89 protein-coding genes, 3 pseudogenes and 1 riboswitch (2 of these 93 running past the window's edge) are annotated in these 115,343 nt (G+C 43.8%); of the genes and pseudogenes, 56 read left to right on the top strand and 36 right to left on the bottom strand.

All coding sequences use genetic code 11. The features are described from left to right. A protein-coding gene (locus L4C44_RS07120) for a GMP reductase (protein WP_048659894.1) crosses the window boundary here: on the top strand, positions 1–135 show its 3' portion. The gene continues 909 nt to the left of window position 1, outside the view; only the last 135 of its 1,044 coding nucleotides appear in the window; its start codon lies off the left edge, out of view; the stop codon is at positions 133–135. Positions 136–657: 522 nt separating this feature from the next. Further along, a pseudogene (locus L4C44_RS07115) lies at positions 658–873 on the top strand (HNH endonuclease); the annotation flags it as partial. 4 nt (positions 874–877) lie between these two features. On the opposite strand, the gene L4C44_RS07110 reads toward L4C44_RS07115, so the two are convergent. The 5 genes and pseudogenes from L4C44_RS07110 to L4C44_RS07090 form a co-directional block, all read right to left on the bottom strand. Continuing rightward, positions 878–1,651, bottom strand: a complete 774-nt coding sequence (locus tag L4C44_RS07110; RefSeq protein WP_428804702.1) for a hypothetical protein — start codon at positions 1,649–1,651, stop codon at positions 878–880. A 45-nt stretch (positions 1,652–1,696) separates the two neighbouring features. After that, positions 1,697–2,290 carry a hypothetical protein gene (locus L4C44_RS07105; protein WP_428804701.1) on the bottom strand — a complete coding sequence of 198 codons (594 nt, stop codon included), beginning with the start codon at positions 2,288–2,290 and terminating at the stop codon, positions 1,697–1,699. Beyond that, on the bottom strand, positions 2,291–3,763 hold the full coding sequence (locus L4C44_RS07100) for an AAA family ATPase (RefSeq protein WP_428804700.1): 1,473 nt from the start codon (positions 3,761–3,763) through the stop codon (positions 2,291–2,293). It abuts the gene before it with no gap. Between the two features lie 61 nt (positions 3,764–3,824). Then, a pseudogene (locus L4C44_RS07095) lies at positions 3,825–4,094 on the bottom strand (S24/S26 family peptidase); the annotation flags it as partial. A gap of 286 nt (positions 4,095–4,380) precedes the next feature. Then, positions 4,381–5,055 carry a glutathione S-transferase family protein gene (locus L4C44_RS07090; RefSeq protein ID WP_146490827.1) on the bottom strand — a complete coding sequence of 225 codons (675 nt, stop codon included), beginning with the start codon at positions 5,053–5,055 and terminating at the stop codon, positions 4,381–4,383. Positions 5,056–5,551: 496 nt separating this feature from the next. Here L4C44_RS07090 and L4C44_RS07085 point away from each other — a divergent pair, with 496 nt between their 5' ends. From L4C44_RS07085 to thiM, 11 genes are all read left to right on the top strand, one after another. Beyond that, positions 5,552–6,649, top strand: a complete 1,098-nt coding sequence (locus tag L4C44_RS07085; protein ID WP_428804699.1) for an ElyC/SanA/YdcF family protein — start codon at positions 5,552–5,554, stop codon at positions 6,647–6,649. A gap of 128 nt (positions 6,650–6,777) precedes the next feature. Beyond that, positions 6,778–7,029, top strand: a complete 252-nt coding sequence (locus L4C44_RS07080) for a DUF2999 family protein (RefSeq protein WP_009844829.1) — start codon at positions 6,778–6,780, stop codon at positions 7,027–7,029. Positions 7,030–7,451: 422 nt separating this feature from the next. Continuing rightward, a complete protein-coding gene (locus L4C44_RS07075) occupies positions 7,452–8,477 on the top strand; it encodes a DUF4382 domain-containing protein (protein ID WP_428804698.1) in 1,026 nt (341 codons plus the stop codon). A gap of 173 nt (positions 8,478–8,650) precedes the next feature. Continuing rightward, the gene (locus L4C44_RS07070; RefSeq protein WP_428804697.1) at positions 8,651–9,391 is read left to right on the top strand and encodes a helix-turn-helix domain-containing protein; all 741 of its coding nucleotides are present in this window, start codon (positions 8,651–8,653) and stop codon (positions 9,389–9,391) included. A 77-nt stretch (positions 9,392–9,468) separates the two neighbouring features. Then, positions 9,469–10,386, top strand: a complete 918-nt coding sequence (locus tag L4C44_RS07065) for a DMT family transporter (RefSeq protein WP_428804696.1) — start codon at positions 9,469–9,471, stop codon at positions 10,384–10,386. A gap of 98 nt (positions 10,387–10,484) precedes the next feature. Continuing rightward, a riboswitch (TPP riboswitch) is annotated at positions 10,485–10,596 on the top strand. Positions 10,597–10,694: 98 nt separating this feature from the next. Next, positions 10,695–11,579, top strand: coding sequence for a bifunctional hydroxymethylpyrimidine kinase/phosphomethylpyrimidine kinase (gene thiD, locus L4C44_RS07060; RefSeq protein ID WP_428804695.1), 885 nt, complete (start codon positions 10,695–10,697; stop codon positions 11,577–11,579). Further along, entirely contained in the window at positions 11,569–12,348 is a 780-nt protein-coding gene (locus L4C44_RS07055; RefSeq protein ID WP_428804694.1) for an ABC transporter ATP-binding protein, read from the top strand. Before thiD ends, L4C44_RS07055 begins: the two co-directional genes overlap by 11 nt. Further along, positions 12,341–13,156, top strand: coding sequence for an ABC transporter permease (locus tag L4C44_RS07050; protein WP_428804693.1), 816 nt, complete (start codon positions 12,341–12,343; stop codon positions 13,154–13,156). The genes L4C44_RS07055 and L4C44_RS07050 overlap by 8 nt, the downstream gene beginning before the upstream one ends. Positions 13,157–13,276: 120 nt before the next feature. Further along, a complete protein-coding gene (locus tag L4C44_RS07045; RefSeq protein ID WP_146490819.1) occupies positions 13,277–14,233 on the top strand; it encodes an ABC transporter substrate-binding protein in 957 nt (318 codons plus the stop codon). 8 nt (positions 14,234–14,241) lie between these two features. Then, the gene (gene tenA, locus L4C44_RS07040; protein ID WP_428804692.1) at positions 14,242–14,922 is read left to right on the top strand and encodes a thiaminase II; all 681 of its coding nucleotides are present in this window, start codon (positions 14,242–14,244) and stop codon (positions 14,920–14,922) included. A gap of 29 nt (positions 14,923–14,951) precedes the next feature. Continuing rightward, positions 14,952–15,737 carry a hydroxyethylthiazole kinase gene (thiM, locus tag L4C44_RS07035; RefSeq protein WP_428804691.1) on the top strand — a complete coding sequence of 262 codons (786 nt, stop codon included), beginning with the start codon at positions 14,952–14,954 and terminating at the stop codon, positions 15,735–15,737. A 124-nt stretch (positions 15,738–15,861) separates the two neighbouring features. Here thiM and L4C44_RS07030 read toward each other — a convergent pair whose 3' ends face one another. Continuing rightward, positions 15,862–17,805, bottom strand: a complete 1,944-nt coding sequence (locus L4C44_RS07030; RefSeq protein ID WP_428804690.1) for a methyl-accepting chemotaxis protein — start codon at positions 17,803–17,805, stop codon at positions 15,862–15,864. Between the two features lie 262 nt (positions 17,806–18,067). Here L4C44_RS07030 and thiE point away from each other — a divergent pair, with 262 nt between their 5' ends. Further along, entirely contained in the window at positions 18,068–18,685 is a 618-nt protein-coding gene (thiE, locus tag L4C44_RS07025) for a thiamine phosphate synthase (RefSeq protein WP_285953691.1), read from the top strand. 122 nt (positions 18,686–18,807) lie between these two features. Here thiE and L4C44_RS07020 read toward each other — a convergent pair whose 3' ends face one another. Both L4C44_RS07020 and L4C44_RS07015 read right to left on the bottom strand, forming a co-directional pair. Then, positions 18,808–19,152: a thiamine-phosphate diphosphorylase gene (locus L4C44_RS07020; RefSeq protein WP_146490886.1), complete on the bottom strand. Its 345-nt coding sequence runs from the start codon at positions 19,150–19,152 to the stop codon at positions 18,808–18,810. 405 nt (positions 19,153–19,557) lie between these two features. After that, on the bottom strand, positions 19,558–20,460 hold the full coding sequence (locus L4C44_RS07015) for a LysR family transcriptional regulator (protein WP_428804689.1): 903 nt from the start codon (positions 20,458–20,460) through the stop codon (positions 19,558–19,560). 139 nt (positions 20,461–20,599) lie between these two features. Between L4C44_RS07015 and L4C44_RS07010 the strand changes: the two genes are divergently transcribed. The 7 genes from L4C44_RS07010 to L4C44_RS06980 all read left to right on the top strand — a co-directional run bounded on the left by L4C44_RS07010 (position 20,600) and on the right by L4C44_RS06980 (position 28,579). After that, positions 20,600–21,028: a PACE efflux transporter gene (locus L4C44_RS07010; protein WP_327784843.1), complete on the top strand. Its 429-nt coding sequence runs from the start codon at positions 20,600–20,602 to the stop codon at positions 21,026–21,028. Between the two features lie 179 nt (positions 21,029–21,207). Beyond that, entirely contained in the window at positions 21,208–22,188 is a 981-nt protein-coding gene (locus L4C44_RS07005) for a helix-turn-helix domain-containing protein (protein WP_428804750.1), read from the top strand. A gap of 256 nt (positions 22,189–22,444) precedes the next feature. Beyond that, positions 22,445–23,821 carry a metal-dependent hydrolase family protein gene (locus tag L4C44_RS07000; RefSeq protein WP_428804688.1) on the top strand — a complete coding sequence of 459 codons (1,377 nt, stop codon included), beginning with the start codon at positions 22,445–22,447 and terminating at the stop codon, positions 23,819–23,821. A gap of 203 nt (positions 23,822–24,024) precedes the next feature. Further along, the gene (locus tag L4C44_RS06995) at positions 24,025–24,573 is read left to right on the top strand and encodes a DUF3299 domain-containing protein (RefSeq protein ID WP_419184294.1); all 549 of its coding nucleotides are present in this window, start codon (positions 24,025–24,027) and stop codon (positions 24,571–24,573) included. 122 nt (positions 24,574–24,695) lie between these two features. Then, entirely contained in the window at positions 24,696–25,985 is a 1,290-nt protein-coding gene (locus L4C44_RS06990; RefSeq protein WP_428804687.1) for a carbohydrate porin, read from the top strand. A 439-nt stretch (positions 25,986–26,424) separates the two neighbouring features. Continuing rightward, the gene (locus tag L4C44_RS06985) at positions 26,425–27,429 is read left to right on the top strand and encodes a Solitary outer membrane autotransporter beta-barrel domain (protein ID WP_428804686.1); all 1,005 of its coding nucleotides are present in this window, start codon (positions 26,425–26,427) and stop codon (positions 27,427–27,429) included. Positions 27,430–27,547: 118 nt separating this feature from the next. Further along, positions 27,548–28,579, top strand: a complete 1,032-nt coding sequence (locus L4C44_RS06980) for a GGDEF domain-containing protein (protein ID WP_428804685.1) — start codon at positions 27,548–27,550, stop codon at positions 28,577–28,579. A 45-nt stretch (positions 28,580–28,624) separates the two neighbouring features. On the opposite strand, the gene L4C44_RS06975 is transcribed toward L4C44_RS06980, so the two are convergent. After that, positions 28,625–29,620 carry a helix-turn-helix domain-containing protein gene (locus L4C44_RS06975; protein ID WP_146490810.1) on the bottom strand — a complete coding sequence of 332 codons (996 nt, stop codon included), beginning with the start codon at positions 29,618–29,620 and terminating at the stop codon, positions 28,625–28,627. A gap of 159 nt (positions 29,621–29,779) precedes the next feature. On the opposite strand from L4C44_RS06975, the gene L4C44_RS06970 reads away from it, so the two are divergent. Genes L4C44_RS06970 through L4C44_RS06955 form a run of 4 tightly spaced genes read left to right on the top strand, consistent with a single transcriptional unit; the run spans position 29,780 to position 33,693 of the window. Beyond that, positions 29,780–30,901: an HlyD family secretion protein gene (locus L4C44_RS06970; protein ID WP_285953682.1), complete on the top strand. Its 1,122-nt coding sequence runs from the start codon at positions 29,780–29,782 to the stop codon at positions 30,899–30,901. After that, the gene (locus L4C44_RS06965; protein WP_285953681.1) at positions 30,891–31,910 is read left to right on the top strand and encodes a DUF2955 domain-containing protein; all 1,020 of its coding nucleotides are present in this window, start codon (positions 30,891–30,893) and stop codon (positions 31,908–31,910) included. The genes L4C44_RS06970 and L4C44_RS06965 overlap by 11 nt, the downstream gene beginning before the upstream one ends. A gap of 22 nt (positions 31,911–31,932) precedes the next feature. After that, positions 31,933–33,033, top strand: a complete 1,101-nt coding sequence (locus L4C44_RS06960) for an AI-2E family transporter (protein WP_285953680.1) — start codon at positions 31,933–31,935, stop codon at positions 33,031–33,033. Continuing rightward, the gene (locus tag L4C44_RS06955; protein ID WP_285953679.1) at positions 33,034–33,693 is read left to right on the top strand and encodes a potassium channel family protein; all 660 of its coding nucleotides are present in this window, start codon (positions 33,034–33,036) and stop codon (positions 33,691–33,693) included. Positions 33,694–33,771: 78 nt separating this feature from the next. On the opposite strand, the gene L4C44_RS06950 is transcribed toward L4C44_RS06955, so the two are convergent. Continuing rightward, entirely contained in the window at positions 33,772–34,311 is a 540-nt protein-coding gene (locus tag L4C44_RS06950; RefSeq protein ID WP_285953678.1) for a DUF3332 domain-containing protein, read from the bottom strand. A 642-nt stretch (positions 34,312–34,953) separates the two neighbouring features. On the opposite strand from L4C44_RS06950, the gene L4C44_RS06945 reads away from it, so the two are divergent. Continuing rightward, positions 34,954–35,547: a hypothetical protein gene (locus L4C44_RS06945; protein WP_428804684.1), complete on the top strand. Its 594-nt coding sequence runs from the start codon at positions 34,954–34,956 to the stop codon at positions 35,545–35,547. Positions 35,548–35,783: 236 nt separating this feature from the next. Here L4C44_RS06945 and L4C44_RS06940 read toward each other — a convergent pair whose 3' ends face one another. After that, positions 35,784–35,993, bottom strand: coding sequence for a hypothetical protein (locus L4C44_RS06940; RefSeq protein ID WP_004731601.1), 210 nt, complete (start codon positions 35,991–35,993; stop codon positions 35,784–35,786). Between the two features lie 966 nt (positions 35,994–36,959). Between L4C44_RS06940 and L4C44_RS06935 the strand changes: the two genes are divergently transcribed. The 4 genes from L4C44_RS06935 (at position 36,960) to L4C44_RS06920 (ending at position 40,665) form a co-directional block, all read left to right on the top strand. Next, positions 36,960–37,892: a siderophore ABC transporter substrate-binding protein gene (locus L4C44_RS06935; protein ID WP_146490803.1), complete on the top strand. Its 933-nt coding sequence runs from the start codon at positions 36,960–36,962 to the stop codon at positions 37,890–37,892. 99 nt (positions 37,893–37,991) lie between these two features. After that, positions 37,992–38,945 carry an ABC transporter permease gene (locus L4C44_RS06930; RefSeq protein WP_146490802.1) on the top strand — a complete coding sequence of 318 codons (954 nt, stop codon included), beginning with the start codon at positions 37,992–37,994 and terminating at the stop codon, positions 38,943–38,945. Next, positions 38,938–39,888, top strand: coding sequence for an iron chelate uptake ABC transporter family permease subunit (locus L4C44_RS06925; RefSeq protein ID WP_428804683.1), 951 nt, complete (start codon positions 38,938–38,940; stop codon positions 39,886–39,888). Before L4C44_RS06930 ends, L4C44_RS06925 begins: the two co-directional genes overlap by 8 nt. Positions 39,889–39,900: 12 nt before the next feature. Continuing rightward, positions 39,901–40,665: an iron ABC transporter ATP-binding protein gene (locus L4C44_RS06920; protein ID WP_428804682.1), complete on the top strand. Its 765-nt coding sequence runs from the start codon at positions 39,901–39,903 to the stop codon at positions 40,663–40,665. 199 nt (positions 40,666–40,864) lie between these two features. Here the strand turns inward: L4C44_RS06920 and L4C44_RS06915 are convergent, their stop codons facing one another. The 6 genes from L4C44_RS06915 to L4C44_RS06890 form a co-directional block, all read right to left on the bottom strand. Then, positions 40,865–41,683, bottom strand: a complete 819-nt coding sequence (locus L4C44_RS06915; protein WP_428804681.1) for an ETEC_3214 domain-containing protein — start codon at positions 41,681–41,683, stop codon at positions 40,865–40,867. Between the two features lie 9 nt (positions 41,684–41,692). Beyond that, positions 41,693–42,145 carry a hypothetical protein gene (locus L4C44_RS06910; protein ID WP_017102532.1) on the bottom strand — a complete coding sequence of 151 codons (453 nt, stop codon included), beginning with the start codon at positions 42,143–42,145 and terminating at the stop codon, positions 41,693–41,695. A gap of 9 nt (positions 42,146–42,154) precedes the next feature. After that, positions 42,155–43,378 (bottom strand): murein transglycosylase domain-containing protein, encoded by a 1,224-nt coding sequence (locus L4C44_RS06905; RefSeq protein ID WP_428804680.1) that lies wholly within the window; start codon positions 43,376–43,378, stop codon positions 42,155–42,157. Between the two features lie 21 nt (positions 43,379–43,399). Continuing rightward, positions 43,400–44,374, bottom strand: a complete 975-nt coding sequence (locus L4C44_RS06900; RefSeq protein ID WP_428804679.1) for an LPP20 family lipoprotein — start codon at positions 44,372–44,374, stop codon at positions 43,400–43,402. Beyond that, positions 44,374–45,042 (bottom strand): hypothetical protein, encoded by a 669-nt coding sequence (locus tag L4C44_RS06895; RefSeq protein ID WP_428804678.1) that lies wholly within the window; start codon positions 45,040–45,042, stop codon positions 44,374–44,376. Before L4C44_RS06895 ends, L4C44_RS06900 begins: the two co-directional genes overlap by 1 nt. A gap of 84 nt (positions 45,043–45,126) precedes the next feature. Beyond that, positions 45,127–46,935, bottom strand: coding sequence for a caspase family protein (locus tag L4C44_RS06890; protein WP_428804677.1), 1,809 nt, complete (start codon positions 46,933–46,935; stop codon positions 45,127–45,129). A gap of 248 nt (positions 46,936–47,183) precedes the next feature. Between L4C44_RS06890 and L4C44_RS06885 the strand changes: the two genes are divergently transcribed. The 4 genes from L4C44_RS06885 to L4C44_RS06870 all read left to right on the top strand — a co-directional run bounded on the left by L4C44_RS06885 (position 47,184) and on the right by L4C44_RS06870 (position 54,494). Next, a complete protein-coding gene (locus L4C44_RS06885) occupies positions 47,184–47,318 on the top strand; it encodes a hypothetical protein (RefSeq protein ID WP_428804676.1) in 135 nt (44 codons plus the stop codon). Between the two features lie 8 nt (positions 47,319–47,326). Continuing rightward, positions 47,327–48,301, top strand: coding sequence for a DHH family phosphoesterase (locus L4C44_RS06880; protein ID WP_428804675.1), 975 nt, complete (start codon positions 47,327–47,329; stop codon positions 48,299–48,301). 201 nt (positions 48,302–48,502) lie between these two features. Then, on the top strand, positions 48,503–49,528 hold the full coding sequence (locus tag L4C44_RS06875; protein ID WP_146490800.1) for an HD-GYP domain-containing protein: 1,026 nt from the start codon (positions 48,503–48,505) through the stop codon (positions 49,526–49,528). Then, on the top strand, positions 49,521–54,494 hold the full coding sequence (locus L4C44_RS06870) for an ATP-binding protein (RefSeq protein WP_428804674.1): 4,974 nt from the start codon (positions 49,521–49,523) through the stop codon (positions 54,492–54,494). Before L4C44_RS06875 ends, L4C44_RS06870 begins: the two co-directional genes overlap by 8 nt. A gap of 94 nt (positions 54,495–54,588) precedes the next feature. Here L4C44_RS06870 and L4C44_RS06865 read toward each other — a convergent pair whose 3' ends face one another. Continuing rightward, the gene (locus L4C44_RS06865) at positions 54,589–55,479 is read right to left on the bottom strand and encodes a LysR family transcriptional regulator (RefSeq protein ID WP_428804749.1); all 891 of its coding nucleotides are present in this window, start codon (positions 55,477–55,479) and stop codon (positions 54,589–54,591) included. Between the two features lie 282 nt (positions 55,480–55,761). Here L4C44_RS06865 and L4C44_RS06860 point away from each other — a divergent pair, with 282 nt between their 5' ends. After that, entirely contained in the window at positions 55,762–56,937 is a 1,176-nt protein-coding gene (locus L4C44_RS06860) for an MFS transporter (protein ID WP_428804673.1), read from the top strand. A 238-nt stretch (positions 56,938–57,175) separates the two neighbouring features. Here L4C44_RS06860 and L4C44_RS06855 read toward each other — a convergent pair whose 3' ends face one another. Both L4C44_RS06855 and L4C44_RS06850 read right to left on the bottom strand, forming a co-directional pair. Then, positions 57,176–59,932, bottom strand: coding sequence for an immune inhibitor A domain-containing protein (locus L4C44_RS06855; protein WP_428804672.1), 2,757 nt, complete (start codon positions 59,930–59,932; stop codon positions 57,176–57,178). A gap of 55 nt (positions 59,933–59,987) precedes the next feature. Then, positions 59,988–60,305 (bottom strand): hypothetical protein, encoded by a 318-nt coding sequence (locus L4C44_RS06850; protein WP_285953671.1) that lies wholly within the window; start codon positions 60,303–60,305, stop codon positions 59,988–59,990. A 409-nt stretch (positions 60,306–60,714) separates the two neighbouring features. On the opposite strand from L4C44_RS06850, the pseudogene L4C44_RS06845 reads away from it, so the two are divergent. The 3 genes and pseudogenes from L4C44_RS06845 to L4C44_RS06835 all read left to right on the top strand — a co-directional run. Beyond that, positions 60,715–61,119: pseudogene (locus L4C44_RS06845) on the top strand (Lrp/AsnC family transcriptional regulator); the annotation flags it as partial. A 166-nt stretch (positions 61,120–61,285) separates the two neighbouring features. Continuing rightward, positions 61,286–62,848: a methyl-accepting chemotaxis protein gene (locus L4C44_RS06840; protein WP_428804671.1), complete on the top strand. Its 1,563-nt coding sequence runs from the start codon at positions 61,286–61,288 to the stop codon at positions 62,846–62,848. 279 nt (positions 62,849–63,127) lie between these two features. Beyond that, positions 63,128–63,676: a hypothetical protein gene (locus L4C44_RS06835; protein ID WP_428804670.1), complete on the top strand. Its 549-nt coding sequence runs from the start codon at positions 63,128–63,130 to the stop codon at positions 63,674–63,676. Between the two features lie 95 nt (positions 63,677–63,771). Here L4C44_RS06835 and tkt read toward each other — a convergent pair whose 3' ends face one another. Together tkt and tal are read right to left on the bottom strand one after the other, a co-directional pair. After that, positions 63,772–65,763, bottom strand: coding sequence for a transketolase (gene tkt / locus L4C44_RS06830; protein WP_428804669.1), 1,992 nt, complete (start codon positions 65,761–65,763; stop codon positions 63,772–63,774). 86 nt (positions 65,764–65,849) lie between these two features. Beyond that, positions 65,850–66,800, bottom strand: coding sequence for a transaldolase (tal, locus tag L4C44_RS06825; RefSeq protein WP_046209277.1), 951 nt, complete (start codon positions 66,798–66,800; stop codon positions 65,850–65,852). Between the two features lie 459 nt (positions 66,801–67,259). On the opposite strand from tal, the gene L4C44_RS06820 reads away from it, so the two are divergent. Then, positions 67,260–68,264: a sugar-binding transcriptional regulator gene (locus L4C44_RS06820; protein WP_132969104.1), complete on the top strand. Its 1,005-nt coding sequence runs from the start codon at positions 67,260–67,262 to the stop codon at positions 68,262–68,264. 94 nt (positions 68,265–68,358) lie between these two features. On the opposite strand, the gene L4C44_RS06815 is transcribed toward L4C44_RS06820, so the two are convergent. The 7 genes from L4C44_RS06815 to moeA form a co-directional block, all read right to left on the bottom strand. Continuing rightward, positions 68,359–70,662, bottom strand: coding sequence for a putative bifunctional diguanylate cyclase/phosphodiesterase (locus L4C44_RS06815; RefSeq protein WP_428804668.1), 2,304 nt, complete (start codon positions 70,660–70,662; stop codon positions 68,359–68,361). Between the two features lie 386 nt (positions 70,663–71,048). After that, positions 71,049–71,897, bottom strand: coding sequence for a sulfurtransferase (locus L4C44_RS06810; protein WP_428804667.1), 849 nt, complete (start codon positions 71,895–71,897; stop codon positions 71,049–71,051). Positions 71,898–71,947: 50 nt separating this feature from the next. Beyond that, positions 71,948–72,262 (bottom strand): hypothetical protein, encoded by a 315-nt coding sequence (locus L4C44_RS06805; protein WP_428804666.1) that lies wholly within the window; start codon positions 72,260–72,262, stop codon positions 71,948–71,950. A gap of 161 nt (positions 72,263–72,423) precedes the next feature. Then, complete coding sequence (locus L4C44_RS06800; protein WP_372384971.1) at positions 72,424–73,026, bottom strand: hypothetical protein; 603 nt, start codon at positions 73,024–73,026, stop codon at positions 72,424–72,426. A gap of 11 nt (positions 73,027–73,037) precedes the next feature. Next, the gene (locus L4C44_RS06795) at positions 73,038–75,173 is read right to left on the bottom strand and encodes an LruC domain-containing protein (protein ID WP_372384972.1); all 2,136 of its coding nucleotides are present in this window, start codon (positions 75,171–75,173) and stop codon (positions 73,038–73,040) included. 260 nt (positions 75,174–75,433) lie between these two features. Next, positions 75,434–76,183, bottom strand: a complete 750-nt coding sequence (gene moeB / locus L4C44_RS06790; RefSeq protein WP_285953665.1) for a molybdopterin-synthase adenylyltransferase MoeB — start codon at positions 76,181–76,183, stop codon at positions 75,434–75,436. A 12-nt stretch (positions 76,184–76,195) separates the two neighbouring features. After that, complete coding sequence (gene moeA / locus L4C44_RS06785; protein WP_285953664.1) at positions 76,196–77,431, bottom strand: molybdopterin molybdotransferase MoeA; 1,236 nt, start codon at positions 77,429–77,431, stop codon at positions 76,196–76,198. A gap of 209 nt (positions 77,432–77,640) precedes the next feature. Here moeA and folE point away from each other — a divergent pair, with 209 nt between their 5' ends. Next, entirely contained in the window at positions 77,641–78,294 is a 654-nt protein-coding gene (gene folE, locus L4C44_RS06780; RefSeq protein WP_017061725.1) for a GTP cyclohydrolase I FolE, read from the top strand. Between the two features lie 258 nt (positions 78,295–78,552). Here folE and L4C44_RS06775 read toward each other — a convergent pair whose 3' ends face one another. The 6 genes from L4C44_RS06775 to L4C44_RS06750 all read right to left on the bottom strand — a co-directional run bounded on the left by L4C44_RS06775 (position 78,553) and on the right by L4C44_RS06750 (position 83,315). Continuing rightward, positions 78,553–79,152 (bottom strand): hypothetical protein, encoded by a 600-nt coding sequence (locus L4C44_RS06775; protein ID WP_285953663.1) that lies wholly within the window; start codon positions 79,150–79,152, stop codon positions 78,553–78,555. Next, the gene (locus L4C44_RS06770) at positions 79,145–79,684 is read right to left on the bottom strand and encodes a YaeQ family protein (RefSeq protein ID WP_017631131.1); all 540 of its coding nucleotides are present in this window, start codon (positions 79,682–79,684) and stop codon (positions 79,145–79,147) included. The genes L4C44_RS06775 and L4C44_RS06770 overlap by 8 nt, the downstream gene beginning before the upstream one ends. 117 nt (positions 79,685–79,801) lie before the next feature. After that, positions 79,802–80,011: a cold-shock protein gene (locus L4C44_RS06765; protein WP_004737278.1), complete on the bottom strand. Its 210-nt coding sequence runs from the start codon at positions 80,009–80,011 to the stop codon at positions 79,802–79,804. Between the two features lie 448 nt (positions 80,012–80,459). Then, the gene (locus tag L4C44_RS06760) at positions 80,460–81,545 is read right to left on the bottom strand and encodes a PQQ-dependent sugar dehydrogenase (protein WP_285953619.1); all 1,086 of its coding nucleotides are present in this window, start codon (positions 81,543–81,545) and stop codon (positions 80,460–80,462) included. A 145-nt stretch (positions 81,546–81,690) separates the two neighbouring features. Further along, entirely contained in the window at positions 81,691–82,476 is a 786-nt protein-coding gene (locus tag L4C44_RS06755; protein ID WP_428804665.1) for an ABC transporter ATP-binding protein, read from the bottom strand. An 80-nt stretch (positions 82,477–82,556) separates the two neighbouring features. Continuing rightward, positions 82,557–83,315: a siderophore ferric iron reductase gene (locus tag L4C44_RS06750; RefSeq protein ID WP_428804748.1), complete on the bottom strand. Its 759-nt coding sequence runs from the start codon at positions 83,313–83,315 to the stop codon at positions 82,557–82,559. Between the two features lie 218 nt (positions 83,316–83,533). Between L4C44_RS06750 and L4C44_RS06745 the strand changes: the two genes are divergently transcribed. From L4C44_RS06745 to L4C44_RS06690, 12 genes are all read left to right on the top strand, one after another. Beyond that, complete coding sequence (locus L4C44_RS06745) at positions 83,534–84,439, top strand: AraC family transcriptional regulator (RefSeq protein ID WP_428804664.1); 906 nt, start codon at positions 83,534–83,536, stop codon at positions 84,437–84,439. A 210-nt stretch (positions 84,440–84,649) separates the two neighbouring features. Beyond that, a complete protein-coding gene (locus tag L4C44_RS06740; RefSeq protein WP_428804663.1) occupies positions 84,650–86,773 on the top strand; it encodes a TonB-dependent siderophore receptor in 2,124 nt (707 codons plus the stop codon). A 90-nt stretch (positions 86,774–86,863) separates the two neighbouring features. Then, positions 86,864–87,817 carry an iron-siderophore ABC transporter substrate-binding protein gene (locus L4C44_RS06735; protein WP_428804662.1) on the top strand — a complete coding sequence of 318 codons (954 nt, stop codon included), beginning with the start codon at positions 86,864–86,866 and terminating at the stop codon, positions 87,815–87,817. Next, positions 87,817–89,811: a Fe(3+)-hydroxamate ABC transporter permease FhuB gene (gene fhuB, locus L4C44_RS06730; RefSeq protein ID WP_428804661.1), complete on the top strand. Its 1,995-nt coding sequence runs from the start codon at positions 87,817–87,819 to the stop codon at positions 89,809–89,811. Before L4C44_RS06735 ends, fhuB begins: the two co-directional genes overlap by 1 nt. Before the next feature lie 223 nt (positions 89,812–90,034). Then, on the top strand, positions 90,035–90,847 hold the full coding sequence (locus tag L4C44_RS06725) for a crotonase/enoyl-CoA hydratase family protein (protein WP_428804660.1): 813 nt from the start codon (positions 90,035–90,037) through the stop codon (positions 90,845–90,847). 93 nt (positions 90,848–90,940) lie between these two features. Further along, positions 90,941–92,122, top strand: coding sequence for an OmpP1/FadL family transporter (locus tag L4C44_RS06720; RefSeq protein WP_428804659.1), 1,182 nt, complete (start codon positions 90,941–90,943; stop codon positions 92,120–92,122). Further along, positions 92,122–92,811: a hypothetical protein gene (locus L4C44_RS06715; protein ID WP_428804658.1), complete on the top strand. Its 690-nt coding sequence runs from the start codon at positions 92,122–92,124 to the stop codon at positions 92,809–92,811. The genes L4C44_RS06720 and L4C44_RS06715 overlap by 1 nt, the downstream gene beginning before the upstream one ends. Before the next feature lie 237 nt (positions 92,812–93,048). Beyond that, complete coding sequence (locus L4C44_RS06710) at positions 93,049–94,161, top strand: NADH:flavin oxidoreductase (protein WP_428804657.1); 1,113 nt, start codon at positions 93,049–93,051, stop codon at positions 94,159–94,161. 421 nt (positions 94,162–94,582) lie between these two features. Then, positions 94,583–95,218 carry a CatB-related O-acetyltransferase gene (locus L4C44_RS06705; protein ID WP_428804656.1) on the top strand — a complete coding sequence of 212 codons (636 nt, stop codon included), beginning with the start codon at positions 94,583–94,585 and terminating at the stop codon, positions 95,216–95,218. Between the two features lie 152 nt (positions 95,219–95,370). Further along, positions 95,371–97,017, top strand: coding sequence for an ABC transporter transmembrane domain-containing protein (locus tag L4C44_RS06700; protein ID WP_428804655.1), 1,647 nt, complete (start codon positions 95,371–95,373; stop codon positions 97,015–97,017). Continuing rightward, positions 97,014–99,200, top strand: coding sequence for an ABC transporter transmembrane domain-containing protein (locus L4C44_RS06695; protein ID WP_428804654.1), 2,187 nt, complete (start codon positions 97,014–97,016; stop codon positions 99,198–99,200). The genes L4C44_RS06700 and L4C44_RS06695 overlap by 4 nt, the downstream gene beginning before the upstream one ends. Continuing rightward, entirely contained in the window at positions 99,193–100,506 is a 1,314-nt protein-coding gene (locus L4C44_RS06690) for an HlyD family type I secretion periplasmic adaptor subunit (protein ID WP_146490780.1), read from the top strand. Before L4C44_RS06695 ends, L4C44_RS06690 begins: the two co-directional genes overlap by 8 nt. A gap of 96 nt (positions 100,507–100,602) precedes the next feature. Here L4C44_RS06690 and L4C44_RS06685 read toward each other — a convergent pair whose 3' ends face one another. Then, a complete protein-coding gene (locus tag L4C44_RS06685) occupies positions 100,603–110,895 on the bottom strand; it encodes a VCBS domain-containing protein (protein ID WP_428804653.1) in 10,293 nt (3,430 codons plus the stop codon). 234 nt (positions 110,896–111,129) lie between these two features. Between L4C44_RS06685 and L4C44_RS06680 the strand changes: the two genes are divergently transcribed. The 4 genes from L4C44_RS06680 to L4C44_RS06665 all read left to right on the top strand — a co-directional run. Beyond that, entirely contained in the window at positions 111,130–111,681 is a 552-nt protein-coding gene (locus tag L4C44_RS06680; RefSeq protein ID WP_428804652.1) for a hypothetical protein, read from the top strand. A gap of 99 nt (positions 111,682–111,780) precedes the next feature. Continuing rightward, complete coding sequence (locus L4C44_RS06675; RefSeq protein WP_428804747.1) at positions 111,781–113,223, top strand: TolC family protein; 1,443 nt, start codon at positions 111,781–111,783, stop codon at positions 113,221–113,223. A gap of 11 nt (positions 113,224–113,234) precedes the next feature. Next, positions 113,235–114,974, top strand: a complete 1,740-nt coding sequence (locus L4C44_RS06670) for an efflux RND transporter periplasmic adaptor subunit (protein WP_428804651.1) — start codon at positions 113,235–113,237, stop codon at positions 114,972–114,974. Next, on the top strand, positions 114,971–115,343 hold the 5' end (the start) of the coding sequence (locus L4C44_RS06665) for an efflux RND transporter permease subunit (RefSeq protein WP_428804650.1). It continues 2,771 nt past the right edge of the window; 373 of the gene's 3,144 nt are visible here — the first part of the coding sequence; the start codon lies at positions 114,971–114,973; its stop codon lies beyond the right edge, outside the window. The genes L4C44_RS06670 and L4C44_RS06665 overlap by 4 nt, the downstream gene beginning before the upstream one ends.

Genomic DNA, 115,343 nt, shown 5'->3' with positions numbered 1-115,343 from the left:
ACAATTTCTGACATCCTTGGCGGTGTACGTTCAACTTGTACATACGTAGGCGCAGCAAAGCTTAAAGAGCTAACTAAGCGTACGACTTTCATCCGTGTACAAGAGCAAGAGAACAACGTATTCGGTAAAGAGTAATCTGAACGAATTCGAATAGTTTGAAAATCAAGAGCCGCTTTTTAGCGGCTCTTTTTTGTTTGGGGGATATTACAAAATCGTGTTTTGACTTAATCGAAGTCGAGTGCGTCATACAAAACAGACCACTATGTAGTGGGGACGTATCGAGGCCGCAAGTTATATATTTTATTGTTCGGTGGAGAACCAAGGCACCATCAGCTCAAAGGCCTTGAACAAGGTGGGAAAAACGATATGTTTGGGTTGTGTTGAGGCGGGTTATGTTTTCTAACCTTCCCTTAGGAAGAGAAAGGTTTCAGTGGCCATAAATATGACGTTTCGTATCTAGAAGACTAGAAAATATACAAAGCAACTTAAGTATGGTGAAAGGTCAGCTAAGGAAGATGATAAACAACGGAAGTATAGTTCTCACGTCGTTGTGTGATTTGTTCGAGCCAGAATTATCGCTCTTGAAGTGTATCAGTATCAATGCCAAGTATGTAGTGTAAAGCTCTACAAGTAAAGGAAGGGTATTATGCAAAGGGAGCACATATCAAGCCTGTAATGCGCCCATACAACGGTCCAGATTCACTGAACAATATAATATGTTTATGTCCCAATCATCATGTTCTTTTTGATAGAGGCAGCTTTAGCATTGCCTGCGATCCATCGATTTTTGGTATTGAGAGAGTGAGCTTAAACGTTAAGCATGAACAATCTATTGAGTTGCCAGAGTACCAACGTAGGATTAATGGTTATTAGGGACTTAACGGAAAGATGGCAGTATCAAATTTTCTAGTTTAGGTAACCAATAAAAGAACAAACCAAGGTTTAAAATTATTGGGAAAGAGAGATCAAACACTCTTAAATCGGAAAACAATATTTTAACGTAATGTATAAATGTGAAAAGTTTGAGACGAATCAAAGCAATTGGATTACGTATTACCTGAGTTTTATACGTATCATATCCATCCTCATCAACATAGTTAAATAACCCCCAGAAGCTAATTACTTTTTCACCAAAGGCGTCTATTTCGGTAGAGTTAAATTCCGGATTAATTGTACCTTCAATATATTGTAATTTATACGTGAGTGAATAAACGAACTCAAATCGACTTGCAAGACCACCATCACTGTCACGAATGTCTATTCTAATCTTAGGTTTGTTACCTTCGGGCGTAGGAGTTTCTATATCGCAGGAGTATATTTTTGCCCCAGGGAATATATACTCTTGAACGAAGTCGTTTCCAATGTTTCCTGGTTTTAAAGCTTCAGCTAAAGCTTCGAGTTTTAATTTTCGATAAGATGGTAAGTGGTGAAGTGAATATCGGAAAATGGCATAGCCAACTAAGCACCAGTACAAAAATATAATATTGTCTAGTGAGGTAAACTCTACTGTGGGCAACCAAGGAATGGATATCGTACTACTAGTAAATTCGATACCAATAACGAGCTTAATAACGCCAATAATGAATAGTGTCAATAAACCTTTGCTGGAAGTAGTAAAGTCGCTTTCAACAATTTTATCAATTGGACTCATTAGTTTTTCTCTCGTTGTGGATAAGCCTCGATTTGAGGCTTTAATCTATAGCTTTAACTGGCTAGTAGTGAAGATAGCCGCCGTATTACAAAACCCTTGAACTACGGATAAGAAATTATTCATCACTTGGACGTCTGTGCCATCCGTACACAAAATTAGGTACCGATAGTTTGGGCACTGCTCCCATTTATGGAAACGACCTAACCGTTCGGAAATCGCGATTGAACCGCACCACTTTTGCATTACTTCCGCTTTGAGTGGCTTGTATGCAATCTTTCTTAGTGGTTTAGTTCGCCCTTTAGTGGTTTCCGTCAGTCTTTGTATCCTATTTTCATTAGGGTTCTCTGCTTTATATATTTCGAGGTCTTCTTTTTTTAGTCGCTCTAATTCTTTCTCACAAACTAAAAATTGGTCCTTGAAGTCACTGGCTTCAATGATTGTAACTACCTTCTCACCAAAGTGAATGTAATCGGCTCTACTCATCATATTTGCCTTGAACCCAAGGCGAACTCCTAAGCCTTCATCGTTATCTAGTGCATAAGCCTTAGCTTCGGCTTGTTCGATAGCGGCCAAACCTCTTCTAGCATCCCCTTTTTTATGGGCAATAGGTTCTAAAAACTGGTCTAGTTCTATGTCCAATTACGCGCCCTCCATATATAGCTTTAGGAATGGTGAACTTAACTCTAGAAGCGCTTCTTTGGTTTGTTCAATAGGACACTCGCTATCAAACTCAAGTGAAGTACCATCAGTATCTAAGTAGTTAATTGATAGAAGTTCTTTAACTTTTTCTTCGCCATCGTCTTCTTTAATTTTAGAAAAGGCGACTTCGATATATTTCAGGATTTCGGTACTGTGGGTAGTGATGATTACATTCACGCCTGCTTTTGAAAGAGCGACTAAAGAACGAATCATTAGAACTTGCCAATCTGGATGTAAATTAGTTTCTGGCTCATCAATAAATACGTAACTGCCTTTTTTTATGACATTGTTTTTGATTAGAGCATTCACCATGCCCAAATTTGTCATACCGAAGGATACTAAATTCTTAGATATTTCGTTTTGATTTGAGTTTTCTACGAAGCTAATATTACTAGTTGATATCTTAAACTCTCCACCAAGTTCGTTTTTTAAATCATCGTATACGCTACTTAGAAATATTTCTTCGGTGCTCTTGCGCGTAATATCATATTCCAAATCAAAGAAATATTTCGGTGCACCAGTCAGTTGTCCTTTTTCTGAATTACGTTTGGCAGAAAGTAATGCTTCTCTGACTCTCCAATATGCAGGTGACTCGAAAAATACGGACTTGGGTTTATGTCTAAATAGAGTTAAATCGTCGTTATCAACAACTGTCGCATCTATTTCATTGTTTGCTATCTCGACTTCAAACAAACCTGAACATGAGATGGATGTTTTCTCTCGACTTTGAATTTCAGTTAAAGATTGGACTTGAAAGTTGTCAAGAAGCTCATTTTTCAAGTTATTCTCGAAGTTGGCTTGGAGGGCAAGGTGACTAGCAATCGACTCAATGAAAATGAGAACGATGTGGCTACAATACGTTAAGAAATATAGGCGTAAGAGCTCTAAACTCGAATCATACTGTCCTTCTTTAATAGTGACTTTATTATCTATTAATTCGAGAACTCTATGGCCTTCAAGTGCTTTCGAGGTAGTACTAGTATTCAAAGGATTTTTAGGGAAGTCTACTTTTTCTATTAGTTCTTTGGTAATTAGGTATATTTCTTCTAAAGCTTTTTTTTCATCACCTTTTCGATACCGGGAGGAAATGTCAAAAATTTCATCAATTTTTTCTTTATTACCAATCAGCATGTCAAAAAGCAACGTAGATAGTTCAACTTTACTTTCTGAGTCTTCGATGCATTCTAATAATTTATTTAATTGTTCAGCATTAACCCTGACAGCCTCGGTTGCATACCGTCCTATGGAATCCGTAGCTGAGCTATCTTCGATCATTCGGAAGATAGAATAAAGGGCTTTAGTAAAAAAACTCTTTCCCGTGGCGTTTTGGCCAGTAACTATCGTCAAAGGGCTTACATTAATATTAGCGTCTTTTATTTTCCCAAGATTTTTAACTGAAAATTGAAGTGTCATTTTTAATCTCGATTTTTATAAAATAATTTGTTGTTAGTAGTGCACCAACCAGGTAGTAGTTTCAATTAATATATTTATTATTGAAGGTTTGATTGATTTGTTTTCTCAACATCACCAACGCAACTCTACCCACAACCCTTACCTCATCTTCTTCAACTGTTAGAGTCGAGCCATTAAACCTGATTGCTAATTTCTTGCATGGCAAACGCTGAGTATCGTTTAGCGAGAGTAGACAGTCCATATCCACTAAGTACGTGCCACTCACCGCCTGATGAACTTCCTTATCGACAATGGATGTAGTGCCATCGTGCTCGATGTCCATGATATACAAACCACTCTTAGATTGACTTAAAGGCTCGTTTCAAAGCCTATGAAATATTTAATGATATATAGAATATCATTATGAACTCGTATCCAGTAGATCTAAATCCGTATTTCATGACTTGTAACAGTTACTTATGGCTTTGAGGTCTCTTATTCAATACGTAGGTTAGGGCATGAAATCAGGGTAGAGATTTTTGAACTAGAAGGGACGGGTTGGTTATTCATGAGTAATCAAGGTGAAGTAAACGGCCCAGCAGATTACTACTGAGCCTTATTATCAGACTTTACTTCTTTTACTTCGCATAATTCGAAGGAAACAGTGCTCGTTTCGCTTCTTCATCACGTTCGGTTTTAAATTCAACGTCTTTGCCGGTCTCGCGGGCACGTAGTGCGGCTGGTCGAGTGTTGATGGCGTTAAACCAACGCTTCAAGTTCGGGTAAGGTTCTAAGCCTTCTTCACCAAGCACGACAGGTGCTTTATCAATCCAACCCCATGCAGCGACATCGACAATGGTGTACTGATTTCCGACGATAAATTCACGACCTTCCATATGCTTTTCTAGCACTTCGTAATGACGTTGTGCTTCGCGTAGGTAACGGTTCACAGCGTAGTCTAGCCCTGCTGGCGCAGCATGGCGGAAGTGTACCGATTGGCCGGAGTATGGGCCAAGGCCACTCGCAATAAACATCATCCAAGATAGAAGTTCTGCTCTGTCTTCTGGTTGTCCGCCAAGCTTGCCTGTTTTCTCTGATAGGTACAGAAGGATGGCGTTTGAATCGAATACGCGTTGTCCTTCGTCTTCAATGGCTGGCGTTTTTCCGTTCGGGTTTATTAAGCGATATTCCGGCGTGTGTTGTTCGCCTTTTAAGGTATCAACGGGAACGAGTTCAAAATCTAGGCCTGTCTCTTCTAGAAACAGAGCGATCTTCATTGGGTTTGGTGTTTGGTGAAAATAGAACTTAAGCATGAGGTAACTCCTTGTATTGGTAATTCATTAAAGCACCACTTGAACGATCGTTCAATAATTGATTTTAAATTATTTGAAAATCGGTTGATGCGTGTTTTAAATCTATGTGCTCAAAACTTCGTTATTTGAGCGAGAATAGAATCGAGCTATTTGATGTGTTGGATTTTAAGTCGTTGAAAAAATGAGCTTAAAGCTGCTTCTTTGATACGTTGTTTTATGCGGAGTTCGGATTTGTCATGGGTGGTTTGTGGCGGGATAGGGTGTATGGAATCTGCAGTCAGATATTCCAACATAACTGTTGAGTACTGCTTTATACCAGAATTATCTGGATATACAGGCTTACTGGTAAGTTCAAAATCGTGATCTGCTGCCACACCTTATGCAACAAATGAATATAAACGTTAGAGATTAAGGTGTGCTTCACGGTTTTTTAATCTTAGGGACTTACATTGGTGAGCAAATCTGATGTGAACACTTAACGACACAGGATCTTTCCATGAAAAAGAACATAATCGCCCTCGCTCTTGGTGGCATGCTGGCTTTTGGCGCAACCCCATTTTCTTTTGCAGCTAACGATGGCGCAGTACAGGCTTCTGCAGATTACGCGCAGTTGGTGACTAAGCGACAAGTTGTCGACCAATTACTTCTTGATGCGTTGCAGGCGTTTAAGTCTCCGGCAAGAATTTCTCACGCGGGCTTCACGGCCAAAATGCCAAGTAACATGGAAATTGTGACTAACCGATTGTTAGAAGCTTACCAGCTAGAACCTTACCGTACTGATTTGCTTATCTCGGCAGCGAACGCTCAGATCTACAACAAGAATGCAGAGCGCGCTATTGAGCTGTTTGAGCAAGCGCTGACAGTTGCCCCAGACGATGTCGACTTGCATGCGTATTTAGCGGTTTGGCAGCGATTTGAAGGCAATGACAGTGAATCTAACAAGCACATGGAGAAACTGGAAAGCTTAAACAAGGGCAAGGCAGAAGACATCAAACGTATTTTTGCAACGGTTGATCGCGTGTTAGAAACACCACTGAAAGAGTCTGCGGATAAAGGCTTGCTCGATGATCATGGTGCGATCGTTACATTGGGCTACGCGCTTAACCCAGACGGCTCAATGCACCAGATCTTGATTGAGCGTCTTGAGACAACATTGGCGATGGCTAAAGCGAACCCAGAAGCGATGATCGTGTTAACGGGTGGCGTGCCGAAGAACCATAAGACTGAAGGTAAGTTAATGGCGGATTGGCTTATCGAGAAAGGGGTAAGCAAAGACCGCATCATTGAAGAGAACTACGCGACCAGCACAGTAGGCAATGCCTTGTTCAGTAGCTACGCGCTTGCTCGTCATGATATTAAACACGCGACCATTATCAGCTCGGCAAGCCATGTTCGTCGTGGTCAAACTCTGTTTGAAATTGCTAGCTGGCAAACTGGCCCTCAGGGCATTACCTTCGATACGGTTTCTTACCCAGATAAGCCGCTAGAAGATCTTAAGAAAGCGAGCAGTGGTGAGCTTCTAGGCATCTACCGTGACGCACTGAGAACGTATGGTATGTGGAGCTACCGTTCTTACCCGCTGGAATCTCGTTAAGCCTAAACATCGTTTTTGTTAGGGCTGAGTAAGTCTCGTAAGAGCAAAGCCTAAGTTGTTAGTACAATCGAGCACAGCTAGATGGTATGCTGTGCTCCTACTTAATTTAGTGTTTCAAAGGCAAAAAAATGAACCCGATTTTAGCAATGTTGAAAGAGAACAATATCAGCGACGAGCAGATCAGCGAGATATTCAAGACGTTGACCGAGAACCCTCTTGCAGCAATGGCGACAATCAGCCAACTTGGTTTACCACAAGATAAGCTTCAAATGCTGATGGGTCAGGTAATGCAAAACCCTGCGCTAATCAAAGAAGCAGTTGAAGAGCTTGGCCTAGATTTTTCTAAGGTTGAAGCCGCTAAAGAGCAACTTCAAAAATAAGTGAGTTTGAATGAGCTGATATCGTCTTAGCTCAATCAAAATTCAATGAAAAGGTCGTTTAAGTTCAGCAATAGGCTGTCTTAACGGCCTTTTTTGATCTTGGTGGCGATTATTCACTTTGATCAAGTTGCTTTCAATCCCAGCCTCCAATTATCTACTCAACGACTATTTCAACACAATTGACAGCAACCTTGCCAAATATGCGTTACTACTGACAATTTACTTACTAGAATTAATTAACCTATGTGCGACCTGATATGTGCACCTTGATGAACAGAGTTTTTGGATGAAGAAAGCCCTAAATAATAGGGCTAACCGATTTGGGCCATAAGCGCGGTTTGTCTATGAGTCACATTAAGGAAAAGAATAAGAGGGCAAAAAACTAAGCCCTTCATTGAGCAGTGATTTATAGGAAATGAGTTATGAAGTATTTAAAGGAAACCGCTTTAGCGAGCCTTGTGCTGGCTGGGCTTGTGGGTTGCGGCGGTGATTCAGGTTCATCAAGCAGCACGACACCCATTACCTTGAGCGTGAGTGATGCGCCCGTCGATGATGTTAAAGATGTGACGGTGACATTCAGCAAGGTGGCTTTACTTCCTCAAGGGGGAGGTTCGCCACTGATTTATGATGTGTATAAAACGGACGAAAACGGCGATTACGTTGATGAAAATGGCGATCCATTGCCAGATGGTGAGGACCCTATTCCATTAAGTGTGAATTTGTTGGATTACCAAGGCAGCGATGCGCTTCCTTTGATTGAAAATGAGGTCATTCCGGTAGGCAGTTATAAGTTGTGTGTGTTCGCAAATGACGGCGATCATCCAACAGATCCATCCTACGTGATAGAAAACGATGATACGACCCATGAGTTAACGGTGAAAGGCGAAGGTGCGTGCCCTCAAGGTGTGGGTAAAGAAGATAACGCTGGCGTGCTTTACTTCAATAACTCATTTAATGTGAACCAACAAAGTAACGATTTTGTTGTCGAGTTCGATCTTCGACGTGGCCTAAAGAACAGTTCGACCTTCCCTGATTACACCATTCAAAGAACGTCTGCAAGCCTTATCAATACGGTTGAGACAGGAAACATTGAAGGCACTGTAGCTCTTTCTACTTATGACACTTGTAACGGTGGTGATAATACATTTGTTCAGTCGGTCTACTTGTATGAAGGTAATGTTGAACAAGCTGACATGGCTCCGATTGGCGGCAGTGATGAAGTGAAACCGATTACTTCAGCGTCAGTGGCAATAAATGAAGCACAGACTAACTATGAGTTCTCTCTGGGCTTCATTGATCCTGGCAGTTACTCATTAGGCTATACCTGTACTGCGCAGCATGACAGTGATGAAGACAATGTTGATCCGGTTGCAGATGGCTTCGCAATATACGAAGCTCAAAATGGCGTGCAAGTCACCGTAGGTCAAGACAGCCAAGTGTCATTCTAACCTTAATGTAAATGACGATTTTTTATAAAAACGGCCTCTCATTTAGAGGCCGTTTTTGATCACGTCACTTAATTGACATGAATTTGATGAGCATTGAGTGTGACTCTAGGGAAGTGATAATGTAACGTTGTCTCTATTACTTTAACCTAGCGAAATGTACTCCGGCGTTGCTCATGAAATCTAGCTTAAGCATTCGATCTTACACCAAGCAATTCAATACTCATGCCCATGATGGCTACCATCAACTGGTGCTGCCGATTCAAGGGAGTATTAGCATTGAAATGGTTGGGTATGTTGGCAAGGTTTCTGTCGGTGAATGTGTGGTGATTCCGGTCACCACAGCGCATGCGTTTAAAGCGGATGAAGCAGCACGGTTTATTGTTGCGGATATGGTGGAGTTACCGCAGCACTTGTTAGAGCATGAGCTCTCGGTTTTCACCATAACGCCACCTTTAATGAGCTTCTTGCTGTTTGTTGAAAAGCAGTTGGAATATCAAGTCGACAGTGGCATTGAATCATCCATCTTAGATGTGTTTTCACTGCTGCTAGAGCAACAAGAAGTGAGTAAAAGTATCGACCCTCGTATTCGCGCGGTACAAAGGCTCATTGCGGATAATTACGCCCAACCTCTCTCTATTTCTCAGCTTGCAGAAACGGCATGTTTGAGCCCCACTCAATTTAAGAAACGCTTTAAAGAGTGTATTGGAATCAGTGCGCTTAAGTACATCACTCGCTACCGTATGGAGAAAGCACAAGCCTTGCTAAGCCATACCGATTTACCCGTTCAATTGGTCGCAGAAAATGTGGGTTATAGTGACCTCTCTGCATTCAGTCGACGCTTCTCTCAGCACTTTGGCATGTCTCCAAGGGCGTTTTTGGGCTCGATGAAAGAGAGTCTTTCAAAACAAGAATAGCGTCCTTTCTGCAAACTAAAACCAAAGTATGTTCACTATTATCTATTTCAGAAATGAAAATAGACTAGGTAATAGCAATGAATCTTGCCATCAATCGCGTTAACGAATTCCAAACAGGCACTTTAGCTATCGTGTTTGCATCTGTTTTATGGGGCACGACAGGTACAGCCGCAAGCTTTGCGCCTGATCTCAGCCCATTAGCGATTGGTGCTTTTTCAATGGGCGTCGGCGGCTTAATACAGGCGGCCTTGGCGTATCGAAAGATCTTATCTTCACTTGATAAGCTTTTGCTCAACAAAAAGCTGTTAGCGGCGAGTGCGCTGGCTCTGGCTATTTATCCTTTGGCTTTCTACTCTTCAATGAAATTATCGGGTGTCGCGATGGGGACGGTGGTGTCGATAGCTACTGCGCCGTTCTTTTCTGCACTTCTAGAGTGTCTTATTAGCAAAAAGAATAATATCAACAAGCGTTGGCTCATGAGCTTTGCTATTGGTGCGGTTGGTATTGGGTTACTGGTATTTTCAGAATCATCATCGACGAGTGATTCTGGCGATGACCTAAAGCTTTTGGGCATTGGGCTGGGGTTGGTTGCTGGGTTGTGTTACGCCATTTATTCGTGGGCGACAAAAGCTTTGATAGACGAAGGCATTAAGTCGCAAGCGGCGATGGGCAGCATATTTGGATTAGGAGCGGTGTTATTACTGCCAACGCTGTGGTTCACAGGGGATAACCTGTTCGCGTCGAATACCAACATTTTAGTGGTGAGTTACTTGGTGTTACTTCCTCAATGTTTGGGTTATATCGCGTTCAGTTTTGGGCTACGCCATGTCACAGCAAGTAGCGCAAACTTAATTACCTTGCTTGAGCCAGTTGTTGCCGCCGTATTGGCCGTGTGTATTGTGGGTGAGCTGATTCCATTGGTTGGATGGCTAGGTATGTTATTGATAGTGATGTGTTTATTCATCCAATCTCAACCGACTAAAAAGCCGTTATAAGTATTTGTTAAAGCGAGATTAATTGAATTAAATTCATGCGTGATTCTTATAATTGAATAAAATGAGTATCTCAGTTGCGAGAGTGCTGTTACTATCGTTATCAATAGTCGGGGGGCATCTACCTTAATTGGTATTTGCTGAGATCGTTATTCGAGACCCGTTGAACCTGATTCAGTTAACACTGGCGTAGGGAACTATGATTACTTTGCCTACGTGGTTCAACAATGATCTCTCATTGGTTTCACCTCCACACTCTCTTTGCGGCCAAAGTTCGGTTCTCTTACGTCTTTTAGACAGTAGGAGCGACCATGACACAGCATTCCAATTCTCAAGTATCACTTAGCAGCACTCAAACACCAGAAAACCAATCTTCTTCAATCAATACTCCGATTGTTTTGACCATTGCGGGTTCTGATAGTGGCGGCGGCGCAGGTATTCAAGCGGATATTAAAGCCATGTCTGCAACGGGTAGTTTCGCTTGTTCGGTAATTACCGCTATTACTTCCCAGAACACTCAAGGCGTTTCCGCCATTTTTCCAATCTCACTTGAGCATGTTGCCAGCCAGTTAGATGCGGTGTTCACCGATCTGAATATCGTGGCGGTAAAAGTCGGTATGTTGGCGGACTCGCAAATCATCAGAGTCGTTGCTGACAAGATCAAACAATACCAACCAAAACACTTAGTGATTGACCCTGTAATGGTCGCGACAAGTGGCGACCTTCTTCTAGAAAACTCGGCTATTACTACGTTAAAACAAGAGCTGATTCCGCTCGCAGACATCATTACGCCTAACTTGCCAGAAGGCGCAGCACTTACCGGTAAAGCTGTGCCTGAAAGCGAAGCGGAAATGCAGGATATGATTGAAGACCTGCGCGCCTTAGGTGCTAAAGCAGTGCTGCTAAAAGGCGGTCACTTGGAGAAAGATGAAAACAGTAACGACTTACTGATTCTACTAACCACATCTGCTCTGATTAGCGCGAAGCGTTTTCCTACCAAAAACACTCATGGCACGGGTTGTACGCTCTCTTCTGCTATCGCTTCTTTCTTGGCTCAAGGCAACACGCTCCCAGAGGCTGTCGACCTAGGTAAACAATACATTTCACGCGCGATTGCCCATGCTGACGAATTGAAAGTCGGTCAAGGTCATGGCCCGGTAAACCACTTCTTCGCTGGACACGGTAATGTCCGTTAATACGATTGGTGTTCAACTTAGCAATGCGACGCTGCGTTACCGAGATAGCGAGCGCGCGACCCTGTCGGGACTGTCACTTAATTTAAGCGCAGGTAAGTGGACAGTGCTGCTTGGTCGCAGTGGTTGCGGGAAAACCACGGTATTGCGATACCTAGCAGGTTTACTCGATGACAAAGTTGAATGGCAGGGCACATTGGCAACGTCTGATGAACGGCCTCTAACCGATCGCATCGCTTACATGGCGCAGCAAGATTTATTACTGCCATGGTTGTCGGTAATCGACAACGTGTGTCTGAGCCATCGCTTTCAAAATTCCGCAGACAAGCATCAAAGCCAAGCATCCGATAAACAAGCTCAAACTCACCAAGCATTGGAATTGCTAGCATCGGTTGGTTTGGTTGATTACGCAGATACCATGCCGGATCAGTTGTCTGGCGGTATGCGCCAACGTGTTGCTTTGGCTCGTACTTTAATGCAAGACAGGCCTGTCGTGCTGATGGACGAACCTTTCTCAGCGCTGGATGCGGTAACAAGACACAAGTTACAGAGCTTAGCGTGTGAACTGTTAAGAGATAAAACCGTTGTGTTGATTACCCATGATCCACAAGAAGCGGTGCGTTTGGCGGATAACTTGTATGTGTTACAAGGCACGCCTGCGAGTGCCCAGTCATTATCTGTGCCTAACACCCTCACACCAAGAGTGTTAGATGGTGAATGTGCTGAGTTACAACAAGCGATCTTAGAGCAGTTGGAGCGTGATTATGAATGATCTAACGCGAAGTGAAGCTGTGGCTCGTTCAGCTAACACGCAAGCTAGCACAACACATCCTCGTCAGATGAACCCCGTGATGCGTTTGCTTATCAGCAGTGCTGTGATTCTTGGTTTATGGCAAATGGTGGTGGTTATCTTCGAGATGCCAAGCTTCATTCTGCCAGCTCCCGCAGAAGTCTTCCTTAAGCTGATTGAACGCTACGATGTATTACTCAAACACACTTGGGTGACCGCGCAAGAGATCTTACTTGGGCTTTTACTGGGTTTGTCTATGGGGCTGTTTTTCGCCTTGCAGATGTTGATATTCGAACCGCTGAAACGCTGGTTGTTGCCTATCTTAATTGCTAGCCAAGCGATTCCTGTATTCGCGATTGCACCAGTACTGATGCTGTGGCTTGGCTATGGCATCGCTTCAAAAGTGGTGATGGCGGCGATCATAATCTTCTTCCCCGTGACCACTTGTTGTTATGACGGCCTACGTAATACACCGACGGGTTATCTTGACCTCGCTAAGACGATGGGCGCATCGAAATGGCAACTACTGCGTTATATCCAGCTACCTGCTGCGCTGCCAACACTGGCATCTGGCATTCGTGTGGCTGTGGTGATTGCTCCAATTGGCGCAGTCGTCGGCGAGTGGGTGGGTTCGAGTGAAGGGCTGGGTTACCTAATGCTGCAAGCCAACGCACGCATGATTATCGATGAGATGTTTGCGGCCTTATTCATCTTGGCGGTGCTGTCTATCTCGCTTTACTTCATCACAGATAAGTTACTCAAAAAAGCTATCCCTTGGGAAAACCAGTGATGGTTCGCTCAATAACTCTTTGTTTAATAAAGCTTCGCTCAAGGCTATTTATCTAAACAACACCTAGTTAGAAATTAGTTCGATAAACACAATAATAATATTCAAAAGGAAAGGTTAACTATGAAAAATACCAAATTGGTAGGTGCAGTGGCACTGCTTGCTTCGCTAGTTTCAGGTCATGCATTGGCGGATTCTGAACAAAAGAAACTGACACTGATGTTGGATTGGTTTGTGAATCCGAACCACGGCCCAATTGTGATTGCTCAAGAGCGTGGTTACTTTGCTGACCAAGGCCTAGAGGTTGAAATCCAAGAGCCTGCTGACCCAAGCACACCTGCAAAATTGGTTGCAGCCGGTAAGGTCGACCTCGCAGTCACTTACCAACCAAGTTTAACCATGGATGTGGCGGCGGGGTTGCCTCTAGTTCGTGCATCAACCCTTATCGCGACACCACTGAACACACTAATGGTACTGGATAATGGCAAGAACGATTCGTTAGCGGATCTGAAAGGCAAGAAGATTGGTATCGCGATCGCGGGTAACGAAGAAGCGACGATCGGCACCATGCTGGCTCAGGAAAATGTTGAGTTTACCGACGTGCAAACCATCAATGTCGGTTGGGCACTGTCGTCTTCACTGGCATCAGGCAAGGTAGACGCAATCTGGGGTGGCTTACGTAACTTCGAAACTAACCAGCTAGCCCTTGAAGGCTTTAAAGCAAAAGCGTTCTTCCCTGAAGAGCACGGTGTGCCAGCTTACGACGAGTTGATCTTTGTGGCGAACGCAAAGAAACATGATGACGAAGCCATCAAAGCATTCAACAAAGCACTTGAGCAAGCAACCACTTACATTGTGAACCACCCACAAGCTTCATGGAGTGAGTTTGTGGCGTATTCACCAGATACGTTGAATAACGAACTTAACCAACGCGCATGGAACGACACACTGACTCGTTTTGCACTTCGCCCTTCTGCAGTCGATATGAAGCGTTACGATGATTACGCGCAGTTCATGTTCGACAAAGGCATTATCAAATCACTACCAAAAGCCGTTGATTACGTACCGACTTTTGACTAAGGAATCTCATGAAATACCAAGACTTAATCCAAGCCTGTCAGCAAGATTGGCAAGACTACACCGAGCATGATTTTGTTAAAACGCTGGCAAATGGCACTCTCGCTCAGCCGTGTTTTCTGCATTATTTGAAGCAAGATTTTCTGTTCTTAAAACAGTATGCCCGTGCATACGCGTTAGCGATTTACAAAGCCAAAACCTTGGCTGACATGCGTCGTGCATTGCCAAGTGTTCATGCGCTGTTAGATTCTGAAATTTCACACCACGTGACTTACTGTGGTCAGTGGGGTTTAACGGAATCTGACTTGGAAAATGAACCTGAAGATTTCGGCACTGTGGCTTACACACGCTACGTTCTAGATGCGGGTATGACAGGTGATATTGTCGATCTTTATGCGGCATTGGCTCCGTGTTCAATTGGTTATGCTGTGATTGGTAAAGCGCTATTAGAAAGCAGCGATACTGTTTTGGAAGGCAACCCATACGCGAGCTGGCTGCAGCTTTACGGCGGAGAAGAGTTCCAATCTGGCGTGGCAACGGGCGCAGAGTATTTCAATCAGCTGCTGGCTGAAATTGATATTAACAGCGAGCGCGGTCAGAACATCGTTCATATCTTCAAAACCGCAACACGTATGGAAGTGGCTTTCTGGCAGCAAGGTCTGAATGCAGTTGATGACTCGACAGCGGCTTAAAAGCGACTTTCACGAATAAGGATTAACCTATGCTAACTGAACAAATCATCCAATCGCTGCACGCAGTACGAGAGCAAAAACCGTTGGTTGTGAACATCACCAACTACGTTGTGATGAACAACACGGCCAATGCGTTATTGGCGATTGGCGCCTCGCCTATCATGGCGCACTCACAGCAAGAACTGGCAGAGATGATGTCTTTCTCTGGCGCTTTGGTGATCAACATCGGCACGCTCGACAGCGTTTGGACACCACGAATGTGTTTTGCTGTTGAACAAGCGAATGCGAACAACAAGGTTGTGGTGCTTGATCCTGTGGGTTGTGGTGCAAGTACGCTGCGTACCGAGACTTCTCGTGAAATTGCACGCTTAGCTGACAAGTTGATCATTCGTGGTAATGCGTCTGAGATTATTGCTCTTGCGGGCGAGCAAGCACAAAGCAAAGGTGTTGATGCGTTAGATAGCAGTGATGCAGCATTAGGCGCAGCGCAATGTTTAGTGGCTGAATACGGTGCAAATGTGGTGATTTCCGGTGAGACAGATTACGTTGTCACTAAAGACAGCGTGGTGACCTTAAATAATGGACACCCAATGATGCCGTATGTGACAGGCATGGGTTGTACCTTAACCGCATTGACGGGAGCATTTGCAGCTGTTGGTGATGAAAGTGGTTTGGCTGCTGCGGCAGTATTAGGCGTGGTTGGTGAAATCGCAGCTGAAAACTCACGCGGTCCGGGTAGCTTGCAAATGAATTTGCTTGATGAGTTATACCAGTTAGACGAAGAGACTCTGATTCAACGTTTGAAGATTCAGTAAGCTTAATCTAGAGACAAGAGCTTAACTTATAGCTCTTAACTTAACGAAAAGCCCCCGACACTTATGTGTAGGGGGCTTTTTATTCTGATTCGGAACTACGCCAGTTGTGTTAAGTCTGGTTTAGCTAAGTTCTAAATCGATTCACTTGGCTCTCTAGGTGATGAGCAACTTCAGTTAAGTCGCTCGCTGCACCTGAAATGCTGCTCACAGACTCTTGGTTACTTTGCGAGATGGTATTGGCCCCTTGCGCGTTTTCACCTAGTGATTTTGTTAAGCAATCCTGCTCATCGACGGATATTGCGATTTGGCTGTTGGCTTGATTCAAATCTTGGATATGTTGGTTGATCACATGCAAGTTCTGAGAAGCTTGTTGTGCCTGAGTTGAAGCATCGGAAACCGTGCTGTGGCTCTCTTTGATAGACTCTAATGCATCTTTAGCACCACGTTGTAGCGAGGTGATGAGTTCATCAATCTGGCTTGCCGAATCTTGAGTACGCTTAGCTAAGGTTCTTACTTCATCGGCTACTACTGCAAATCCACGACCTTGTTCACCCGCACGAGCGGCTTCAATGGCGGCATTCAACGCTAGTAGGTTGGTTTGCTCAGAAACGCCTTTGATTACTTCAAGAATGGCACCAATGTTCATCGACTCTTTGTGTAGGTCGGTCACTTTCTGGCTGCTGACTTGCATGCTTTCATCGGCGCTGCCAATTTCATGCAGTGTCTTGTCTACTTCTTTAAGTCCCATAGCCACATTCTCGGTCGCTTGATTTGCGACTTGAGAGGCGTGGTTAGCACTTGAAGCAATTTCTGATGTGCTTGAAGCCAGTTGGTCAACCGCGGATGAGATGTTCATCATTTCACTGTTCAACTGTGTTGCGTTAGTCGAGCTGTTATTGGTCACTTGATTGAGTGATTTGGACATCTCGCCAATACGCACGCTAGAGCGGTTCACTTGACCAACAATATCGCGCAGAGATTCAATGGTGATCTCCATGTTCGTTAGTAGCTCGCCAATCTCGTTCTTGCTCTCAATGTTTACTTCAACATTCAGGTTACCTTGAGAAAGCTCATTGGTGATCTGCTTAACTTGTGCAATACCCTTGGTGATAGAGCGAGTGACCAACACGGCACTCGTCATACCGATAACCAAAGCGACACCCGTTAGCAAGATGATGATTTGAATCGATCGCTTCTCACTGGCTTGTAGCACTGGCGTGAGCGCTTGCTTCTGCTGCTCGAGAATACTTTGAGCATCCGCGACCGCAATCGCTAAGCTATCACCAATAGAGGCGAGGGTAGCGGTTCTTTGCGTGTTCTCAATCATCTGTTGATGAACTTGCTCAAAGCCTTTTGCATACGCTTTACGTTGGTTCGAGAAGTCTTCAATCAGCTCACTTTGATAAGGTGATGATTTGAGAGATTCAATATCGCCTTCGATACCTGGTAGAGCATATTCAAAAATGTCTTTACCAGCTTCATAGGTTTTAAGGTCGTTGTTGTTTGAGTAGCTCAGCACTGTGATCTTGGCGGCGAGGAAGTTCTCCATCAACATGCCCGCGTATAAGCTCGCGTTTGGATCGTTGTTATTGTAAGACTCATACAACAAGCTCTGAGCAGCTCTCAGTGCGTTGGTTTCGCGTTTGACCATCTCAACGTTTACCAGTTGGTCAATGAGGATCTCACTTTGTTTCATTGATCCATAAGCCACATCAAAGGCCGCCACGCTGTCTTGCACGAGCTGCAAGCTAGCTAGGCTATCGGTTTTGGTGGTGGATTGAATTAAGTTGTTGAGCAGATCATCAATCGCGAGTTTACTTGATTGATAATTCGTTTCGTACTGTTCATCCAATGACTTTAAGTAACGTCCAGAGGCTAAACGCATCTGAAGAAAGTGCACTTGAATGTTGCCTGAGAGTGTCGCTTTATGGCTGAGTTCACTGTATTGGCTGAAGCCGTTCGACAAGGTTTGGATACCTTTGTAACTCACAAAGCCTGAAATGACGAAAAAGAGCAAGCAGATGGCATAACCCAGCTTGATCTTGAGCGCTATAGAAAGGTGGCGCATAACTATCCCTATATTTACCTGATTCCTTCACAGCGGAGTATTTCATAAAACAGCATTCTGGGCATGCTTGAAGTGAACACTTTGTGTAATAAGTAACGCTTTCGTTAAAAAGTTCAGGTTTTTCGACATGCTTTCAACGAGTTGCGTATTTGATGACACATGTGTAAGTGAGCTAATTTAGTATTAACTTCCATGCACATGATGCGATTTGTCGGTAAAATGGTGCAACGCCAATTTTAGACATCGACTCCGAAGGTACGAAATGAACCCTTATAAGCTCTACTTAGTAACGGATGACCAACAAGATTTAGAAACGCTTAAGTTCGTGGTTGAACAAGCGGTCGCTGGTGGTGTCACTATGGTCCAAGTGAGAGAGAAACATGGGGATGTGAGAGCTTTCATTGAACGAGCACAAGCTGTTAAGTCGATTTTGGTTGGTTCAGGTGTTCCGCTGATCATCAATGACCGAGTGGACGTTGCATTGGCTGTCGACGCCGATGGTTTGCATCTGGGGCAATCGGATATGCCTGCAGTGCTAGCTCGTCAGTTGATCGGCCCGGATAAGATTCTCGGGTTATCAATTGAAACTGAACAGCAGCTACAACAAGCCGACAGTTTGCCGATCGATTATATTGGACTCAGTGCGCTTTTTGCCACGCCGACCAAGACGAATCTAAAGAAACATTGGGGTTATGAAGGCATTCAAATGGCTTTGGAAACAACGAAGTTGCCGATTGTGGGTATCGGTGGAATTAACGAGTCGAACATTCCGCAGTTGGTTAAGACAGGCATTCATGGATTGGCCTTGGTATCAGCGATATGTCACGCTGAAAGCCCGAAACAAGCGACACGGGATTTGCTATTTTTAATGGAAGAGTGAAGGGGTTGTAGACTAGAAAACAAATGAGGTTAGTCATCTGTTTTCTAGTGAAAACACAGAGCTGTGCTAGATGTGCTTATCGATTGAGCATTTAAGGTGCTCTATCTAACATAGGGTTTGGTTTACTGAATGCACAGAGCAACGGTGCCTATGATCATAAGAACGATCGCAGCGTACCAACCGTATTGTGCGGTTTTATCAGCAACAAACACCTTAATGTAGTTGATCTCTTCATGTGCCATTGCGATGAAGTCCGTGTAGTTAATCGACAACTCACGGCTAGCTTCTTTCAGGTCTTGCTGAAGCTTGTTGAAAGACTCATCGATGAAGCCCTTTGTTTCCGAAGCAGACGGAGTAACAGTTAACGCTAGGCTATTCCAAACCGCCATACGCGATTCATATTCGCTTTCACTGACACAATTAAGTACGCGTAAATCATACTCTCGTTTGTTACGCTCTTTACCCATTTTTTCAGGGCAAATATTTCTTAAAACGTTCACGACAAATTTTCCAAAAGGTTCATTTAGATATAGAAAAGCACTCGAAGAGCGCTCATAAACTGGGTGCGAATTAATATTCAAAAAGTGATCTATTTGAAACCGGCATAAGCGACTGCAAGGCAGGGCGTTTATCTGGGAGATTTGAAGTTGGGTCAGTGGTGTTAAAGAGCGATTTGGGTCTGTCTAAATTCATTTGAAAAGACAAACCCGTTGGGATCGCAGTGTAGTTAGGTCACTTTTGGACATCAACTAGGGTGTTCTATCCACACGACAAAGATATTTATCGGCAAGATAAGCAGAAATGAGGTAGCAGTGGTGAGTTCCACGCCGATATTGAATCTCTGAACTGACGATGTTTGAAGATTAGGGAGCTTAGTTTGCTTGCCATTGATTGTATTGCAGTGAGTGTCCCTTAAGCTTTTCAATAAGGCTGGTGAGAACAGGGCCATTGATGTGGCTACGAGACACCAAACAACCCACAGGAGTAATCCAACCACCATGCTCGTGCGAGACAGGTAACGCCACAAGATCGCCTTTTTGAATGCTTTCCATCACCATCATTTCAGGTACATTTGCCCACCCAATATTTTGTTCAACGAGATCAATAATGGTTTTGTGATTGTTGGCATACCAAAGCATGGAGCTAATTCCGTAGGTGAACCACAGTTCGCGTTGCTTTGAACTGCGATGCACGCATTGGCGGTAACGTTTTAAATCGGAATCTTGCACAACGGGCATTTGACTTAGTTCGTGCGTGGCAGAACTGACAGTGAGAAAGCGTGCTTGGCCAAGTAAGAAAAAGTCCATATCCACCTTAAGTTCACCATCCGCATAGATGATGCCAATCTGCGCTTTTCCACGCCTCACCATGTCCTCAACATCGAAGGTAGAAGCGGTAATTATATCTAAGTGAGTAATTGGAAATTGATCAGCTAGTGAGCTGATTATCTTTATGAAGTTCTTATCAATGATGCTCTCATCAACCGCAATGATCAGTTCGTGCTCATCTTCTTGGGTCAGCGATTCTACTTTTTGGTCGAAGTACTTTTGCTGGTCGAGAATCGACTTGGCGACAGGCAATAACGCTTTACCTGTGGAGGTTAAAACGGGGATGTTCTTCTCTCTGTTGAACAGCTCTTGGTCGATGGCAATTTCTAGGTTGGCGACCGACTGGCTTACTCCAGACTGTGCACGTTTCAGCTTGCGTGCCGCGGCAGAGAAAGAGCCACTTTCACACACAGTGACGAAGACTTTTAGTTGCTCAAAACTGTACATGCTATCTCTCGCTCAATACCAAATAAGGGTGATAACGTTTAGGCTATCACTATTCGTGATGGCTGTTAACTTTCTCTTATTATTTCGGATGACATAATCCTACCTAATCCAACACTTACTAGATTATTTAGAGGAATGTATGAGTACCTTAGAAAGAGTGTTCCACTCAGTGTTATTCGAAGTTTTAGCCGTAACGCTTTCAATAATCGGCTTAGCGATATTTACCGATCACGATGTGAATGCCTTATCAGGAACAATGATAGTTGTTGCGACCATCGCGATGATGTGGAACTACTGTTTCAACCGCATTTTTGATCGCTATTTCACGGGTGAAAAATCCAAGCGTTCTCTGAAATTACGCATTTTTCACGTGGTGCTGTTCGAAGCTGGACTGTTGATAGCGACTATCCCGGTAATGGCTTACTTACTTAACGTGGGTATATGGCAGGCGTTCTTGATGGATATCGGCGTGACCATTTTTATTACCATTTACGCGTTTGTGTTTAACCTGATTTACGATCATGTGCGTGCATTCTGGGTACGAAAAGCCGATTTGGCGGTTCAATAAATTGCTCATTGAATCAACGTGATTATAGATACTAACCGTTTGTTTATTCGTTATTTTAGTGGAGGTATTCGGTTAGTAAACCTAGGTCACTCGTCATTTATTCTGCTATCTTAAACAGGGTGATAATTTGAGTTCGTGAAAGAATAGATTAAGAGGAAAGGATGTCCAATACCCTTCAAATGACGGTTGTAGATAAGAAAGAAGTCGAGCTTTTTGCTGAGCTTTTCAAAAATATCGATGGTGAAATCTACACTTTGCTACGCTGCGCTAAAATCCCTAATGACATTCTTATCAACAATGAACATTACGATTATCTCCCTGAGACAACCGTTAAAAATGTGGTCAAGATTATGGGGGAGTCGGCGTCACGAGAAGAGTTTGCGCTGTTTATGTGGAGCTTTTGCAAGCAAACCTATGTGCCCAGGTTTGTGGCTAAATTAAGTCAGCAAGATTCGTTAAAAAGTGCGCTAGACCAGTTTGGCGAGCAGTTAAAGCTCATTTCCAATGGTGCGATTGTCTATACCAAGCATTCTGGTGGCAAGTGGTGGTTTGTACGCGAGAAGCCGTTTACTAATGCACCTTGGTTTAAATTTGCAGAGCTGTTCTCTGTGATTTTTATCAACGAGTTACTTTCAGTATTAACACAAGGGCGCTGGAAGCCTTCTGAAGTGGGTATTCAGAGCGATGACCTTGATTGCTTTCAATCTTTGCCACAAATGGGGAATGCTCAGTTTTACACGCACAGGCCTGTTACGGCTTTCGAAATTCCAGAAGATATCATGCTTGAGCCAATTGTCTTGCCAAAGGTTGCCGAGGCACTTGAGCCAACAGCCCCTTTACCTAGTACATTTCTCAATGCCTTCAAGTTGGTGATAAAGCCTTATCTCACCATGGGAAAGCTCCCGATTAGCTTGGCTTCTGAGATTCTAAATATTCATGTCAGAACGATCCAGCGTCGGCTGGAAAGTGAAGGAGTGGTCTACAAAACCTTGATTGAAGAGATGGTTCTAGATCAGGTTTTAGAATTGCTCAAGCAGCCCGATCTATCGATCACTCAAGTAGGCGCGAAGATGGGATATTCCGATTCATCTCACTTCACTCGAGCTTTTAAGAGGCAGATGAACATGACGCCAAGACAGTACAGAAAGGAGCACTGTTAAATTCCTTATGTAGAAACCGGAGCCCAGATACATCTTTATTTATTGTCACCAAATGGCAATTTATCAACCTTGAATACTGGCAGTATGTCTACTAAGTTATTGAATGTTGATGAGTTGTTTTTTCCTCGATTTTTGCTTAGATTTTGCGATTTTCGTGGTCAATAAAAGCACCTTTGAAACCTCATAACACTCATTAGTAGTTACGGAATCGTTATGGGAAGTGGACTCCACTCATAAACGGAATCAAGGTGTATAAATGAAAAATGCAGGTTTAAAACTCTCTGTTGTTGCTCTCTCGTGTTCATTTGCTCTTTCTGCAAATGCAGCGTCAACATTGTTTACTAATGTTGATATTTTTAATGGCACAGAAAATAAATTGTACGAAGATCATCACGTACTGGTTGAAGATAATCTAATCAAACAAATTTCGGCAAACCCAATTGAAGCTGGTGAAGCTACTGTCATTGAAGGTGAGGGTAAAACGTTAATGCCTGGCTTAATCGATGGCCATGCCCACGTTATGATTAACTATAATTTTGGTGACATCGAAACCAATAAAGATCTCACTGACATCTCTATTCATGCAACGCAAGTGGCTAAGCGCTACTTAGATGATGGTTTTACAACCGTTCGTGACATGGGCGGACCTGCCTTCGGTTTGGCTCGCGAAATTGAGAGTGGCAATGTTGTTGGCCCTCGAATTTATCCGTCTGGCGCATTTATCTCTCAAACATCAGGTCATGGTGATTTCCGAGATAGAAGTGATCCCGGTTTCACGCCTAATTCGGTAGGGGATATTTCTAACTTCGAAAGAATGGGCATTGGCGCTGTAGCCGATGGCGTGCCTGAAGTACTCAAAGCGACAAGACTGAACTTACGCAATGGTGCTACTCAGATAAAGATCATGGCCGGTGGTGGTGGTTCATCTCGATTTGACCCGATTGATACAACTCAATACTCGGTAGACGAAACCTGTGCCATCGTTGAAGCAGCAAAAGATTGGAACACTTATGTTGCTGCGCATACATTCAATGACCGCTCGGTAAATCGTCTGCTTGATTGTGGTGTTAAAACCTTCGAGCACGGATTCTTTATTAATGATGACACGATGAAGAGAATTGCAAAAGAGGGCGGATACGTTGTTCCACAGATGTGGGGTCTATCACCAGATCTAGCAAAGAATCCGCTTATGCCTGCAGAAAAACTGCCTATGGTTGCTCAGCTTCAAGAGCAATATGGCGACTACGGTCAACGCCTACTGGAAAACAACGTGAAGGTTGTTTTTGCATCAGACTATGTAGGTGCAGATTCGGATGCTGAGCGAGCTCGTCGTTACGAAATTTACTGGAGAACACAAGCGTTTGGTAGCAACTTCGAAGTGCTGAAACAAATGACATCTACAGCTGGTGAAATGTTAGCGATGTCAGGTCCTAGAGGTACAACCCAAGGTAAGTTAGGTGTCATCGAAAAGGATGCCGTTGCAGATATTCTACTGGTAGATGGTAATCCACTGGAAGACATGACGGTATTAGGTGCGACCACCGAGTGGTTTGACGCTGACCCTGAATACAAGACTATCGATACGATTAAATTGGTAATGAAAGATGGCGTTGTATACCGCAACGAAATGTAATCTTTGATTTGATGTTTAATAGTTAGGTAGGGGATTTCCTCCTCTACCTAATTTCGCTTAACGATGTTTTTGTGAGGTAAAGTTTCATGGTTATTTTGAAGCCAATCTGTTCGCTGTTTGTATTGTGTTGTTTGTCGTTTTCATCACTAGCTAACGAAGTGAAGGTTACATACTGGGACGAGTTAATCCCAAGCATGGAGCTGATAGAAGACCCATTTCAAAAGCTCGACCGAAATCAGATGTTCGACATGGCGACTATTGCTCGTTTTAAAGACGCGCAAACTGAAGATGGTTTTGTCGCAAGTGACGAAGCAAAACAGGAAATAGTGGAAGTAACAGAAAGGCTCAAAAAACAGGACGTCGATGTTGAAGCGCTGTTTGTTGCTCGTGAGCAGATTATGAAGCAACGAGAAGCGTTAGGTTCTAAACCAAATAATGAGGTTGTAGGCAGTAAGCATCGAATCCCTGGCTATATCACTCCGATTGAAATGGATGGCACCAAGGTGACTAAGTTCTTCTTAGTGCCTTCTGCAGGAGCTTGTATCCATACTCCCCCCCCTCCTGCGAATCAACTGGTGCTGATAGATTACCCGCAAGGCATTGAATTGGTGAGCTTAATGACGCCGGTTTGGGTTGAAGGGCAGTTAATAGGACACCAATCGAAAGAAAATGTGAATTACTCTGACGGTGCAGCCAACGTGCAGTCGGTATATGCGATGAAAGCGGACGGTATCGAACAATATCAGCCTTAACGAGTGTATTTAGTAGGCTCCAATATCTTGTAGGAAGTATTTAAATAGCTCCGTGTCATCAAATGACAATTTTCAATGTGAGTAATAACTAAAATAAAACTAACTTAAAAAGCATTGGTGACATGATGAATTCAAGATTATCTAAAGTAAGTATGGCAATTGTGATGGCGGTTAGCCCAATGAGCGGCGTTGTTTATGGCGCCAACTTCGAAGGCCCTGACTCTGTTGAAAATACAATTGCAGAACAGAAAGCACAAAAGAAATCTTGGAGGGAGTCGTTGGCCGATGATGGCATTACATTTGGAGCAGATTATAACGCTTTGGGTTTAGCCTCTAGCAATGGGTCTATGGGGAACGATGTTGATGCCTCTTCCGGTGTTGCGAGGTTTTATGGCTCTTGGAATTTGGTAGGCAAAGAGACGGGTAATACAGGCGGAATAGTATGGAAAGTCGAACATCGCCATGCCTATTCTGATTCAGCACCCAAAAATTTAGCCTTCATTGATGATACTGACCGATTGTTCAATAACGGTACCAAAGAAGGGTTAGGTTATGTAGGTATGATTGGCTCTGCCTTTAGCGACCAAGGCTTCCGCGTCACCAATTTGCATTGGAAACAAAAGTTCAATGGAGGCAAAACCTCAGTTATCGCTGGATGGCAGGATGTTACTGACTATGTGGACACATACGCACTCGCGAGCCCATGGTCTGGCTTTAGCAACCTTGCATTTTCAACGGGTGCTGGAGCGATGGGGTTACCTGATGATGGTGTATTGGCACTTTCTGCTGGGCATATGCTGACTGACAATTACTATGTGATTGCGGGTATCGCCGACGCCAACGGAAAATCAGACGATATCTTTGATGGCTTCAATACATTATTTGATGAGAGTGATTTTTTCACCACGCTAGAGCTCGGTTGGACAGCATCGCAAGACCAAATATTCACTGATAATTTCCACATTACAGCGTGGCACTTTGATGGTGGTACTCGTCATAGCTTGTCTGATGCGACAGGCGGAGGTGAATCTGGTAAAGGTATTAACTTCTCATGGAGTCAATTTGTCACACCTCAAGTAATGCCGTTTGTGAGAGGTGGTTTTTCTGATGGCGATGTTGCTTTGTATGAACGCTCATTGAGTGTCGGTGTTGGCTATTTTGGCCTAGGAAGCGAAAAGAACAACCTTGGTTTTGCGGTTAACTGGTCAGAAATTAATGAGTACGCTTTAAAAGGAATCTCGACGGGTGTGTATGGGAACGATGGCGAACAATTTACTGCAGAGCTTTATTACAATATGCAGCTTAATGATTTCATTCAAGTGACACCCGATATCCAGTACATCAAAGATCCTGCGTTTTCTAGTGAAAGCAGCGCTTGGGTATTCGGTGTTCGTGCAAGAATCTTTATCTAATTCTCCTTGTTTATAATCAGATTTGGATATAGAAAAGTGAGCCTAATCAGGCTCACTTTTTTGTCTTTGGTTTTTAGACATAAAGGCTATGCTTTCTTGGTTTTCAGGGTGTCACCGAACAAGATATTTATGGCTTCTAACATCACAAATCTTAACCCGACGAGAACCACGTAACTCGACAGGTCTTAAAGTCGGTTTGGCGCATTATGGTAAGTAAGGGTTTTAAGAATGATCCAAGATAAGACTCCAATTTAGACAGAGGCGCATATGATTATTCATTTTAGAATCCAAGATGTAGAAGAACTTTGGGGAGCCATAGATTTGGCAACGCTCTTACAGTTGGAACTGAGATCAGTATCAACCACACCGTTAACTCTCTGATTGAAATAGTGAAATTACCAATTACACTTGAAGCATAAGTTTGAATGGAGTCAACTTAATGCTTTCACCCCAATCGCCGTATTCCTCTTCCATTGCTCTGATCTTAACTGGTTTTTTTTCATTCTCGGCCCATGCGTCGAATGAGGCGATTCAACATCGGTTAGAAAAGATATTCGCTGTTTCTATAGCGCTTACTGACAGTGATGCAGTCTCAATTGGTTTTGTGGATTTCGACCCAAACTCGTTTATTAACTTGAACGACAGTGGTTTTGGCTCTGATAAAACTATCGACACTCGAAGCCAAGTCAGTGTCGGCTCTATCCCTTATTCTTCTGTAATGAAAACCGATGATCCCGACCTTGATCTGATTTGGTCTGTGCGAGGGTCGTATGCGCTCTCGGAACAAAATATTGAAATATCATCGGATGTGACTCCTGACCGTCGTGTTAATCCGAATAAAGACTCGGTATTGGGCTTGTATGGTTTCTTCGGCGTTCAAAATCATTTAAACCAACACTGGTCTATTGCTTATGGTTTGGGCGCTCACTTGCTCTATTACCGCAATAAATATGAATATAACAACAGCTACTCTCAGGCATTTCAATCTCAGTTAGATGGATATGCGCTGAACACGTCTGCATGGGCGCTGATTGGCGAGCCGTCGGTGAAACTCCAATACCTACAGAAACAAGAGTGGGGAAGTTGGAATATCTCATCAAGAGCACGTTATTTCTATGGAACAGGCTGGGGCGAAGCCAATGATGGCGACATTGGTAATCCAGAAGGATTACGCTTTATCAATGAAATTGAATTCCGACAGAATGTGGCACTGGATGCTTGGTCGTTAAAGAACCCTCAGATTCACTATAACCTGCGAAGAATCGACGTGGCAGGGGATCTTACTGACCCACTCGATACACACTATTACTATGAGTTTGGTGCAGGTTTAGTGTTCAATGTGCCTTACGATTCTTACTTCTTTGATAATTTTGGTGTTGGGATTAACTTCAACTACGGCAGTTCGCTGAGCGGTGGTAGCTTGCTGTTCTTACTCAACAATTAACATAAATATTTAATCTTAAAAGTACTCATCTAATTTTAATTTGTATGTGTCGTGAAATGGTAAATATTCGCTCGTAAACTTGGTCATCATAGTCGCTCACCCATAGCACGAGCACTCTATGAACAAGTTAAGCTTTGACCGAAAAATACCGTTATACGTGGTATCGGCACTTGTCCTAAACATGGTATTTAGTTTGTGGTTGCTGAGTATCGCTTCTACCACAGCCATGTCTTTTTCGGTATGTATGCTCTTTTTGCTCAGTACTTTCATTACTGCGCGTCTTTATCGATATGAAATGACTCAAAGCAAGAATAGCTTGTCTGAGGCGATTATTGATGGTGTTGCCGGCTTTATTATTCTTGATAGCCAACTGAGGGTCATTCAGGTCAATCAGCAGTTTTCTAGAGTCTCTGGTTATGCGTTTGACCAAGTCGAAGCTCGTCCTATTTCTGACCTCTGTTTTATGAACAACAGTGGTTTGATATCGACCATTGCGACCTCGCTTAAGCAAAATCACAGATGGAAAGGTGAGTTGAGTGGTGTCAGCCGACTTGGTGAACACTTTACGGTTAATGCAGTTGTCGAAAAGCTAACCGAAATATTGCCGAACAACGAAAAATACGTTGTAACTTTTACCGATATTAGTCGACGTAAGGTGCTCGAACGCCAATTAAGAATACTGGTTGAAACGGACTCACTCACAGGTTGCTGGAATCGCCGCCGCTTTGATAAAGAGTTAAGTCACTACTCAAACCTAGCTGATCGCTACGGTCATACACACTCCTGTTTAGCACTGATCGATTTGGATCACTTTAAAGCAATTAATGATAACCATGGTCATGATCAAGGTGACGTAGCTCTTAAAGAGGTGGCCGAACTGTTGAAGAATAACATCAGAGACACCGATATTGTGGCACGAGTTGGGGGGGAAGAATTTGCTATTTTGATGCCAGAAACCAACCTGTCAGAAGCGATTGAAGCTATGTATCGGTTAAAAGAAGTGATTGCTAAAGACACAACACTAAACCTAACGGTAAGTAGTGGTGTGTCTGAAATACAAGCGCATGCCGAAGCGACGTATCGCAGTGCGGATAGGGCGCTTTACCGTGCAAAAGGTAACGGCCGAAATAGAGTGTGTAGTTCCAGTTAGGGCTATATAAATCCAATTGCACCTGGTTAATCGGTTAGAACTGTTTTACGCGGAAATTGAGCGTTGATAAATCTTAGGCGTAAGGCCGGAAACTCGCTTAAATGCTCTAGAAAAGTGAGAGATATTGGTGTAACCCAATTGGCTCGAAATATAAGTCAGAGTATGGCCTTCTTCCATCAATTCACACGCAACGGAAAACATCAGGTTCTCTTTGATTTTTCGATAGGTGGTGTTTTCATTTTTGAGTTTTCGTTGAAACGTTCTCACGGAAAAATTAAGAAGCTCTGCAGCTTCTTCAAGCGAGAGGTCCTGCTCTTTCATATAGGGCTTGAGTAATTCGTAAACGCTGTCAGTAAAGCTGGTGTGCCACTCAATGATCGCGGGCTTATTGCTTAAGTCTTTGGCAGTAAGGCGAATGGGTAGTTGTAGGATCTCATCAGGGATCATCACAGCGGTTGAATTATGGTCAACAAAAAGCTGACAGTGACTTGGAAGCAGTGTTTTGACGATATCAGTGTCATGTCCTTGTAAACGTACTTTGCTTGGCTGCCAAGGTGACTGAGAGAGAATCGTTATTAGTTCAATAATGTAAGTGATAGCAAATACCTCTCCCCATTGGGACATGGGTGAATTATCTGCGGGGGCAGTTCGACAAAACCAACTCTGTCCGTGTTCTTGAATGAAGTCGACTCTACTGCCGGGAGAATCATAAGAGAAAATCGTGCTGATATGCTTTAGCGAATCTCCAATGGTTTCAAATTCGGTAAATTGATGCAAGACGTATGGGATGATTCTTCGCCTAAAGGCAAGGCCAAGTATGTCCGTAAATCGAGATACGCCTAGTTGTGATGAGGTCAAATAAATCAGTCGCTTGATTGATTCTGAGGGTACAAAGTCACTTTCTGATTCAATCAGATCGGGTGGTAAGCCCGAGTCTTCAAGTAGCTTGTGTAGGTCTAATCCATAGTCAGTGAAGATTTGGACTAAGATCTTAGCATAACTTGTTTGTATTACCGGTACTTGGTAGTGACTAGAGGTCATGAGAATACAATCCTGTATATATTGTCGCATTATTAGACGAGCATATCATTTGCAACGTTTTATTTACTAAATCTAACCTTATTTACTTGAGTTTTCCATTGCTAGGTTTATTTTTAAAGTATTAATTTTATTGATGTTAGTTATCTAGAAGGGAGTCCCATGTCAGAAGTTGAAGGGAGCAAGCAAGAAGCCAATGAAGAAGTTGTCGAACAAACAAATGGAAAAGACAAAGTAAGAAAGATAACAAATTACCTACTGTTATTTGTGGCGTTTATGTTGATCTTCAGTGTTATCTCAGATCGCATCATCCCTATTACTGACAATGCTCGTGTAAAGGGCTATATCGTTCCTATAAAGCCTGAGGTGTCGGGTAAAGTGCTAGATATCTTAGTTCAGCCGAACCAATTGGTTAATCAAGGCGATAAGTTAGCCATTTTGGATGAGTCTGATTACCGAATTGCCGTACAACAAGCAGAGCAAAATCTAGAGATTGCAGGCCAAAATGTGGGAGCTCAAACCGCTAGCATTGCTTCAGCTCAAGCGAAACTTACTTCAGCGATCGTTGAAAGACAAAATACTAAACTACAAGCAAAGCGTGTTTTAGAGATGGCCGACAAAGGTGTCGTTTCTAAATCAGACGCAGATAAAGCGCGAGCAGCATTAGCGACGTCTCGAGCAGCAGTTGTGAATGCGGAAGCTGACCTTGATCGTGCAAAGAAACAAATGGGTAAAGAAGGTGAAGAAAATAGCCAAGTGAAAGCGGCGTTGCTGGCTCTTGAACAAGCTCAATTGAACTTAGAGCGCACCGTAATTACCGCACCGACACAAGGTGGAGTTTCTAACTTTAGCTTATCTGAAGGTTTTTACGCTTCAGCAGGTCAACCGATCATGACTTTTGTCTCAACTGAAGATATTTGGATTGAAGCTTATTATCGTGAAAATAGCCTTGGCAACGTAACGGTCGGTGATGAAGTCGAAGTGGCATTGGATTTTGCTCCAGGACAAATTGTGAAAGGTCGAGTGAGCAGCATCGATTGGGGGGTTGATTGGGGGCAAAATGATCAAGCAGGTAAACTTGCTCAAGCTAGCCAACAAACGGGGTGGTTACGTCAAACACAGATGCTTCCTATCACCATAGAGTTTGAACGAGATGAGATGCAAGGTATGCTCCGAGTGGGTGGGCAGGCGGATGTGATTGTTTATAGTGGTGATAACTTTGTATTCAACGCAATAGGCAAAGTGTGGATTCGTTTGATTAGCGTGTTGTCTTATGTCAGATAAATCGATCCCTGACCAACAAACACAACAACGGATCCTGCGGTATACCGTTGGGGTTACGTTAGCTGTGTTTTTGGCTGCGTGGATTAACTGGCCGCTCGCATTTGTAGCGCCAGTGTTCACCGCTAAGTTTCTAATTGATAAACCAAGCCTTCATAAGGAGACGGTCTATGAACTGCTTTTGGCGGTAGTAGTGACCATGGGGTTAGGGTTATTGTTGTCGCGAGGAATTACCCATTATCCAGTTCCATTATTGATTTTGGTGGGGCTAGTGATGCTTTGGGGTTACTACTTATTTGTTGACCCTAAGTGGAATCTGTTCGCAACCATATTATTAATTGCTGTACTGATGTTGCCATTTATGGCGATTGATAACCCTGGAGTCTCGGTATTATTAGCATCTGGCTTGGCCACCTCTGGTGTGGTTTCGGTGACTATTTTTGCGCTGGTTCATATATTTTTCCCTGAACCGAAAACTGAATTCTCCGGCTTTGCGTCGGCGCCATTCAACAGAAGAGAGCGTTGGTATGCAGCTTTCCGCGCCATGATTATCTCTTATCCTGTTGTGTGTTTTTTCTTTATATTTCAGATATCTGAAGCATTGCTAACCATGATGTTTATTGCATTATTGTCACTAATGATTACTTCGGAAAAGTCGGTCAAGTTGAGTGCATTTCTGGTGATCAGTAATGGTATTGGGGGTTTACTCGCGATAGCGGCTTTTTCAATCCTTTCTATTGTTCCCAATATTATCTTCTACTCTTTATTCATAGGCTTGGTTGCTATTGTGATTGCCAAAAAGATCTACACGGTTCCCGAAAAAGCGCCGATTTTCGCCACTGCATTTAGTACGTTGCTCGTACTGGTTGGTAGCACATTGATGAGCTCAGGCGACATCGATAGCAACACTCTTATACGCATATTCCAATTAGTATTAATTGGCATATATATGATTTTAGCTTCTCTATTCCTAGAAACTCGGAATTGGAAGTTCCTACAAAATCAGCCTTAATTCTGTCTAACAAGGACGTCTCATGAAGTTAACCGATGATTTTTCAAAACAGGCGATAGACGCTGCCATAAAAATTGCAGCGATTGCCATGCTCGTGTATTGGTGTTTTTCGATTTTGCGCCCATTCATTCTTTTGGTGGTGTGGGGGGCGATCATTGCGACTGCGCTGTACCCTGTTGCTGTGGCGATTTCAAATAAAACGGGGATATCGAAAGGTAAAGCCAGTGCATTGCTGAGTTTTATTGGTGTTATTCTTCTGTTTATTCCTTTGGCCGCGCTTTCTTCCGGTATCTATACCAGTGCTTCTGACCTGATGACGGGGCTTCAAGATGGCACATTGTCCTTGCCTAAACCGAAAGAGTCTTTGCAAGAGATTCCGTTGATTGGTGAAAAAGTTTATGCGGTTTTAGTTCACGCTTCATCCAACATAGAAAGCGTGTTCATCAAGTATGCGGAAGAGCTGAAAATATTCGCGACCAAAGCAGCGTCGGTTCTGGGCTCATTGGGAGGTGGTTTCATTCAATTTATCATCTCGACCATCATTGCCGGTGCATTCATGAGTAATGCTGATAAATGCCAAACAGGTGTGACTCATTTAGTGGCGCGTTTAACGGGTGGTAAAGGTGAAGAATTGGTGCAGCTCTCTAAATCGACGGTGCGCAGTGTTGTGCAAGGTGTGATTGGTGTGGCTGTGATTCAATCAATTATGTCGGCAATCGGTTTGGTGATTGCAGGCGTGCCTGCCGCTGCCATATGGGCGCTAGCTGTGCTGCTAGTTGCAATTATCCAACTTCCACCGATTCTTGCTCTATTACCTGCGATTATCTACATGTTCAGCGTTGAATCGACGTTGGCGGCGAGCTTGTTCTTAGTGTGGTGTATTTTAGTCAGTGGTAGTGATGCTATCTTGAAGCCAGTACTGTTGAGCCGTGGCTCTCACATTCCAATGTTGGTTATCTTATTAGGTGCGTTGGGCGGAATGGCGATGTCAGGAATCGTCGGTTTGTTCGTGGGTGCTGTGATATTGAGTTTGACCTATGAGTTGATGATGGCGTGGCTAGGACTTGAAGATAAAAACCAAGCAGAAACTGAAAAAGACCAAGAAGAGACAGAGGAAAAATAGATGAAGCCAGTCTCGAAAGACGACAACTTCTACTTCTTGTTTTATGCATTGTTAGTGCTGTTTTTTGGTTGTGCGGTGATGCAGCAATTTTACCCACAAGGTCAGAAAACAATACTATTTCTCATCATAATTACTTTAGCGTGCTCAATTGCTGGTATCCATAGAGAGCGAGCCTTGTATCGATCTTGGTATGGTCTGTTGTTGATAACAGCGTCCGTATCAGGTGTATTTTCGTTTTTGGAAGGTTATAACCTGTCGATAGTGACGTTATTGGCGTTGGCTGTGTTCTTGTTCTCACACATTTACTCGGCGTTAAAACAGGTGATGAAAGCAAAAACGGTAACCCCCAATCACATTATCGGATCGATCTGTATTTACTTATTGTTGGGGTTTGCTTGGTCGATTATCTATTTGTTGATTTTGGAAATCTTTCCTAGTGCATTTTACGGTTTGGAAGAGCAAGTCTGGTTAACGAATTTGTTCAATGCGATGTACTTTAGTTTTATCACTCTGACCACCGTTGGCTATGGAGATATTTCACCGGCTTTGCCTATTGCTCAGTTCTTTGTGTTTATGGAATCCATTATCGGCAGCTTTTACTTGGCTATCATGGTGGCGAGTTTGGTGAGTGTTCGACTTACACAGTCTCAATCCCAATAGGTCACATACAAACAAGCCCGGCAATTGCCGGGCTTGTTATATTTTTACGATCTTAAAAATCTATATGGGCTACGAATCTTAAGCTTCAGAACCTTGAATCTTTTCTAATTCAGCGATAGTCGTTTGCGATACAAGCTGACCATCCATGTAATAGCTAACGTTTTGACCATCTTTGATGCCAGTCAGAGTTGCCGTTTCACCAGAGGTATATACGATGTCCATTTGAACTGTGTTCTCGTCGATCTTAATCATCTCACCTGTTTCAATTGTACGATTGTTTGAAATTGGCCCTACAGGCGCTTCTTTAAGGCTCGGATCAAGGTCATCGTTCACTTTGAAGTGAGTGTCAGTTTTCGTATCGAATACGTGTGGTGCACCGCTGATTGGGTTTTTACCTGTCCAGAACTCGAGGGAGTTGAATACTACGTAATCTGCTGCAGTTGTAATACCGTACACAGGTGCTAATAAGAAGTTTACACCTGCACGAGCATAGCGGTTATCGACAACTTCAACGTTAAATTTCATTACTTTCCCTGTTACGGCGTTACTGCCGATACAACCAGTTAGCGCAGAAGCCAAAACCGTTAGTCCTACAATTTTAAGTGCAATCTTTTTCATTTTAGTACCTGTATAAGTTAGAAGTCTGTTTCGTTGGAACAGGTGTAGTATGGTTTTTATTCGATTATGAGTTTTACCATTTAACGCCACTGATGATAGAAAGTTGGTCTCAAATTTTAGGTAAAGAAATAGACATAAAAAAAGCGCACCCTAATAGGGTGCGCTTTTTGGTGTTTAGATAAGTTGTAATGAAAACAACGACTCCAATAAAGGATCACTTCATCACATAGGTATAAGCCGATACGATAAGCCAGCGGAAAAATCGAAATAAAAGGGTAGTGGCTTTAAAGGCAAATTTGGTAATTGAGAGCATTGCTTCTGCACCAATGGTCACGCACTTATGCAAATCGGATTCTTTATATTCTGAATAGGTCATGTGTTTTCTCATTTCTCGCGGTTGTCTTTCATATGTAAGTAATGACTCCTGTCTGGCGATGTACCCTGTGCAACTAATGTACGAATATTCATCGATAGAAACTTACCATTTAGTGCCAAATAGTGTGAAAACCAGCCAAAAGATAAAGGGTAGAGAGAAATTAAGTACGTACCTAGGTGTAACTCATCAAGTTACCTAAAAACTGTGACTAATAATGGTATGATCGTGGGTTCAGCACCATAAGTGATAAAAGAATAGGAAACAGAATGACTCACCTTACCGATCAGCAAGAAGCTGCAATGGCGACGTTTAAGGAAAACTTACACCTTCCAAATGGTGGTTTTCATAAACTGATTATCGAGCTAAGTAAGGAATATCAGCTGCCTTTCCAAAAGGTGCGTGCGGTTTTGAAGAAAGCTCAAAAAGACGTCGAACGTCAAATACGCGTAGATTTTGCGAGTATCGATGATGGGGTTCTTAGCCAAGAGAATTGGGTGAACATTATTAAGTCGAAGCTTGTTGAGTTAGCGGAAGAAAACCAAACGGTCATGGATAAGCTGCAACAAAATCTGAAGTATCAAAAAGTGTTGTCGGCAACCAATGGTTCAATCGCAAGTGAAGACGAACGTGATGAGTTGATTGAAGAATTGATTCAAGCTTATGAAAAAGAGGTATTCAAACCTTTACTGGCGATGCTGCATACAACAAAGCTGTATTGGAAATTAATGCTGGTGGATGAGACATGTAAGATGAATGAGGAGAATCGTGAGAAATTCAGTGATTACCCTCAACACATGCAAGCTGCAGAACACTTATATACTCTTGATCAGAAGTTAAGGTCGATGCCGTTAACTTATTAGTCCATGAGTGCACTGATAATGACTCATTGGTGATTCAGAGTTTGATATAAGTTGGTTTCAATAGAAGTACGATAACCTAGCTAGCGTTAGCCGCGTGTGAAATGCAAAAAGGGCTAGGTTTCTGTTCTGTTCTGTTTTACTTCTACTCTATTTTGTTCTGCTAGAGCGAATTGAGGGTGACATCTTTTACATCTTTGGGACTAAACGGTGTTTCTTTTTGTAGCCTATGGGAAATGCTATAGGAGTGTGAAATGTCCTAGGGTGTTTCCGTTGCCTGAAACAATAGTTCCGATGCTTTCTCGTTCATTAAATTCAAAGTCGATGAGATAACTGTGATGTTGTAGCTTGGGCAATATGTGGCGGTGGAGTATATCGCTATTGAGCTGTCGAATCTCTGTGACCCATGAAATTTCTTCTTTGTGTAAGTCTATTTTAATCTTGAGCATTTATTACCTTTTAGTTTATTGACTGATTTGTCGCGTGATAGTTGGTACCAATGGGTTTGTCGTGTTGTTCTGCGTGACATAACTGTGCCTTGTGTTTATTACATTTATATTTAAGTGATCGATCTATTTTGACTTCGCTAACAAAAGAGCGAATGACGATAGATCGGTAGTGAGGATCGAATTTAAAAGCTATTGAATGACTATCTAGGTGAAAGCTGACGCAGAGATGGTGTAACGAGGAAATCGAGAACTGTCTTTGAGGAACTTGGACTTACTTTAGCATTAACAGCTCTATAGATTAGAGCCAAGTGAGGCACTATACGCCTAGTTTTTTGAATTGCAACCCTATTTTTAATTTAATTTAAAAATATTTTTGAATGATTTTCCGTCGCTTATTGAGAGTTAAATGAGCGAAGGACAGGTAATTCACCATGATACCTGACCGATGTTTGGCTTTGCACCGCTTCGTGTTCTTTGTCATTAGTGGTTTTATTTACTCAGCTAATTTAGTGGTTGTTAAGTCTCTGTTATATATAATTTTTACATTGTAAATTGCAATTCGTAACTCTGAGGTTTAGCGTTGTGATTAGGAGATTGAACGTCGTAATTCTGTGATTTAGCTTTGTAATTACAGGGGGGCGGGCACTTTTCCCCATCAGTTTATTCTTCAGGTTGATGATCATTTTCCTCTGCACGTCCTTTTGCTATTTCTGATTCCTAATATCTCTCCTACGCATAATATGAATACTCACTTTTACATTTCTGAATAATAAAGTTGTTGTGTCTCCAGTTTAACGCAAATATAATTGATAATAGTTCTCACTTGCGTTACGGGTTTGTTATCAAAGTAATGACAGACTTTAAATTATCGTTATTTAGCCGTTGTGTACGCCTCATGCTCACCTATGAGTAATGTGACTTTCATTGTCATGAGTGGTGGTTAGTATCAATGGCAAAGGAAGAAACATGAAGAAAACAATCAATTCAGTTCGCCAGTTGTTAAGCGGACTTGCCATCGTTCTTGCATCATCATTCCTGATGACCGCTCAAGCGAAAACCGTGACCATTGAACACGTAAAGGGCACGGCGCAGTTTACTGAAGTACCACAGCGCGTTGTAGTACTTGGCTTTGGTAGCTTGGATGTGCTTGATCAAATTGGTGTACAGCCAGTTGGTGCGCCTCATAGCTTGCTGCCTGATTACCTAGCTTCGTACAAAGAAACGACAGCAAATACAGGATCATTGAGTGAACCTGATTTTGAAGCTATCTACATGTTGAAGCCTGACATCATTATCGCGGAAAACCGCATGCTTAAGGTTTACGACAAGCTGGCACAAATCGCTCCAACGGTCATGTTCTCTATTGAAGGTGATAAATACTGGGCTGATGCTCAGCAAAACTGGCGCGCGCTAGGTGACATCTTTGGTAAGCAAGCTGAAGTAGAAGCGATCATTAAAGAGACTCAAGGTTCAATCACTGCTGTAAATGACAAAGTAGCGTCTGACGAAACTTCAGCAATGATGCTAATGAACAACGGTAACAACATCGCGATGTTTAACAAAGGCAGCCGTTTCTCAATCATCTTTGATGACTTTGGTTTCGTGGAATCAAAGAGTGCAACAGTGGCTCCAATTAAAGGGACTCACGGCAACCTAATCTCGTTCGAATACATTGCTGACGCAAAACCTGAAGTGCTTTACGTTCTTGACCGCGAAAAAGCGATTGGCAAATCAGAAGGTCGCGCACAACAGCTGTTTGATAACCCATTAGTTGCGGCGACACCTGCAGCGCAGCAAGGCAACATCGTTTACCTTGATTCAAGTGCTTGGTATTTGGCTGGTGGTGGCGTGACAGCGATTCACCGAATGTTAGGTGATATTGAGCGTACGATTCAATAGTTACTAATCATCAGATTTTCGGGCTTATAAGAGCGTTCTTATAAGCCCTTTTTCACTTTTCATACGGACTCGATGAGCCCTATCTTTAGTATTATTTCTATGTTGAAACCCATTGCCGCTGCTGTATTTCTTGTTGTGTTATGCGTTATGTCATTGATGATTGGAGTCGCTGAGATCAGTTTTAGCGACTTCTTCAATGGCAACCAACACGCTAACTCTATTTATGTTGTTAGTCGAATCCCTCGACTGTTCGCGATTGTGCTTGCCGGTGCGGGCTTGAGTGTCGCTGGCTTGATCATGCAACAGATCGTGCAGAATAAGTTTGCCGCGCCTTCGACTATGGGCACCATTGACTGCGCCATGCTTGGGTACATAGTCGGTATTCTAGTGCTAGGTAATGCAGCGCAATGGAGCTACTTAGGTTTCATTTTCGCGTTTGCGGTTTTCGGAACCATGCTATTGGTCCGTTTTCTACAACACCTGAAGTTCAAGAATGCGGTGTTGGTGCCTTTGATTGGCATCATGTATGGCAACGTTGTTTCGTCTCTAACAACCTTTATTGCTTATAAGTACGACTTAGTACAAACCATGTCGGCATGGACAATGGCGAACTTTGCGAGTGTGTTGCAAGGCAGCTATGAAATTCTTTACCTCGCAGTGCCTGCTTGTATATTGGCTTACTACTTCGCGAGTCAGTTCAGTGCGGCGAGCATTGGCGAGAGCTTTGCAAAAAACATCGGCCTGAATTACCAGAAGATCGTTTTCATTGGTGTTGCGTTGGTGGCTATCTGTGCTTCTTCTGTAGTGATGATTGTTGGTGTCATCCCTTTCCTTGGCCTTATCGTGCCAAACATTGTATCCCTGATGATGGGCGACAACATGAAGAAGATCCTACCTTGGACAGCCTATTGGGGCGTTATCTTGGTGTTGGCTTGTGACCTGTTAGCTCGAATCGTCATCTTCCCTTATGAGATTCCAATCTCGATGGTAATCAGCATCTTCGGTGGCTTGATTTTTATCTACCTAATCATGAGAGACAAGTCGAATGCGTGATTCAGTAAAAATTGCGATTCTGGCCATCGCGTCTTTGTGTATGGCGGCAGTATTTGTGGGCCAGGGACTAACGTGGGATAACTACGAGTTCTTTTTGTCTTTGCGACTACCAAAACTGTTGTCGATTGTGTTGGCTGCGGTGGCGATCTCTGCATCGTCATTGGTTTTCCAAACCATCACCAATAATCGAATTTTAACGCCTTCAATCCTGGGCTTTGACAGTTTGTACATGTTGGTTCAAACGTCACTTTTGTTTGTCTTGGGTGGTACCAGCTTTTGGGTGATTGATTCAATCGCGAACTTCTCATTGTCTGTCTCTGTAATGATCTTGTTTTCATTTTCTCTGTTCCATTTTTACTTTAAGAGCAAGCGAAACAACGTATTTACACTGCTGCTGATTGGTATTGTGTGTGGCAGCGTGTTCTCGAGCTTATCTAACTTCTTGGCGATGTTGATTGATCCGAACGAATTTGCGGTGCTGCAGAATGTGATGTTCGCAAGCTTTAATAACGTGAAAGGAGAACTGGTTTACCTAAGCCTAATTCCATTGGGTTTGAGCTTGCTTGGCCTGTGGCTGTTGGCTCCTAAGCTGGATGTACTTTGGCTTGGTGTTGATAACGCGACAAGCTTGGGCGTAAACACCAAGCGACTGACTCAGATTACCTTAGTGATTGTGTCAGTGATGGTCGCGGTATCTACGGCTCTGGTGGGCCCTGTGCTGTTCTTTGGTTTGATCACCGTTAGCTTAGCGCGTCAGATATTCAGATCTTATCAGCATCGTGTGCTTATCATCGCAAGTAGCTTGTTAGCGATCGTTCTATTGGTTTCTGGCCAATGGTTTATTGAAAAAGTGATGTCATTTGAAACCACTGTGAGTGTGATCATTAACTTGGTCGGCGGTTTGTATTTTATGTTCTTGTTGTTACGCACCAGAATTCAGTAAAGGTAGTAAGTAGTGATTAAATTAACAGGTTTGAGTAAGAAGTATGGCAAGACACTTGTAGTGGATGATGCCAGTGCCATGTTCCCGAAAGGGGAAGTGACTTCTATCATTGGCCCAAATGGTGCGGGTAAAAGTACGCTGCTTTCTATGGCGAGTCGCTTAACCGAAAGTGATGCGGGCGAGGTCGTTATTGGCGATAAGTTACTGGCTGAATGGGATACCAAAGAACTAGCGAAGCACCTTGCCGTCTTAAGACAATCAAACAACATCAATATGCGATTTACGATTCGTGAGCTGGTTTGTTTTGGTCGTTTTCCGCATTCCCAAGGTCGCTTGAAAGACGAAGATCATAAAGTCGTTGATACGGCGTTAGAGCACCTTGGTATTACCGATATTCAAAACAAATACTTAGATGAGCTCAGTGGCGGTCAGCGTCAAATGGCGTTTATCGCGATGGTTGTGGCACAAGATACCGACTATGTGTTCTTAGACGAGCCACTAAACAACCTAGATATTAAACACTCTGTGGAGATCATGCAGACGCTGCGTCGTTTAGCGCATGAGTTTAATAAAGCGGTAGTGATCGTGATTCACGACATCAACTTTGCTTCTTGTCACTCAGATAACATTGTCGCGATGAAAAAAGGCCAAGTGGTTAAATCGGGTAAGGTTTCGGAAGTGGTTGAAAAGTCCGTGATGGAATCGATCTACGAGATCCCGTTTGAGATTCGCGATTTCGATGGAGTTCGAATCTGTATGTACTACTCAGGTTGCTAAGTAGCTGCCTCGCTGTGCTATTTGAATCTGTAGTGATCGAAATGAAAAGAGCTCCTACGATATGAGGAGCTCTTTTTGTCTTTATTTATAGTCGCTTTTTAAGGTTTGCTCAGTTTTAGTAAATTCGATGAGTTCATCAATGTACATAGAGCCAGTGAAAACAGATATACACATTACCGATTATCAATGACCAACGCTGTTAATCAGTTATTAATTCATATTCAAGCTTAGTAAGGATTGCAGGTGCGAGTGATTCTAAATCGACCGTCGTATATCCATAGAAATTTGGTCTAATTTCACTACGTAGCTTAGTTAGAGAATCTTTTGTATTTTCTTCCATCATCAATTTGTCATTAAAATCAGCGAGTAACTTGAGTTGTTGCGCAGAGAGAGGGGATAGGTATTCGCTGTAACCACCGACAGAGCTGTATAAGAGTTCATAGCGACCACCTTCTGCTTCTTCAATGTAATAATTCCCTGAACGCGCAATATTGGATATGGCAGCATGTTCTGTTGTCGAGTTAACGAAGTTAGTTTCCAAATAAGTGGCGCTGCCTGCGTGGTAGTTCACATCAGCGACAAAACCCGGTTTAGGGAAAATGAGAAAAGCATCTATTGTGTCGTTGGATGTTATTGCAGAAAGAATAAACTTACTGTCTTTGTAGTACTTTATCTGTACCTCACCATTCGACATCTTGGTATAAACCGGAGAGCCAAATGTCTCTTCTAAAATGCCACTGGAAGCACGAATATAGACTTTAGAAAGACGCTCGTTAGATGGAGCATCTGAAAAGTTAGAAATTAAGAGGTCCCAACCTTTGCTTCCCATATCAATAGCATCGTTGAACTGACCACCTGCGATGATCAGCGCAATGATGGCAAGGATAGAGTTTGGTGTCTTCTCTCTCATTGTTTCAAGAAAATCTTTTTGATCTTCATTGGGAGCTTGTTGAGTTAAAGAAATGTCTTCTTCTGGTGCTGTTTTATCAACAGATGAAGGTAGAGCTTGTTCTGACATGATAAAACCTTATTCAGCAACAACTTGAGGTGCTCGTGCAACCACACGGGTACATAAATATTCTTCGACATCTTTTTCTACAGAAACGCTTTCTGTTACCCAGGTAAACTTCATTAGCTGGTTGGTTAGTTGTTTTGTGGTCGATTTAGCGGTTACGGTTGTAGTCACAACATTGTCTTTACGATCGGCTGTTACAATCTTCTTTTTCTCCGAGGTTCGATTTGTATCAAGCTCTTTTTGCACCATGGCTTCGAGAGACGCAGCTAGCGATGCTCTCGCCTCCATTGAAGCTATGTCCATATCAAGCGTCATGTCTCCCATACTTTCAACACAAGCAACACCCGCGATTAAGCCTTCAGGCAAATCAGATTGTGGGTTCATGCGCCAGCTAGGAAATTCGGAGTTAGCGGCTGCTTGAAATGACAATGTAGTAATTGCAGCGATAATTAGAGTCTTTTTCATGTTTTATCCTTAAATCATATTCTTTTCGTAATTCACTTCTGCTTTACTTACTTTTTTCAAGTAGTTGCGAGTTTCCGCTGCAGAATGCTTTTGTTGGATAGTTTGGAATACTTGTTGTGCTTCAAGCTGGTTAATATTCTTGATTGCAACTGAGCGTTTGCCACCGAAAATATGATAGATTGGCCCCATGCCTCCGTTGTAAGCCGCTGTTATGCAGTACTTTAAGCTCTCTTCATTGGTAACGCCTTTGAAGTAGCGAGAGCGTAGCAAGTGCAAATAAGCGGTACCGACCTCAATGTTTTTTTCGGGGTCGAATAGATATTCTTTATTCAGTAACTGCTGTTCACCAAATAGGAAGTTTGTCGCATCTAATCCTGCGGAACTTGGGACAATTTGCATCAGGCCAAAGGCAGGAACATGTGAGGTTGCTGTAGGGTCGAAGGCGCTTTCTGTTTTGATGATAGACAGTATAAATTCAGGCTCAAGTTTGTATTTTTCTGCGTAAACTTCAACGGTATCAAAAAAGCGTTGTTCTTTACGATTAAGCCAACTTGGCGGAAAAGAAATGACGGCTTTGAGAACGGTATTGCCTTTACTATCTTTGGCTTTGGTCACGGCCACATTTTCAAGAGCTTTGTCTAACTCTTGGGCCTGAACCTTTGGTGTTTCGGAAATGGGTAAGAATGTTTTGTCACTGAGTTTTTCAACGTTTGTTGCTTTAATCAGTTCAGAGGTATAAGCATCGGCTTGTTGGGCTTCGCCAATGGTCAGCTGAGATGTTCGCACGATCTCTTCTTTGAGTTCTTCTATTGAGGTTGTTTCACCTGCAATAGTGGTGACTTGAATCGTATTTTTCTCGAAGTTAACTTCACGCTTTATTTGTAGAGAGGGGCTGTAGCTGACCCACTTAAATTGGTCGCTAAAGGTAGGATTATCCCAAGAATCTGAAACTTTGGTTTTAAACTTATTAAACTCTTGTTGAGCTTGCGCCACATATTGATCGAATTCGCAGTTCTTTTGCACTTTGTAAAGATCAAATTGGGCTTCACTGCAGAGTTTGTATTTTTCAAACTCATCTTTAGCTTCAAAAGGTTGATTGACAAAATGTTCGATGCTAGGGCAACTTTGTTCGGTAATTGAAAGTTCACACGCTTGCTGCAGCGTGTCAGCAGATGCCCATCCACTAGAGAGCAGTATTGCTAAAGGGGATAGCTGGCAAATTATTTTCTTCATATCTGTTCCTTGACCGAGGGATTAACCTTTCTCTATCGAGAGTCGTTCCATGACAAAATCACAGTGCTCGAAATAGTTCAGGATCAATCCAAACCCTGGGGTGTCTGTTGATAAACGCGATTCATCCAATCGCTCAAATCGAGAGGTATCAATTTTTGTAGGGCAGAGCAATGCGATATTGGTATCGTATGTCTCTTGTTCATCGTTGAGCAGTGCTTCGATTCCGTCATACTGATTTCTATCTGGAAACTCGATAGAGTCGCCATCTGTGACTTGATGGTTTTCAACTAACACGCCTGTACTGCCATCTTCATAAACTTGAAACAAAGAGAGATAACCCGCTTGGTTTGAGTTGAGTTGAATAAAGTAATGGTCGCCAGCATTGAGTCGTCGCTTGGATGATTGAATATCTATACTTTCATCTGAATAGTTGAAAAATAGGTGGTTATACTTTGCTTCGGGTAGTATTAACTGGCCACTGCCGCTGGAGAGCATCCACCCCCCAGCAAACCGCTCGATATCTATATCCGGCAGACATTGGTGTTGTTCTACCCAGTTTTTTAGCATGGTCGTTGTTGACCAGTATGGGTGTAATTCACTGTGACATTGTGATTTCTTTAACCAAGCAGAGAGCTTTTGTGCAAATGACTCGGGGTCATATTGAACTTGAACATAAAACTGGTTTTGCGATTTTTCACTGTTGATAATGGTGACGTTGTTTCGGAAAACCACATTGGATATGGATTCTTTATGAGAAGCCGCAGATTTTTTTAACTCGCCATTCTCGAAGGTTTTAGTACTGGTAGTATTACTGACTATTCGGTTTTCAACACCTTTAGCCAGATCATAATAAGCCGCGTCTTTAGCTTGTTGATAAGTGTTGCCTTTGCCGAACCCATAGCTCAAAGTTGAGTCCAATGGTACTTCCCCGTACCAAGACGGGGAAGCGAAAGCACAGGCACTCGATAGTGAGATGATTAGCGCTAGGGTCTTCATTAGTCTTCTTTTTTTCCAAGATACGGAGACTGTCGGATAGTCCAATTGGCTTGGTTTTCTGCGGTGCCATATCTGTAGGTGGAAAAAGAAATAGATTTACCACTTTGCGTTGCTGTTACTGCATTCTCTCTACTATCAGTCCCGTAATTAAGGTTATTATTACTAGCTAGCTTTGATAGAGTCTTGTAAGGCTTAAGGTTCATGATTAACTCATTCCCAATAATGGGCCCACTTAGTACTTGTGCGGAATATGTATTATTATTATTACAACCTTTGGTATCATTTGTGTTGAGAATAGACCAAGCTAAACGTCCTTGGGCACCAACAGAAGGACCTTCAACAAACCAACTACAGTTATTGCTATCTAGGTAGTGACCTGCAATTAGTTGATTCGCACTTGCAAAAGCTACGGATTTTACAGAGCTGATGTTTTTGAACACAAGATTACCGTTTTTGTCGGCTGCAAATTGAGCGCTCATGTCAAAGAACTGGGTTTGTCCGGTATCTTTGTTGGTTACCGGAACGCGCAGCATGGTGACTTGATTACCCGCGCCTTGGAAGTGAGCTCCTTGGAACGCGATATCTAGATTAGAGTTCTCTACATCCGCAGCGAAAGCTGTTGATGAGATAAGAAGAGCGGATGTTGCTAAAAGTGTTTTCTTAAACATGGATATAAGCCTTAATCAATGTTTCAAATAGGTTGTAAATTGAAATAGTTTTAAAAGTGGTACGATCTTAAAAGAGACATGCTCTTAAAGTGATATAGTCTGGTTACCAGTAATTGTTGGATGTTGACGTTTTAAATCCCCCATCTCAAAAGAGGCAGATTTCACTTTGTCGTAAACATCTTGATAAAGCGTATTCACATCCTTGTTTCCCTCGATCATTGACTTCATGAGGTAGTAACTAAACAGGCGATGACCTTTTTCTTGGTACATATTGGAATACTCTTTATCGCGTCCCGCGGTGATCACGACCATACGCTCAGGATCGATACTGACTTTTTTCGGTGCCAGTCTGGAGGCGGCAACCCCTTTGATGACCGATACACCATCAGTCGCTCCACTGAAACAACTATCTACCATAACGACTATCTTGCCTGCTTTGCTGCTAGACAGTGTTTTGTAGAGGTTATCGAGTTTGAAGAACTCATCATCAGTTATGTAGTCAGGGATCTTATCTTGCGGGAGAATGTAAGGAGCATTATCGGGAATCGCGGGGATACCGTGTCCACTGTAGTAAAAGTAAACCGTATCGCCTTCATCGACGTTGTCTAACATTAAACGTAACTTATCTTTAATCGCACCACTGGTTGCGTCACGGTCAATGAGCTCGTAGACGTGCCTTTCTGGAACCCCCAGAACTTTTGTCGCGACGTCAGACATCACTTCACCACTGCTGCGCGCAAAGGCTACTTGATCTGAATTTGCGTAATCTTCTATAGATAGGTTGAAGAACCAGTTGGATGAATTACTTTCCACAGGCACAAAGCCATTAAGTAGTTGCTTCAATTCATCAGAGGCGGTGTTGTCCGTTGCCGAGAGGCGTGAATCGACTTCAAACGCATCGATTAAGTTAGGGTTTTGCATCTCTAGCCCTGGAGTCGCGGCACTGCTTGGGCCACTGTTAAGAACCACACTCAGAGCTTCGGGCTGATAATTACTTTTAGCCACATCCCCTGAGAACATTGCGTCATTGTAGTTGCCTTTTATATTTACGAGCTCTAGTTGATTCTCGTCATAAGAGTAGGTGAGTGCGAGGTCAAGGTCATCGATATTGCTGAAGACATCACGCGCCTGCTCAAGAGGTACATTTAGAATAATGTCTCGCTGATAGTTTTGATTTGACGCTTTAAACAACAGGTGCATTTGCTGGTTTTCAGCATCATAACTCTTTGTTGTGACGACCGGCTTACCCATTACATCTCTAAAAGCCTTAGCAACGAGTCTAGTTTTTTGCACGCCCAAGTTGCCCTTTCGAGAGTCTGCCCCTTCTTGTAGGACTCGAATTTTGGCATTTCGAGCTTCTACTTGTTGACGGTATTTAAGTTGTATAGCGGCTATTTGTTGTTGTCGTTCTATTCGCAATTTTTCGACGCGTTGATCAAATTGAGTTTTGGTTTCAAATTGATCTTTGACGATTTCTGGCGCTTTGGGCAGATCAGGCTCTCGAACTGGTGGTGGGATGTCTGAGTTGCTCAATGTGGTGTGTTGTACTTCGTATAAAGATGCGACAGCACCAACCAATGACATTGGGTCGTCAGATTGTATACATCCGATAGAACTCGTCATGTATTGTTGTTCGATAGAGGGCTCTTTTCCTGAAAATAGGTCAATATTATTGCTTGCTTTTTTTTGTCCGCCGCGAGTGATGACCTTGCCATTCAGCGAAATAGGAGCATCAACTTGCAGCTCTCCGCCAAGTTGCCAAATATCAGGATTAGATGAACATACAGTTCCCTGTTTAGAGTGCGAAAATTCAAATTGATTGTCAGCGTTAGCAAAACTAAAAGTTGGTGCTAACGCAAATAGCATACCTGTGACAATTCGATTCCGTGTCATTAGATAAGTCTTCCGTATGGCCGTAGTGTCAGATGAGCTCAAGACCATATAGTCTAGTTGAATATCACTCAATAGCACATCAATCGTAATGAGATGTAAGTCAATGTTTGTTTTGTTAAATGTGAGCAAGTTTTTCTTAATTTGGAATGGATGTTTCTTAATTTTCTTCTATTTGAGAAGCTTAGGAGTTGGGGGGCTTGCTTTTAGAGCTCAATTGATTCGCTATATTTATAAGTATTGGTGTTCTCATGTTAAAAATTGCTGCACTTCTCTTGGGCGCTATCGGCGTTTTTATTGGAATTCAGTATGGAGATGAGATGGTTAGTCAACTGGATAGTGGTACTGAAGCTGTTCTCAATACAATAGAAAAACTGAAAGGTTAAGGTGAAGTATGTCTATTTTCTCATTTGACGATTTTCTGGAACGCCTAAAGGATTGTGAACGAATCATCATTCAAGCTCATGACTTTCCTGATCATGATGCGGTAGGCTCCGCTTTTGCTCTCGCTTATTTACTTAGGAGGAAGGGTTTTAAACCACTCATTACCTATCAAGGCTTTATTGACCGTGTTTCTTTACATAATTTGATTGGGTGGCTTGATATTCCCATAGTCAAGTCACACCAGTTAGATCTAAAACCCAATGATAAAATCATTGTTGTGGATGGCTGTATTGGTGAAAAAAACGTTACCGATTTACCGGGTATAGAAGTTGGTGTGATCGATCATCATCAGGTTATAGCACCCAGTTTCGTTTGGTTTTCAGATATTCGACCTAACTATGGCGCAACAGCTTCCATTATGGTTGAGTACTTTAATCATTACGAGCTTCCAATTCCCGAGCGCGTAGCAACGGCTTTACTTGTTGGATTAACGTTCGATACGGCAAATTTTACCCGAGCAATGAACAAAGCTGATATCAAAGCCCTCTTTCAACTTCAAAGCTGTGCCGATATGAATATGGTAAATCGTATTTGTCGTAACCAAATCGAATATCAAGAATTGAAGTTATTTGATTTCATGTTTGAGTCTATTAGGAAAGACGGAAATTGTGCATTTGGGAGTTTACCAGAAGGGTGCCCCAAAAATATGCTGGGAGTACTTGGTGACTTTCTACTTACCGTTGATGAAATAGATATTGTTGTGTTGAGTGCCCGTAGCCATGAGAGAACATTCGTTTCATTACGCTCTGAATGTCCCAAGAATGACGTGGCTAAGGTGTTAAAGAGGTCGCTGAATGATACGGGTGTTGGTTTTGGTGGAGGACACTCGCATATGGCTGGTGGTGTTGTTAATCAAGTGTTTAATCATTCTAATGAACAGAGTTTTATTTATGATCTGATTCGTCCTCAATTGATTGTTTGTTGAATCTAAACGATTGTTTTTATCTGATTCACTTCAAACTGATGTATGCCGAGTTTTTGACATGCATATCAACTCACCGTTAGTTTGATGTCACTCGAAGATCTATCCTTCATTTTTAACAAACATTTGTCTTTTTCATGTTGAGAGGTACGAAAAGCCATCTACACTATGATTATAACTGTTTGATTTTTATATGAGGTATCAATGAGTCGTAAGCCTATAGTGTTAGTCGTGGATGACACCCCGAGCAACTTGGACGTGTTAACTGCAATACTCAAAGATACTTATCAAGTAAAGGTCGCGATTAATGGCACCATCGGTATCAAAATAGCTAAGATGGTTCCTCAGCCAGATCTTATTCTCCTTGATATCATGATGCCTGACATTGATGGTTACGAGGTATGTCGTCAGCTGAAAGCTCAGCCAAATACGGCACATATACCGATCATATTCGTTACCGCGAAGATTGGCCCTGAAGCTGAAGTGAAAGGCTTGTCCTTAGGTGCTGTTGATTATTTAACGAAGCCAATTACACCTGAAATTGCACTACAACGTGTAAAAACCCATATTGCTCTTTATGACCAGCAACGTGCGTTGTTTAGTCAGGTGAAAGAGAAAACTCAAGAGATCAATCTGGGTAAGCTAGAGACCCTTAACATATTGGGTAGGGCGGCTGAATTTAAAGATAATGAAACCGGCATGCATGTAATGCGTATGAGCCATTATTGCGAAATATTAGCTAAGGCGTTAGGCATGACAGACGAAGATGCTGAAACCCTGCGTGACGCGGCTCCAATGCACGATATTGGCAAGATTGGTATTCCAGATAGTGTGTTACTCAAGCCTGGTAAATTGGACGTCGACGAATGGACCATCATGCAGAAGCATGTCGAGTATGGTGTTGAGATCCTTGGAAGACAGAGCGACTCCAAGTTGATGCGAATGGCTATTCAAGTCGCGCAGTATCATCATGAAAAATGGGATGGCAGTGGTTATCCAAACCAGATCGCGGGTGAAGAAATTCCTTTAGTAGGAAGAATTGCTGCGGTGGCTGATGTATTTGATGCACTGACGGCAGAGCGTCCTTATAAAAAAGCGTGGAGTGTCGATGAAGCGCTCGCTTTGTTTGAAGAGCAAAAAGGTAAACACTTTGACCCTCGAATTGTCGATTTACTGTTTGAAAACCTACCTCAAATATTAAGTATCAAAGAGAAGTTTAAAGATGAGTGAGCGCTTAATGTCGTCGCTATATCGTTTTGTTGTTTCTCTTGTGCTCGTGCTATTGGCGTGGCCACTGCTTATTCGTAGTGCTCATGCTGATGAAGCGACGGACGCCCAACTAAACCAGTGGTTAGCAGATAAGCCAACCGTAACTTTTATTACCCTTACCGACCATTACCCATATTCCTTTATTGATGATGACGGAAAAGTGTCTGGGATCATAAAAGATTGGGCATTAGACCTTGAGAATAGGTTTGGTGTTCATGCTCGATTTATCAGCGTGGGATCTCGTGTTGAGGCGAAAGAAGCCTTGTTAGATGGACGAGGAGATATCTTCCCATTTCAGCAATTTGACCCTAGTGAAGGTGGACGGTTTCTTGCGAGTGAACCGTATATTCCTTATCAGGTTGCTGTGATTGTTCCTATTGACAATAAGATTGATACTAACTTAGATCAAAATCATAAGCGTCGTATTGCCATGGTTAATGAAAACATTGATTTGGAGCGCGCAGGAGTGAGGTTGAGCTCTGTTGAGAGAGTCGACTTTGAAAATGTTATTGATGCGGTACGAGCTTTAGGGGAAGGCGATGTTGAAGGCATTGTAGGTGAGCCAATCACCACCATGGATCTGGCAAAAAAAATTGGTGTTCATGATTTAGCGGTCAATTATGTTCTGGAGCACTGGAAAAGGTTAGAAGCATCAATGGTGGTCCGAACCGATGAAACAGAGCTGCTGACGCTAATAAACAAGCAGATTGAAACCTTCGATGTGGACAATAAGAACCAGATTCTATCAAAGTGGTTAGACAGTTCTCCTTATCGAGTGCCATTAAAGGGCGTATTCGGCTTTGGTAACCCTCCGTATATGTACCCAGACAGCACCGCAGTCGGGCTAGAACACGACATTCTTCAGCGTGCACTTAATGATATGGGATATAAGCTAGGTGACGTTGTCACTCTTCCTCCTAGCGCCGCTAGAAAGGCCATCGATAACAATAATTCTATAGCCTTTGTTTCTGGTGTTCAGTTTGATGATCCTAATGTGCACTTTTTAAGTGATAACGTTCTTAATGTTGAGTTTGTTCCTGTTTCACTCGCTCGACGCAAACTTAACCTTCAATCCCAAAAAGAGTTGTCATTGGGGGCGCTACTGTTTGACGAGACCTCCCCAATTAAAAACTCTGTTGAAGTATTGAAGGGCAAGTTAGACATTGATCGTGTCGAAGACTACGAAGATCTTGAATCGGCATTCTCACAGCTTAGGGCTCAAAATGTTGACCTGTTAATGGTTGAACGCAGAGTACTGGAATGGTTTATCACCAATACTCGTTTTATCGAAATGGCAGAGCTAACGTTACATGACGATTATAAGATTGAGTATCCGATCTATGTTGACTTTAAGAGTGAAGAAATCAGAGATAGTTTCAATGCCGCGATTAAAAGGCTTAAGCAGGCGGATGACGGCTTAAACCAAATTATCGAGATGCAGGTGCAGAGTGATTTAAGCCAAGTCCTTAAAAAAGCGAATATTATCGCGCAAATATCTGCGTATTTTATCGTCAATGACCGCTTTGAAGAGTTGATGGAAGTGTTTGAAATTTTCGACACGGACAGTTCTTTTCAGGTGATCACCGCACAAGCGGATAACAATAGTCGCCCGATCAAATCTTGGTACATAGGCAACCTAGTTGATGAATATGGAGAGAAGAAAAATACCTCTCACTTTTCATCAGTCACCAAGGTGGCGAATTATAGAACCAAGGGAGGGAGTACCAACTCTGGTTCGATGACTTTCTATTTTGATACTAAATCACTAGAACGAAACCACGTTTATTTTCCCGCGGTCGAGCAGTTTGATTCGTTTGGTGAATCGGCCAAACGCTATATCGCAGATGTGTATCAAGCAAACAATTTAATTGGCGAGATTTTAAATTTAAGCCCAAAAGAAAGACAATGGATCAAAGATAACCCAGATGTGAGGATAGGTATCGATCCAAACTCTCTCCCTTATGAGGCGGTATCAAATACCGGAGAGTATATCGGGATGATTGACGATTATTTAACGCTTATTGAGCAAAAAACAGGGTTAAGTATTAACCATGTAAACGTTGAAAGTTGGTCTGAGACTCGAAGCTTGGTTGATCATCATGAGGTGGATCTGGTCTCTGCTGCTCAAGAAAATCGCTCGTTAGGGGATAACGTCAAAGCAGCTAAAAGCTTGTTTTCAAGTCGTTTGGCCATTGCATCGAGAAGAGACGTTAGTAGCTTGGTACTTGAAGAAGCTGATGGTTGGAAAATCGGCATCTTGAAGAATGCGGCAAATACTAACGCGATTTTAGATAAGTACCCGAAAGTTGAATGGGTAAAGGTAGATTCTACGGAAGACGGGCTCAACAGATTAGATAATAAAACCTTAGATGGCATGATCGATACGGTCGATGTCCTCAACTATCTCATTGACTCATTTGGTCACCGAGAGATTGGAATTATCGGTCGACTCGATTTTTTCCTCTCACCAACTTTACATGTCACCAAGTCTCAACCTTTGCTTTTTACTATTGTAAATAAAGCGATTGAGGGTATTTCTGCTGAAGAGCATCAACAGATATCAGCGAAGTGGGCAGCGCCAAAAGCGATAGAGAGAGTCGATTACGAATTGGTTTACACTATCTCCGTTTTTTCTTTACTCATCGTTCTGCTTATTGTTTTCTGGAATCGAAAACTTGCTAAGCAAATTAGTATTGCCAATGATGCAACAGATGCACTTAAGAAGGCTCAAGAACAGCTCTATAACATGTTAAATAGCTCCCCAATTGCCGCTGCTGTCGTATTTGAAGAGAAGGTTCGTTATGCGAACGACACAGCGAAGCGCTTGTTTGGGGTTGAAGACCAAGTACTCTCCTCTATCGACGTCGTTTCTATTCACGACTCTTTAGATGTCCGTGACGCAATACATAATGAGCTTAGCCTCAATGGTAAGGTTGAAAACAGAGAGTTGGTACTTAGGAAGTCTGATGGTACTCGCTTTGTTGCGTTAGTCAGTTACTATTTGTTTGAGTTGGATGGTGAAGTAGCCACGCTATTCTGGGCATTCGATATCTCTGAGATGAAGCACCTTAACGAACAATTGGAAGAAGAGAAAAAGAGAGCCGATTTGGCGAGCCAAGCTAAATCTGAGTTCCTAGCCAATATGAGCCATGAGATAAGAACGCCAATGAATGCCATTATTGGCTTGTCTTATCTGGCGATTGGCGAAATATCTAATCCTGTTGCTCGAAATTATATCGAAAAAGTGCATCGTTCAGGTCATTCGTTACTCAGCATAATCAATGACATCCTTGATTTCTCTAAGATAGAAGCAGGGCAACTTGTTATTGATAACATCCCGTTTGACCCCGTGACGACCTTTAATGATGTGATTGAGCTGATGGAGTCGAAAGCGGCTGAGAAGCAACTCAATTTGTCGATGGTTATTGACCCGGAGTTAGACTCGCCGTTGCGAGGTGACCCATTGAGGTTGTTCCAAGTCATTCTTAACCTTGTTGGTAACGCGATTAAGTTTACGGAAAAAGGCAACGTGGCATTAACTGTGGACCTTGTCGAGTCTAGCGATAACAGCCTGACCATGAAGGTGAGTGTGATGGATACCGGGATAGGCATCTCGGATGAGAATCTTCACAAGCTGTTTGAAGCTTTTAGCCAAGCGGATAGCACAACGACCCGTCGGTTCGGTGGTACGGGACTTGGGCTTAACATTAGCCAGAAATTAGTGCACGCGATGGGCAGTCAAATTACTGTGGAGAGTGTTGACGGGCAGGGCAGCGAGTTCTCATTTGTGCTGACATTGCCACGAGCAAGCGCGGATGAGTTAGCCGACTTTAAAGCCCAAGAGCTGCAGTTGGATTATCAGATAGAGTTCAAAGGGCAAAGAGTACTATTGGTTGAAGACAATGAGCTGAACCAAGATCTAGCCTTAGCATTTTTCAGTCGTTCTAAATTGAATGCGGATCTTGCTGAAAACGGAAAGGAAGCGCTGGAATTAGCTCAAAGTAACGACTACGAGATAATCTTTATGGATCTTCAAATGCCAATTATGGATGGCTTTGAAGCAACCCGTTTGATTCGCGAGTTCGATACAGATGTACCGATTGTTGCAATGTCGGCCAATGTGTTTGCCGATGCGAAACAACGAGCGAGGGAAGCGGGTGTAAGCGACTTCTTGGATAAGCCAATTGTTATTGATAAAGCGATGGCTTTGATTACGAGGTACATTGTTCCTGAGGTGCTAGTCGAAGGTCGAGCGCCATCTGACTCGTCTTTACATACGAAACAGACTGATGATTCTAATGAGAGTGCGGGATTAAACTCTGATGCCTCAATTGAGCCACCTATTTTCTCTCAGTCGAGATTTGAGCAACTGACTTATCATGATGTGAGACTGCAAGCCAAGATGCTTAATAGGTTCTGCCAAGGCGCGCCAGATACGATGTCGGAAGCTTCTGATAACTTAGTACAAGGCGATTGGGAAACGTTAGAGCGTAATCTTCATACTTTAAAAAGTATGGCTGCTTCGATTGGTGGATTACGATTAGCTGAACGACTCAGTGATTTAGAACACAAGGCTCATAATAAGGCGTGTAATGAGCAGGATCTTAAACAAGGTGAACTTGAGCTAGTTGAGCTGATTAAAGAGCTCGGGAGCAGCTTTGATATGCCTTGCGCTGAAGACGCTGATGCGGCATGTACTCAGGAAACCGAGCTAAGTAGTGATGAAGCATTAGATTCACCTCTTATCACGCAAGAGCAGCGCACTAAATTGTTATCACTGCTCGAGGCTTATGATAACGATGCAACTCAATATGTGACTGAGTTACAGGCACAGTATCCGCATTCTGTTGTTCTTAAAGATGTTCGAAGTGCGTTAGATAACTACGACTTTGAAGGAGCTAAAGAGGGGCTTGGCGCTTCTGAGTAGCGGTCTTTTATAAATATCACTTCAACATTAAAGCCTTTAGCTCTTACAGCGAAATAACCGACTAGCTAAAGGCTTTAAGTCTATTTGTACCGAACTAATTACTGACGTTTTGTTTGATTAGCTCGATCACTGTGTTGTATCTGTGTGGTAGTTTTCGGTTCCGCTTCTGAACCAAATACAGTGTTTCTTCAACTTCCACTTTTGGCGGGACAACATACAACTTATCGCGTTCTGGAAAATGCTCTACAGCGCCCGCAGGTAAAACCGTAAACCCAAGCCCTTTCGATACTGGCAGCAAGATCTGGTGAAGCTGATTGATGTAGCCAGATCTTGGTATTTCATTAACGTTGATGTTCGCGAGATCCTTGTCTCCACACAGATCGAAATACAAAGACAGGTAGTGAGCAGAATCTGGATGCGCAATAAGGCCAATGTCGTGCAGTACTTGTGGTGTTATCTCTAAGTGAGCCAGACTGCTGTGAACGATGAGGCAGAGTGCTTCTTTACCAATGACTTGGCTCTGATAGTAACTGTCGTTTGGGGAGTGCCTAACAATGCCGATATCGGTGGTGCCTTGGATCAGGTCATTCAATATCTTTTTGTTTGGAGCCGCTTCTAAGTTAATGCTCAGATCTTGGTGTAGCTGCTGAAGTTCAAGAAGCTTGGGGTACAGACGTAAAGAGAGTGAACCAGAGCAAGACAGGTGACATTGTCCAGCATAAGGATTATCAAAACTCAGAGATTCGAATAAATCTTCTTGGTCTTTTTCTAGCTTGAGCGCATAGCGATACATAATCCGACCCTGTTCGGTCAGCTCGAAGCTTTTATTTTCCCGAGATAGCAGGTCACAATTGCAAGCTTGTTCAAGCTTCTTGATGTGCTGGCTCACTCCTGGTTGTGTCATGTACAACTTTTCTGCGGTTTGGGTGAAATGTCCAACTTCAACCAGAGTCTTAAATGTATTGAGCCAAAGTGGATTAATCATACTCACCTTTAAATTCCGTAGCTCATAAATCAAAGAGCTTCTAAGTAGCAAAGCTCATGAACAACAAAGCTTATGAATAACAAAAAATTATTATTATCTTAAGTCATGATAATTTCAACGTTCAGAACGTCAAGCCGAGAAGAACACGGTATCTTTGGTGGAATATTGTTCGAGTTATCAAGAGAATGGCCATTTACTTGAATTCATCACACGTAACAAAGTGTTGCGACTTTGTTGGATTTTTGGTCTAGTGACCCACTGTGCTCATATTTAGGAACGAAGATGAATAGAAATGTTTGGCTGCTCTCACTGTGTCAGGCCTTATTGATGACGGGGAACATATTACTGATCTCGGTGATTGGCTTGATAGGCAAACAGATTGCACCCAGTGTCAGCATGATTACTCTACCTGTTGCGTTACAGTTTTTGGGTTTAATGGCAGCCACCATTCCTGCGTCTTTAATTTCAGGTAAGTTAGGACGAAAACGAGGGTTTAGTATCGGTAATGTGGTTGGCATTACCGGAGCAAGCCTGGCTACTTACGCGTTATCTCAACAACATTTTTATCTGTTTTGCTTCGCCACATTTTTGCTCGGAATAGGTATTGGTTTTGGTACGCTTTATCGCTTTGCTGCTATCGAAGTGTGTGACGAAAATGCGAGACACCGTGCGATTTCAATATCAATGGCTGGTGGAGTATTGGCGGCGGTACTCGGACCTAACTTAGCGATCATGTCTCAACAATGGTCAGCAGATGGTTTGTACATCGGTGCTTTTGCATCGCTGATCGGCCTAAACATCTTAGCTTTGGCCTTGTTACAAACCATTCAGTTTCCTAAGGTCTCTTTTAATAGTCAGGCTCCTAAATCCGATCCTCTTAGTGTAATAGTGAAAGCGCCCAACTTTATCGGTGCTGTGTTTGCTGCAATGGTCGCTTATGCGGTGATGAATATCTTGATGACAGCAACACCATTGGCAATGATTGGCTGTGGTTTTGACTTTACCAAGGCGGCGGGCGTCATTGAGTGGCACGTGCTGGGCATGTTTGTACCTGCATTCTTTACTGGTTCTCTCATCGAGAAGTTTGGGTCAAGAATGATGATCCTAGCAGGAGGAGTGCTGTTTGTTGTCTGCATCGCGATCAACATTCATGGAGAATCGATTTGGCACTTCAGAGCGGCTTTGGTTCTGTTGGGTGTCGGTTGGAATTTCATGTTCATAGCAGCTACGGGGCTATTTAGTCAGTCTTACCAATCGCAGAATAAAGCTAAGGCACAAGCGTTTAATGAATTTATTGTCTTTGGCTGTGTGACTATTACAGCCATGCTTTCTGGTTGGCTAGAATCGACCGCAGGGTGGCAGAACCTAAATATCTACGTATTACCATTCGTGTTAGCGGTTATCTTACTGTTCGCGTTCAGCGCACGTAAATCACGTATTCAAAAGCAGCCTGTATAACGAGTATCGAGTGTGAATCAGTAAATCTATTGCTGCGAGCAAATTACGATTCCTTGGAATACAGACAAATAAAAAGCCCTACCATGTCGGTAGGGCTTTTGCTTACGGCTTAAATAATAACGTTTTCTTAAAACTGCTGTCTTGGCTTATATCCTATGACAACAGTACTTAAGCTTGGTTTATCAGTACGCACGTTATTGGCGACGTACTTGTTTCAATGACTTGAGGTTGGAGCAACTTACAGGTCGACCATAATGGTCTTCGTCGTAATCCCGCCTTGGTCATCGATTATCTTCAAGGTCACCTCGTGTTTTCCGTATGAAGGGAAGATAGAAGTGAATGTGCGACCTCGTTTTACTTTTCCATTTGGAAGCGTCCACTCGGTATCAACAATACGACCATCGCTATCTGAGCTTGTTGACCACATGGTTACCCAGCGTCCCAAGTGGATGTACTTCGCATTTGCTTCCGGTAGGGCGTTTGGAGATGCAACACTCACTACAGAACTGAATGAACCAGTGGCACCTTTGTCGTCAACAACGGTCAAGCTAACCGTGTATTCACCGGCTTGCTCGTAAGACCAAGTAGGTGCCACTTCGTTGCTTGTTGTGCCGTTACCAAAGTCCCATAGATAACTGATGATCTCACCATCTTGATCAGAACTGAAGTTACGTGAAGAAACGTTCAGGCCAGTAACATTGAGCTCGAAGTTCGCAGTAGGGGCGACGTTATGTTGGCTTACTTTAGATAAGCGCACCACACCGTATTCGTTGTCGTTACTCTGATTCAAAATATCAACGGCTAAGCCAAACTGCGTCAGGATACGTCCTGAATCAGGCGCTTGAGGAGACGTGTAGTCTTGGTCGTCAGAGAAGCTAGCGTTGCCAAGCAAACTGGTATCTTTAAGTACATCATTGTCGCTGTTCACAAGACGCATTGGGGTATGATCTTTGAGTGAGAACGCAGCATCTCGAACTTGGTAGCGTGTTTGAGCAATTTCGCCTGAGTTTTCCCATACCATGGCGTTTTGGTCTGCGTCTACAACACCTAACCAACCTTCACCTGGGTGCTTGCCAACCCAGTTATCGGTAAGAGATTCGTCTATATACCAAATGATCAGACCCGGATCGAATGACATCAATTGACCCATGCGTTTGATGTTAGCTAGGCCTTCATCAACGTCCATGTGGCTGCGCCATTGCAGTAGGTAGTAGTGCTGAGCTTGATGGAATCCATTACTCAGTTTGTAGCCATTAAGGGCGAAGGTGGAGTTGTTTTCACCATCGTCTATCTCAGTCACTTCACCATCGACAACCACAGTAAGGTTATCCAGATAGAAACCTTCCATCGCCAAGCCACCATCTGTGATGTACTCAAACGAAAGCTCTACTTCTTGGCCTGTCCATTGTGAAACGTCAAACTCAGCATCAATCCAACCGCCAGACTCACCACCAATCGCAGGGACTAGGCCCGTATTGTATGGATCATCCATTGAGGTGATGTTGCCTGCAATGGCTTGTCCATTCACGAGCACGCGTGCAAAGTCGTAATCTTTCTCGATTTCGTACCAAGTTTTAAACGAAAGCAGCGCTGAATCACCCGCTGGAATCACCAACTTACGAGTCATGCTGTTTTTCAGGTCATCGCCTTTTTGAGAGTGGAACGAATACTCACCAGCAAACGGTTTTAAACCTTCGATCTGTTTTTCTGGAAGGTCCACTTTAATCATGTTCGGACGGCTGTTATCCGTCGTTTGGAACAGCGTATAAACCTGTGGGTTGTCTTCTAGGTCATCAATCGAGATTTGATCATCGTTAATCCAACGACCGCCAATCGATTTTTGTAAGAAGTGTTTTGCCCAAGAGCTGAATGCTGTTGGTTGTGTGCCACCGATTTGACCAGCCCAGCTGCCTGAGGACATGATTGACCAGTAAGATACTGGTTCACCCTTGCCTGTGTATTGTGTGTCGTATTCGTCTGGCAGGCCTAAATCATGGCCATACTCGTGAGCACAGACACCCGCTGCCGCGTCAATCGGTTGAATGGTGTAATCAAATGCTGCGTATTGGCCACCAAAGCGGTCAGGAAGAGAGCTAGAGGTGCCTTCAAGTACATGTGTGCGACCAAGATTGAATCGGTGAGACCAGATAGCATCTGGGCCTAATATGCCACCACCGGCTTCTTCGCCAACAGATGCGTGGAACACCATTAGGTGATCAATCACACCATCGGGTTCACGGAAGTTTCCGTCACCGTCGTAATCGTAACGATCTTCGATATCGTAATCGGCTAGGTTGATACTAGGATCTTGAGCCAATTGATTCAGTGCTTCACGAACCAGTTCTTGTGCGTTGAGATCGTTGTCGGTGGTTGGTGAGTTGCCACCATAGAATGATGCAGGCTTAGAGGCGCGATACCAACCAGCAGCTTGACCTGCAACGCTGTAACTGTCACCCGATTCGCTTTGGTAATACTGACGCATCGAGATTAGGTTTTCGCCGTTTGGCCCTGTGTAGCCAGAGTTTGAAAACAACAACTCTTGATAATGTTCTGGGTTGTAGCTCTCGTAGAGCATTTGGGTGTGCTCTTCGGTCAGCTTGTTGTCATCCCAGTTCAAATCAGGGAAATCGACCAATAGAGCCAGTACTTTATCGGTACGCTTGGTGCCGAGCTCTAAAGCAAATACGCTTGCTTTTTTAACGCCAGACCCTTTTTCGATGGCTTTGAGTATTTTCGCTCGTTGTTCTAGCGCTTTTTTACCGAATTGAGCATCGCCTTTAAAACCGGAATTGATCTTATTTTTCAAGTAACGGTCAAGAGCATCGTGTTTTGCAACATCGGTTGCATCTTGATCGACTAAGCCTTGTCTAACTAGCATTTCGATAAGTTTGTCTTCATTAACAACGCCTAAATCAATCGGTGTTTTTGCATAACTACTGACGCTAAATAGAGTAAGCATTGCTGAAGCCAACAATGTTTTTCTCATCATTTTCATTATATTTCCTTTTTATATTTCCATGTCGATATCAGTATCAACTGCCTTATTCGAATCAGCTGTCCGAGTCTGGCCTAATACACTCTTGTGGTGTCTTATTTAACTGACGTGTGTTTGCTGTATGTTTCGTACTTTCTATTTCTTTTGTGTTGGTTGTCTCTTTTATATTTTTTGAATCAAACTGAGTGCTCTTTACTTTTTTAGCGTTGAGATAGATACGCAAAGCTTTTTGATTGTCTTCATAGGTTAAGCCAGGACAGATTACGCCTCTTTCAATCAATGACTTGAGTAACAATTCATCATTCTCAAAGGTGGAAGCCTGTGACAGTGAGGAAAAAGATAAAACCATTAAAGCCATTGTTTTATGTGACATTTTTATATCAAGCCATCAGTTTTGATTATGCAACAAAATATATTTATAAAATTAACTAATSAAACTAATAATCATTACAAATAATTATCCGTTCCGGTTTCAACATTAAGAGTTAATATCAAATAAGGATTGTTATTTATATTATTGTTAGTTATTTAGTGAGGTTGGGTGCATTAATAGCTGATAGTGTTAATATTTAATATCAGTATTGGGTAAATGGTTATTATGCTTCAGAGCGCTTTATGTAAGGCGTGGGGTTATAATTAATCAAATGAATGTTTTATTGTCGGTGTTAAAAAAATTCATGTAATAATTGAGTGTTTAGTAAATATCCAGTCTCAAATTATTTTCACTCGAAATATCAATAATTAGGGTGCTGAGAATGGTTTTCAGTGTTTCAAGGGCGTGAAATTTAACAATAGCAGAGTTGGTCGGGTTGTCACCGCCTGCTTGCTTAAAGCGAGTGAAACGGCTGAGAGAAGAGGGCGTGATAGTTGGTGATGTATCTATCATCAACCCAGAACTGACTGGCAGTAAGATGACTTTGGTTGTATTCGTGGAAATGGAGCGTGACCGAGGGGATATTTACCAAATCTTTCGCCATTCTATTTCAAAGGCAGAAGAGGTCACGCAGTGCTATCAGATATCAGGCAGCTTTGACTTCATGTTGATTGTGACGGTCAGAGACATTCAAGCCTACGAAGACTTTGTGGAGCGAGTACTGCGCAAAGATCTGAATATTCGTAAATTCCATACATCTGTCTCAATGAGAACCGTGAAGTTTACCACTGCAGTAAACTTAGATGAGTCGTGACTGTTAGCTTGAGAAGATATGTGAAGTTATTAGCTTTGTGAGGTACTTAGCTATTGTTTGTATAAATAGCAGGCATTTACACAAAATGTGACGTTCACATTTTGTCATAACTTTAATAATTGTATATATTCCTCGCCTAAAATAATAATTAACCTAAGTTAATATAATGACTGTCAGCTCATCTTCTCAATCTCGTGAAACGCTTCTAAGCGAAAACGAACAACTTGTCTCTACCACTGACTTACAAGGTGTGATTACGTACAGTAATGATGCTTTTTGTCGCATAGCGGAATACAGCCAACAAGAATTGCTAGGGCAACACCACAATATCGTAAGACATAACGATATGCCGAAAGCCGCTTTTGCAGATATGTGGGTCAACTTAAAACAAGGTAAAGCGTGGCGTGGCATCGTAAAAAACAAAACCAAATCCGGTGGGTTTTATTGGGTCGATGCTTACGTTACCCCAATCTACGAGGGCGGCAAGGTGAGTGGTTATCAGTCTGTTCGTGTTAAACCGAAGAATGAGTGGGTGCAGATTGCAGATAAGGCCTACCAAGGCTTATTGAAAGCTGAGAAATCTGGCCGCCAATGGTCATTACAGATCAGTGACAGTGTTCGTTACGCAGTTTTGTTAGGCTCTTTGGCTGCACCTCTGGTTTCAAACCTAGTCGAAGTAGGGCAAGTGTCGCAATGGCTTCTGAGCTTGCTTCCAGTTTCAACATTAGCACTGCTTTTCCGACAAGAGCTCATTGATACTCCACTGCAGTTAAAAAAGCTGCAATCGAAATTCGATAGTGTTAGTCGCCTTGTCTATTCAGGTAATAGTCAGTTCTCTGTTGCCGATTTTCACTTAAAACTGTTGTCTGCACGTATTCGCACTGTACTGGGTCGTATGACAGATTCAGCTAAGCCATTACAAGATTTGGCAGATAATTTAAATGCCACGTCATATGAAGTATCAGAAGCCTTAGATCAGCAAACAAAAGACATTCTTCAAGTACGAGAGGCGACTGAAGAGGTTGAAGTAACCGCAAATGAGGTCTCTTCTCGCACAGAAGAAGCACACCAGATTGTTGATGTGACTTTGCGAACCTGCGCTGGCGCTAAAGAAAGCATTAATCAAACTCATCAAAACTTAGAGAGCCTAGCTTCTCAGGCTGAAAAGGCGACTCAAACGACTTACCAACTGAGCGACCAAGCACAGAGCGTGAGTAAGATAATGGAAGAGATTGGTGGAATCGCCGAGCAAACCAACTTGTTGGCACTGAACGCTGCGATTGAAGCGGCTAGAGCGGGCGAGCAAGGACGAGGCTTTGCTGTCGTTGCAGACGAAGTGCGCGCGTTGTCGGGTCGAACCTCAAAGGCTACGGTTCAGATCAAAGAGAGTATTGATACCATGCTGGCAACAATTGAAGGCTGGCAAAAAGATATTCTGGCGAACCGTGAGCAAACGGACGCATGTGGTGATGTTGCGAAGGTGAGTGCAGAGCGCTTGTCTGAAGTCGAAAACCTAATGCAATCCATGAACGAATTGATGCAGTCTGTTGAAAACTCAGCTCACAAGCAACGTACTCTTTCGAGTGAAGTTAACCTTCACATGCAATCTATCGCATCGACCGCAGAACAAAACTTGGTTGCCACACATTCTGTTAAAGATCATTCAACAGAGCTAAAAGAGCAAGTGAATGAGTTCTACCAACTGGCGAAGCGCTTCGAAGAAAAATAGAATCGCTGCCACAGATAATCTGAATCAGACTTAACAGAAAGCCTTGTATAATATGCAGGGCTTTTTCATAGGTGAAAAGTGGCGGTTAGAAAAGCTTTGAAACAAAAATAAAACATCGTTCAATTGTGATTAAGTTACACTTCCCATATTCCAATTAAAAGACAGAGCATCAGCATGCGCCCCCTTATTGTTACCACCATTTGCTTAAGTTTTATTAGTGCTCCTTGTATAGCCTCAAAAGGATCGAATTACCTTTATACGGGGTATCAGAATACGAGGGTGAGTGACGATGGCTTTCAAGATTACTTTGATGGTGCCTACAATAACTCAGGAAGTAAGCAACTTTATGGTGGCTATTTCGGTGGAAACTATGCATTAAACGATGCTTTCTTCTTAGGTTTTGATTCGTCCGCGACGACACGCTCTTCAACGACATTGTCTGACCTATCTATTCACTTGGGTCTGTACCATTCTGTCAGCCAACAAGTTGAATTGTATGCCTCTGGTGGTGTGAATTGGGTAAGACCGGAAAGACGCTCTTCGTGCCGTAATGACACCATTTGGGATCCGTGTGATCGAGAGACCATTAAAAATTACGATGAGGGTTTTATTGGTGAGGCGGGGGCGGTCGTATCACTCAATGATCGTTGGTCACTGCAACCTTTTTATCGCTATTCAGATACCTATCAACATGGTCTAAATAACTTCGGGATTGTGAGTTCGGTTGATATTCTTTCTTGGCTCGCTGTCGACGCTGGATATGACCATACTTATAGCAAAAACCTAAAGCAGAATACGATTCGAGTGGGTGCGCGGTTTACGTTTTAACGGCTAAAGCGCAAAGATACAAAAAAGCCCCGCATTTTCATGCGGGGCTTTCAGTATGCTTCAACCCATTTAAAGGCGAGACAGTGTCTTCAAGATTAAGCTAGAAGCTCTTTCGCTGTGTTTACTACGTTTTCAGTAGTGAAACCAAACATCTTGAATAGCTCACCTGCTGGTGCAGATTCGCCGAACGTTGTCATACCGATGATCTTGCCACCGAAACCAACGTACTTGTACCAGAAGTCAGCGATGCCAGCTTCTACTGCGATACGAGCAGTAACGTCAGATGGAAGTACAGACTCACGGTATTCAGCGTCTTGCTTATCAAACGCGTCGGTTGCAGGCATAGAAACTACGCGTACTTTCTTACCTTCAGCTGTTAATTCAGCAGCAGCGTTAACCGCTAGTTCAACTTCAGAACCTGTTGCGATAAGGATAAGCTCTGGCTTGCCTTCACAATCTTTCAGGATGTAACCACCCTTAGCGATGTTAGCAACTTGCTCAGCGTCACGATCTTGTTGTGCAAGGTTTTGACGAGAGAAGATAAGTGCAGAAGGACCATCTTTACGCTCGATTGCCAGTTTCCAAGCCACTGCAGACTCAACTTGGTCACATGGGCGCCATGTGCTCATGTTTGGAGTTAGACGTAGAGAAGCGATCTGCTCAACCGGTTGGTGAGTAGGACCATCTTCGCCAAGACCGATAGAGTCATGCGTGTAAACTTGGATGTTCTGAGTTTTCATCAGAGCTGCCATACGCATAGCGTTACGAGCGTATTCCATGAACATTAGGAACGTTGCGCCGTATGGTACGAAACCACCGTGCAGGGCGATACCGTTCATGATAGCTGTCATACCGAATTCACGTACACCGTAGTGGATGTAGTTACCTGAGAAGTCGTTTGCTTCAAGAGACTTAGAACCAGACCACATGGTTAGGTTAGAAGGCGCAAGGTCAGCAGAGCCGCCCATGAATTCAGGTAGCATAGCACCGAACGCTTCTAGTGCATTTTGAGATGCTTTACGTGATGCGATGTTTGCTGGGTTAGCTTGAAGATCAGCGATGATTGCCGATGCTTTCTCTTCCCATTCTGCAGGAAGATCACCGTTTACGCGGCGTTTGAATTCAGCTGCCAGCTCAGGGTATGCTGCTTCATAAGCTGCAAGTTTCTCGTTCCACGCTGCTTCCTTAGCTGCGCCTGCTTCTTTCGCATCCCACTCTGAGTAAACTTCCGACGGAATTTCAAAAGGACCGTGCTCCCAACCTAATTCTTTACGTGTTGCTGCAATTTCTTCAGCGCCTAGTGGTGCACCGTGACAGTCGTGCGTACCTGCTTTGTTTGGAGAACCAAAGCCAATTACTGTTTTAGTACAGATTAGAGTAGGGCGAGGATCTGCTTTAGCCGCTTCAATTACTGCGTTGATAGCGTCAGAGTCGTGACCATCTACTGCTGGGATTACGTGCCAGCCGTAAGCTTCGAAACGCTTAGGTGTATCGTCAGAGAACCAACCTTCAACTTCACCATCGATGGAGATACCGTTGTCATCCCAGAAAGCAACCAGCTTACCAAGACCTAGCGTACCCGCTAGAGAGCATGCTTCGTGAGAGATACCTTCCATCAGACAGCCGTCACCCATGAATGCATAAGTGTAGTGGTCTACGATGTCGTGGCCTTCTTTGTTGAATTGTGCCGCAAGCGCTTTCTCAGCCATTGCCATACCAACAGCGTTAGTGATGCCTTGACCTAGAGGGCCAGTAGTCGTCTCGATGCCTGGTGCATAACCGTACTCTGGGTGACCTGGAGTCTTAGAGTGAAGTTGACGGAAGTTCTTAAGATCTTCAATTGAAAGCTCGTAACCTGCTAGGTGAAGCAGAGAGTAAATCAGCATAGAGCCGTGGCCGTTAGACAGGATAAAACGGTCGCGGTCAGCCCACTCTGGGTTTGCTGGGTTGTGGTTTAGGTGAGAGCGCCAAAGTACTTCAGCGATGTCAGCCATACCCATAGGTGCGCCAGGGTGACCAGAGTTTGCTTGTTGTACGCCGTCCATGCTTAGAGCACGAATAGCGTTAGCTAGATGTTTGCGGTTCATAGAAACTTCCGAATAAAAATTAAGATAAACAAATTGATAAAAGTAGGGGAACTGAACGTTCCCCTATTTGAAATTGGTGAGAGTGATTACAGCTTAGCTGCGATCATGTCTTCTAGTTTGCCTTGGTCAACTGCGAAGTTGCGGATGCCTTCAGCTAGCTTCTCAACAGCCATTGCGTCTTGGTTGTGGTCCCATAGGAACTCAGCGTGAGTCATCGCTGCTGGACGCTCTTTAGTACCGTTAGAGTCGATTAGCTTCTCAACTACTTCGCCTTCTGCTGCTTCTAGGTCTGCTAGAAGTTGAGGTGCGATAGTTAGACGGTCACAACCAGCAAGTTCAAGGATCTCGCCGATGTTACGGAAGCTTGCGCCCATAACAACAGTCTTGTAACCGTGGTCTTTGTAGTAGTTGTAGATATCTGAAACAGAGATTACGCCTGGATCTTCTGAAGCTTCGAAATCACGACCTTCTTTCGCTTTGTACCAGTCCATGATGCGACCTACGAAAGGAGAGATTAGGAATACGCCAGCTTCAGCACAAGCACGAGCTTGAGCGAAAGAGAATAGAAGCGTTAGGTTACAGTTGATGCCTTCTTTCTCTAGGATTTCAGCAGCGCGGATGCCTTCCCAAGTAGAAGCGAGTTTGATAAGGATGCGGTCGTTAGTGATGCCAGCGTCGTTGTACATTTTGATAAGTTGACGAGCTTTAGCAACGCTGCCTTCCATGTCGTAAGAAAGACGAGCATCTACTTCAGTAGAGATACGGCCAGGTACAACTTTCAGGATTTCTTTACCGATGTTCACGTTAAGCATGTCGCAAGTGTCTTGAACTTGCTGTGCTTTGTCATCGCTTTGCGCTTTAGCGTATTCGATAGAAGCATCGATTAAAGGAGCGTACTCAGCAATTTGAGCGGCTTTAAGAATTAGAGATGGGTTAGTTGTTGCATCTTCAGGAGTGTACTTGCTGATAGCTTCAATATCGCCAGTGTCAGCTACAACAGTTGTTAGTTTACGAAGTTGCTCTAATTTATTGCTCATTTTGATCATCCTATGTATCGCATAACACCCCTTTAATGGGAGAGGTGCGGGCATTTGCAAGCTAACTAATGAAGTTCTCAATGGTTGTACCAGTGAGCCAAACTTACATTAATTTAAATTTTTCTCCGAACGAACATTTGCACAGAACATTTGATCGCTCGATGAGTAAATGATGTAGCCATATTTATCCGATCTAGCACCAAAGTCAACGGTAAATAGTCCTGTATGGTGACTTCAGTCAAATATATTTCGCTCTAGTAATCATGGGGTATGCAGGCAAACGTTTAACGGGCATGGGAAGGTGAATTAATCAACAATAAAACCAAGGCTATCACCGTGAACAAATGTTCCTTGTCGTTACATATGTTCGCAGTGTAAACTTGTGTATCACTTGCTGATGCATCGAACATTTGTTCTCAAAGCAGGTAAAATAATTGTTAAATATAGGTTGCGTGGTATATGAGTAAGAATATCCAAGATGTTTCCGAAGAAAACACTGATCTCCTCACTGAAGTGGCGGTTGCTTATTATCAGGATGGCGCGACACAAGAAGAGATCTCTAAAAAGTACTCTATCTCTCGTGCAAAGGTTGGTCGAATGCTCAAGCAAGCCCGAGATGAGGGCATTGTTGAGATCACCGTGAAATACCACCCAGTATTCAGTGCCAAGATAGAACAACGCTTAATTGAGCGCTTTGGTGTGAAACGCGCACTTGTGGCACTAGATCAACCGAATGAAGAGAAGCAGCGACTCCAAGTTGCAGGCTTAGTGTCTAACTATTTAACCAGTACCTTGAAAAATGGCATGGTGGTGACAGTAGGCCAAGGCCGAAACGTATCGTCTGTTGCTCACCATACTGGTGTAATTACCCCTCGTGATTGTAAGTTCGTGTGTGGCATCGGCGGTATTCACCCAAGAGGCGGTATGTTTAATGCCGACCACATATGTAGGCAGCTAGCCAAAAAGTACGGTGGGTCTTCTGAAACCTTATACGCGCCCGCTTATGCAGAAAACAAAGCACAAAAAACGGCATTCATGGAAAACAGCACCGTTAAGCAAACACTCGATCTAGCCCGAAAGGCCGACGTTGCATTAGTCGGTATCGGTGACATGAGTGAAAACAGCTATATGGTCGACTTAGGTTGGTTTACTGCAGGTGAGGTTGTTCAATCTCGTTTACTACAAGGTGTGGTCGGTGACTTTGCGGGTTATGACTTTTTTGACGTACACGGCAAAGCGGCAAACACAGTAATGAGTGACCGAGTCATTGGCTTAGGCTTAGAAGAGTTTCGACCAATAGCAGAAGTGATCGCTATCGCTGCCGAGAACAGTAAACCCCTCGCATTATTAGGTGCGTTAAGAACTGGCGTGGTTGATGTGATTGCAACCAGCGTAAGTAATGCTTTGACTGTTCTTAACTTGGATGAGCAGATGAAGCACGCTGAGTTAGACGAAAATCGTTAAGGTACAAGTGTTATTGATAAGCGAAAGGGAGCCCGTTTAGGCTCCCTTTTTGATTCATCGCGTTATTCGAGAGGTGGGAGAGATCAACTGACAGCTATGCCGTTGGTTCTGGTAGCTCTATTGTCTCAACCTGAGTTGGTGCTAGATACTCGCACAGCTCATCATAAGGAATAGGGCGAGAGAAGTAGTAGCCTTGCATCAAATCACATCCACAGGCCTTTAGAATCGAGAAGTGTTCGTTTGATTCTACGCCTTCTGCCAATACCACCATGCCGAAGTTTTTACCGATTGCGATAATGTTTTGCACCATAGTCAGTGACTGCTGGTCTATAGTTATGTTCTCAATGAAACTCTTATCAATCTTAAGTTCGTCGATAGGGAGTGCTTTCAACATGCTCAACGATGAATAGCCGGTACCGAAGTCATCCAGAGAGATCTTAATATCGTTTTCTTTGAGTGCTTCAAACAGTGGTTTCACTATAGCTACATCTTCAATGAACAAACTCTCCGTTATCTCTAGCGTTAAACAGCTTGGAGAGAACTGATACTTTTCAAGCGTAGCGAATAAGTGGTCAGAGAACGACTTATGGGAAAACTGACGAACAGATATATTGATCGACAGCCCGATCTTTTGTTCGGTTGTTCGGTGCAAGTGGGTGATCTGCATAATGCTGGACTCAATAATAAAAGTACCCAGTTTTTGCATTAAGCCTGTGTTCTCTGCTATCGGTATAAAGACATCCGGCGGAACAAAACCCAATTCGTCATCAATCCAGCGAACGAGTGCTTCTACACCGTGAATACTCTCATTTGCACGAACCAGTGGTTGGAAAACCATGAACAGTGTTTGTTTCTCGATAGCGATGCGTAGCCTTTGTTCTACTTTCATTCTGTAGAGGTGAGCGTCTTGCAGCGCCGTGGTAAAAATACTGTATGAGTTCTGTTGTTGCTTCGCTTTGTACATTGAAATATCGGCAGAACGGAGCAAGCTATCCAAATCTTTTCCGTGTTCGGGGAAGCGAGCAATACCAATACTGCAGCCGAGCAAGAACTGGGAGTGTTCTACTTCATAAGGTTGAGAAAGTACTTCAATAATCCGCTCGGCGAGTCGTTTAATCTCAGATTCGTTCGTTAACGGTGTTAAGAATAGAAACTCGTCGCTGGATTCACGCACCAACAAACTGAGTCGAGAACGGAATCTCATCAAACGTAACGCAATCTGTCTGAGTACCTTGTCCCCGAAGTCGTGCCCGTGAGTATCATTAACACACTTAAAGTTATCGATATCGATAAATAATAGCGAAAATGGCTCTGAGTCATCGTCAATCCATTTGCCAATATTTTTACGCATGTACAAACGGTTTGGCAGAGAGGTTAATGGGTCATGGTTCGCCTGATAAATGAGTTGGCTACGAGTGCGTTGTTCATTCTTGGCAATCGACTTAACCAAAAAGTAGAAACCGAACTGAAGAAAAATAAAGGCAACGAACAGAATGCTGAACTCTTGTCTGAATATGCTATCGACGTGAGTTAGGTCCGTACGCCCTACCACCCATAATTTGTAGTTTGGGATGTATTTCGCGCTTATTAAAGAGTGGTATTGTTCATCGTCTACGACAAAAGAGTAGGTTTCTTGCCCATTCATCGCTTCTTGCACGCTAATTCCGAAGTGGTCGGTAAAGGTGCGTGTAATACGCTGTATGACATCTTTGCCTACTGGAGAGGAATACGCACTCTCAGATTCGATATCACTCGAATAAAATTGGCGATAGCTGTCTGTCCTGAGCAGGCTTAGTGTATTGAAACTTCCGGCGTGAGCATTATTTTCAAATACGATCGTGGCGTCTAATCGTAGCCCGGCGGTCATTACTGCATCGGCTTTCTTGCCATCGATTGAAATGGATTTTCTCAGTGGGATAACCAAGCTATTCAGCGATTCTTGAAAATAGGTACGGCCAAGCACCATGCTACTGCTAGATAGGGCGTCTAAAAAGGAGTCTCTCGTTGGTGCGTATTGCAGCAAATTCCTTTGATTCGCAAGTTGGAGATTTGAGCTGATCGAGAGGTAGTCACCGTCGGTGTTCAACAAGCCAAACGCTGCTATTGCAGGGTGGGTTTCAAGTAGCTTGTCTAAAATGGGTCTAATTTGGATAGATGCAGTACGTGTAAAGTCAGACTGTTGAGCCAGTTGATGGCCTACCACTTCTAACAAGGCTTCTTGACTGGTCAGCAGTGAGTTGACTGAGCTAGAAAAAAGCTCAACTTGAATGTGTTGCTGCTCTATGAAGTCGTCTCTGTTTGCTTTCCAGTTTGTTACTCCCAACACGGAGAAAAGTATCACGGTAAGCAGCACGATCATAGCGTACAGCGACCAGATATTTTTCTTAAATAGAGCCATGAGATGCCTTTTGTTGGTTACTACTATTAACAGAGAGCAAGTGACAAACTATTGGGTCGTCAGCGTGATTCATGCAACGAAGGATACAAATATCCACAATGAAAGTATTAATGATTAAATAGTGTAACGACTATGAGCAGAGATTCTTGAGTGAAATATTAGTATTCATAATTTTGATAACGATTAGTTTATGATTAATCACAAGTTATGGTTAGCAAGTTGATGTGGATTACCAATCAAACAGTGTTAATCGAGTCTTAGCCTAGAGCGAACATAGTGTTAACTGCGGCACAAAGGCTTACTTCATGAGATGTGAGGTCATCATTATCAGCAAGCTCTTTATGCATGCGCAGTATATTCTAACAGTGGCAGTAAGCGAAGTTGAATTACTGGTTTGTTACGGTGATAGGCAGGCTTTCGTTAGCGCCCCATTCTGTCCATGAGCCATCGTAAACTCCCATTTCACCCGAGTATCCCGCCAATTTAGCAGCCAACAAAATGATGCAGGCAGTCACACCTGAACCACAGCTAAAGAACATCGGTTGAGTTGGCGTTAAGTCTAACGTAGAAAAGATTTCTGCAAGCTCGCTCTGTGGTTTCAACTTGCCGTTGTTCAGCACTTGTGCGAATGGTAGACAAACTGAGTTTGGAATATGCCCGCTGCGTAATCCAGCTCTTGGTTCAGGCACTTCTGAATCAAAACGAGCTTGAGATCGAGCATCCAGAATATTGGCACTCTTGTTCTCTGAATAGCTTAGGACTTGCTTTGCATCCACAAAGTAGTTGTCTTGAATGTTGCCTTCGAAATTGCCTGGTGTTACTTCAGCTCTGTACGATGTGTCCGTCGCGTAACCCGCTTCAATCCATGCTGGCAAGCCACCGTCTAAAATGTGTACGTTGTTGTGTCCCATTGCCATAAACATCCACCATGCACGGGGCGAAGCGAAGGTTCCGGAGTTATCGTACACCACAATCGTGCTGTCTTGGTTGATACCAATTTCACGTGCACGAGTGTTGAAGTGTTTTTCGGAAGGGAACATGTGAGGAAGTAGGGTATGTTTGTTGCTGAAGTCTTTGTCGTAGTCGAAACGAATTGCTCCAGGAATCATTTGTCCTTTGATCTTTTCAGACTCACTTGGAATTTGAAATTCGATACTGGCGTCTAAGATGATGATGTTGTCTTCTGCTAGCAAACGTTGTTGAAGTTGTTCTGGTGAGATGAGTGGCTGATTCATTATTGTTATATCCATTCTTGTTGTAGTTATAGCTGTTGTTATATCGGCGGCTAAGGTGCAGCTCTACAGTGGATGAACTGATAGCTGCTTTGTCCGGTGATTTGGTTACTTAATGTATCAAGCGAGACTACAGAATCAATAGGGCAGTCTGTGGTCGGTGCAATGGATACGCGAAATACACTGTTGTTTTGAGTTTGAACAGTAAGATAACGCCTGTGTCCATCTAATGACTGAGTGAGTGTATTCGAAATCACTTTGGCTTCAATACGTTGCCCCGTCTGTGACGTCAGCGGAAAATGGGTAAGGGTAACTAATACGCCGACACCGCACATTAAGATAAATAGACCTATTTTTAACTGTTTCATGAGAGTAAGTCTTTGAAGGTTATCTTGAAAATATAAGTTAGATTCGAAGTAAAGTGAATGAACTCTAATTAGATAATTTTCACTTTTATTGGTTTGGAGCGATCAAAAAAGTGAGCATTGCTGCTCACTTTTGTCTGTAGATATTCGAATCTAAACTTTCATTACCACACAATCTGAGAATTGCTGCTCGATACTACTTTTTGTAGAGGTGGCTGACCATCGTAAAACCAAATCTCTACGAGAAGTGAATCGTGGCTGACTGGGCTCGTGAAATTAGAGGCAAACACACCATTGTTTAATGATCCTGCAATCACTTTGCTTGAGTAGTCTGGTTTCAATGTCGAGTCGTCACGAGCACTAAAACGGCTATACACGGTAACAAATGAACGGTCTATTGAAATACTACTGATGTCGATGTCGATATCAAACTGCTCTATAGAGCTGTAATCAAAACCGTCGGGTACAACTAAATCACTCATAGTGTAAGTGGGTACCGCTGCTGCACTGGCTACTGGAGACGGTGATGGCGTTGCTGGTGTTGCTGGCGTCGCCGGTGAAGACGGTGAAGGAGAAGCCGTGCTGCCGCCCCCGCCACCTCCGCCCCCACCACAACCTGCTAGTAGGAGTGGGGCTGTAGCTAAAACTACGGTCATTGTTTTCTTCATGTTCCAAGAGCTTTGTGCAGACATATTATTTTCCTTAGAGAGGTTGCTTCTCAACTCAACGTTATGATGTTCGCGATTATGTTTATCTTTGATACTCATGACGTCTCTCCTTATGGCTCGTAACATTGGTTGTCTGCTGGTGATACGTACCAAGTCTGGTTATTTTCACCGCTTGACTCTGCCCACTGCTTAAACTCTGGGTAAGCAGTTACGATATCCACGTATTCTTGCGGCCATTCCCACTCTTCTGTTGATGTAATAATGAGAGCCCAAGGGTGGTTTTCTGCTGTCTTGAAATATTTACCCGTTGCTGGGTCGCTATCGTCAACACCGATCCCAGAGTCAAATAGGTTCACTGTATCGAAGGCCTCGGTTGGTGCTTGGTCTGGTAGATGTACCTCCCAGCTACGTCCCGGATGCGCAGGAAGGTTTTCACCGTGATAGTATCCTGGCGTCGCGAAGATGAACGGGTCGTAAGGCATATCAGTCCAACTTGCAGTGCTCACACCATCCCCTGCTAAGGTAATACCAACTTGGAAGGAGAACTGTTCGTCTTCTTTACATCCATTACTGGTACGGTAGAAGTTACAAGCGGTAGTGATTTTCTCAGTTAAGTCGTTTGCAATGACAAATATTGCTTCGCTACGTCCTGATTCAAGATCTAGGTCTGTGAATACCCCGTTGTGTTTCATGTAAGAGTTACCACTACTCACTAAACTTGGATCTAGGTTTGGAAGTCGAACTGCGAAACCGTTTCTGTATGAAGCACCTACAGCAGCAAGGCGTCCATCAATGGTTGATTTAACTACTTTGCCATCTTTAAGGATTTCCGTTATGCGGTAGAATAGGACTGCGTCATTCATATCGTAATCGGCTTTGTACGGCCAGTTATCCTCGTAGGCGAGTGTTGCGTAGCCAGAAGCACTAGGGAAGTAGCGAGCTGTCGCACCATCATTCAATACGTCAACTTGAATATCCACTACTTCACCGGAGGTTGAACCGCCAAAGTAGCTTAAGTTGGTTTGTTGACTGAATCTGAATCGAGCCCATGTGGTACCAGTCAGTGCGTTGATATCGACATTTAGGAATAACTCATTTTCACCAGCATCTAACAGGTAATCTGTAAATACTTGTTCGTTGGCACCATCGAAGCTACCGTCTTGGTTCCAGTCGATCCAAGCCGAAAGGTAACCGGTTGTTGAAGCTTCAATTACCACTTTTGAATCAAGCCCGGCTTCAAGCGCAGTAACAAAACCGATACCACCGTTAGCCCACTCATCGTCCACTCCAATAGTTTCATCTGATTGTGGAGTAACGTAACCATCCAAGTCTGCATCTGGTGGTGTTGTACCCAACCAAGTGATGCCATCAAGCTCATGTCGAGGACCATTGCTCGCCAGTAACGTTAGGTAGCTGTCTGGAGCATCACCGAAGTCGATGTTTGAGTCTTCATCCACAACAGGTGCATTAGCACAACGAGCACCATCATTTTGACCAGAAATTGGGCCATTCGGTACAAATTCATCGGCTGGAACAATACCTGCTGCGATATTGGCAGCGTTGTCGGGAGATAGGTTGATTCGGTAGATCTTACCGTCTTGGTTTCGAGATACGTAGTAGTAGCCATTGACATCAAAATAGCCAGCACCGAACGTACCTAACTCACCGGTATCGCCGATGTAGGTTTCGGCTCCTGTGGTTGGGTTGAATTGGTACAAGCCGCCCGAGTTATTATCAATACCATATAGAGAGCCATCGCTTGGGTGAAAGGCGAAATCAGTCAATTTTACGGTTGCTGGGCTGCCTACAATTTTGTTAACGGTAACAGTCGCATTTGGATCGGCATCTAAAGGCGAAAGGTCAACGGTGAACAGCCCCTTACCTGTGCGGTATAGGTAGTAAACATGGTCGTAGACATCGCCTACATAAAAGGTGTGATCGGTTGGTAAGCCGCTGGTGTTGATGACCTCTGCTTGGAAGTCTTGGCCAAGACGCACTAAGCGTTTGTTGGTGGTGTCATAGCCATAAATATATCTGTCTTGAAAGTCAAAACCGACACCATTGATGTTGGCATTCATGCCTGTATCGTCTTCTAACAGGGTGGTTGAGCCGGTAACTAGGTTAACGCCCCAAACCTCAACGGGTTTCGACTGAAATAGGTATGCCTTACTAGGGCAGGTATCGAATGGCGCTGCGTTGGCGACCAATGGCGCACTTAATAGCAAACTTAACGTTGTGATTCTCATATCTACATCCTTGTCATGGAAGGTATAGATACTTTTACAAGTTACGTGCCAATTTTAAGTTATTGATTTTAGATGGTTTTCATTCTTAACTCTTCAGCGAAAATCTGTTTTCTCAAAATGAGAATTCAAATGAAACTGATTCCTCATGAAATGTTTCAATTTGAAATCAGGAATGTTTGGATTCAAGTTCAAATATAAAAAGCCCCGACATTGGTCAGGGCTTGAGGAGTTATAAAGTAGCTATCTTACTCGTGATTAGCTTAACCACACACCGAACAATTCGGCATCTTCATTAAATTCATCTCACGCCAACTGTGAGACATGGCATCGAGAATCAAAAGTTTGCCTTGCTTTGGTTGTCCAAACTTAGCAATAACTTTAATCGCTTCCAAAGCCTGAGCCGCGCCCACCATACCAACTACTGGCGCCATCACACCGGCTTCGACACAACTTAGTGCCGCATTGCCGAACAGAGCGCTTAAGCATTGGTAACACGGTGCATTTTCATCTTGATAAGTGAATACGCTAATCTGACCTTCCATACGAATCGCAGCACCAGAAACCAATGGCGTTTTAGATGCGTAGCATAAGCGGTTAAGTTGATTGCGTGTTTCAACATTGTCGCTGGCATCAAGCACTAACGAATGCGCTTCGATTAGGTTCGCAAGCGTTTCGTCATCGAGCCTGTGATCGACAGTCTCAACTTTTAGGTGTGGGTTTAACACCTGTAATGATTCGGCGGCTGAAACGACTTTCTTTTTACCAATATCAGCATCGGTGTGAAGCACTTGTCGCTGCAGGTTTGAAAGCTCGACAATATCGTCGTCGATCAGTGTCAGCTTACCAATGCCCGCAGTCGCTAGGTATTGAGCAGAGGCACAACCAAGGCCTCCTGCACCCAACACTAAGATTGAGCTCTGTTTCAGCGCTTCTTGGCCTTCAAAATCAAACTGCTTAAGAATGATCTGGCGATTGTAACGAAGCATCTCTGCGTCAGACAGTATTTCCATCAGTAAGCCTTGTTAGTAAAGCGTCGAGTTAAACAATTGAATCTGAACTGTTTCGCCCACTTCAACACGGCCACGCTCACGCTCAAGTACCACAAAGCAGTTTGCTAGGCTCATTGAACGGAAAGCGCCAGAGCTTTGGTTACCTGTTGTTTCTACTACAAATTGACCGTTTTCAATCGAGTAGATACCACGTTGATAGTCAGTACGGCCTGGGCCTTTTTTAAATGCAGATTTAGTAATAGCAGGGATCGATTCTGGCGCTGTCCATGCAGTGTGACCTGCAAGTTTAGCAAGCATAGGCTGAACCAAAACATACATCGTCATCATCGCTGATACTGGGTTACCCGGTAGGCCACAGAACCAAGCGTTGTCTAGCTCACCAAATGCGAACGGCTTACCCGGTTTGATAGCTAGTTTCCAAAAGCCGATTTGACCAAGTTCTTCAAGGATGTCTTTGGTGTAATCGGCTTCGCCAACACTTACGCCACCGGAAGTCACGACAACGTCTGCCAATTCTTGAGCTTTCTCGAAGGTTTCTTTAAGCGTCGTAGGGCAATCAGGGATGATGCCTAGGTCAATCGCTTCGCAACCAAACGCTTCAATCAGTGGTTTGATACCGTAGCGGTTGCTGTCGTAGATCTGACCATCTTCAAGAGGCTGACCTAGCGGTTTTAGCTCATCGCCAGTAGAGAAGAAAGCGACTTTAGGTTTGTGTGCAACAGTCACATGGCTCACACCAAGTGAAGCGATCATTGGAATGTCGCGAGGCGTTAAACGTTCACCGCGGCTAAGAACGATGTCACCTTGTTTGATGTCATCACCGGTAGGGCGAATATTGTTGTTCAGTCTGATGTCGTCTTGCTGAATTTCGATGCCCGCATCGGTTTCGCGAGTATTTTCTTGCATGATGACTGCATCGCACCCTTCTGGGATTTTAGCTCCTGTCATAATGCGAATACAGGTGTTGCTTGGCCATTCGCCTTCAAATGGCTGACCTGCAAAAGATTTGCCTGCTAAGGGCAGTACTTTACCGTTTTCTAGGTCCGCTAAACGTAGCGCGTAACCGTCCATTGCTGAGTTATCAAAAGGAGGTACGAAAATAGGGGAGAGGATATCTTCAGCAAGTACGTAACCTAATGCATCTGCCAATGGCAGCGATAAGGTCGTTTGAATAGGTTTAATTGGTGATAGTAGCTTATCTAGTGCTTCTTCAATTGGCATCAAGCCCGGAGCGTCGCAACAGCCCATAATTGAATTCCTTTGATCGTTATTATTTTATTTGATGGTTGGCATCAGAATCGGTTTTGAGACTAAAAAGTTCGCCAACGAAATTGCAGTCACTTTAGCATAGTTTAAGGTCCGTAAATAATGACCTCCCTTAAAATATGGGTGTAATTATTCAAAATTCCGAGTATCCTTGTCTGCCATCCAAAAGGGGTAATAAAAGAGGAAGTTCAATGTCAGGTCTTAGCGAATCAGCGAAGTTGGTTAAAGATGCGCTAGCAAGCCGCGGATTAGAGACACCAATGAGTCCTAACCAGGTTAGCCGAGAAGAGAAAAAGGAACGAATCGAACACCATATGCGTGAGATTCTAACTCTCCTTGAACTTGATCTTACGGACGATAGCCTAGAAGAAACACCGCAACGTATTGCTAAAATGTACGTGGATGAAATTTTCTCTGGTTTGGATTACGCCAATTTCCCTAAAATTACCGTAATCGAAAATAAGATGGGTGTTCGTGAGATGGTACGTGTAAAAGACATTACCGTGACCAGTACTTGTGAACACCACTTAGTGACGATTGATGGTAAGACAGCGGTAGCCTATATCCCTCGTGGGAAAATCATCGGCCTTTCAAAGATTAACCGTATTGTTCGATTCTTTGCTCAGCGCCCGCAAGTTCAAGAGCGTATGACACAGCAGATCCTTGTTGCATTGCAAACGCTATTAGAAACCGATGACGTTGCTGTAACCATGGATGCGGTTCACTACTGCGTGAAATCACGTGGTGTAATGGACGCAACCAGCGAAACGACAACAACAGCACTGGGCGGTATTTTTAGATCAAACCCAGCAACGCGCCACGAATTCTTGCACGGCCTGCGTTAATACGTTTCGTTATTTGATAAGCTCGATTTAGCCTCAGAAAATCGACAACCAAGATTTTAAGCCTCGCACTCGCGGGGCTTTTTTGTACTTGTAGTAAAGTTAATTGCAATGACTGAGAATGTCGTCATTCCCTAGAGTCAAGAATGAGCGAGTAGGGAATCTGCTTTTATGCTCAGAGGTGATAGTGCAAGCGGTGGTTGGAAATAGATGCGCTCTACACGGTGTAAAGCACAAATTTGGTTTCAGCTGGTGGAATGCTTAAGAAAGGTTAAACAAACGCTTTAAGTGGTGAACAATACCTGACGGTTTGTTCTCTGCTTGGTAGATGTTCAAGCCATCATAAAAGCTCGCCATGAACTCTACGCGAATCTCATCGTCAGTGCTTCTCGATAAGCGAGACAGCAGTGTAGCGGCTACAGCAGCATGATCATTGGCTAGACTGTAATCCATTCCTAGTCGTCCTTGAATGAACAACCACAAATGAGTCACTAATTTTAACTGTTGAGCGTTAGAGTTTTGAAACTTGTCGCTGTGCTCTGTGCCTACTGTGTTATCGAATACATTTTGCATCGCCTCATTCGCTTCTTTATTGCTTTCAAAGCGATAGCTTGCATCGATATGTACCTTGGTTAACAGACCAAGCAACGTCTGACGTGCAGAGTTGTCCGGCTTATTCTCACAAGCGTGTTTAAACAGAGCGTGGTTTTCGTCGATAAAAGTCGTTAGCTCTTTCTCGAAACCTGTCGCAATCGCGGCTACTGAGTCTAAACCAGACTCTTTCAGACAAGAGTGCAGCTTGGTTTTTACTTGCTGATTTGCTTCAAGTTTCTGCTGATCACTAGTTGGAAGCTCAGTCATTACTCTGTAGCTCTTCCCACGTTACTTCAGCCGATTGAGTATCGCTGTTAACGAAAGCAGAGTTGCCAGTCAGCATCACTGAAAGATCCATCGTGCGTTGTGTCATCGCTGCAAGCTGCTCAATACCATCGTTGTCTAGACGAACGATCTGAGCTTTCAGGTAACCGAATTTACCTTTGTTCTGCTCCCACCACACGTTTGATTTAGTGTTGAAGCTGAATACACGCACTGATTTAGATAGGCGAGTTGCTTTCTTAACACGCTCTGGATCGGGTTCGCCGACATCAACCCATTCTAGGATTTGATCATCTAACGATTTCTGCCATAAATCGGGTTCTTCAATGCTAGACAACCCTTTAGTGAACTCAAGTTCAGGAGAGGCATTGATACAGAAAGCCATGATTCGAGCCATCATTCGCTGTTCTGTTTCAGAAGGGTGTTGTGCAACCGTTAGATTAAAAGAGTCGTAATAGTCGCGATTCATATCAGTTAAAGAGATACGAAACTTGTAGATTGTCGGTTTAAGAGCCATTGAGAGGGTGTCTTAGGTAGAAATAGTGAAGGGGAATATTACCTTAAATCTCTGAATAGCGGGTAAAAAAATAGCCAGCAGAGGCTGGCTATTTTTAGAAAGCTATAAAATACTAAATTAAAGTACTTTGATGCTGTCAGCTTGTGGGCCTTTTTGACCTTGAGATACTACGAACTCAACTTTTTGGCCTTCAGCAAGAGTTTTGAAACCTTCGCCAGTGATAGCTGAGAAGTGTGCGAATACGTCTGGACCGTTTTCTTGTTGAATGAAGCCGAAGCCTTTAGTTTCGTTGAACCATTTTACTGTACCAGTAACTGTGTTAGACATGATGATATCCTAAAATTAAATTTTTATTTTGAGCCAATTGTGGCACTGATAGCGTGGAAAAGTTTATTGCTATTGCGTACAACACAACGGGGTTACTAGTAATCCAACGAAATGTTTATATACAAAGAACTTTCTTTCTAGCCGAGATGAAGTCTAAATCAAATCAGGGGATAGTCAATCGAATCCATAGTGAAAGGTTGCAGAAACTTGGGGGTAGTCAAACTTTGCATTCCTTAAATATCATGGAGTTACAGTTGTATGGTGATTTGTTGTCGTTTTTGTGAAAAAGGTGGTCGATATTGATGACAAATTTGGAGTAATTGCACTGTTTTAGCGCCTTCATTTTTGCAAATTAAAAGCCGCTAATTGGGTCTTGAGCCCACTTTTTACGGCTTATATCTATAGATTTCGTTGTAAGGAAAATGTCTTTACTTGAACAATGTATCGACTACTTTTTCAAGCGATAAAGGTTGCCATTATCAGTACTAAAGAAGATGTCGCCGTCTGGTGAGGTTTCAATGTCCCTGATTCGTTCACCTAAGTCTTCAAGTAGGCGCTCTTCTTCTATTGCCTCACCTTGTGTATTGACCGTCACCACATTGATATGGGTAAGCTTGAGTGCACCCGCTAATAGTTTCCCTTTGAGTTCAGGAAATTTATCTCCTTGATAAACCACTAAGCTGCCGGGTGCGATTGAGGGAATGTAGACCTTTCTAGGCGCTTCTATGCCTTCTTTGGTTTCAGATTCACCAACGCTGATTGGACCCCAGTACTCTTTTCCGTGTGAGGTTACAGGCCAGCCATAGTTGGCACCTGCTTTGATTAGATTGATTTCATCACCACCGCGCGGACCGTGTTCAATCGACCACAACTTCTGAGTTGGAAAGTCGTAAAAGAGACCTTGTGGGTTACGATGACCAAAACTCCAAATCTCATTGAGAACCTTGTTATTATCGGTGAATGGGTTATCACTTGGGGTACTTCCATCGGCATTCAATCGCAATATCGAACCTGCGTGAGTCAGTGTATCTTGGCCATTGTCTCGCTCACCACGATCACCGATTGAAAAATAGATGTGGCTATCATCAAAGGTGATACGGCTACCAAAGTGACGTCCGGCGTCTGTTTTGGACTTTGACACAAACACGTCTGTCCAATTGGTGACTTCATTATTGCTGTAATTAGCAGAAGCCAGTGTCGTTACGCCTTCACCATCGACGTCTTTACTATAAGTGACGTAGAACCTCCCGTTTTCAAAAGGAGATAATGCTATATCTAATAATCCGCCTTGGCCTTTAGCCCAGATATTTGGCAGCCTGAATAGTGTGTTTTGGTCGCCTGTTTTTAAATCAACGTGTTTAATGACGCCGGATTTTTCTGTGAGAAGCATAGTACTGTCATCGACATAAGCGAGACCCCATGGAATCTCGAGGCCGTCTGTGATTTTCTCTACTTGCCATGCAAAAGCAGAGAATATTGGACTCGATACGATGAGTGCCAAAGCACAGGAAAGAATACGATGATGAGTGTTCATGGCAGTCCCTTGATTTTCATGAGGTGGTATTAGTGTAGCTTGTGCTGATTTAAGTTTAAGGAAACATTTACTCCGTTTTCACTCGTCATGCTGGTGAGCTATCCAAAGAATGAGTAACTCATTCACTTAACTTTGATTCTTCGGCTTACTCGCAAACAACGGCAACCTTCTTGCTTGCAGCTGTCTTGGCTGGAACAGGATGATCGATCAGTCGAATAGGGGACTCATACAAAGCCGATAGCGCTTGTTCGTCGAGCAATTTATCTGCGCTGCCTTCAAATGCGATTCGCCCTTTCTTTAGAGCAACGATGTGTGTCGCGTAGCGCAATGCAAGGTTCAAGTCGTGCAGAATCACGATAACACCAACGTTTTCCTTCTTGTTGAGTTCAGACAGTAAGCCCATAAGCTGGAACTGGTGATGAACATCTAATGCAGAGGTCGGCTCATCAAGGATCAGTACGGGCGATTGCTGGGCAAGCAGCATAGAGACCCAAGCTCGTTGACGTTCACCACCGGACAAATCGTCCGCTAATGCCTGTGAAAACTCAGAGACTCCGGTTCTCTCCATGGCTTGTTGGATGATCGACTTATCTTCAGAGTTCCAACGGCCTAATGCGCCTCTCCAAGGGAAGCGCCCTAAGCGAACGAGTTCCTCAACCGTTAAACCAGCTGAAGCGGGTAGTTTTTGCGGTAAATAGGCTATCTTTTTGGCTAAGTCTTTGCTTTTGAATGAAGAAAGAGAACTACCTTCTAATTCAACGGTGCCATGATCCGGTGACATTTGTCCGGATAGCAAATTGACTAATGTAGATTTACCAGAACCATTGTGGCCAAGAACGACGGTGAGTTCATCAGTCGGAATAGTGAGGTCTTCAATTGAGAGAATGGTTCGCTCATCACGAACGATTTTGATGTTTGAAAGCTGGAACATGTCAGTCCTGTGTTGAGATCAATAAAGCTGCTCAATAAAAGCAAATTTTCAGTATTGGCCTATAAAATTAGATAGTGATATTAAGCGCTTTTCTTGTTGTCTGGGTGCCTAGGGCAGTCATCGCAATACTTCCTAGAGTCGCACTTATAGACTAGGCAACAGCTGATTCTTATCAGCTTAAGCATTCCTGAATTAGTATCGACCTTAAGACTGTCTAAATGACTCTCAGGTAATTGGCATGCCTCTAACCAAAGCTTAGCTTGCGTGGTGATATAATCATTGGTCAGGCTTGGCTCGTGCTGTTGCAGCTTGATCAAACTACTTAATAGTAGATCAGCCAGTAAGTGGTTGGTAAACCCAGGACGAATACGTGTCCATTCACTGATCTGGCTGCGATAAAACTCAGTGAGTGCAAGTATGGCTTCGCCTGCTTGAGGTATTAGTTCTTCGGGTGAGCCGTGTTGATGGTCTCCGTTAAAGAAGCGATACCCTGTGACGAATTCTTTGTACCTAAACTGACCAATATTCTTGATATCAGGCAGCGAGTGAAGGCCATAGATAGAAACGAAGGTTACATAGATGGGTTGCCAACATACTAGGTCCCAAGTTCGGGTTAACCAATAAGCTTTACCTGCCTCAGAATGATTTTTCGCAAGACCATCGTAAACTCGTTTGATTTCGATATGACTCTTATCGTTCGTCATCGCGATGCTTTTGCTGCTCAGAGAACCATAACTTCCACTTAGGTAAGGTGTGACTTGTTTAGAGTAAGCGAAGATTTTCTGGTGTAGAGAAGGGGCTCTACGACGAGTGGCAATATTGTGCAGCTGGGAAAGCATGTTAAACCAGTAAATGATAATCAGTTGCGTTATCATATCGAACCTTATCGATGATAACCATACAAAATGGAGCATCTCCTCAGAGAACTCTGGTTTAAAGGGTTTATAAATTGAGTGCATCTCAGTCATTTTTAAGTGATAAAAGCCTCTTTAAATGATAAAAAGTATTTCTAAATCTACTATATTGTTGCCACTACCGAGAATACGAAAGCTTGATTATGAACACTCCTGCATTTGACCGTATCAGCCGTGTCTTAGCTTATATCCATGCGAACCTTAGCTCGACACTATCGTTAGAAGATATTGCGAAACAAAGTTGTTGGTCTCGCTGGCAGCTTCAAAGAGTGTTTCAAGCCGAAACAGGGTTAACCGTGGCAAACTACGTAAGAGAGCTTAAGTTAAGCCAAGCCGCTGAAGAACTTTTGGATAGCAAAGAGCGAGTGATCGATATCGCGCTTGAACTCGGATTCAATTCAGAAATTAGCTTTAGTCGTTCTTTTAAGCAGATGTTTGGCTTAAGTCCTAGTCAGTATAGAAAAGCGGGCAAAAGAGCAGGCCTTAGAAAACCGATACAAGTCTCTGACACGACGAGTGTAAATGAGTATGGCGCGCTGAGTTTTGTTGAAGTTCGTATCGATGAAAAAGAGCCATTTCTTGTTAAAGGTATCACGTCAGAAATCAGTGGTTTGTTTTCACTAACACAAGACTTTGCGCAGAAAGTCCCCGAACTATGGTCGCGTTTGGAAGGCGAAGTTACCTTGCCAGACGATAATGCACTTCAATTTATAGGTGTTGTCGACCTGACTCAGTCTTGTTTTGATGGTACCAATATTTATTATTGGGCGGGAGTTGAGCTTCATGACGGGATTTCTATTCCACAGCTGCCTAGTCTTATCTCTGATAAGTTAGAGGTATTGAACATACCGAAACAAACCTACGCAGTGGTTAAGCATTGCGGGCCCATAGAGAATTTACGACATACTCTGAGTTGGTTTGTACTTAACTGGCTACCAAGCTCTGGTTATCGTGGTGTTGACGGTTATGAACTTGAGGTGTACCCAACAGGCTACGACCAACATGCGGCGGACGCGCAAATGGAGTACTGGGTCCCTATTATTAAATAGTAGTCATATCCTCGTTTCATTCCCTTCCGAGTAAACCTTCTTAAAAATAGGGTCAATTGTATTTTTAATTATCAATTGACCTAATTTCGTTCTAAATAGGCCAAGTTCTTTTTGAACTTGCACCAAATTGTTAATTATCCCATCAATAGATACATACAATGCAAATGAGATTTATTATTATTTATATTAAGCATTGGTACCGAGGGAATTATGACCACTCACACTCGTTTTAAGTATTCATCACTTGCAGTTGCGCTGCTGACTGCATTTTCGGCGCAAGCTATGGCGGAAGATACCGTTACAACGGCAGATTCGAATGTAGAAACTGTTACGATTATGGGTAAAGCCTATCGTAATACGGCGACGAAATCGGCACTTGAGCCTGAAGAAACGCCTCAAGGTATTACGGTAATTGATGAAGAACAGTTAGAGCAACGAGGTGTTCAATCTTTGAACCAAGCCCTTCGTTATGCACCGGGTGTTGTAACTGAAAATCGTGGTGGCTCTGTGGCCATGTTTGATGCTTATTCGATTCGTGGTTTTAACACTAATAATGTTAACTACTACGATGGCCTTTCTCTTCAATTTTTGAATGGTTGGAACTTACAGCCGCAGATTGACCCTATCGCGATGCAGCAAGTTGAGATCTTTAAAGGTCCAACATCGGTGTTATATGGTGCAATGCCACCGGGTGGTATGGTGAACATGATCGCTAAAGCTCCTCAAACGGAGCAATCAACAAAGGTTGGTGTAGCGACAGGTTCTCGTAATCTACAAGAAGCTTCTATTGATACAACGGGGCAATTCGGCGACAGTGATTTTTCATATCGCTTGATTGCTCTTGCTCGCAAACAAGATAGCCAGGTAGATAATGCCGAGGAAGAGCGCTACTTAATCGCGCCATCTGTTGATTGGCAAGTTAGCGATAAAACGCTAATCAACTTTAACCTGTACTATCAAAATGACCCTTCAATGGGTATTAACTCAGCAATGCCTTTAGATGTACTAAAAGCGAGTGATCCATCGGTTTCGATGGGTGATAAAAACTGGAGCAAGTTTGAGCGTGAAGTACTTATGGTTGGCTATAAAATCAACCATGACTTCAATGATAATTGGACATTTTTACAGAATGCCCGCTACACAGACGCATCGTTATATCAAGAGAACACTTATCACCTTAGCTACGACCCAAGTACGCCTAATCAATTGGCTCGCGCACTGTACTCGACAGACGAAAGCTTCAAAGGTTTTGTTATCGATAACCAGTTAAGCGGTATTGTGGATGTGGGTTCAGTTGAACATAACCTGCTGCTTGGTTTGGATTACCAAGACATGGATGGCAATGTTAATTACTCGTCATATTCGGCAAGCGGTAGTGGGTTTAATAGCTTTGATCCGTTAAACCCAAACAATGATTTGTTGGACCGTAATGACGTAACTAAAACGGGTGAATACTTAGATGATACAACTTCAAGCCAGCTAGGCTTCTATCTTCAAGATCAAGTACGCCTAGACGCACTAGTGCTTATTGCTGGTGCACGTTTTGACCATTACAAATCAGAAAGTGATTACTACGCACATGAATCTGATCATAAGCAGTTTACTTACCGCTTAGGCGGTTTGTATCAGTTTGATAACGGACTCGCGCCATTTGCAAGTTACGCAACTAGCTTTGAGCCTGCCCCTGGTGTAGATAAGTCTGGCAATGAGTTCGATCCTGAAAATGCCCAGCAAGCTGAGATTGGTGTGAAGTACCTGTCTGATGATATGTCGAAAGAAGCTACGGTTTCTCTATTCCATATCGTTAAGCAAGATATGTTGATGACAGACCCGACTAACGTTTATGGTCCAAGAATCCAAGTCGGTGAAGTGGTATCACAAGGTGCGGAACTATCAGGACGTTGGTTCGCGACAGAAAGCTTCGATATTGCTGCAGCATATACGTATGTTGACATGGAAATCACTGAAGACTCTAGTAATGGTTTAGAGGGTACAACACCGATCTATGTACCGGAACATACGGCTAATGTGTGGGCTAACTACAACGTATTTAATGGTATGTTGGCTGGTTCTCGATTCAGTGCAGGTGCTCGTTACGTGGGTGAAATGCAAATGGATGCAAGCAATACGCAAGGTAAAGTTCCTTCTTACACGGTTGTTGATTTGTCGGTGGGTTATGACCTAGGCGCAGCAAGCGATACACTATCAGGTGCAACGGCTAACCTAGCCGTGAACAATATTTTCAACGAAGAATATTACGCGTGTTACGACCAATCTAACTGCTGGTTTGGTGCTGAGCAGTCTGTAGAGCTAAGCGTAAATTATGAATTCTAACTAGGTTAGGATTCCCAATTTTAAAGCAGCCTTCACTAGGCTGCTTTTGTCGTTTGAAGAAATATAGAATTTAGATTAAGTAGGCAAAGTATGAACTTAAAACGAATAGCTTCCCGTTTTTCTAGTGCCAATAACTTGAACGTAAAACTAGCGTTATCCATTTTAGCGAGTGTTTTATCGTTTAATGTGGTGGCCGATTTTCAGGTTCAAGATAGCGAAGGCGTTAAAACTCTTAAAGCCAAACCAGTGAAAGTTGCAGCGTTAAACTGGGATATCGCAGAACAAGTTATTGAGCTAGGTGTTACGCCAGTCGCGGTTCCGGATATTGCAGGTTATAACGATTGGGTTGTTCAGCCCGCTATTCCTGAAGGTGTGACGGATATTGGAACCCGAACTGAACCTAACTTTTCTGCGCTCAAGAAGCTAAACCCTGATGTGATTCTTATTGCTTCTCCTCAGAAGGATCTTCAACAGCGTCTTTCTGAAATTGCACCTGTGCTTTACTACCAAACATACAGTGAGCAGCACAGCAATGCATTGGCCGCTATCGAGAATTTCAAGAAGATCGGTCAGCTGTTAGGCAAAGAAGATGAAGCCGACAAGAAACTTACCGTGATGGATGAACGTATTGAGGCTCTGAAGGCTGAACTAGATAAAGCGTATCCGGGTGACAAACCGAAAGTGACTTCTTTCCGTTTTGCGAGTACTACTTCTGTTTACATATACGGTGATAACTCGATTCCGCAATATGCGCTTGAACAGCTAGGCTTTGAGAATGCGATGGATCTTCCTGCGAGTCAGTGGGGCATCAGTCAAAAACGTATGACCGAGCTTAAGAACGTAAAGAATGGCATTGCGCTTTATTTTGAACCTTTCCCATATCAAGACAAGCTAGATCGTTCACCTGTCTGGAAGAGCATGCCTTTTGTTCGTAATGGTCAATTTAGCCCTGTAGCAGCAAGTTGGAGCTACGGCGGTGCTATGTCTATCTTATATAACGCAGAAGCCATAGCGCAATCGTTGTTGACGTTAGCGGAGCAGTAATGAAATCCAGTGGTTTAATGATGGGGGCAGCTTTGTTTTTCGCTGCCCTTGCTCATTTATGGTTAGGGCAGTCTGAATTTGGCCCTATCGGTGAGTTGTTCCTGCAAGTTTCACAGATCAGTGACATCGCAACATTCAATAGATTGGTCGATGATTCATTCGAGTTGATGGCGTTAATGTATGTCAACTTACCGCGTTTGGTGATGGCGATTTTGGTTGGTGGAACACTCGGTACTATAGGTAGCCTGTTTCAACAGCTAACGCAAAATCGCATGATATCTCCGCTTACACTCGGGACATCATCAGGCGCATGGCTTGGTTTGGTCATTCTGAATGTGGTCGCACCGATGTTGGTCGCTCAATATTCTGTTTGGTTTGCTCTGGTTGGGGCGCTGCTTGCAATGGGGCTTATCGTTTCAATTGTTGGCATCAAAAATATGAGCGGTTTGCCGATTGTTTTGGCGGGTATGGCGGTCAATTTGTTGCTAGGCGCATTTGCGACGGCGATTATTTTGCTCAACGACCAATACGCGCAGAACTTGTTCGTATGGGGAGCGGGCGATCTAGGACAGAATGGTTGGGAGCAAGTATTTTGGTTAATGCCTAAGTTACTGCCAATCTTTGCTATTTTCCTGTTGGCTCCAAGAGTTTTGACTCTGCTTTCGATTGGTACTGAAGGGGCAGCTGCGCGTGGCCTTAACATCGGTACGACCTTCTTTGTACTAATGGCGATTGGCGTTTGGCTGGTTTCCGTGTCGATTACTTCGGTGGGCGTGATCAGCTTTATCGGTTTGATTGCTCCTAATATCGCAAGGCACTTGGGCTTTTTAAAAGCGAAACCTGAACTCATCGCTAGCTGCGTGTTAGGGGCGCTGTTGCTTTGCGTTACCGACAGTTTGGCTATCTTTTTGGCACAGTGGTCTTTGGATATGATTCCAACCGGGACTGCAACCGCGGTGATTGGTGCTCCAGCTTTGATCATTATTGCGAGAAAGCAATTATCTGCGCAAGATCAGCTATTTTTCACGATGCCTAAAGGACCAAAGTCTATTTCACCTTTGGCTTACTTGTTGTTAGGCATGATGATCTTCGGGTTGTTGGCATTAAGTACAGTCTCACAGCCTTCTTCTGATATGGGCTACTTTGTTATCCCCGATGCATTTGAATGGTCGATTCGCTGGCCGAGAATGTTAACTGCGATATTTGCTGGTGGCGGCTTGGCGGTGGCTGGTGTGATTTTACAAAGATTGGTATACAACCCGCTCGCAAGCCCAGACATTCTTGGTGTGTCGGCTGGTGCGGTTCTGGCATTGATTTTCAGTAGCCTGTTTATGGGCTATTCGATTCACTCATTGAGCCCTTGGATTGCTTTCTTAGGCAGTGCAATTGCACTGTGTTTATTGCTATCCCTTGGCAAAAAGCATCAGTTTGCACCATCGATTTTGATTCTCACTGGTATTTCGTTGACCGCAGTCTTGGAAGCTTTGGTTCAATTCTCTTTAACGCGTGTCGGGGAAGGGAAATACACTTTACTGGCGTGGTTGGCAGGATCTACGTATCGTGTTGAGCCGGAATCAGCAACGATACTGGCCATTGTTATAACGGCTTGTATTGGTGTGGCTCTTCTGCTGAGTCGTTGGGTTACCTTAATTGCGACTGGACGTCAGTTCGCGAGTGCCAGAGGGGTGAATATCAATATCGCGTACGTGGCATTGTTGTGTATTGTCGCGGTGTTATGTTCGATGGTAACGACCACCATGGGGCCTGTCGCTTTTGTTGGCTTATTGGCGCCACACATTGCGGCCATGGTTGGTGCTCGCTTAGTTCGTGAACAAATCATCTTATCGTCTTTAATTGGTGCTGCACTGATGCTATTTGCAGATTGGCTAGGGCAAGTAGTGGTGTTTCCGGCTCAACTCGCAGCAGGGACGTTAGTTTCTATTATTGGTGGCAGCTACTTCATCTTCTTGTTACTGAAATCCCGAAGAACATAGGTTATTGCTAATAAGTTAAAGCTATTGGCAATCTAAGCTATTGCCGTTCAAAGCTACGAATGAAAAGCGGTGAATGGAGCGATCCATCACTGCTTTTTTATTGATGCTGTTTATGTAAGGGAGAGATGTTAAGCAACACAGGTCTCTCTTCTTAATGTGCAAGTTTGGCATATGTTAATAAAATGTATAACCTAAAGGTCTGACCACTAAAAAGGTAGCCACTATGCCAAACCTCGCTCGTATTACTTGTTCTATCGATGAAAACCAAATTGCGACGGTTGCGTTGAACCGACCAGATAAGCTCAATGCTATTGATATGGCGATGTTCCAAGGTGTGAATAACATGGTTAATCAGCTGAAAAAGAACACCGAGATTCGCGCCGTAATCGTGAAAGGCGAGGGAACCGATTTTTGTTCGGGGCTTGATGTTAAGTCCCTATTAACCAGTAAATCTGGGGCGATGAAGCTTTTGTTTAAATGGCTACCGATATTGCCAAACGCTGCACAACGCTTTTCACTTGGTTGGCGAGATATTCCATGCCCTGTCATTTTTGCGATTCACGGGCGTTGTTGGGGAGGGGGCCTGCAACTGGTCAGTGGTGGTGATTTTAGGATCGCTAGTCCGGACGCCAACTTCTCAATACTAGAGGCTAAGTGGGGCCTGATTCCTGATATGGGAGGTGCGATAGCATTTCGCGAACTGATGCGCAAAGATCACACCTTAGAAATGGCGATGACCGCTAAAGTGATCGACTGCGTAACCGCGAAAGACTATGGATTGGTAACCAAGATTGCCGAGGACCCTTACGCTGAAGCCTATGCTTTGGCTCTTGAGTGTGCGAATCGGTCGCCAGATGTTGTCGCTGCTAATAAAAAACTCTATAACAAAACTTGGTGGTCAAGCCCTGGCATGGCTGTGTTTTACGAAACTTGGTATCAAATAAAGGTAGGGTTAGGTAAGAACAGGGCAATTGCTGCTCAACGTGAAATTCATCGAGACAAACCACGCCCATACGTTGCCAGGAAGTTCAAATAGCTTTTGTACAGGAATAATGGATATTCCCTTTTTTTATAGGGCTTTGCGATAACCTTAGAACAATTTAATGTCTAAGGCTAAATGAGCATCCTGATGAACAAAACTTTTACTTACTCTCTAGCTGCCACTGCAATCTTTACTAGCTTAAATGCATTCGCAAGTGGCCTGTTTTTGCAAGAAGCTGTCGTTGCCAACGCTGGTACTACTGGTGCTGGTGACGGTGTTTACACACGCTCTGCGGCGGCGATGTGGACTAACCCTGCCACTATGTCTCACATGGGTGAAAGCAAAACGACTATCAATACAATGGCGTTTGATCTTGAGATGAAATACCAAGACAACGATGGTAACCCAGATGGTAAAGCTCATTCAATCATGCCTTCATTTGGTGCGTTCCATGCTCATCAAGTCACAGACAAATTACACCTTGGTATTGCGTTAGGTGCAGTAGGTGGTTCTAGCCTTGATTACGGCAGTGAATGGGCGGGAGCTGCACTTTTAGAAGATATCACCCTAACCGCTATGCAAGTGAACCCATCACTAAGCTACAAATTGAACGATCAATGGTCTGTAGGTGCAGGTGTTCAATTCAGTTGGGCTGCGTTTCAACAAACAACGTCAATGCTTACTGCTAAGCAAGATACTGACTGGGCATACGGTTATAACCTTGGCGTAATGTACACACCTACAGATAAACTCAAGTTAGGTGCTAGCTACCGTTCTAAACTTGAGCATGAATTCAACAATGATGTAAACGGTAAGCTAGGTGCTAACGTTTTGAATTCGTTATCGACAGATATTGCTTTACCTGAAATCATCGACGTCAGCGCTAGCTACGCATTGAACAAACAACTTGACCTATTGGCGAGTATTCAGTTCCATCGCTGGAGTGCGTGGGATGAGACAGTGTTAGATTTCGGAGCAACTGATTTAGGCGGAATTCCAATCAAGCGTGACTGGGATGACGTTTGGAAGTTTGCGGTGGGTGCTGACTATCAATTGAATTCAGATTGGCGTTTAAAAGCCGGCTTCTCTTACGAAACCTCGCCACAAGATGATCCTTCAATGCAGTGGGTTGACCTTCCTGTGGGTGAACAGTATCGCTACTCTGTAGGTGCATCTACCTACTGGGATGACATCTTAATTGATGTGTTCTATGAATATGCGGATTTAGGTTCAGTAGAAATGGATCGTGATGGACCTACAGGACGTAACTTGCTAAGTGGCTCTTTCGATGGCCGTATCCACTTTATTGGTGTTAGCGCGACCTTCTAATGACATTACGTAGTCTATTAATTGTTACTGCCGTCATACTGGGCTCAACGGGTGCTTTTGCTGAAGAGAAGCACCCGGATGATCCGACTAAAATCGTGACCAAAGCCGGCGTTGCTTATAACGAAGATTTGCAGTTTTCTGGGTCTATTGGGCTAGATGAAGCACGAATGATCAACGCTCGTGTCAATGCAGACGGTGAAGAGTGGCGAGTAGGTGGTTCATGGCTGTTGCCGATGGGTATCATGAACTTCAACTTTAGCCGCTCTGAGTATGATAACGATGCTTACAAGAACAACTACAGTATTGGTACATTTATACCACTGAGTTATTTCGATATTGAGCCGTTCGGTTGGCAAATTTTCCCTATGGCTGGCTACAGCTATAATGACGGTGAAGTTGCAGTTTTCGATGACCACAATGTTGGTTCCGACTATGTGCTGATGCCTAGTTCCACACACGGTGGTTATATTGGCGCGTTTGGCCTAAAAACAATTACTGACGAGTGGTCATTGATTGGTTTTGGCGGTGGCTCCATGGGCTCTGATGATTATTCGGGATATTGGGCGGGGGTTGGCGCTAGCTACAAGTTGAGTGATGCTCAATCTTTCAACTTCTTCACCATTTTTGCTGAGGACGATTTCGGTGAAAATAACAGTGTTGGTGCGTCTTACACCTATGAATTTAAATAGCTTTTCTGACCATTGTCTTAAATAACTAGAACTGAGTGTAGGCTTACCGATTGGGTGAGCCTACTCTTAGAATCTACTCTAATCTTTTTTGTTGGCAATAGTTGCCTGTTTCTTATATGAGAGTGCCACTCTCTTAATCTAGATTAAGTTTTGCCTGCCATATTCTCTGTAGTATCCGCGCAATCAGCCTCACGCTAGATGGGGTAATTGCGTAGCACGATTGAATGAGGAATAGATTTGAGTATTTTGTTTACAGAAACCCGCATTGGCACCATGGCACTGAAAAACCGCTTTATGAGAAGTGCGACGTGGGAAAATATGGCAACTGAAGATGGCCATATGACAGATAAACTTTACGCTATCTATGAAGAGTTGGCTCTAGGTGAGGTTGGCTTGATCGTGACGGGTTACGCGAACATCGTTGAAGAAGAAAAGCCGAATGCGGGCATGATGGGGATGTATAATGACTCATTCATTGCAGAGTATCAGAAGCTGACTCAACTGGTGCACGATAACGACTCTAAAATCGTGATGCAATTGGCTTATGGTGGCACCAAAACCACGCATGACCTTGGCGAACGAGTGATCTACGCACCAAGTGAAGTTCCAGAAAAAGGGACTCAAACACAGGGTAAAGCAATGACCAAAGATGAAATCGACTACATTGTTGATGCCTTTGCTCAAGCGTCATTGAGAGCACAGAAGTCAGGTTTTGATGGCGTCGAAATTCATGCTGCTCATACCTATCTGATTAACCAGTTCTTAAGCCCTTATTACAACCAACGTGAAGATGAATACGGCGGTAGCTTAGAAAATCGCATGAGATTCTTGCTTGAGATCTACACGGCAACACGCAAGTTGGTCGGTGATGGCTTTCCTATCTTGGTTAAGTTGACTGCTTCTGAGTTTTTCGAGGGTGGTGTAACCTTCGATGAAACGCGTTTGGTTTGTAAAAAGCTAGAAGAAGTAGGCGTTGATGGCATCGTGGTTTCTGGCAATATTCACGGTAAAGCCGACACTATGATTGGCGAGTCTCACGATGGCTTTACCATTCAAGCTGAAGGCTACTTCCATGAATACGGCCACGCAATTAGCCAAGCCGTCGATATCCCAGTTATCACGGTAGGCGGCTTAACGGATTTTGATGCCATTGAAGCTATCGCAAACAACACGGGCATAGAGTACTTCGCACTTTCACGCCCTTTGTTGTCGGAACCGCATCTAGTTAAGCGTTGGAAAGAAGGGGATAGAAGCCCTGTTGAATGCGAACGATGCTCTAAGTGTCGTACCAAGCGCGGTAACTTTTGCGTGGTGAATAAAGACAGAAAAGTACAGCTTGCTCGCATGTAGTCGCTGAACCCAGATCCAAGCGTGAGCCGAAATTTATAGCCGAGTCGAAGTTTGAGCCTGTGTAATCGCGCAGGCTCTTATTCATTTCGTATTCTACGAAATGAAATTTGAAATCTTATTAATCACTTCTACCTGTCAAATTGGTGCGATTAAACAGATACACTACGCCTGTAAATTATCCAACCAAGTTATCGATAACAAACTGAGCAAACTTTGAAATTACTTCCTCGTCTTAAGCAACCTCGAATCCACTGACGTCTCTTTAGTTTTAGCGACTTTGCTATGATTTAAGCGTGATAATTACTATTCACCCCAATGAACCCTGTGTTTATAGGGCATTAGTTTGTGCACCTTGAATTTGCATCGTCGAACATTTTGATATTAAAACGAGTAAAACTAAATAGATCATTCAGAGGTAAAAATGCAAAAGAAGCATTGGTCCAAATTCGAGTTGCTGCATGAAGTCGTAACTAACCCCAATATTCACGTAAAAGGTCAACACAGTTATTACAGCGATTGCTGGGATAATGGCTTTGAACAATCGGTAGTTCGCTATTTACACGGCGACGAAGTCAGCCGCCAGTGGGAACCTCGCTGGGAAATTGACGAGCTCTATATTGGTGATTATGTCTGTATTGGCGCAGAGGTCGTGATCCTTATGGGCGGCAATCACACCCACCGAGTTGATTGGTTCTCTTTGTATCCATTTATGGATGTGATCGAAGACGCCTACATCGGCAAAGGCGATACCCATATCAAAGATGGGGTTTGGCTAGGGATGCGTGCCATGATCATGCCGGGCGTGACCATCGGAGAAGGGGCGGTTGTGGCCGCGAACAGCGTAGTAACCAAAGATGTGGAACCTTACAGTATAGTTGGTGGTTCTCCAGCTAAAGTCGTCAAATACCGCTTTGATGAGTCCGTTATTGATGAGCTCATTTCAATGAAGATATACGAGTGGCCAGAAGAGAAGTTTGAAGCACTGAAACCGTATTTATGTAACTCAAACTTTTCAAAGTTAAAGCAGGCGATAACGGATTACGACAATGGTTTGTAAGGGGCGTTTCTAAGGTACAGGTATAGTCACGGATTTGTGTAGAAAGACTTGTGTCATATTTATATTGAAAAACACGTTAAATCAGGTCGTTACCTTGCAATACCCAATATGGTGTACCAATCTTATTTCATAAGCATGGATAAGGATTGTGTATGCCTGTAACGTCAGTAAAAAATAAAGGGGTAGTAAGGAAAGTCTTACTGCCTTCTTTACTTATTAACCTCTTGTCATTGGCCGTTCCATTAACGGTTCTCCAGATCTACGATCGTATTCTCCCCAACCAAAGCTATGGTACAGCCACACTGCTTCTAGCGGGGGCGACTCTAGCTGTAGCCATGGAAGCACTCATACGTTTTGTGCGCACTTGGCTTTTGTCTGCCGCGGCCAGTAATACCGAGAAAGAGACTTATCAAACCTTGGTTGAAAGGGTGACTAACGCTTCATCAGGTCATCTTCGTCATTTAGGTGTTGGCGGTGTAGAAGAAGGGCTCGGCTCAGTATCCAAAGTTAAAGATTGGTATTCCGGCGGTGTGATTGCAGGCTTTATTGATTTGCCTTTTGCATTGATCTTCTTGGGCTTGGTGGCTTACATCGGTGGTGAGCTGGTGGCAATACCTTTGGCAGTTTGGCTGATTACTCTCGGAATCGTTTGGTTATCTTCTATTCGCGTTAAAAGTCTAAGTGAGGAAGCTTCTCAAGATGAGCAGGAGCGAAAAGCGTTCTTGATTTTGCTGAGCCAAACCATTCAGGGAATCAAACGTCAGGCCGTTGAGTCTCGAATCTTTAATCAGTTTAAATCCCTCAATAACGTTCGTTCTCAGTCTAAAGCGAGAGAAGAAGAACAGAACGCCTTCGCCCAAGAATGTATTCAGCTTGCCGCATTAGCGACGTCAGTGTTACTCGTGATTACGGGTAGCTTGTGGGTGTTAGATGGTCAGTTAACCACTGGTGGATTAGCAGCATGCTCTATCTTATCGGGTAGAGCGGTTGCGCCTTTGAGCGCTATGGTTGGGATTCGAATCAAACTTAATTCAATACACAGTGCCAATCAGGCAATAGAAAAATTGAGTGACTTGTCACTATCTGAATCTTCAGATTCTGAGCAACCTGAGATCCCGTTATCTGACTTTGAAACTTTAGAAATCAAGCAAGCCACCGTCGAAAGATATGGTGAACTCGCTAGTGCGGATGTGACGTTAAATAAAGGCGAACTGGTGTTGTTAGAAAGTGAAGATCGCCATACCAATAGTCACTTACTGTCTTCGATAGCAGGGATTGATGATTTGGCCGCGGGTGAGTGTTTCATTAACGGAGCTGCCGTTTCAATCGCATCCGTAACCAATACTGCCGCCTACTGTGGCGTTAAAGGGCAGTTAGTGTCAGGTACTATTCTCGACAACTTGTGCGGGTTTGATCCTGAGAGAACACATAGCGCCAGTGACTATGCTAAGCGTTTGGGTTTAACCAAGGAAATCACTCGATTACCCGATGGACTAGAGACACAAATTGGTCATACGAGTGCGTCTCTGCTGAGTATGGGCAACGTGAAAATGCTCAATATCGCGACTCAACTGGCAAGTGATAAGCCCATTATCATGTTAGAAAGGCCAGATTCTTCGCTTGATTTAGATGCCCTTGGAAACCTTGCTAAGGTTCTGGAAGAAGAAGTGGCGGCAGGACGCACGATACTGATTGTGAGCTACCATTCTAAACTTCGCGAATTAGCTAATCGAATCATTACAGTGGAAAGTCGAGCTATTGCGGTCGACAGTGAGAACAACCAGGAGGCTATCGTATGAATCGTTTAGATGCGAGCAACCGTGCAGGTCCGAATGGTCGAAAAGAGGTGATGAATCATTTAGAAAATGAAAGCCTTTCTGTCCTTAAGCAGTTGGAAGTGAATGCGAATATCCAGTTGTTCGCACGTCAATGGGTCGATGAGAATGGGATTGAATCAATAGACGATATGTTTGCCCTGTTCGACAGGCTTGCATTGCCCTATCGCTTGGTTGCCAACCTAGATGAAGTTGGCGAGCATAAATTGGTTTTACTGGTACTTGGTGAACATGAGCTGGTCTCTGGTCATATAGAATTGAAACAGTTTATCGCTTTTGGTGCCAATGAAGACATTGCCGAGATACCGCAGTTTTGCATCGTTATCGAAGGTCCACCACTAGAGAAAGCTTCTCCTGATTGGGTTGGCGAACGGCTACATGCGTTTCGCCCCATTATTCCTAAATTGTTGCTAGTCAGTTTTATCACCAACTTGTTTGCGCTTGCCGTTCCTTTTATCACTATGTCGATTTATGACCATGTGATTGGTGGAGATGCAGGGCATGAGCTGCAAGGTATCGCCATTGGCGCGGCGTTGTTGTTTGTGATGATGGGTTGGTTAAGAACATTGCGCAGCCGAGTGTTTGCTTCAGTTTCAAACCGGGTAAGTCGTGAGATATCTCAATCCCTCGTGCAGCGTCTGCTTCGAAATAGCTATGCTCAAAATCAGCAAACAGCCTCTTCTAGTCAACAAAACCAAGTGATGTTGTCGGAGCGTATTTCAGGTGTGTTATCGGGGCCATTAGGAAATGCGCTGTTTGATCTACCATTCATTCTAATTTTTGTACTAGCGATAGGAGTTTTAGGCGGTTGGTTAGTACTGGTTCCCATCGTCTCTTTGGTTCTGTATTACCTATTAGCTAAGCGTTCGATACGTTCGAGTAGTAAGCGCTCAATGCAATCGACGGTAGCAGGCACTAATCGTCAAAATATGACTAATGAGTTGTCGTCCAAGCTTGCTTTTATTCGTAGTGCTGGTTTTTCAGAGCACTGGATTCAACGTTTCCAAAAGGCCAATCTGCTTGCCTCTACGGTGACGTTTAATCAATCGGTTCTGCAAAGTCGATACACCTCGATTTATTACTTTATCGGAGTAGGTTCAACACTGGCTGTCATGGGCTTAGGTATTGGACTTATTTTCGAACAAGTGATGACGCCCGGTGGTTTGATTGCATCAATGATGTTGATTTCCAAAGTGACGGGGCCTGCTCAGGTGTTGGCAAACAGCGCGATGCGTTTTAATAGCTTTAATCAATCCAGGTTGCAGGTGAATCGTATTTTGTCTCAGCCATCTGAACGTGAATTCAGTTACCAGCATCACCCGTTACCTGTGGTAGCGCCTAATTTTAAATTAGACCAAGTGACACTGCGCTATCCCAAACAGAGTCGCCCGGCCTTGAATGGTGTGAGTTTTGATATTGAAGCGGGTGAAATTGTCGCGATTACCGGCCCTTCTGGGAGCGGTAAATCAACATTAATTGAAGTGCTGTCTGGCTTGCAGCCTATCCAAAACGGCATGGTCGAGCTTGAAGGCGTTAACCTCGTTCAATACGACCCGCAACTCTATCGTCACTGGTGTTTCATTCGAGCCGCTTATCCTGATTTGCTTACATTGAGTATTCGAGAGTGGCTAAACGACGGTCATAAAGTCGAAGATCAGAAAATGATCTCTGCAATTGAAATAGTGGGTGGAAAGCGTTGGTTCGAGACATTATCAGACGGACTAGATACCGCCATCAGCAGTATTCAACCGGATAGCCTTTTTGACATGTTGTCTGGCAGTGTTGCGCAGATCCTCATTGATGCAAAAGCGCTGGTTTATGATTACCCCATGTTTTTAATGGATAACCCTGTGCCTGATGCACACCCAAATGCTAAACGTATATTTGGTGAGTTTGTGCAGTTGAAAAAAGGAAAAGCAACAGTGATCTACACCTCCCACGATCCGGATTTAATCAAGCTTGCCGATAAAGTCGTGGTGTTAAATGAGGGGGCTGTTGTTTATGCTGGCCCATTAGAGCCGGAACAGTCTTCGGAGCAGGAACAGCCTTCAGAGCCTCAAGCTTCCCAAGAACAAGAGCCGTCTGCTCAGCAAGATGCAGCCCAACAAGAACAATCAGAGTCTAAGCAAGGAGTCGCTAATGGCTAAACAACCTATCGAGAAGGGCAAGCGCTACGGTGAACTTGTTGAATCACAAAATACGGCTCGTACATTGGCATTGGCGACGTGGTCAGTTGCTTTATGTGTTATCGCTTTTGCCACTTGGTCTGTAGTCACCCAAGTTGATGAAATTGCCAAAGCCAAAGGCGCAGTAATTCCAGAAGGCGAGAAGCAAGTATTACAAAGCGCGATTGGCGGTAAGTTAAAGCAAATTCTCGTTAAAGAAGGTCAGCTGGTCGAAAAAGGTCAGCCGCTTGTTGAGTTTGATGCCACCTTTCAACGTACTGCTCTTGAAGAATTGAAGTCCCAACAAGTGACGCTTCTAGCCAGTGTGGAGCGTATGAATGCACTGCTAGAACAACGTGAACCGAATCTTGCTGAGTTCGAGGTCGATTACCCAGAAATTGTTAGCCAACAAAAAGCGCAGTTGAACGCACAAAAAGCCCTCTACTTCCAAAAGCGTGTGGTGCTTGAGAAAGAGAGCGAACAAATTGCAGAGCAGCTTCACAGTGTAGAAAAGTCTTTACCTAGCTACGAGAAAGAACTCAATGCGACCAAGCAAGAGTTGAACATACTGGAGAAGGGATATGAAGCGGGCAATATTTCACGTTTACGTGTGCTTGAAATGCGACAAAAACTGGCCAGTATCGAACAAAAAATCGAAGAAGCTCGTGGTAAGAAAGCTGTGCTAATCAAACAAGCAGACAGCACTGAACAAAAAATTGAACAGCTTCTTGCTGAGGCAAAGGCGAAAGTGAGTGCTGATCGTTCCAAAGCCGTGTCAGATTTATCTGCATTGAATGCCAGAGTTCGTTCAAGCCAAGCAAAATTGACCAACACTATGTTGGTATCGCCGCTACAAGGATTGGTACAAAGCCTGCCAAGTACGCAGAACGGCGGCGTTATTCAACCGGGCGGGACAGTGGTTGAGATTGTTCCTGTCGGCGGTAAAGCGGATTTTAAAGCTCGCTTATCACCGAGAGATATTGGTTTTGTGAGTGTTGGGCAGCCGACTCGTATCAAGATTGATGCGTTTGATTACAGTCGCTTTGGGGCGCTGAAAGGTGAGGTGGAAAGTATTTCACCGACCACCAGTCAAAGTGAGCGAGGTGAAATCTATTATGAAGTGGTGGTGTCTGTTGAAACGCCGTACTTCCGTGATAATCCTGAGAGCTTTTCTATTTTGCCGGGTATGACGGGCGAAGTTGACATTACTACGGGCGAGAAGTCTGTATTCCAATACCTTTGGAAGCCGATCTACACCAACATCAGCGTTGCATTTGGAGAAAGGTAATCGCTATAAACAGTTGCTGAGACTAAACGAATAAAAAACAGCAAAGAATATAAAGGGAGCACATAATGTGCTCCCTTTATTTAGTCTCGTTGCTGATTAATTATTAGGATCGATGTCCGGCAGCCCATCTAAGTCGTTGTGATGGTGATGCTCATCATCTTGGCTATGGTTGACGTTTGAATCATGGTGTTCAAGTGCATCTGACATATCCAAGTGCGCTTGGTCATGTGTTGCTGCATCTTGTTGGTCGACTTGTGCGAGTACGATATCCATGTCAGCAGGTTGATCGTGAACCGTTGTCGATGTCGCATCGGGTTTAATGCCTAATGCATCCAGATAAGCTGCTGCACCATGGTGGCTGGTTTTCTGGTCAGGTTCTTGGTGAGCGTGCTGGGTAAAATCTAGATAACTGTCATCGCTTTGCGTAACGGTAAAGTCTGTTTGCGAAGCCATGTCAGGCTCGTCATGCAACACCGGAGGAGGTGGCGGTGGAGCTGGGTGGGAGGAATGGGCGATAGGGGTTATTGTCATATCAACCACTTCAGTTCCAACTGTCAGCTTTCCACTATGTCCAGGTCCATGACTGAGTATCTGGATATTCACATGGGCGACAACTTCATCTTGATTTGTGCCTTGCAATGCCACTTCAAACTTGTCTTCATGCTGGCCGACTCCCGAAGCGCTACCATGCGGGCCGGTGTGAACCTGAGCTTGCTCTTGATAATGTAAATGACCAGTCTGAGGGTCAATAGTTAATGTCCCGTATTGGCCATGATGACTAGTGACGTACTGTCCGTTAGGTAAATGGATTCGCCAACCGCTTTGTGCTGTTGCTACCGGAGTTAACGATGGTAATAGTGGTGGAACCCCAAGCGTGCCAGATACTTGGTGGCTTCCCGATGGTGGTCTGACAATGATAGGTTCAGGTATAGCGCTTGCAGCAAAACCTTGGCTACCTGCGGTATTACCGTGTTCGTCAGTCATTGTTGCTTGTACATTAGAACCGGGATGAACTTCAATTTGTATTCCATGGTGAAGACTGTGAGCATCCAATACATGGTCTTGCCCGTTGACGACAAGATGCTCACCGATTTTGGCATCACCAGGAGGCGTCACGGTTGCTGTGATCGTATTTGCATGGCCTCGGGCAATTTCAGCTTTGCTGTATAAGTTGTCTGCACCTGCGTTTTCAAAAGTAATCGTAGGAACGCTAACCTGTGTATCGACTTGATAAGTAACATCTGCAGTGGCATGAGCGCTATTACCTGCGGTATCTGTTACCGCTACTGATGCTTCTATTTTTTGGTCAGCATCGGCAATGAGTTCACTGCCAGGTACGGCAATTGAATAGTGTCCTTTTGCATCGACCACGCCAGTATGCTGTGTCCCATTTACATTTAAAGTCACAATGTCGCCTGCATTATAATCGCCAGAAACGGATCCGGTGATGTCAATAGAACTGTTAGATTCTTGAGCGTTAATCACATTGTCGGCGGTAATCGGGTTTGTTTGAATACCGACGTGCACTTGTGTATCTATATGGACGGAAAGAAGCGAAGAGGTAGCCGGTAGCACTGACGAAGGAGCCAATGCTTTGGCGGATAGATTATGATCGCCCTCCGATAAGCTGCTTACTGCAACACTATATTGGCCAGAGGCATCAGATACCGAGTGTCCAACGGGTGTGGAACCATCGTAAATCGTGACTTTCGAGAATGGGATATCAGTGTGCCCGGTAATCGTTGGGGTAGTGTCGTTGGTAAGGTTGTCGGTGTTTGATGAACCCGAGTCACTCGTCGATGCTAAATCCAATGTCACCGAGTTCGTTGACGCTACGTTGGTGACCATTAGCAAGGTTGGTAGTGTCGTTGTAACCGTAGGTTGTTGAGGCACTGTGGTTGATATGACTAGACCACCCGTTGGTGACATGGTGACATGTCCCGAGGCATCAAAGGTGATGAATTTCGAATCCTCAGTATGGCCGTCACTGACTTTTACTTCGAATACATCGACACCATGATAGGAGTTGGTGGCAGAGTTATAACTCATTCCTGTGATAGATGTATTTGGTGTGTAGACGTAGTCACCAGTGTTTGGGTCGACGGACAGTGAACCGAATTGACCCGTTGAGCCAACAACAGAGAATGTATGAGTATCTTTAAGGTCAACATCTGTCTCTGTCAATGTGCCAGTCGTTGATGATGTTTGGTTAACACCGAGAATCGGTGCGTCGTTGGTGCCGGTAATGGTAACCACGATATCATGGTGCGTACCATCTGCAGATTGAACCGTGATGGTTTCAGTGTCTGTCTGACCTTCGCCAAGCTGCTGAACTATAGGATGGTTGTTGTCAAGGTCGTAAGTCCAGTGACCATTTACATCGATATGAGCGTGCCCATAGCCTTTGCTTCCGGCTATTCCAGCTCCACCCTGTACCGCGGTAAACCCTGCTGTTCCATCAGGGTCACTCGCCGTCAACGTACCTGAAGCTTGAAGTGTTATGTCTTCTTTTGCCACTCCTGTGGAGTCTCCACTGAATGTTGCAGGGTCAGCGACACTCGCTATATTAATGAGTATTGCCCCTTCTTTTGAATCAAGATGACCATCGTTTGCGGTAAATTGCACCGCACCCAACCCGCTGACACCAGAACTAAAGTAGTTGTGAGTTGGGGTGAAGATGAGTGATGAAACGTCGGATGCACTGACGTCATCGCCAACATTCACCGTGGTGCCATTCAGCGTTAACACACCATGGGCGACATTGGTAATCGTGATATGGTTTAAAGCATCCCCATCAATATCTGAATATTTAAAGTCGGCGGTAGTGAACGCATGCGGTTTGTCTTCTAGTGAACTAATGAAACTCGATCCAACGATAGGTGCGTCATTCACTGCATTTACGTCCACTATCATCGTTGCACTTGCCGAATTTTGATGGCCATCATTCGCAGTGAAGCTAAATTGCGCATAGTTGGCGCCGTTTTCATTATTGATCGGCGTGAAAGTTAAATGACCTGCGTCTAAGTCAGCCTTGCTGATTTGCTGGTTGGCGGTTACGGCGTTACCGTTTAGAAGTAATAATCCATGACTCGGTATGCTAGTAATGGTCACGAACTGCAATACGTCGCCATCCTGATCACTGTAACCAAATTCACTGGTCGTAATGGTTCTGGTGATGTCTTCATTTGTAGAAACGGTTTGTCCTGTGACCGTTGGCGTATGCTGTAGGGGGGGGGTGACTTCAATAGATAGAGAGTTTTGAGAAGAATCTCCTATTGGGTTACCACCATCATCGCCGACACGATAAACCATACTTGGCACTTTACCTGTAAAGCCAGCTTCCGGGGTGAAGGTATAATGACCATTCGCTTCGATCGCGAGTGTACCGATTCCGGTCATAGTATGTGGTTGCCCCGGCCTTACCGCGACATAACCTGACACGGGGTCTTTTATTTGAATATCTTGTAATACTAAATGCGCGTTGGAATCGGTGTCTGTTGCTGCACCACTCAACCCTTGATTCGTCCCATAGCCAGTAAGTAGATTCCCTTCGATTGGACCACTATGTTGAACACCAGAATCACTAAGGCTGTGAAGGACTGGGTCGTCGGTCGTGCCATTTATGGTTACTGTTATTGAATGTTTGGTTCCATCTTTTGAGGTCACTTCAATATGGTCAGTCAGTGTTTGCCCATTATCTAAGTCTTGAATAGCAACATTGTTATTATCTGCGGCATAGACCCATATGCCACTGCTGTTAATCACAAACTGGCCATAGGTGCCACTTTGGGTTAAGTGATGTTGACCATTCAAATCCAATGCGGCTTCACCTTGACCATCCGCGTCAGAAACAATCAGATGCCCGTTGCAAGTAAGAGCGTCTTGAATAGTTGTGGCACCAGCAATATGTAGATTGTGGTGAAGGCTTGTGTCTTCATCTACGCTGCCTGAATCACCAGTAAATGTTGCGACATCATTAACAGCAGCAAGATACGTGTTTGCTCCTGTATGAGCTATGCCACCGTCTCTATCGGCAACATCGTAAGTAAAGTGGACCGTTCCGTTGTAATTAGGGTCGGGGTTAAAGGTAAAACTACCATCTGAATTTGATACTAAGCTACCGTGGTCTGCAGTTAAGTTTTGAACGTGTAACCAACCTCTATCGTTAGTATCAACATTGGTAGCATTGGCGATTAATTCAGCTTGCGTAATATGTATTGAAGTATCTTCCTTGCCTGAAGGTAAAGTGACTTCTCCACTGACTGTTGGTGCATCATTATTGCCATGCACAACAACCGATACGCTTTTCGATACATGGCTACCATCAGTAGATACTGCCTCAACCGTAAAGTGTTCCCAATACTCGTCGCCGTCTCCTAGTTTTGTTGCTTTGTTCTGGTCAACGTCATAATGCCATTGTCCATCTGCACTTAGGTGGAACGTACCGTAGTGGCCATTAAGGCCTGCTGTTGGTGTTTGTGTCCAACTCACCGTATCGTGAAGGTCGACATCGTGGGCTATTACGCTGCCGGAAACTGAAGCACCTGTTTGGGCATTTTCTACGACATGGCCAAGCTCTGACTTGGAATCGATTATGATCCCATCCTCTGTGCCGTTTACCTTAACCGTAATAGGAAACTCAGTACCGTCGGTTGCTATTAGCTTTATAGATTCGGTTAATGATTCACCATGCTTTAATTCTTGAACGTGAACATTATTATTGTCGCCAATATAACTCCAAGAATGTTCACCTTTGTGAGATCCACTTGCGATAGTGTGGAACTGGAATTTGCCATAAGGAGTCGTTACATCTAGGTTACTGCCTATATTCCATGTGTATTGTTTGCCTGCAAATTCGACAGTGACTTGAGTATTAGGGCTGTCTACATCAGTAACTTGTAGCGCTTGCCAATCTACAGCATCCATAATATTGGCATTCGTAGACATATGAGTGGCGATATCTTCAGTTGCAACACCATGATCAACACCAGAAATGATGGTTTTGTCATCGACTGCCGCAAGTGTCGTACTCGCTCCGGTATGCGTAACACCACCATGCGCATCTGTGACGTCATAGCTAAAATGAACTTGGCCGTTATAGTCTTTGGTTGGAGTAAAAGTGTAGGTGCCGTCTTTGTTATCGACTACAGAGCCGTGATCGACTAACAGATTCGCAACGGTGAGTTTGCCTAGGTCGTTGCTATCCACGTCTATAGTGTTTGCTAAGAGTTCGGTGGCCGTGATGGTTTGCGCGAGGTCTTCTTTACCGCTATTGAGCTGCACTTCTGAAGAGCAGTATGGACGGTCGTTGTCGCCATGAATGGTGATAACAATATCATGAGTAGTACCGTCTTTACTTTGTATCGTTATTGTATCTGTGAGAGTCTCATTTGCACCAAGTTGATCAATCGTCGATCCTACTTTTGTTGTTAATCCACCATTTACATCAGCAGTGCCGGTCGCAACACCATAAAACCATTTACCATCTGTATTAAGAATCAAATGGCCATATTTTCCATGATAGGTATAACCAACACCTTTAGAATCAAAACTATTCTCGCCGGTATCTGGATCGATGATTGTTAGTTGTCCCTCTACATGAATCATACTATTAGTTAAATGCGCTATACCTGGCTGGGCAAAGTCTGGTGACATATCAGGGTTTCTGTTTTCATAAACATCGCCAGTATCAACACCTGCTATAACGGCTTTATCTCCAACCGCATCAATATGAAGTGTGTTGGTAGCCTCTGCAGAGTCGGTATGCCCATCGTTAACAGTATATTTAAACTGAACGTCGCCATTAAAATCTTGCGCAGGAACGAACTGAAGTCTACTGATGTTAGCTGCAGGGATCTGTTTTCCCGTTGTAACATCGTGTCCATCAAGCACGAACTTACCTTGTGTCGCAGGGGGTAGATCTGTGATTGCTATGGAGTGTAGCGTATCGCCTGTATCGACGTCGGTGAATCCGAACTGACTCGCCTGCATTTGATAATTTATATCTTCCGTGCCGTTGCTGAGAACCACCTTGGTGACTGTCGGTGCGTCGTTGGTTCCGACGACATCAATATTTAAGTCGTAGGCAGTACCATCGAAGCTGTGTACTCGATAGGTAACCGTTTCAACTTGCCCTTGCGCTAGGTGTTGAAGCGCCGCGTTGTCGACGCTATATCCCCAATTACCCGCACTATCAATCCGAAGCATGCCACCAAATGGATCGTGAATGCGAGTCTCACCAAATTGGCTGTATTGGAACTTATCTTCGCCGCTGTCTTGGTCGATGACTTGAAGTTGGCCGTTAGCTAATTCAGTCGTGGTGCCGTTGTTGTGCGTTGCATGTGGTCCATCCTCAATAACACTTCCGGTGGTCACTTCAGAGATAATGGCTTTGTCTGGGGTCGCTACGAGAGTGGTATTTGCGCCAGTGTGGGTGGTACCTCCATGCGCGTCTTTCACGTCGTAAGTGAAATGAACTGGGCCGTTATAGTCTTTAGTTGGCGTGAAGGTGTAGGTACCGTCTGTGTTATCTTGAATAGAACCATGATCGGCATGAAGGTTCGCAATCGTCAGTTTGCCTATGTCATTAGTATCCACATCAACAGTATTTGCTAGCAACTCGGTTGTCGTGATGGTTTGTGCGAGGTCCTCTTTTCCGCTGTTGAGCTGAACCTCTGAAGAGCAGTAGGGGCGGTCATTGTCGCCATGAATGGTGATATGAATATCGTGAGTGGTGCCATCAGCCGATTTGACGGTAACAGTATCCGTTATTGATTCACCTTGACCGAGGTGATCAATTTTTCTACCTGTTGCGTCTTGGCCGATAGAAGCGTAGTAGCTCCAATCTCCGTTACTCTGAAGTATCACATGTCCGTGTGTACCTTGGTAGGTGCCTGTTTGAGCGTGGCTTTCACCGGAGTCTGGATCAATAATGTTCAGGTGACCATCAGTGTGTATTTCATCGTTCCATATTTTACCGATGTTTCCATGCATATGATCTGGCGAACGATCATCGACGTAACCGCCAGACATTGTACCGTCTGGCGCGGTATAGGTATGTCCTTCGTGAACATCACCCGTGTCGACACCGCTAATAACGGCAGAGTTATTAACTCCTGTAATCGTAATCGAGAGGTTTTGAGTGCTGCTCGCATTATGTTCGTCTGTGACTGTTACGGGGACAGTCAACGTCTTCGTGATACCTGATGCTAACGATTGGTAGCTAGAGTGAACAGGGTTGAAGCTATAACTGCCGTCCGGATTAACCACCAAACCATCAATCTGCGGTGCGCTGTAAGTCAAGGTCGCACCTGTATCTATATCTTGGCCAACCATTTGTCCATTTAGAACGCTTCCACCTTCAGTCACTGAGTTTGACTGTGCATTGATGTTAGGAACATCGTTGGTACCATGAACCGTTAGCTCTATCGTATGCGTTGTACCATCTGCTGAGCGTATGACAGCTGAGTCGTGTTTAACTTCACCTTGCGCTAAGTTCTGTATGTTGCGGTTGTCGAGCGTATAGGTGTAGTGACCGTCGCGCATGAGCAGTATGTGGCCACCTAATTTTGTGTCGTAGCCAATACCTTGATAGGTTTGTGGGCCTATATTCGGATCAAACTGTGCCTCTCCCTTATCAGGGTCTTGGATGTTTAATTTGCCGTCGTAATGCAATTGGTAGTGGGTATCTATATACCCACGATCTTCGGTCACTCCCCTTAAGTCAGCATTGGTTTGTGCGTCGGTAATAATCGCGTTATCTGGAGTTGCGGTAAGATCAAACTTAGCTTGAGTGCTGACGCTACCACCATGGCCGTCAACCACATCATAGGTGAGTCGAATCTCACCATTGAAATCTTTGTCTGGTGTGAAGGTATAAGTACCGTCTTTATTATCAGTCAGGCTACCGTGTGTGGCTTGCAGATTTGCCACGTGCAATACATCGCTACTATCCACATCGCTTGCATGCGTTAGCAAATCAGAAGCTTTTATGGTTACAGGTTGATCTTCTTTTCCAGCAGGAAGCTGAGTCCACGCACTGACAATTGGTTTGTCGTTACTACCTTGCACATCGATAACAATTTTATGAGGGACTGTTGCTCCAGCTGAATCGGTGGCGGTGATCCAGAATGATTCAGACTGATGTTCACCAGCCGCGAGCTTATCCGCGGCACCGCCGGTCGAATTGTCTAGCTGATAGTGCCAATGACCATGCTGATCAATCGATAGCGTTCCCCATTGGCCTTGAGGTTGATTGATTGCCCATGTAACGGTGTCAGATTTATCTAAATCGGCTGCTGTTAGAGAGCCTGTCGCATCTGGCGTTCCAGCAGTGTTTAAGCCCTGTTCGATGACCGCGCCACTAGAGGTACCTGAGATAGTAGGGCGGTCATTGGTACCGTTAACCGTGACGGTAACTTGATGTGGCGTACCATCTGCTGAATGAATGGTAATCGTATCGGTGGCCGTCGCACCTTTGCCCAAGGCTTGCACTTTTGGATTGGTGTTATCGAGGTCGTAAGTCCAAGCTCCATTGCCTTTGAGGTGGAGCGTACCTAAAGCACCGACAGCATCGGTATTGGAGAAGTGCGCTTCCCCAGTATCAACGTCACTAATCGTCAATCTGCCGGATGTTTGCAGTTGAGATTCTTCCGTTACTACACCGGAGTTGGTACCACCAATCACGGCTTTGTCGTTGGTGCCGTTTACTATGATCGTCACTTGATGGGGTGTACCATCAGCCGAATGAACGGTAATCGTATCGGTGGTAATAGCGCCTTTGCCCAAGGCTTGCACGGCTGGATTCGTGTTATCCAGATCGTAAGCCCATGCCCCATTGTCTTTAAGGTGGAGCGTGCCTAAAGTACCTGCAACATCGGTATTGGAGAAATGCGCTTCTTTTGCGTCGATGTCACTTATGCTTAATTTTCCTGAAACCGTGAGCTTATGATCTTCAATAACTTGATCTAAGTGGGGACTTTTTCCAACAACGAAAAATGAATTTGGTGAACCTCCTGTGCTATTAGTGATCACAGCTGAATCATTGGTACCATTAATAGTAATAGTGACTTGATGTGCGGTTCCGTCGGCGGAATGAACCGTGATAATGTCTGTTGCAGTCGAGCCTTGGGCAAGCCTTTGCACGTAGGGGCTATAGTTGTCTAGATCGTAGGTCCACGCTCCATCTTTCGTGATAATTAATGTACCGAAATTGCCAGCAACTTGTGAGGCTTGAAAATGGTCTTCTCCAAGGTCAGGGTCTGTTACCGAAAGTTGGCCTTGAACTTGTGTCGTTAGATCTTCTATGACCGAGCCCGCGTCTACCCCAGTAATAACCGCATTGTCATCGTTGCCACCAATTGTCATATCGATGGTTTGAGGAGTGCCATCTTTGGTGTGAATAGTGAAGCTTTCGTGCAATGAAGTGGCTGCGGTTAACGCTTGAACATTCGAAAGAGAGTTATCAACTTGATACTGCCAATGCCCATCTGCGTCGATGGTTAATGAACCATATTTACCTGAGATAACTTCTGGCGTAACCGAACTTTCATTTTGGTCAGGGTCTATGACATCAATTTTACCGTTCGCATGTAACAAGCCTTGTGAATCAATATTGTGATCTTCTGTTACGACACCTGTTAAGTCTCCAGAAATAATTGGCGTGTCTTGCTTACCTGTTACCGGTATCTGGACAATGATGCTCGAGCCATTAGATAGGTGTAACGCAAAATGGTCAGTACCTGGTTGGTGCTGATTTAACAGGATGTATTGAGGAGAATTTGGATTCAATACGAATGTGTATTGACCATTTGCATCAACATGAAGCTCTCCGTACGTACCTTTTATGACTTCTGGCATGAAGGTGACAGGTAAAGCGGGCGTCGTAGGCGCATTCGAATGAGTCGGCTGACTGTTACTTCCTGCTGAAATGGTTGGCATGGAGACGGAAGGGATGTAATGAACTTGCGGGTGTGAAAGCGTCGATAGGTGATGAGAAGGAACTAAATGCGTGCTTGCCCCATGAGGGACCTGACTTTCATTGGTATTAGGGCTTTCTTGGCTCTCATTTGTTTGAGTGTTTGGATGAGTAGCTTCTAAGGGACTTGCACCTGCGTGTTTATCGACGATGGTTTCATCTGCAACACTATTTGTCATTGTTAAATCTTTGTCATGGGTAGTATCACCTGACTCCTCGGTAGCTTCAGCGTGCTTAGCCAATGATGGTAAGATCATCATGAGAGACTGGAAGAGTGGGATGTTAACCCTTAGGTGTGAATGCAGTCTGAGCTTTTTCTTTTTTGTTGTTTCTTTTGGCTTTAGCTCATGACTATTCTTATCTTTAAGTTCGGTATTTTTTTTCTTCGTTTCGACGTTTTTTTGGTTAGCCATTTTTCTCATCCGTGAATCTTGGTTGCACTATTTTAAGTAAAATACACAGATAGAGGTTTCGCTAGCTAATTAGATAATTTTTAAAGGAAAAATTATAAAGTCGAAGAATTATCTCATTTTGATGAAAAAAAGGATGAATGCTTTTTCAATGGTTAGGCAAATTTCAATCACAATGGCATTGACCTTACCCTAAGGGGAACCTTTATACTTGCCTTATAAATTTAAAGGTTAGCTATGACAAACACACTCCGAACAACTTGGATTACTGTTTTCAGCATCATTGCGATGTTGATGTCTAGTTATGCCTCAAGCTCATCGGCCATGATGGCAAATATCATGGCAACGCAGATGATGTCGAACAAATCTATCTGCCAGCACAGGGATTCGCCGAGCGATCTTGATGCCGTCTATCAATTTGCTGCTGGTTGCCATGTGACCGTTAGCGATTCAGACATGAACGATCATGTTCATGCAAGCACGCCGAATGGCGACCAGCCTGTTCATGATGAACACACCATTTATGTTGAGCTGTCTGCTCATGAAAAGATGGCCTCGCATCAAGAGTCAATGGATGCTCACGGTGAACATGTGATGGGCATCAACTGTTGTGGTGGTTCGGATTCTGCTCGTATCTGTTGCTATTCTGTTTGTTCTACAGCATCACATACAATTCAGGCGCTCCAAGCCAACTACCAAATTTCCTCCTCATTCGCACCTCATCACTCTGTGACTATCGGTCAAAAAGTGACTCGTGCACAGTCTTTGCTACGCCCACCTTCCGCATAAATCTATATCTAAAAATACAGCTCTATCAGTTAGATAAATCTGATAAGCCATTCTTTTTTATGCGCTAATTAGCGCTAGATATGGACATTCATTGTGAATATGAAACCAACAACCTCTGTGTTTGTCATGAACACGAGCTTAGTGGTTGCTGCTGCCTTGCCTATGGCCTTGTTTTCAAGTGCTACGCTCGCGGCTACCACGGCGTCAGCTTCAAATGCTCAACACATTTCAGCACATGACCAAGCAAGCTCGACGCAGCAGCTCAATACATTGATTGAGATTGCTTTAAGCGAAGATGGAAATCGCAAACAGTACTTTGCTCAGTCTCAAGCGATGCGAGAAACTGGCATTGCCAGCTCGACCTTAATGGACCCGAAATTAAAAGTTGGATTTGGCGGTTTGCCTGTCGATAGCTTTCAATTCGACGAAGACCCGATGACTAATATATCGGTAGGGTTGATGCAGCAGTTTGAGCGTGGCGATACGCTTAACCTTCAACAGAAAAAGGCAGGCCAACAGGCAGATGCTCTAGCTTTGCAGGTACAAGCAAGAGAATTGACGGTTGCGAATAGCATGACGCAGCTTTGGCTTGAGTTAGGTTATCAGCAAAAGGCTGAGTCGGTGATTCGTCAAAATCGTCGTTTGTTGGTTGAGCTTGAAAACTATGTACAAACCAATTACTCAATTGGTAAAAGTGAAGCGCAAGATCTGCTTAATGCTCAGCTTCAAGTGAGCAAGCTTGATGAGAAACTTCAGGCAAACCAGCAGGTTCAGCGTCGCTTAATCTCTCAGCTTTCTGAATGGTTGGGTTCTGATTGGCTAGGCTCTCAGGTTCTGGATTCTCAGGGCGTACTGAATGCAACTAACCAAATCGATTGGTCGTTGTTGGAAAGCAAACTAGCGACCAATATCGATTCGACCAAGCACTACCAGCTATTGACTGACCATCCTTTGGTTAAGATCTCCGATGTCAGTATTTCCTCTAATCAAACTCAGGTTGAGTTAGCCGAACAAGCTTATACCCCGCAGTTTGGGGTGGAAGTGATGTATGCACACCGTCAAGCCAATAACATGGCGGGTGAACCTGCTTCTGATCTGGTGAGTGCCTATCTGACTGTCGACATCCCGTTGTTTACGGGGAATCGACAAGATAAAAACTTATCGGCTGCTCAGTATCAAGTTGGTGCGGCTAAGTCTCAAAAAGACACTTTACTCTCCCAAATGAATGCGCAAGTGAACGCATTGCTGGTGGACAGATCAAACCTGATCCAGCGGTTAGATCGCTATCAAACGTCCTTGCTTCCTCAAACCGCTGCACGAATCAGCGCGGTTGAGAGGGGCTATCAAAACAATACCGCTCAGTTTAACGATGTCATTTTAGCAACGACCGATGAGCTGGCACTTAAGTTAGAGCAACAACGTTTGATCACCGACCTCAACATCGTTAACAGCAAGTTAGCTTCGTTAGTCAGTGGTTTTGAATACCAAGTAAACCAACCACAACTCAACTCAAGCGCAACTAAACATACAGCCAATCAATAAGGGAATAGACAATGAATACAGTAAAAGTAGCGACTATCGCTTTATTGGTCGGTGGAGCATTAGGTTTTAGTGTGAATCACTTTGTCGTTGGGTCAGCACATAACATGTCAGCAATGGCAACGAGTACAGACGCAGGTGTAAGTAAACAGGCCAAGGATGAGCCTCTGTACTGGGTAGCTCCGATGGACCCAAATTATCAGCGTGATAAGCCAGGTCAATCGCCAATGGGGATGGATCTTATCCCTGTGTATGCAGATGACTCAAGTGTGGGAGCAGACAAGGCAGGAACCGTATTTATCGATCCGTCGGTAGAAAATAACCTTGGCGTGAAAACCGCACAAGTAACAAGAGAAGCGCTATCACCGCGCATTGAAACTGTTGGCTACGTGGCATTCGATGAAAGTGCACTATGGCAAACCAACGTGCGTGTTTCTGGTTGGGTGGAAAAACTCTACATCAACGCAGTGGGCGAGAAGGTAAATAAAGGCGACGTACTCTTCACACTCTATTCTCCAGAGCTTGTTAAAGCACAAGAAGAGTTGATCAGTGCTTATAAAACGGGTCGTAAAGGTTTGATCAAGGGCTCGACTGAACGCTTAATTACCTTGGGTGTTGATAAGAAGCAAATCCGCGCTATTACGCGACAAGGTAAAGCCACGCAAACCATTGAAATTAAAGCGCCAGCCGATGGTGTGATAGCCAGTTTGAATATTCGAGAGGGTGGTTACCTTTCGCCAGCTCAAGCGGTAATCAGTGCTGGACCTCTAAATGAAGTGTGGGTTGATGCTGAAGTCTTTGAGCGTCAAGCACACTGGATCTCATCAGGCAGCAATGCGGTGATGACGCTAGATGCCATTCCCGGCAAAGAGTGGGTGGGTAATGTTGATTACGTTTACCCAATCCTTGACCCAAAAACTCGGACCTTGCGTGTTCGTTTAAAGTTCTCCAATCCCAATGGCGAGCTTAAGCCAAACATGTTCGCCAATATTGCACTGAAACCCATCAGTGATGAATCTGTTCTTACTATTCCAAGATCTTCGGTGATTCACTCCGGTGGTATGACTCGAGTGGTGATGTCAGAAGGTTCCGGCAAATATCGCTCTGCTCGTATTGAAGTTGGTCGTGAAGCTGGCGAAAAAATAGAGGTGCTTCAAGGGCTAGAGCAAGGCGAAAACATTGTCACTTCTGCGCACTTCATGTTGGATTCTGAATCGAGCCAATCTGCTGATCTGTCACGCATCAATGGTGTTGAGGATGAGGCTGAAACCGTGTGGGCAAACGGTGAAATTTCTGAAGTTATGCAAGGCAGTCGCATGGTGACGATTAACCATCAGCCTGTTCCTGAATGGGATTGGCCGGGCATGGTGATGAACTTCACCTTTGCGGAAGGCTTAGACATGAGTGAGGTGCAACGTGGTAAGGCGATTGATTTTGAGATGAGAAAGACAGAGTCAGGGCAGTACGAGGTTATTGATTACAAGGTCAACAAACACAAGATCGCCGGCGAAGTTTGGGTAACGGGTGACATCACCATGTTGATGGCAGATTTTGGCATGATCACTGTAAAACATCAGCCAGTCCCTGAGTGGAATTGGAAAGCGGGTGAAATGAATTTCCAAGCCAGTGATGGCCTTGATTTATCGGAGTTTGCCGAGGGTCAAACCATTCGGTTTCTAGTTGCGAAGCAGGGTTCTGACTACACGCTCAAATCTCTAGAACCAACGAATAGCCAGGGTGAGGGCACATTATGATCAATGCAATTATTCGTTGGTCCATCAGTAACCGCTTTTTGGTGCTGGTTGCCACTGTAGCCATCGTATTTGGGGGCTTATACAGCGTTAAAAACACACCGGTCGATGCTATTCCTGATTTGTCAGATGTTCAGGTGATTATCAAAACCAGTTATCCAGGCCAAGCGCCACAAGTGGTCGAGGATCAGGTGACTTACCCATTGACCACCGCCATGTTAGCTGTGCCAGGAGCTGAAACGGTTCGTGGCTACTCGTTCTTTGGTGATTCCTATGTATATATCATCTTCAATGACGATACCGATATGTACTGGGCGCGTTCACGAGTGTTGGAGTACTTAAGCCAAGTTGCACCTAACTTGCCATCGAGTG

The organism is Vibrio satsumensis (assembly GCF_050337435.1).
GTDB classification, from domain to species: Bacteria; Pseudomonadota; Gammaproteobacteria; order Enterobacterales; family Vibrionaceae; genus Vibrio; species Vibrio satsumensis.
This window is presented reverse-complemented; position numbering and strand designations above follow the sequence as displayed.

What these genes read in the sequence shown, in the direction of transcription:
- L4C44_RS07110 (WP_428804702.1), bottom strand. Translation starts at nt 1,651, where the DNA reads ATGAGTCCAATTGATAAAATTGTTGAAAGCGACTTTACTACTTCCAGC.
- L4C44_RS07100 (WP_428804700.1), bottom strand. Translation starts at nt 3,763, where the DNA reads ATGACACTTCAATTTTCAGTTAAAAATCTTGGGAAAATAAAAGACGCT.
- L4C44_RS07090 (WP_146490827.1), bottom strand. Translation starts at nt 5,055, where the DNA reads ATGCTTAAGTTCTATTTTCACCAAACACCAAACCCAATGAAGATCGCT.
- L4C44_RS07085 (WP_428804699.1), top strand. Translation starts at nt 5,552, where the DNA reads ATGAAAAAGAACATAATCGCCCTCGCTCTTGGTGGCATGCTGGCTTTT.
- L4C44_RS07080 (WP_009844829.1), top strand. Translation starts at nt 6,778, where the DNA reads ATGAACCCGATTTTAGCAATGTTGAAAGAGAACAATATCAGCGACGAG.
- L4C44_RS07075 (WP_428804698.1), top strand. Translation starts at nt 7,452, where the DNA reads ATGAAGTATTTAAAGGAAACCGCTTTAGCGAGCCTTGTGCTGGCTGGG.
- L4C44_RS07070 (WP_428804697.1), top strand. Translation starts at nt 8,651, where the DNA reads ATGAAATCTAGCTTAAGCATTCGATCTTACACCAAGCAATTCAATACT.
- L4C44_RS07065 (WP_428804696.1), top strand. Translation starts at nt 9,469, where the DNA reads ATGAATCTTGCCATCAATCGCGTTAACGAATTCCAAACAGGCACTTTA.
- thiD (WP_428804695.1), top strand. Translation starts at nt 10,695, where the DNA reads ATGACACAGCATTCCAATTCTCAAGTATCACTTAGCAGCACTCAAACA.
- L4C44_RS07055 (WP_428804694.1), top strand. Translation starts at nt 11,569, where the DNA reads ATGTCCGTTAATACGATTGGTGTTCAACTTAGCAATGCGACGCTGCGT.
- L4C44_RS07050 (WP_428804693.1), top strand. Translation starts at nt 12,341, where the DNA reads ATGAATGATCTAACGCGAAGTGAAGCTGTGGCTCGTTCAGCTAACACG.
- L4C44_RS07045 (WP_146490819.1), top strand. Translation starts at nt 13,277, where the DNA reads ATGAAAAATACCAAATTGGTAGGTGCAGTGGCACTGCTTGCTTCGCTA.
- tenA (WP_428804692.1), top strand. Translation starts at nt 14,242, where the DNA reads ATGAAATACCAAGACTTAATCCAAGCCTGTCAGCAAGATTGGCAAGAC.
- thiM (WP_428804691.1), top strand. Translation starts at nt 14,952, where the DNA reads ATGCTAACTGAACAAATCATCCAATCGCTGCACGCAGTACGAGAGCAA.
- L4C44_RS07030 (WP_428804690.1), bottom strand. Translation starts at nt 17,805, where the DNA reads ATGCGCCACCTTTCTATAGCGCTCAAGATCAAGCTGGGTTATGCCATC.
- thiE (WP_285953691.1), top strand. Translation starts at nt 18,068, where the DNA reads ATGAACCCTTATAAGCTCTACTTAGTAACGGATGACCAACAAGATTTA.
- L4C44_RS07020 (WP_146490886.1), bottom strand. Translation starts at nt 19,152, where the DNA reads ATGGGTAAAGAGCGTAACAAACGAGAGTATGATTTACGCGTACTTAAT.
- L4C44_RS07015 (WP_428804689.1), bottom strand. Translation starts at nt 20,460, where the DNA reads ATGTACAGTTTTGAGCAACTAAAAGTCTTCGTCACTGTGTGTGAAAGT.
- L4C44_RS07010 (WP_327784843.1), top strand. Translation starts at nt 20,600, where the DNA reads ATGAGTACCTTAGAAAGAGTGTTCCACTCAGTGTTATTCGAAGTTTTA.
- L4C44_RS07005 (WP_428804750.1), top strand. Translation starts at nt 21,208, where the DNA reads ATGACGGTTGTAGATAAGAAAGAAGTCGAGCTTTTTGCTGAGCTTTTC.
- L4C44_RS07000 (WP_428804688.1), top strand. Translation starts at nt 22,445, where the DNA reads ATGAAAAATGCAGGTTTAAAACTCTCTGTTGTTGCTCTCTCGTGTTCA.
- L4C44_RS06990 (WP_428804687.1), top strand. Translation starts at nt 24,696, where the DNA reads ATGATGAATTCAAGATTATCTAAAGTAAGTATGGCAATTGTGATGGCG.
- L4C44_RS06985 (WP_428804686.1), top strand. Translation starts at nt 26,425, where the DNA reads ATGCTTTCACCCCAATCGCCGTATTCCTCTTCCATTGCTCTGATCTTA.
- L4C44_RS06980 (WP_428804685.1), top strand. Translation starts at nt 27,548, where the DNA reads ATGAACAAGTTAAGCTTTGACCGAAAAATACCGTTATACGTGGTATCG.
- L4C44_RS06975 (WP_146490810.1), bottom strand. Translation starts at nt 29,620, where the DNA reads ATGACCTCTAGTCACTACCAAGTACCGGTAATACAAACAAGTTATGCT.
- L4C44_RS06970 (WP_285953682.1), top strand. Translation starts at nt 29,780, where the DNA reads ATGTCAGAAGTTGAAGGGAGCAAGCAAGAAGCCAATGAAGAAGTTGTC.
- L4C44_RS06965 (WP_285953681.1), top strand. Translation starts at nt 30,891, where the DNA reads ATGTCAGATAAATCGATCCCTGACCAACAAACACAACAACGGATCCTG.
- L4C44_RS06960 (WP_285953680.1), top strand. Translation starts at nt 31,933, where the DNA reads ATGAAGTTAACCGATGATTTTTCAAAACAGGCGATAGACGCTGCCATA.
- L4C44_RS06955 (WP_285953679.1), top strand. Translation starts at nt 33,034, where the DNA reads ATGAAGCCAGTCTCGAAAGACGACAACTTCTACTTCTTGTTTTATGCA.
- L4C44_RS06950 (WP_285953678.1), bottom strand. Translation starts at nt 34,311, where the DNA reads ATGAAAAAGATTGCACTTAAAATTGTAGGACTAACGGTTTTGGCTTCT.
- L4C44_RS06945 (WP_428804684.1), top strand. Translation starts at nt 34,954, where the DNA reads ATGACTCACCTTACCGATCAGCAAGAAGCTGCAATGGCGACGTTTAAG.
- L4C44_RS06940 (WP_004731601.1), bottom strand. Translation starts at nt 35,993, where the DNA reads ATGCTCAAGATTAAAATAGACTTACACAAAGAAGAAATTTCATGGGTC.
- L4C44_RS06935 (WP_146490803.1), top strand. Translation starts at nt 36,960, where the DNA reads ATGAAGAAAACAATCAATTCAGTTCGCCAGTTGTTAAGCGGACTTGCC.
- L4C44_RS06930 (WP_146490802.1), top strand. Translation starts at nt 37,992, where the DNA reads ATGTTGAAACCCATTGCCGCTGCTGTATTTCTTGTTGTGTTATGCGTT.
- L4C44_RS06925 (WP_428804683.1), top strand. Translation starts at nt 38,938, where the DNA reads ATGCGTGATTCAGTAAAAATTGCGATTCTGGCCATCGCGTCTTTGTGT.
- L4C44_RS06915 (WP_428804681.1), bottom strand. Translation starts at nt 41,683, where the DNA reads ATGTCAGAACAAGCTCTACCTTCATCTGTTGATAAAACAGCACCAGAA.
- L4C44_RS06910 (WP_017102532.1), bottom strand. Translation starts at nt 42,145, where the DNA reads ATGAAAAAGACTCTAATTATCGCTGCAATTACTACATTGTCATTTCAA.
- L4C44_RS06905 (WP_428804680.1), bottom strand. Translation starts at nt 43,378, where the DNA reads ATGAAGAAAATAATTTGCCAGCTATCCCCTTTAGCAATACTGCTCTCT.
- L4C44_RS06900 (WP_428804679.1), bottom strand. Translation starts at nt 44,374, where the DNA reads ATGAAGACCCTAGCGCTAATCATCTCACTATCGAGTGCCTGTGCTTTC.
- L4C44_RS06895 (WP_428804678.1), bottom strand. Translation starts at nt 45,042, where the DNA reads ATGTTTAAGAAAACACTTTTAGCAACATCCGCTCTTCTTATCTCATCA.
- L4C44_RS06890 (WP_428804677.1), bottom strand. Translation starts at nt 46,935, where the DNA reads ATGACACGGAATCGAATTGTCACAGGTATGCTATTTGCGTTAGCACCA.
- L4C44_RS06885 (WP_428804676.1), top strand. Translation starts at nt 47,184, where the DNA reads ATGTTAAAAATTGCTGCACTTCTCTTGGGCGCTATCGGCGTTTTTATT.
- L4C44_RS06880 (WP_428804675.1), top strand. Translation starts at nt 47,327, where the DNA reads ATGTCTATTTTCTCATTTGACGATTTTCTGGAACGCCTAAAGGATTGT.
- L4C44_RS06875 (WP_146490800.1), top strand. Translation starts at nt 48,503, where the DNA reads ATGAGTCGTAAGCCTATAGTGTTAGTCGTGGATGACACCCCGAGCAAC.
- L4C44_RS06870 (WP_428804674.1), top strand. Translation starts at nt 49,521, where the DNA reads ATGAGTGAGCGCTTAATGTCGTCGCTATATCGTTTTGTTGTTTCTCTT.
- L4C44_RS06865 (WP_428804749.1), bottom strand. Translation starts at nt 55,479, where the DNA reads ATGATTAATCCACTTTGGCTCAATACATTTAAGACTCTGGTTGAAGTT.
- L4C44_RS06860 (WP_428804673.1), top strand. Translation starts at nt 55,762, where the DNA reads ATGAATAGAAATGTTTGGCTGCTCTCACTGTGTCAGGCCTTATTGATG.
- L4C44_RS06855 (WP_428804672.1), bottom strand. Translation starts at nt 59,932, where the DNA reads ATGAAAATGATGAGAAAAACATTGTTGGCTTCAGCAATGCTTACTCTA.
- L4C44_RS06850 (WP_285953671.1), bottom strand. Translation starts at nt 60,305, where the DNA reads ATGTCACATAAAACAATGGCTTTAATGGTTTTATCTTTTTCCTCACTG.
- L4C44_RS06840 (WP_428804671.1), top strand. Translation starts at nt 61,286, where the DNA reads ATGACTGTCAGCTCATCTTCTCAATCTCGTGAAACGCTTCTAAGCGAA.
- tkt (WP_428804669.1), bottom strand. Translation starts at nt 65,763, where the DNA reads ATGAACCGCAAACATCTAGCTAACGCTATTCGTGCTCTAAGCATGGAC.
- tal (WP_046209277.1), bottom strand. Translation starts at nt 66,800, where the DNA reads ATGAGCAATAAATTAGAGCAACTTCGTAAACTAACAACTGTTGTAGCT.
- L4C44_RS06820 (WP_132969104.1), top strand. Translation starts at nt 67,260, where the DNA reads ATGAGTAAGAATATCCAAGATGTTTCCGAAGAAAACACTGATCTCCTC.
- L4C44_RS06815 (WP_428804668.1), bottom strand. Translation starts at nt 70,662, where the DNA reads ATGGCTCTATTTAAGAAAAATATCTGGTCGCTGTACGCTATGATCGTG.
- L4C44_RS06810 (WP_428804667.1), bottom strand. Translation starts at nt 71,897, where the DNA reads ATGAATCAGCCACTCATCTCACCAGAACAACTTCAACAACGTTTGCTA.
- L4C44_RS06805 (WP_428804666.1), bottom strand. Translation starts at nt 72,262, where the DNA reads ATGAAACAGTTAAAAATAGGTCTATTTATCTTAATGTGCGGTGTCGGC.
- L4C44_RS06800 (WP_372384971.1), bottom strand. Translation starts at nt 73,026, where the DNA reads ATGAGTATCAAAGATAAACATAATCGCGAACATCATAACGTTGAGTTG.
- L4C44_RS06795 (WP_372384972.1), bottom strand. Translation starts at nt 75,173, where the DNA reads ATGAGAATCACAACGTTAAGTTTGCTATTAAGTGCGCCATTGGTCGCC.
- moeB (WP_285953665.1), bottom strand. Translation starts at nt 76,183, where the DNA reads ATGGAAATACTGTCTGACGCAGAGATGCTTCGTTACAATCGCCAGATC.
- moeA (WP_285953664.1), bottom strand. Translation starts at nt 77,431, where the DNA reads ATGGGCTGTTGCGACGCTCCGGGCTTGATGCCAATTGAAGAAGCACTA.
- folE (WP_017061725.1), top strand. Translation starts at nt 77,641, where the DNA reads ATGTCAGGTCTTAGCGAATCAGCGAAGTTGGTTAAAGATGCGCTAGCA.
- L4C44_RS06775 (WP_285953663.1), bottom strand. Translation starts at nt 79,152, where the DNA reads ATGACTGAGCTTCCAACTAGTGATCAGCAGAAACTTGAAGCAAATCAG.
- L4C44_RS06770 (WP_017631131.1), bottom strand. Translation starts at nt 79,684, where the DNA reads ATGGCTCTTAAACCGACAATCTACAAGTTTCGTATCTCTTTAACTGAT.
- L4C44_RS06765 (WP_004737278.1), bottom strand. Translation starts at nt 80,011, where the DNA reads ATGTCTAACACAGTTACTGGTACAGTAAAATGGTTCAACGAAACTAAA.
- L4C44_RS06760 (WP_285953619.1), bottom strand. Translation starts at nt 81,545, where the DNA reads ATGAACACTCATCATCGTATTCTTTCCTGTGCTTTGGCACTCATCGTA.
- L4C44_RS06755 (WP_428804665.1), bottom strand. Translation starts at nt 82,476, where the DNA reads ATGTTCCAGCTTTCAAACATCAAAATCGTTCGTGATGAGCGAACCATT.
- L4C44_RS06750 (WP_428804748.1), bottom strand. Translation starts at nt 83,315, where the DNA reads ATGCTTTCCCAGCTGCACAATATTGCCACTCGTCGTAGAGCCCCTTCT.
- L4C44_RS06745 (WP_428804664.1), top strand. Translation starts at nt 83,534, where the DNA reads ATGAACACTCCTGCATTTGACCGTATCAGCCGTGTCTTAGCTTATATC.
- L4C44_RS06740 (WP_428804663.1), top strand. Translation starts at nt 84,650, where the DNA reads ATGACCACTCACACTCGTTTTAAGTATTCATCACTTGCAGTTGCGCTG.
- L4C44_RS06735 (WP_428804662.1), top strand. Translation starts at nt 86,864, where the DNA reads ATGAACTTAAAACGAATAGCTTCCCGTTTTTCTAGTGCCAATAACTTG.
- fhuB (WP_428804661.1), top strand. Translation starts at nt 87,817, where the DNA reads ATGAAATCCAGTGGTTTAATGATGGGGGCAGCTTTGTTTTTCGCTGCC.
- L4C44_RS06725 (WP_428804660.1), top strand. Translation starts at nt 90,035, where the DNA reads ATGCCAAACCTCGCTCGTATTACTTGTTCTATCGATGAAAACCAAATT.
- L4C44_RS06720 (WP_428804659.1), top strand. Translation starts at nt 90,941, where the DNA reads ATGAACAAAACTTTTACTTACTCTCTAGCTGCCACTGCAATCTTTACT.
- L4C44_RS06715 (WP_428804658.1), top strand. Translation starts at nt 92,122, where the DNA reads ATGACATTACGTAGTCTATTAATTGTTACTGCCGTCATACTGGGCTCA.
- L4C44_RS06705 (WP_428804656.1), top strand. Translation starts at nt 94,583, where the DNA reads ATGCAAAAGAAGCATTGGTCCAAATTCGAGTTGCTGCATGAAGTCGTA.
- L4C44_RS06700 (WP_428804655.1), top strand. Translation starts at nt 95,371, where the DNA reads ATGCCTGTAACGTCAGTAAAAAATAAAGGGGTAGTAAGGAAAGTCTTA.
- L4C44_RS06695 (WP_428804654.1), top strand. Translation starts at nt 97,014, where the DNA reads ATGAATCGTTTAGATGCGAGCAACCGTGCAGGTCCGAATGGTCGAAAA.
- L4C44_RS06690 (WP_146490780.1), top strand. Translation starts at nt 99,193, where the DNA reads ATGGCTAAACAACCTATCGAGAAGGGCAAGCGCTACGGTGAACTTGTT.
- L4C44_RS06685 (WP_428804653.1), bottom strand. Translation starts at nt 110,895, where the DNA reads ATGGCTAACCAAAAAAACGTCGAAACGAAGAAAAAAAATACCGAACTT.
- L4C44_RS06680 (WP_428804652.1), top strand. Translation starts at nt 111,130, where the DNA reads ATGACAAACACACTCCGAACAACTTGGATTACTGTTTTCAGCATCATT.
- L4C44_RS06675 (WP_428804747.1), top strand. Translation starts at nt 111,781, where the DNA reads ATGAAACCAACAACCTCTGTGTTTGTCATGAACACGAGCTTAGTGGTT.
- L4C44_RS06670 (WP_428804651.1), top strand. Translation starts at nt 113,235, where the DNA reads ATGAATACAGTAAAAGTAGCGACTATCGCTTTATTGGTCGGTGGAGCA.